This is a genomic window from Vagococcus lutrae (genome assembly GCF_003987555.1).
Taxonomy (GTDB): domain Bacteria; phylum Bacillota; class Bacilli; order Lactobacillales; family Vagococcaceae; genus Vagococcus_A; species Vagococcus_A lutrae.
This window is the reverse complement of the sequence record NZ_NGJW01000007.1, coordinates 1-115,343: the sequence shown is the minus strand read 5'-3', so window position 1 is coordinate 115,343 and position 115,343 is coordinate 1. Positions and strand designations below refer to the sequence as shown.

Annotated in this window: 110 protein-coding genes, 1 tRNA gene, 2 pseudogenes, 1 CRISPR repeat array, 1 riboswitch and 3 other annotated features (1 of these 118 running past the window's edge); of the genes and pseudogenes, 92 read left to right on the top strand and 21 right to left on the bottom strand. The window is 37.9% G+C overall.

The annotated features are described in order from the left end of the window. The 8 genes from ligA to CBF33_RS06435 form a co-directional block, all read left to right on the top strand. Positions 1 to 336: the final stretch of an NAD-dependent DNA ligase LigA gene (ligA, locus tag CBF33_RS06470; RefSeq protein WP_126762655.1), read on the top strand. 1,692 nt of this gene lie to the left of the window's left edge; only the last 336 of its 2,028 coding nucleotides appear in the window; its start codon lies off the left edge, out of view; its stop codon occupies positions 334 to 336. Between the two features lie 68 nt (positions 337 to 404). Next, on the top strand, positions 405 to 710 hold the full coding sequence (gene gatC, locus CBF33_RS06465; RefSeq protein WP_126762652.1) for an Asp-tRNA(Asn)/Glu-tRNA(Gln) amidotransferase subunit GatC: 306 nt from the start codon (positions 405 to 407) through the stop codon (positions 708 to 710). Next, positions 710 to 2,179 (top strand): Asp-tRNA(Asn)/Glu-tRNA(Gln) amidotransferase subunit GatA, encoded by a 1,470-nt coding sequence (gene gatA / locus CBF33_RS06460; protein ID WP_126762650.1) that lies wholly within the window; start codon positions 710 to 712, stop codon positions 2,177 to 2,179. Before gatC ends, gatA begins: the two co-directional genes overlap by 1 nt. After that, the gene (gene gatB / locus CBF33_RS06455) at positions 2,179 to 3,609 is read left to right on the top strand and encodes an Asp-tRNA(Asn)/Glu-tRNA(Gln) amidotransferase subunit GatB (RefSeq protein WP_126762648.1); all 1,431 of its coding nucleotides are present in this window, start codon (positions 2,179 to 2,181) and stop codon (positions 3,607 to 3,609) included. Before gatA ends, gatB begins: the two co-directional genes overlap by 1 nt. A 16-nt stretch (positions 3,610 to 3,625) precedes the next feature. Continuing rightward, positions 3,626 to 4,645, top strand: a complete 1,020-nt coding sequence (locus tag CBF33_RS06450; RefSeq protein WP_126762646.1) for a diacylglycerol kinase — start codon at positions 3,626 to 3,628, stop codon at positions 4,643 to 4,645. Positions 4,646 to 4,722: 77 nt separating this feature from the next. Further along, positions 4,723 to 6,357: a 23S rRNA (uracil(1939)-C(5))-methyltransferase RlmD gene (gene rlmD / locus CBF33_RS06445; protein WP_126762644.1), complete on the top strand. Its 1,635-nt coding sequence runs from the start codon at positions 4,723 to 4,725 to the stop codon at positions 6,355 to 6,357. A 27-nt stretch (positions 6,358 to 6,384) separates the two neighbouring features. Continuing rightward, on the top strand, positions 6,385 to 10,119 hold the full coding sequence (locus CBF33_RS06440) for an nSTAND3 domain-containing NTPase (protein WP_126762642.1): 3,735 nt from the start codon (positions 6,385 to 6,387) through the stop codon (positions 10,117 to 10,119). 514 nt (positions 10,120 to 10,633) lie between these two features. Beyond that, positions 10,634 to 12,151, top strand: a complete 1,518-nt coding sequence (locus tag CBF33_RS06435; RefSeq protein WP_126762640.1) for a protein kinase domain-containing protein — start codon at positions 10,634 to 10,636, stop codon at positions 12,149 to 12,151. 260 nt (positions 12,152 to 12,411) lie between these two features. Here the strand turns inward: CBF33_RS06435 and brnQ are convergent, their stop codons facing one another. Then, positions 12,412 to 13,746, bottom strand: coding sequence for a branched-chain amino acid transport system II carrier protein (gene brnQ / locus CBF33_RS06430; RefSeq protein WP_126762638.1), 1,335 nt, complete (start codon positions 13,744 to 13,746; stop codon positions 12,412 to 12,414). 162 nt (positions 13,747 to 13,908) lie between these two features. On the opposite strand from brnQ, the gene CBF33_RS06425 reads away from it, so the two are divergent. The 10 genes from CBF33_RS06425 to CBF33_RS06380 all read left to right on the top strand — a co-directional run bounded on the left by CBF33_RS06425 (position 13,909) and on the right by CBF33_RS06380 (position 26,610). Then, a complete protein-coding gene (locus tag CBF33_RS06425; RefSeq protein ID WP_126762636.1) occupies positions 13,909 to 14,577 on the top strand; it encodes a TetR/AcrR family transcriptional regulator in 669 nt (222 codons plus the stop codon). 1 nt (position 14,578) lies between these two features. Next, on the top strand, positions 14,579 to 16,297 hold the full coding sequence (locus CBF33_RS06420) for an ABC transporter ATP-binding protein (RefSeq protein ID WP_126762634.1): 1,719 nt from the start codon (positions 14,579 to 14,581) through the stop codon (positions 16,295 to 16,297). Next, positions 16,297 to 18,153, top strand: a complete 1,857-nt coding sequence (locus tag CBF33_RS06415; RefSeq protein ID WP_126762632.1) for an ABC transporter ATP-binding protein — start codon at positions 16,297 to 16,299, stop codon at positions 18,151 to 18,153. The genes CBF33_RS06420 and CBF33_RS06415 overlap by 1 nt, the downstream gene beginning before the upstream one ends. A 142-nt stretch (positions 18,154 to 18,295) precedes the next feature. Further along, on the top strand, positions 18,296 to 19,162 hold the full coding sequence (locus CBF33_RS06410; protein WP_126762631.1) for a VOC family protein: 867 nt from the start codon (positions 18,296 to 18,298) through the stop codon (positions 19,160 to 19,162). Between the two features lie 110 nt (positions 19,163 to 19,272). Next, on the top strand, positions 19,273 to 20,613 hold the full coding sequence (locus CBF33_RS06405) for a DUF1958 domain-containing protein (RefSeq protein ID WP_126762630.1): 1,341 nt from the start codon (positions 19,273 to 19,275) through the stop codon (positions 20,611 to 20,613). Positions 20,614 to 20,748: 135 nt separating this feature from the next. Continuing rightward, positions 20,749 to 22,011, top strand: coding sequence for a UDP-N-acetylglucosamine 1-carboxyvinyltransferase (locus CBF33_RS06400; RefSeq protein ID WP_023606005.1), 1,263 nt, complete (start codon positions 20,749 to 20,751; stop codon positions 22,009 to 22,011). A gap of 23 nt (positions 22,012 to 22,034) precedes the next feature. Next, positions 22,035 to 23,309 carry a transcription termination factor Rho gene (gene rho, locus CBF33_RS06395; protein WP_126762627.1) on the top strand — a complete coding sequence of 425 codons (1,275 nt, stop codon included), beginning with the start codon at positions 22,035 to 22,037 and terminating at the stop codon, positions 23,307 to 23,309. Positions 23,310 to 23,407: 98 nt separating this feature from the next. Continuing rightward, positions 23,408 to 23,671, top strand: a complete 264-nt coding sequence (locus CBF33_RS06390) for a type B 50S ribosomal protein L31 (RefSeq protein WP_023606007.1) — start codon at positions 23,408 to 23,410, stop codon at positions 23,669 to 23,671. Positions 23,672 to 23,946: 275 nt separating this feature from the next. Next, positions 23,947 to 25,461: a peptidoglycan DD-metalloendopeptidase family protein gene (locus CBF33_RS09670; RefSeq protein ID WP_126762625.1), complete on the top strand. Its 1,515-nt coding sequence runs from the start codon at positions 23,947 to 23,949 to the stop codon at positions 25,459 to 25,461. A gap of 93 nt (positions 25,462 to 25,554) precedes the next feature. Beyond that, positions 25,555 to 26,610, top strand: a complete 1,056-nt coding sequence (locus tag CBF33_RS06380; RefSeq protein ID WP_126762623.1) for an aldose epimerase family protein — start codon at positions 25,555 to 25,557, stop codon at positions 26,608 to 26,610. A gap of 14 nt (positions 26,611 to 26,624) precedes the next feature. Here the strand turns inward: CBF33_RS06380 and CBF33_RS06375 are convergent, their stop codons facing one another. Continuing rightward, complete coding sequence (locus CBF33_RS06375) at positions 26,625 to 28,511, bottom strand: fructose-1,6-bisphosphatase (RefSeq protein WP_126762621.1); 1,887 nt, start codon at positions 28,509 to 28,511, stop codon at positions 26,625 to 26,627. 181 nt (positions 28,512 to 28,692) lie between these two features. Between CBF33_RS06375 and CBF33_RS06370 the strand changes: the two genes are divergently transcribed. Continuing rightward, positions 28,693 to 29,376, top strand: a complete 684-nt coding sequence (locus CBF33_RS06370) for an O-methyltransferase (protein ID WP_126762618.1) — start codon at positions 28,693 to 28,695, stop codon at positions 29,374 to 29,376. A 69-nt stretch (positions 29,377 to 29,445) separates the two neighbouring features. Then, positions 29,446 to 29,877: a universal stress protein gene (locus CBF33_RS06365; RefSeq protein WP_244919694.1), complete on the top strand. Its 432-nt coding sequence runs from the start codon at positions 29,446 to 29,448 to the stop codon at positions 29,875 to 29,877. Between the two features lie 94 nt (positions 29,878 to 29,971). Here the strand turns inward: CBF33_RS06365 and CBF33_RS06360 are convergent. After that, positions 29,972 to 30,045: transfer RNA gene (locus CBF33_RS06360), tRNA-Arg, on the bottom strand. A gap of 279 nt (positions 30,046 to 30,324) precedes the next feature. On the opposite strand from CBF33_RS06360, the gene CBF33_RS06355 reads away from it, so the two are divergent. The 14 genes from CBF33_RS06355 (at position 30,325) to recN (ending at position 40,341) form a co-directional block, all read left to right on the top strand. After that, positions 30,325 to 30,945 (top strand): TetR/AcrR family transcriptional regulator, encoded by a 621-nt coding sequence (locus CBF33_RS06355; RefSeq protein ID WP_126762614.1) that lies wholly within the window; start codon positions 30,325 to 30,327, stop codon positions 30,943 to 30,945. 58 nt (positions 30,946 to 31,003) lie between these two features. After that, positions 31,004 to 31,079 (top strand) — a sequence feature (ribosomal protein L21 leader region). 18 nt (positions 31,080 to 31,097) lie between these two features. Then, positions 31,098 to 31,406 (top strand): 50S ribosomal protein L21, encoded by a 309-nt coding sequence (rplU, locus tag CBF33_RS06350; RefSeq protein ID WP_023606014.1) that lies wholly within the window; start codon positions 31,098 to 31,100, stop codon positions 31,404 to 31,406. 14 nt (positions 31,407 to 31,420) lie between these two features. Next, complete coding sequence (locus CBF33_RS06345; protein ID WP_126762612.1) at positions 31,421 to 31,759, top strand: ribosomal-processing cysteine protease Prp; 339 nt, start codon at positions 31,421 to 31,423, stop codon at positions 31,757 to 31,759. 21 nt (positions 31,760 to 31,780) lie between these two features. Next, the gene (gene rpmA / locus CBF33_RS06340) at positions 31,781 to 32,065 is read left to right on the top strand and encodes a 50S ribosomal protein L27 (RefSeq protein WP_023606016.1); all 285 of its coding nucleotides are present in this window, start codon (positions 31,781 to 31,783) and stop codon (positions 32,063 to 32,065) included. A 139-nt stretch (positions 32,066 to 32,204) separates the two neighbouring features. Continuing rightward, positions 32,205 to 33,269, top strand: coding sequence for a M24 family metallopeptidase (locus tag CBF33_RS06335; RefSeq protein WP_202585210.1), 1,065 nt, complete (start codon positions 32,205 to 32,207; stop codon positions 33,267 to 33,269). Positions 33,270 to 33,302: 33 nt separating this feature from the next. After that, positions 33,303 to 33,860 (top strand): elongation factor P, encoded by a 558-nt coding sequence (gene efp, locus CBF33_RS06330; RefSeq protein ID WP_023606018.1) that lies wholly within the window; start codon positions 33,303 to 33,305, stop codon positions 33,858 to 33,860. A 27-nt stretch (positions 33,861 to 33,887) separates the two neighbouring features. Beyond that, positions 33,888 to 34,316 carry an Asp23/Gls24 family envelope stress response protein gene (locus CBF33_RS06325; RefSeq protein WP_126762610.1) on the top strand — a complete coding sequence of 143 codons (429 nt, stop codon included), beginning with the start codon at positions 33,888 to 33,890 and terminating at the stop codon, positions 34,314 to 34,316. After that, on the top strand, positions 34,309 to 34,731 hold the full coding sequence (nusB, locus tag CBF33_RS06320) for a transcription antitermination factor NusB (RefSeq protein WP_126762608.1): 423 nt from the start codon (positions 34,309 to 34,311) through the stop codon (positions 34,729 to 34,731). The genes CBF33_RS06325 and nusB overlap by 8 nt, the downstream gene beginning before the upstream one ends. A 125-nt stretch (positions 34,732 to 34,856) precedes the next feature. Continuing rightward, a complete protein-coding gene (gene xseA, locus CBF33_RS06315; RefSeq protein ID WP_126762606.1) occupies positions 34,857 to 36,206 on the top strand; it encodes an exodeoxyribonuclease VII large subunit in 1,350 nt (449 codons plus the stop codon). Between the two features lie 3 nt (positions 36,207 to 36,209). Next, positions 36,210 to 36,443: an exodeoxyribonuclease VII small subunit gene (locus CBF33_RS06310; RefSeq protein WP_023606022.1), complete on the top strand. Its 234-nt coding sequence runs from the start codon at positions 36,210 to 36,212 to the stop codon at positions 36,441 to 36,443. Continuing rightward, positions 36,440 to 37,348, top strand: a complete 909-nt coding sequence (locus CBF33_RS06305) for a polyprenyl synthetase family protein (protein ID WP_023606023.1) — start codon at positions 36,440 to 36,442, stop codon at positions 37,346 to 37,348. The genes CBF33_RS06310 and CBF33_RS06305 overlap by 4 nt, the downstream gene beginning before the upstream one ends. A gap of 4 nt (positions 37,349 to 37,352) precedes the next feature. Further along, positions 37,353 to 38,183 (top strand): TlyA family RNA methyltransferase, encoded by an 831-nt coding sequence (locus tag CBF33_RS06300; protein ID WP_023606024.1) that lies wholly within the window; start codon positions 37,353 to 37,355, stop codon positions 38,181 to 38,183. A gap of 14 nt (positions 38,184 to 38,197) precedes the next feature. Then, entirely contained in the window at positions 38,198 to 38,653 is a 456-nt protein-coding gene (locus tag CBF33_RS06295) for an arginine repressor (protein ID WP_126762604.1), read from the top strand. 8 nt (positions 38,654 to 38,661) lie between these two features. Next, positions 38,662 to 40,341 carry a DNA repair protein RecN gene (gene recN / locus CBF33_RS06290; RefSeq protein ID WP_126762602.1) on the top strand — a complete coding sequence of 560 codons (1,680 nt, stop codon included), beginning with the start codon at positions 38,662 to 38,664 and terminating at the stop codon, positions 40,339 to 40,341. A gap of 55 nt (positions 40,342 to 40,396) precedes the next feature. Here recN and CBF33_RS06285 read toward each other — a convergent pair whose 3' ends face one another. After that, complete coding sequence (locus CBF33_RS06285; protein ID WP_023606027.1) at positions 40,397 to 40,501, bottom strand: DUF4044 domain-containing protein; 105 nt, start codon at positions 40,499 to 40,501, stop codon at positions 40,397 to 40,399. 215 nt (positions 40,502 to 40,716) lie between these two features. Here CBF33_RS06285 and CBF33_RS06280 point away from each other — a divergent pair, with 215 nt between their 5' ends. The 23 genes and pseudogenes from CBF33_RS06280 (at position 40,717) to cas3 (ending at position 64,890) form a co-directional block, all read left to right on the top strand. Then, positions 40,717 to 41,079 (top strand): DUF3397 domain-containing protein, encoded by a 363-nt coding sequence (locus CBF33_RS06280; RefSeq protein WP_126762600.1) that lies wholly within the window; start codon positions 40,717 to 40,719, stop codon positions 41,077 to 41,079. 148 nt (positions 41,080 to 41,227) lie between these two features. Continuing rightward, a complete protein-coding gene (gene mraZ, locus CBF33_RS06275) occupies positions 41,228 to 41,659 on the top strand; it encodes a division/cell wall cluster transcriptional repressor MraZ (protein WP_023606029.1) in 432 nt (143 codons plus the stop codon). 16 nt (positions 41,660 to 41,675) lie between these two features. After that, entirely contained in the window at positions 41,676 to 42,629 is a 954-nt protein-coding gene (gene rsmH, locus CBF33_RS06270) for a 16S rRNA (cytosine(1402)-N(4))-methyltransferase RsmH (protein WP_038100535.1), read from the top strand. A gap of 15 nt (positions 42,630 to 42,644) precedes the next feature. Further along, positions 42,645 to 43,013 carry a cell division protein FtsL gene (locus CBF33_RS06265; protein ID WP_023606031.1) on the top strand — a complete coding sequence of 123 codons (369 nt, stop codon included), beginning with the start codon at positions 42,645 to 42,647 and terminating at the stop codon, positions 43,011 to 43,013. Continuing rightward, positions 43,013 to 44,863, top strand: coding sequence for a peptidoglycan D,D-transpeptidase FtsI family protein (locus tag CBF33_RS06260; RefSeq protein WP_126762598.1), 1,851 nt, complete (start codon positions 43,013 to 43,015; stop codon positions 44,861 to 44,863). The genes CBF33_RS06265 and CBF33_RS06260 overlap by 1 nt, the downstream gene beginning before the upstream one ends. An 11-nt stretch (positions 44,864 to 44,874) precedes the next feature. Further along, positions 44,875 to 45,840: a phospho-N-acetylmuramoyl-pentapeptide-transferase gene (mraY, locus tag CBF33_RS06255; protein ID WP_126762596.1), complete on the top strand. Its 966-nt coding sequence runs from the start codon at positions 44,875 to 44,877 to the stop codon at positions 45,838 to 45,840. A 12-nt stretch (positions 45,841 to 45,852) separates the two neighbouring features. Then, positions 45,853 to 47,241 carry a UDP-N-acetylmuramoyl-L-alanine--D-glutamate ligase gene (murD, locus tag CBF33_RS06250; protein WP_126762594.1) on the top strand — a complete coding sequence of 463 codons (1,389 nt, stop codon included), beginning with the start codon at positions 45,853 to 45,855 and terminating at the stop codon, positions 47,239 to 47,241. Beyond that, a complete protein-coding gene (gene murG / locus CBF33_RS06245; RefSeq protein ID WP_126762586.1) occupies positions 47,238 to 48,332 on the top strand; it encodes an undecaprenyldiphospho-muramoylpentapeptide beta-N-acetylglucosaminyltransferase in 1,095 nt (364 codons plus the stop codon). The genes murD and murG overlap by 4 nt, the downstream gene beginning before the upstream one ends. Positions 48,333 to 48,347: 15 nt before the next feature. Further along, the gene (locus CBF33_RS06240) at positions 48,348 to 49,520 is read left to right on the top strand and encodes a cell division protein FtsQ/DivIB (RefSeq protein ID WP_126762583.1); all 1,173 of its coding nucleotides are present in this window, start codon (positions 48,348 to 48,350) and stop codon (positions 49,518 to 49,520) included. 165 nt (positions 49,521 to 49,685) lie between these two features. After that, complete coding sequence (gene ftsA / locus CBF33_RS06235) at positions 49,686 to 51,023, top strand: cell division protein FtsA (protein ID WP_126762581.1); 1,338 nt, start codon at positions 49,686 to 49,688, stop codon at positions 51,021 to 51,023. Between the two features lie 24 nt (positions 51,024 to 51,047). Continuing rightward, a pseudogene (gene ftsZ, locus CBF33_RS06230) lies at positions 51,048 to 52,055 on the top strand (cell division protein FtsZ); the annotation flags it as partial. 54 nt (positions 52,056 to 52,109) lie between these two features. Continuing rightward, a pseudogene (locus CBF33_RS09700) lies at positions 52,110 to 52,292 on the top strand (cell division protein FtsZ); the annotation flags it as partial. 6 nt (positions 52,293 to 52,298) lie between these two features. Continuing rightward, positions 52,299 to 52,964, top strand: coding sequence for a YggS family pyridoxal phosphate-dependent enzyme (locus CBF33_RS06225; RefSeq protein ID WP_126762577.1), 666 nt, complete (start codon positions 52,299 to 52,301; stop codon positions 52,962 to 52,964). Between the two features lie 33 nt (positions 52,965 to 52,997). Continuing rightward, positions 52,998 to 53,612, top strand: coding sequence for a cell division protein SepF (locus CBF33_RS06220; RefSeq protein ID WP_211329530.1), 615 nt, complete (start codon positions 52,998 to 53,000; stop codon positions 53,610 to 53,612). A 24-nt stretch (positions 53,613 to 53,636) separates the two neighbouring features. Beyond that, positions 53,637 to 53,888, top strand: coding sequence for a YggT family protein (locus CBF33_RS06215; RefSeq protein WP_283163084.1), 252 nt, complete (start codon positions 53,637 to 53,639; stop codon positions 53,886 to 53,888). A 31-nt stretch (positions 53,889 to 53,919) separates the two neighbouring features. Beyond that, positions 53,920 to 54,714 carry a YlmH family RNA-binding protein gene (locus CBF33_RS06210; protein WP_126762575.1) on the top strand — a complete coding sequence of 265 codons (795 nt, stop codon included), beginning with the start codon at positions 53,920 to 53,922 and terminating at the stop codon, positions 54,712 to 54,714. A gap of 13 nt (positions 54,715 to 54,727) precedes the next feature. Next, positions 54,728 to 55,420: a DivIVA domain-containing protein gene (locus tag CBF33_RS06205; RefSeq protein ID WP_126762573.1), complete on the top strand. Its 693-nt coding sequence runs from the start codon at positions 54,728 to 54,730 to the stop codon at positions 55,418 to 55,420. A gap of 268 nt (positions 55,421 to 55,688) precedes the next feature. Further along, positions 55,689 to 58,469 (top strand): isoleucine--tRNA ligase, encoded by a 2,781-nt coding sequence (ileS, locus tag CBF33_RS06200; protein WP_126762563.1) that lies wholly within the window; start codon positions 55,689 to 55,691, stop codon positions 58,467 to 58,469. Between the two features lie 188 nt (positions 58,470 to 58,657). Continuing rightward, a complete protein-coding gene (gene cas6 / locus CBF33_RS06195; RefSeq protein ID WP_126762561.1) occupies positions 58,658 to 59,383 on the top strand; it encodes a CRISPR-associated endoribonuclease Cas6 in 726 nt (241 codons plus the stop codon). A 12-nt stretch (positions 59,384 to 59,395) separates the two neighbouring features. Beyond that, positions 59,396 to 61,066 (top strand): type I-B CRISPR-associated protein Cas8b1/Cst1, encoded by a 1,671-nt coding sequence (gene cas8a1, locus CBF33_RS06190; RefSeq protein WP_126762559.1) that lies wholly within the window; start codon positions 59,396 to 59,398, stop codon positions 61,064 to 61,066. Further along, positions 61,063 to 61,938, top strand: coding sequence for a type I-B CRISPR-associated protein Cas7/Cst2/DevR (gene cas7i, locus CBF33_RS06185; protein ID WP_126762557.1), 876 nt, complete (start codon positions 61,063 to 61,065; stop codon positions 61,936 to 61,938). Before cas8a1 ends, cas7i begins: the two co-directional genes overlap by 4 nt. Further along, positions 61,925 to 62,674: a CRISPR-associated protein Cas5 gene (cas5, locus tag CBF33_RS06180; protein ID WP_126762555.1), complete on the top strand. Its 750-nt coding sequence runs from the start codon at positions 61,925 to 61,927 to the stop codon at positions 62,672 to 62,674. The genes cas7i and cas5 overlap by 14 nt, the downstream gene beginning before the upstream one ends. Positions 62,675 to 62,688: 14 nt before the next feature. Then, entirely contained in the window at positions 62,689 to 64,890 is a 2,202-nt protein-coding gene (cas3, locus tag CBF33_RS06175; protein WP_126762553.1) for a CRISPR-associated helicase Cas3', read from the top strand. Between the two features lie 232 nt (positions 64,891 to 65,122). After that, positions 65,123 to 65,679: a CRISPR direct-repeat array (repeat unit 30 nt; unit sequence GTATTTAATCTAAAATAGTGGAATGTAAAT). Positions 65,680 to 65,847: 168 nt separating this feature from the next. On the opposite strand, the gene cbpA is transcribed toward cas3, so the two are convergent. Further along, positions 65,848 to 66,501, bottom strand: coding sequence for a cyclic di-AMP binding protein CbpA (cbpA, locus tag CBF33_RS06170; protein WP_023606050.1), 654 nt, complete (start codon positions 66,499 to 66,501; stop codon positions 65,848 to 65,850). Positions 66,502 to 66,651: 150 nt separating this feature from the next. Between cbpA and rpmG the strand changes: the two genes are divergently transcribed. The 3 genes from rpmG to nusG all read left to right on the top strand — a co-directional run bounded on the left by rpmG (position 66,652) and on the right by nusG (position 67,645). After that, positions 66,652 to 66,804, top strand: a complete 153-nt coding sequence (rpmG, locus tag CBF33_RS06165) for a 50S ribosomal protein L33 (protein WP_023606051.1) — start codon at positions 66,652 to 66,654, stop codon at positions 66,802 to 66,804. 16 nt (positions 66,805 to 66,820) lie between these two features. Next, positions 66,821 to 66,991: a preprotein translocase subunit SecE gene (gene secE / locus CBF33_RS06160; RefSeq protein WP_023606052.1), complete on the top strand. Its 171-nt coding sequence runs from the start codon at positions 66,821 to 66,823 to the stop codon at positions 66,989 to 66,991. 111 nt (positions 66,992 to 67,102) lie between these two features. Beyond that, entirely contained in the window at positions 67,103 to 67,645 is a 543-nt protein-coding gene (nusG, locus tag CBF33_RS06155) for a transcription termination/antitermination protein NusG (protein ID WP_126762551.1), read from the top strand. A 40-nt stretch (positions 67,646 to 67,685) separates the two neighbouring features. Here nusG and CBF33_RS06150 read toward each other — a convergent pair whose 3' ends face one another. From CBF33_RS06150 to hypD, 5 genes are all read right to left on the bottom strand, one after another. Then, complete coding sequence (locus CBF33_RS06150; protein WP_126762549.1) at positions 67,686 to 68,000, bottom strand: pyrimidine/purine nucleoside phosphorylase; 315 nt, start codon at positions 67,998 to 68,000, stop codon at positions 67,686 to 67,688. A gap of 13 nt (positions 68,001 to 68,013) precedes the next feature. Next, the gene (gene proC, locus CBF33_RS06145; protein ID WP_126762547.1) at positions 68,014 to 68,817 is read right to left on the bottom strand and encodes a pyrroline-5-carboxylate reductase; all 804 of its coding nucleotides are present in this window, start codon (positions 68,815 to 68,817) and stop codon (positions 68,014 to 68,016) included. Positions 68,818 to 68,835: 18 nt separating this feature from the next. Further along, a complete protein-coding gene (locus CBF33_RS06140; protein WP_126762545.1) occupies positions 68,836 to 69,612 on the bottom strand; it encodes a glycyl-radical enzyme activating protein in 777 nt (258 codons plus the stop codon). 64 nt (positions 69,613 to 69,676) lie between these two features. Continuing rightward, positions 69,677 to 70,915 carry a CD0519/CD1768 family membrane protein gene (locus CBF33_RS06135; RefSeq protein WP_202585160.1) on the bottom strand — a complete coding sequence of 413 codons (1,239 nt, stop codon included), beginning with the start codon at positions 70,913 to 70,915 and terminating at the stop codon, positions 69,677 to 69,679. A gap of 65 nt (positions 70,916 to 70,980) precedes the next feature. Continuing rightward, entirely contained in the window at positions 70,981 to 73,383 is a 2,403-nt protein-coding gene (gene hypD, locus CBF33_RS06130; RefSeq protein ID WP_126762543.1) for a trans-4-hydroxy-L-proline dehydratase, read from the bottom strand. Between the two features lie 418 nt (positions 73,384 to 73,801). Between hypD and CBF33_RS06125 the strand changes: the two genes are divergently transcribed. Then, positions 73,802 to 74,350, top strand: coding sequence for a helix-turn-helix domain-containing protein (locus CBF33_RS06125; protein WP_023606059.1), 549 nt, complete (start codon positions 73,802 to 73,804; stop codon positions 74,348 to 74,350). A 45-nt stretch (positions 74,351 to 74,395) separates the two neighbouring features. Here CBF33_RS06125 and sdaAA read toward each other — a convergent pair whose 3' ends face one another. Beyond that, positions 74,396 to 75,262: an L-serine ammonia-lyase, iron-sulfur-dependent, subunit alpha gene (gene sdaAA / locus CBF33_RS06120; protein ID WP_023606060.1), complete on the bottom strand. Its 867-nt coding sequence runs from the start codon at positions 75,260 to 75,262 to the stop codon at positions 74,396 to 74,398. 12 nt (positions 75,263 to 75,274) lie between these two features. Further along, entirely contained in the window at positions 75,275 to 75,943 is a 669-nt protein-coding gene (sdaAB, locus tag CBF33_RS06115; protein WP_126762541.1) for an L-serine ammonia-lyase, iron-sulfur-dependent subunit beta, read from the bottom strand. 208 nt (positions 75,944 to 76,151) lie between these two features. Here sdaAB and rplK point away from each other — a divergent pair, with 208 nt between their 5' ends. The 4 genes from rplK to rplL all read left to right on the top strand — a co-directional run bounded on the left by rplK (position 76,152) and on the right by rplL (position 78,510). Then, complete coding sequence (gene rplK / locus CBF33_RS06110) at positions 76,152 to 76,574, top strand: 50S ribosomal protein L11 (protein WP_023606062.1); 423 nt, start codon at positions 76,152 to 76,154, stop codon at positions 76,572 to 76,574. A gap of 104 nt (positions 76,575 to 76,678) precedes the next feature. Continuing rightward, entirely contained in the window at positions 76,679 to 77,368 is a 690-nt protein-coding gene (gene rplA, locus CBF33_RS06105) for a 50S ribosomal protein L1 (protein WP_126762539.1), read from the top strand. Between the two features lie 53 nt (positions 77,369 to 77,421). Next, positions 77,422 to 77,548: a sequence feature (ribosomal protein L10 leader region), on the top strand. A 43-nt stretch (positions 77,549 to 77,591) separates the two neighbouring features. Then, positions 77,592 to 78,092, top strand: a complete 501-nt coding sequence (gene rplJ, locus CBF33_RS06100) for a 50S ribosomal protein L10 (RefSeq protein WP_023606064.1) — start codon at positions 77,592 to 77,594, stop codon at positions 78,090 to 78,092. Positions 78,093 to 78,138: 46 nt separating this feature from the next. Beyond that, a complete protein-coding gene (gene rplL, locus CBF33_RS06095; RefSeq protein WP_126762537.1) occupies positions 78,139 to 78,510 on the top strand; it encodes a 50S ribosomal protein L7/L12 in 372 nt (123 codons plus the stop codon). A 95-nt stretch (positions 78,511 to 78,605) separates the two neighbouring features. Here the strand turns inward: rplL and CBF33_RS06090 are convergent, their stop codons facing one another. Further along, complete coding sequence (locus CBF33_RS06090; RefSeq protein WP_126762535.1) at positions 78,606 to 79,382, bottom strand: hypothetical protein; 777 nt, start codon at positions 79,380 to 79,382, stop codon at positions 78,606 to 78,608. A 128-nt stretch (positions 79,383 to 79,510) separates the two neighbouring features. Further along, positions 79,511 to 79,598: riboswitch (SMK box riboswitch) on the top strand. On the opposite strand from CBF33_RS06090, the gene metK reads away from it, so the two are divergent. Together metK and CBF33_RS06080 are read left to right on the top strand one after the other, a co-directional pair. After that, complete coding sequence (gene metK, locus CBF33_RS06085) at positions 79,596 to 80,780, top strand: methionine adenosyltransferase (protein ID WP_126762533.1); 1,185 nt, start codon at positions 79,596 to 79,598, stop codon at positions 80,778 to 80,780. It overlaps the preceding riboswitch by 3 nt. Positions 80,781 to 80,869: 89 nt before the next feature. Then, positions 80,870 to 82,351, top strand: a complete 1,482-nt coding sequence (locus tag CBF33_RS06080) for an MDR family MFS transporter (protein ID WP_126762530.1) — start codon at positions 80,870 to 80,872, stop codon at positions 82,349 to 82,351. A 62-nt stretch (positions 82,352 to 82,413) separates the two neighbouring features. On the opposite strand, the gene mnmM is transcribed toward CBF33_RS06080, so the two are convergent. The 5 genes from mnmM to CBF33_RS06055 all read right to left on the bottom strand — a co-directional run bounded on the left by mnmM (position 82,414) and on the right by CBF33_RS06055 (position 86,429). Further along, positions 82,414 to 82,977, bottom strand: a complete 564-nt coding sequence (gene mnmM / locus CBF33_RS06075) for a tRNA 5-(aminomethyl)-2-thiouridylate-methyltransferase MnmM (protein WP_126762528.1) — start codon at positions 82,975 to 82,977, stop codon at positions 82,414 to 82,416. 11 nt (positions 82,978 to 82,988) lie between these two features. Further along, a complete protein-coding gene (mnmL, locus tag CBF33_RS06070) occupies positions 82,989 to 83,945 on the bottom strand; it encodes a tRNA modification radical SAM protein MnmL/YtqA (RefSeq protein ID WP_126762526.1) in 957 nt (318 codons plus the stop codon). A 16-nt stretch (positions 83,946 to 83,961) separates the two neighbouring features. Continuing rightward, on the bottom strand, positions 83,962 to 84,624 hold the full coding sequence (locus CBF33_RS06065) for a phosphatase PAP2 family protein (protein WP_126762524.1): 663 nt from the start codon (positions 84,622 to 84,624) through the stop codon (positions 83,962 to 83,964). 90 nt (positions 84,625 to 84,714) lie between these two features. Continuing rightward, entirely contained in the window at positions 84,715 to 85,782 is a 1,068-nt protein-coding gene (locus CBF33_RS06060) for a DUF4097 family beta strand repeat-containing protein (protein ID WP_126762522.1), read from the bottom strand. After that, positions 85,779 to 86,429: a DUF1700 domain-containing protein gene (locus CBF33_RS06055; RefSeq protein WP_126762520.1), complete on the bottom strand. Its 651-nt coding sequence runs from the start codon at positions 86,427 to 86,429 to the stop codon at positions 85,779 to 85,781. Before CBF33_RS06055 ends, CBF33_RS06060 begins: the two co-directional genes overlap by 4 nt. A 276-nt stretch (positions 86,430 to 86,705) precedes the next feature. Between CBF33_RS06055 and CBF33_RS09665 the strand changes: the two genes are divergently transcribed. The 4 genes from CBF33_RS09665 to CBF33_RS06035 all read left to right on the top strand — a co-directional run bounded on the left by CBF33_RS09665 (position 86,706) and on the right by CBF33_RS06035 (position 92,738). Continuing rightward, positions 86,706 to 89,069, top strand: coding sequence for a LysM peptidoglycan-binding domain-containing protein (locus CBF33_RS09665; protein ID WP_126762518.1), 2,364 nt, complete (start codon positions 86,706 to 86,708; stop codon positions 89,067 to 89,069). A 32-nt stretch (positions 89,070 to 89,101) separates the two neighbouring features. Continuing rightward, positions 89,102 to 89,312: a binding site (T-box leader), on the top strand. 52 nt (positions 89,313 to 89,364) lie between these two features. Then, entirely contained in the window at positions 89,365 to 91,776 is a 2,412-nt protein-coding gene (leuS, locus tag CBF33_RS06045) for a leucine--tRNA ligase (protein ID WP_126762516.1), read from the top strand. A gap of 54 nt (positions 91,777 to 91,830) precedes the next feature. Further along, positions 91,831 to 92,277, top strand: a complete 447-nt coding sequence (locus CBF33_RS06040) for a YaiI/YqxD family protein (protein WP_126762514.1) — start codon at positions 91,831 to 91,833, stop codon at positions 92,275 to 92,277. Beyond that, the gene (locus CBF33_RS06035) at positions 92,274 to 92,738 is read left to right on the top strand and encodes a low molecular weight protein-tyrosine-phosphatase (protein ID WP_126762512.1); all 465 of its coding nucleotides are present in this window, start codon (positions 92,274 to 92,276) and stop codon (positions 92,736 to 92,738) included. The genes CBF33_RS06040 and CBF33_RS06035 overlap by 4 nt, the downstream gene beginning before the upstream one ends. 36 nt (positions 92,739 to 92,774) lie before the next feature. Here CBF33_RS06035 and CBF33_RS06030 read toward each other — a convergent pair whose 3' ends face one another. Further along, positions 92,775 to 93,482, bottom strand: coding sequence for a class A sortase (locus tag CBF33_RS06030; protein ID WP_126762510.1), 708 nt, complete (start codon positions 93,480 to 93,482; stop codon positions 92,775 to 92,777). Positions 93,483 to 93,693: 211 nt separating this feature from the next. On the opposite strand from CBF33_RS06030, the gene CBF33_RS06025 reads away from it, so the two are divergent. The 5 genes from CBF33_RS06025 (at position 93,694) to acpS (ending at position 99,108) form a co-directional block, all read left to right on the top strand. Beyond that, positions 93,694 to 94,473: a hypothetical protein gene (locus CBF33_RS06025; protein WP_126762508.1), complete on the top strand. Its 780-nt coding sequence runs from the start codon at positions 93,694 to 93,696 to the stop codon at positions 94,471 to 94,473. A gap of 78 nt (positions 94,474 to 94,551) precedes the next feature. Continuing rightward, positions 94,552 to 95,601, top strand: coding sequence for a D-alanine--D-alanine ligase (locus CBF33_RS06020; protein WP_023606080.1), 1,050 nt, complete (start codon positions 94,552 to 94,554; stop codon positions 95,599 to 95,601). A gap of 60 nt (positions 95,602 to 95,661) precedes the next feature. Beyond that, positions 95,662 to 97,038 carry a UDP-N-acetylmuramoyl-tripeptide--D-alanyl-D-alanine ligase gene (locus tag CBF33_RS06015; RefSeq protein ID WP_126762506.1) on the top strand — a complete coding sequence of 459 codons (1,377 nt, stop codon included), beginning with the start codon at positions 95,662 to 95,664 and terminating at the stop codon, positions 97,036 to 97,038. Positions 97,039 to 97,165: 127 nt separating this feature from the next. Continuing rightward, on the top strand, positions 97,166 to 98,674 hold the full coding sequence (cshA, locus tag CBF33_RS06010) for a degradosome RNA helicase CshA (protein WP_170167763.1): 1,509 nt from the start codon (positions 97,166 to 97,168) through the stop codon (positions 98,672 to 98,674). 83 nt (positions 98,675 to 98,757) lie between these two features. Then, on the top strand, positions 98,758 to 99,108 hold the full coding sequence (gene acpS, locus CBF33_RS06005) for a holo-ACP synthase (protein ID WP_023606083.1): 351 nt from the start codon (positions 98,758 to 98,760) through the stop codon (positions 99,106 to 99,108). Positions 99,109 to 99,135: 27 nt separating this feature from the next. On the opposite strand, the gene CBF33_RS06000 is transcribed toward acpS, so the two are convergent. Continuing rightward, positions 99,136 to 99,498, bottom strand: a complete 363-nt coding sequence (locus tag CBF33_RS06000) for a hypothetical protein (protein WP_126762502.1) — start codon at positions 99,496 to 99,498, stop codon at positions 99,136 to 99,138. Positions 99,499 to 99,598: 100 nt separating this feature from the next. Here CBF33_RS06000 and CBF33_RS05995 point away from each other — a divergent pair, with 100 nt between their 5' ends. The 16 genes from CBF33_RS05995 (at position 99,599) to CBF33_RS05920 (ending at position 114,986) form a co-directional block, all read left to right on the top strand. Further along, positions 99,599 to 101,311: a patatin-like phospholipase family protein gene (locus tag CBF33_RS05995; RefSeq protein ID WP_126762500.1), complete on the top strand. Its 1,713-nt coding sequence runs from the start codon at positions 99,599 to 99,601 to the stop codon at positions 101,309 to 101,311. 21 nt (positions 101,312 to 101,332) lie between these two features. Next, the gene (locus CBF33_RS05990; RefSeq protein ID WP_023606086.1) at positions 101,333 to 101,551 is read left to right on the top strand and encodes a YdbC family protein; all 219 of its coding nucleotides are present in this window, start codon (positions 101,333 to 101,335) and stop codon (positions 101,549 to 101,551) included. Positions 101,552 to 101,583: 32 nt separating this feature from the next. After that, positions 101,584 to 102,462 (top strand): YicC/YloC family endoribonuclease, encoded by an 879-nt coding sequence (locus CBF33_RS05985; RefSeq protein ID WP_170167762.1) that lies wholly within the window; start codon positions 101,584 to 101,586, stop codon positions 102,460 to 102,462. Positions 102,463 to 102,561: 99 nt separating this feature from the next. Beyond that, positions 102,562 to 103,176, top strand: coding sequence for a guanylate kinase (gene gmk / locus CBF33_RS05980; protein ID WP_126762496.1), 615 nt, complete (start codon positions 102,562 to 102,564; stop codon positions 103,174 to 103,176). Between the two features lie 4 nt (positions 103,177 to 103,180). Continuing rightward, complete coding sequence (gene rpoZ, locus CBF33_RS05975) at positions 103,181 to 103,480, top strand: DNA-directed RNA polymerase subunit omega (protein ID WP_126762494.1); 300 nt, start codon at positions 103,181 to 103,183, stop codon at positions 103,478 to 103,480. Between the two features lie 99 nt (positions 103,481 to 103,579). Then, positions 103,580 to 106,000, top strand: a complete 2,421-nt coding sequence (priA, locus tag CBF33_RS05970; protein ID WP_126762492.1) for a primosomal protein N' — start codon at positions 103,580 to 103,582, stop codon at positions 105,998 to 106,000. Positions 106,001 to 106,016: 16 nt separating this feature from the next. Then, positions 106,017 to 106,511: a peptide deformylase gene (gene def, locus CBF33_RS05965; RefSeq protein ID WP_126762490.1), complete on the top strand. Its 495-nt coding sequence runs from the start codon at positions 106,017 to 106,019 to the stop codon at positions 106,509 to 106,511. Then, the gene (gene fmt / locus CBF33_RS05960) at positions 106,504 to 107,448 is read left to right on the top strand and encodes a methionyl-tRNA formyltransferase (protein WP_126762488.1); all 945 of its coding nucleotides are present in this window, start codon (positions 106,504 to 106,506) and stop codon (positions 107,446 to 107,448) included. Before def ends, fmt begins: the two co-directional genes overlap by 8 nt. Next, positions 107,442 to 108,809: a 16S rRNA (cytosine(967)-C(5))-methyltransferase RsmB gene (gene rsmB, locus CBF33_RS05955; RefSeq protein ID WP_126762486.1), complete on the top strand. Its 1,368-nt coding sequence runs from the start codon at positions 107,442 to 107,444 to the stop codon at positions 108,807 to 108,809. Before fmt ends, rsmB begins: the two co-directional genes overlap by 7 nt. Before the next feature lie 22 nt (positions 108,810 to 108,831). Continuing rightward, on the top strand, positions 108,832 to 109,587 hold the full coding sequence (locus CBF33_RS05950) for a Stp1/IreP family PP2C-type Ser/Thr phosphatase (protein ID WP_126762484.1): 756 nt from the start codon (positions 108,832 to 108,834) through the stop codon (positions 109,585 to 109,587). Beyond that, positions 109,580 to 111,406, top strand: a complete 1,827-nt coding sequence (gene pknB / locus CBF33_RS05945) for a Stk1 family PASTA domain-containing Ser/Thr kinase (protein ID WP_126762482.1) — start codon at positions 109,580 to 109,582, stop codon at positions 111,404 to 111,406. Before CBF33_RS05950 ends, pknB begins: the two co-directional genes overlap by 8 nt. A gap of 115 nt (positions 111,407 to 111,521) precedes the next feature. Beyond that, complete coding sequence (locus CBF33_RS05940; RefSeq protein ID WP_126762477.1) at positions 111,522 to 112,196, top strand: cytochrome c biogenesis CcdA family protein; 675 nt, start codon at positions 111,522 to 111,524, stop codon at positions 112,194 to 112,196. A 10-nt stretch (positions 112,197 to 112,206) separates the two neighbouring features. After that, positions 112,207 to 112,773 carry a TlpA family protein disulfide reductase gene (locus tag CBF33_RS05935; protein ID WP_126762475.1) on the top strand — a complete coding sequence of 189 codons (567 nt, stop codon included), beginning with the start codon at positions 112,207 to 112,209 and terminating at the stop codon, positions 112,771 to 112,773. After that, entirely contained in the window at positions 112,774 to 113,670 is an 897-nt protein-coding gene (gene rsgA / locus CBF33_RS05930; protein ID WP_126762473.1) for a ribosome small subunit-dependent GTPase A, read from the top strand. 15 nt (positions 113,671 to 113,685) lie between these two features. After that, positions 113,686 to 114,339, top strand: coding sequence for a ribulose-phosphate 3-epimerase (gene rpe / locus CBF33_RS05925; RefSeq protein ID WP_126762471.1), 654 nt, complete (start codon positions 113,686 to 113,688; stop codon positions 114,337 to 114,339). Then, entirely contained in the window at positions 114,339 to 114,986 is a 648-nt protein-coding gene (locus tag CBF33_RS05920; RefSeq protein ID WP_126762469.1) for a thiamine diphosphokinase, read from the top strand. Before rpe ends, CBF33_RS05920 begins: the two co-directional genes overlap by 1 nt. Positions 114,987 to 115,064: 78 nt before the next feature. On the opposite strand, the gene CBF33_RS05915 is transcribed toward CBF33_RS05920, so the two are convergent. Then, positions 115,065 to 115,343: transposase (locus tag CBF33_RS05915; RefSeq protein WP_148112234.1), on the bottom strand; the 279-nt coding region annotated here is incomplete at its 5' end.

Here is a 115,343-nt window from a genome sequence, read left to right as displayed (position 1 = left end):
GGGTTGTTAATGGAAGAATTAGAAGAAGTCGGTGTGAACATGACCTACCAAGGCGTGACACAAGCAGAAATTGAAGCTATCGACTCTCCTTTTAAAGAAAAAACAGTGGTTCTGACTGGAAGTCTTGAAGCCATGACACGCCCAGAAGCGAAAAAAATCATCGAATCGTTAGGTGGGAAAGTAACTGGCAGCGTATCGAAAAAAACCGATATTGTCATTGCCGGAAGTGAAGCCGGAAGTAAACTAACGAAAGCGGAGAGCTTAGGCGTGACCGTTTGGGATGAAAAACGGATGTTAGAAGCCTTTAAAGAAGCGAATCAGAATGTGTCAGAATAAAAAGAACACTGCATAAGTAAGCAAAATATGATAAAATGTGAAAAGAAAATGAAGAGAGAAGGGAAATTATGGCAATTAGTGAAGCAGAAGTAAAACATGTCGCAGCTCTGTCAAAATTAGAAATTTCAGATGAAGAAATTGCAATGTTTACCGAGCAACTAGGTGATATTATTGACATGGTTGAATATTTAGATGAAGTCGATACAACAGGTGTACCTGTTACAGTGAATGTTGTGCATAACGAGACAGTATTACGACCTGATACAGTCGCACAAGACAATACACGTGAAGAATTATTAAGAAATGTTCCAGATAAAGAAAATGGCTATATTCGTGTGCCAGTCATTATTGAAGATGGAGGTGCGGGAGCCTAATGATGTCATTATTTCAAGGAAGTATTCAAGATTTACACCAAAAATTAGTTAATAAAGAGTTAACTGTTGTCGAACTAATTGAGGCAACCTTTGACCGTATTGAAGCAACTGACGAGGTGTTAAACGCCTTTTTAACACTTGATAAAGAAGGCGCTCTTGAACAAGCAGCTGCTTTAGATGAAAAAGGAATTGACGAAGGAAATATTTTAGCAGGTATTCCAATCGGGATTAAAGATAACATTGTTACAAAAGATGTGGAAACAACAGCAGCAAGTAAAATGTTAGGTGGGTTTATCCCAGTTTATGATGCTACAGTTATGTCAGCAGTGAAAGCTCATGATATGATTCCAGTTGGTAAACTCAATATGGACGAGTTTGCTATGGGAGGAAGTACTGAAACATCTTATTATAAAAAAACAACTAATGCATGGGACGCTACAAAAGTACCGGGTGGCTCATCAGGTGGTTCAGCTGCAGCAGTCGCAGCAGGACAAGTTCCAGTTTCATTAGGAACTGATACGGGTGGTAGTATTCGCCAACCAGCAGCCTTTAACGGAATTGTTGGAATGAAACCGACATACGGTCGTATTTCACGTTTTGGTTTAATAGCGTTTGCTTCAAGTTTAGATCAAATTGGACCATTAACCCGTACGGTAGAAGAAAACGCCAATGTCTTACAAGCCATTAGCGGACACGATCCGAAAGATAGTACGAGTGCGCAACTAGAGGTTCCAGATTTCACGGCGAACTTAAAAGCTGGTGTTAAAGGAATGAAAATAGCCCTACCAAAAGAATACTTAGAAGAAGGGATTGACCCAGCGATTCGCGAAGCAGTCTTAAAAGCTGTGGAAACGTATCGTGAACTTGGTGCGACGGTTGAAGAAGTCTCATTGCCACATTCTAAATATGGTGTTGCAGCTTACTACATCATTGCTTCATCCGAAGCTTCTTCGAATTTACAACGTTTCGACGGTATTCGCTATGGCTATCGCTCGGAATCTGCTACTAATTTAGAAGAATTATATGTCAAAACACGTTCTGAAGGCTTTGGTTCAGAAGTGAAACGCCGTATTATGTTAGGGACATTCTCACTAAGTTCAGGCTTTTACGATGCTCACTTTAAGAAAGCCGGACAAGTCCGTACCTTGATAAAAAATGACTTTGAAAAAGTCTTTGAATCATATGATTTAATCATTGGGCCGACAACGCCTACTGTTGCCTATGACTTAGGAGATAAAATCTCTGACCCACTTGCGATGTATATGGCTGACATTTTAACCATTCCAGTTAACTTGGCGGGTGTACCGGGTATGTCGATTCCATGTGGATTTGCAGACGGACTACCAATCGGCTTACAATTAATCGGCAAACGTTTTGATGAAGCAACTATGTACCAAGCAGCATACGCATTTGAACAAGCGACAAACTTTCATCAACAACGTCCTGAGATTTTAGGAGGTAAGGCATAATGAACTTTGAAACAGTCATTGGATTAGAAATCCACGTAGAATTAAAAACAGATTCTAAAATCTTTTCAACATCACCCGCTCATTTTGGAGCAGAGCCGAATGTGAACACAAACGTCGTCGACTTTAGTTATCCAGGCGTATTACCGGTGATGAATGAAAAAGCTTTAGAGTACGGTATTAAAGCAGCTCTTGCTTTAAACTGTGATATTTCTCAACATACACATTTTGACCGCAAAAACTACTTTTATCCAGATAATCCTAAAGCATATCAAATCTCCCAAGATGAGTCACCCGTTGGACATGATGGTTGGGTAGAAATTGATGTAGCAGGTAAAAAGAAAAAAATTCGCGTTGAACGCGTCCATTTAGAAGAAGATGCTGGGAAAAACATCCATGGCACTGACGGATATTCATACGTTGACTTAAACCGTCAAGGCACCCCGTTAATTGAAATCGTTTCTGAAGCAGATATTCGTTCACCTGAAGAAGCCTATGCCTATTTAGATGCGGTACGTTCAATTATTCAGTTTACGGGTGTCAGTGATGTTAAAATGGAAGAAGGCTCTATGCGTTGTGACGCTAACATCTCATTACGTCCATACGGTCAAGAAGAATTCGGAACAAAAACGGAGTTGAAAAACTTAAACTCACTGAACTTTGTCAAAAAAGGTTTGGAATATGAAGTCAAACGTCAAACGCAAGTCCTTTTATCTGGAGGCGTTATTCAACAAGAAACACGTCGTTATGACGATGCTACGGGCGAAACAGTCTTAATGCGTGTGAAAGAAGGAGCGAGCGATTATCGTTACTTCCCAGAGCCAGATTTACCACCTTTGACAATTTCAGATGAAACAATCGCGCGTATCAAAGAGGAATTACCAGAGATGCCTCAAGCACGTCGTGAACGATACATTAAAGATTTAGGTTTACCAGAGTATGATGCGATGGTCTTGACTTTAACACGTGAAATGTCTGATTTCTTTGATGCAACATTAGAGGCTGGAGCAGACGCTAAACAAGCTTCAAACTGGTTAATGGGAGATGTCTCTGCATATCTTAACAGCCAACAAAAAACGTTGTCAGAGACGAAGCTGACACCAGATAATCTTGCTGGAATGATTCAATTAATTGCAGACGGAACCATCAGCTCGAAAATTGCGAAGAAAGTCTTTAAAGAATTAATTGAACATGGTGGCGATGCGAAAAAAGTCGTCGAAGAAAAAGGATTGGTTCAGTTATCTGACCCAGCACAATTATTACCTATTATTACTGAAATTTTAGATAACAATGCGCAATCAATCGAAGATTTTAAAAACGGTAAAGACCGAGCAGTTGGCTTCTTAGTAGGTCAAGCGATGAAACAAACAAAAGGAAAAGCCAATCCAGGTGTCGTCAATAAATTGATAATGGAAGAACTGGCAAAACGCTAGAAAAAGAGGGAAAACCATGCGGGCAAGAGTAATATATAATCCAACATCAGGAAAAGAGTTATTAAAGAAAAATTTGCCGGATATTTTAACGATTCTAGAGCGAGCAGGTTATGAAGCAAGTGCGTTTGCGACCACACCTGATCCCAAATCAGCTGAACGTGAAGCCAAACGGGCTGCTTTAGCAGGCTTTGATTTGATCGTCGCAGCAGGTGGTGACGGAACTATCAACCAAGTTGTTAATGGGATTGCGCCTTTGGAAAAACGACCTAAAATGGCGGTCATACCTGGTGGAACGACGAATGACTATGCACGCGCATTAAAAATACCACGTGATGATGTTTTAGCAGCAGCACGAATTATTGCTAAAAATCAAACGGTCAAGATGGATATCGGACAGGCTGGTGCGCAATACTTTATTAATATTGGGGCAGGTGGCTATTTAACAGAGCTAACCTATGAAGTACCGTCACACTTAAAGAGTATTTTTGGTTATCTAGCTTATCTCGTTAAAGGAGCAGAAATGCTGCCACATGTGAAGCCAATTGACATGAAATTAATCTATGACGATGGCGAGTATGTTGGGAAGGCGTCGATGTTTTTCTTAGGCTTAACGAATTCCATTGGTGGTTTTGAAACGATTGCACCTGACGCACGTTTAGATGATGGTAAGTTCTCATTAATCATAGTCAAAACAGCGAATCTTGTTGAAATATTACGTTTGATTGTAAAACTTTTAAACGGTGGTAAGCATATCGATGATCCGAATATTATTTATGTGAAAACATCAGAACTATATGCGGAAGCGACGGAAGAAAATGTGAAAATGATGATTAATTTAGACGGAGAATACGGTGGCGATGCGCCAATGACGTTTAAGAATCTACCACAACATATAGAAACTTTTGTCAATCTCGACCAAATTTCAGAAGAAGCTGTGATTGGAAATGAGTTTAAAGAAGCCTCAAGTGCGTTTGTGCGAGAAATGGAACATTTAACACAAGAAGATTTAGACGGTGATGGAGAGATTTCCAAATAACCAGGAGAAAGGAAGAGACGTGGTCGCTTCCTTTCTTTTTGTCAAGAAGAAGAGTGAATTATGAAGGGAAAAAATAAATGACAGTGAAAAAAAATCGTCAACTGACGGTGAAAATTGAAGACTTAACACATGAAGGAATGGGCGTAGCGAAAGTTGAAGGGTATCCTCTGTTTATCGAAAATGCTTTACCGGGAGAAGAGGTACTTGTGCATGTCGTGAAAGCAGGTAAAAAGTTTGGCTTTGCTAAAGTCATCGATTATCTGACTGAAAGTCATCAGCGTGTGTCTCAGACAGATGATGTGCTTATCCGAACAGGTATTGCGCCATTAAGTCACTTAACGTATGAGCAGCAACTTCTTTTTAAACAGACTCAAGTCAAGCGTAATCTAAGCAAGATAGCGCAATTAGATGACGTCTCTGTCTTAGAGACAATCGGAATGACAGACCCTTGGCAGTATCGAAATAAAGCTCAAGTTCCTTTTCGTCGCGTCAACGGACGAGGAGAAACCGGATTTTATCGTAAAAACTCGCATGATTTAATACCGATTGAGGACTATCAGATACAACATACTGAAATAGATAAGGTTATTGCCATCGTGCGTGACGCTCTGAATGATTATCGGATTAAACCATATAATGAAGAGGAACATACAGGGTTAATCCGCCACATTATTGTCAGACGTGGATTTTATACAGGCGAGATGATGGTGGGCTTTGTCACACGTACGAAGAAGTTTTTTGATAGTGACCGTGTTGTGAAAAAGATTTTAGAACAAGCACCTGAAGTGACCACGATTGTCCAAAATATTAACGAAGATAAAACCAATGTGATATTAGGAAATGAAACAGTAACATTATATGGCGATGGCGTTATACATGACCGTTTATTTGATAAGACTTACCGTTTATCACTTAATTCTTTCTTCCAAGTGAATACTCGGCAAGCAGAGGTGCTGTATGAACAAGCAATGAACTTTGCAGAACTGAATTCGTCAGATATTGTCATAGATGCTTACTGTGGAATTGGGACGATAGGGATGTCTCTTGCCAATCGTGTGGCGCACGTTTATGGTATGGATGTTGTCCCACAAGCGATTGCAGATGCGAAAGAAAATCAGAAGTTAAATGATATTAAGAATGTCACATTTGAAACAGGAAAAGCGGAAGAAGTGTTACCAAGCTGGGTGGAAGAAGGCATAAAAGCGAATGTTCTGATTGTCGACCCACCACGTAAAGGCTTAGACCCAAGTTTTATTGAGACGGCTTGTGAGCTAGCTCCTGACAGAATCGTTTATGTATCCTGTCATCCAGGAACATTTGCCCGTGATGTTAAGTTATTTGGCGAAAAAGGCTATGAATTAACGAAAGTACAACCGGTTGATATGTTTCCACAAACGACACATGTGGAGACGGTTGTGTTGCTTTCCAAACTGGACTCAAAAAGACACATTAGTGTAGAACTTCCAATTGATGAAATGGATTTAACTAGTGCAGAGAGTAATGCTACTTATAATCAAATTCAAAATTATATTTTGGAAAAGTTTAGGCTTAAGGTATCTACACTTTATATTGCACAAGTAAAGAGAAAATATGGTTTAGATGTTAGAAAACACTATAATATTTCAAAGAACGAGAATCAGAAAGTTCTACAGTGTCCAATTGAAAAGGAAGAAGCTATTTTGGATGCGTTGAAGCATTTTAAGATGATGTAGTATTAAAACAATAGGGGGGCATAGACAGTGGCTAATATTGAAAGTATTAAACAAAAAATACTACAACTGGATCCAGGTTCATTTCAAAATCTTTGTGATTCTTATTTATATAAAACTGGCTATCCGAGTATAGTATCTCTTGGTGGAGAAGCAGGTACACGAAAGACCACTTTAGGTACACCTGATACTTATTTTATTGCATCAAATGGGAAGTATGTTTTTGTTGAATACACAACTCAAATGACGAATTTATTTGCAAAAATTAGTGATGATCTTGGAAAATGTCTTGATATAGCAAAGACAGGTATTCCGCATGACAAAATATCTGAAATTATTTATTGTCATACTTCATCAAACCTTACACCCTTTCAAGATAGTGAAGTAAAAAAACTGTGTGAAGATGTTGGAGTTAAGCTTATAATTATTGGAATTGATAAGCTTGCAGAAGATATATATCTTTTCCATCATAATCTTTCACGTGATTTTTTGGGAATATCAATAAGTACAGATCAAATTCAATCATATGATGAATTTATTAATAGTTATAATGCAAATAGAATGGCTGCTCCAATTGACACTAAGTTTCTTTTCAGAGAAAAAGAATTTCAAGATATCATCAATGCTTATCTGAAAGTGGATGTTGTTATACTTAGTGGTTCAGCAGGTACGGGAAAAACCCGTTTAGCCTTGCATTATGTAAAAAATCATGCAGATGCTAAGAATGAAAAGACTTACTGTATTCATAGTAATGCATTACCAATATATGAGGACTTAAAACTTTTTTTAGATAGACCAGGAGATTATTTTCTTTTTATTGATGATGCAAATCAATTGTCAGGACTGCAGCATATTATCCGTTACGTTAGTATGAAACCAGAGGGATATAATGTAAAAATACTTATTACAGTAAGGGATTATGCACTTCAAAAAGTGATAAACGATGTTCGAAAAATCACTTATTTTGAGATTGTGAATGTAAATGTATTTTCAAATAATGAGATTAAGGAATTACTTGAAACTTCATTGGGTATTTTGAATCAAGACTATCAAGAACGAATTATAAGAATTGCAGAAGGAAATGCTCGTATTGCTATACTTGCTGGGAAAGTAGCATGCAGTTCAAATCGTTTGGAGTCTATTGATGATGTGTCACAATTATATGAAGATTATTATGGTTCTAATTTAGAAGATAGGCAATTTTTTATAGACAAAAATCTGTGTATAACTGCTGGTATAGTTGCTTTTCTTGAAGCAATTCATTTAGATTATATTGATGCACTTTTACCGATTTTACAGGAAAAAGGGTTAAATCGTGATAATTTCATTGAAAATATCCGTATGCTTCACGAGCTGGAAATTGTCGATATTTATAATGATAAAGCTGTTCGTTTTTCTGATCAATGTTTGTCTAATTATTTGTTAAAATATATTTTCTTTGACAGAAAATTACTTAGTTTGTCGAAGATGATTAAAGCTTGCTTTTCAAGCTACAGAGAGAGAACTGTATCTTCTGTTAATACATTAATTAATATCTTTAGAAATAAAGAGCTTTTAAATTTTGTTGAGAAAGAAATAAAGTTATTATGGGATGAATTATCAACAGAAGAATCGCCAATATTCTTTGAATTTGTAAAAGTCTTTTTTCGTATTAATCCTACTGAAACACTTTTGCTTTTGCAAAATGAAATTGAATCTGAAGAAAGAGTGATTTGTGAATGGAGTGATATAGATACTGAAAAAAGAAAAAACTATCAGCATGTAGAAAATGATATCATTAAAATTCTTGGTGGATTTGCAGATATGACTGATTTGCCAACCGCTTGTGATTTGTTTTTTCAATATTATCTAAAGCGACCCGATTTATTTATGGAATTTTATCATGCAGTCAATATATTTTTTGGGATTCATAGGGATGCCATACGTTATGATTTTTACACTCAAATAACATTTTTTGAAAAAATAAAAGAATATTCAGATGACTGGAAACAAGAATTTATTGTTAGCTTCTTTTTACAAATAACAGAAGAATTTTTGAAATTGTATTTTTCACCAGCGGAGGAAGGACGAAAAAATACATTAACCGTATATCAAATTCCATTAGCTATGTCTAAAGGTGTTGAAAAATATCGCAATTTAATTTGGGAATCTTTATCTTCTTTAAGCAAAATTGAAAAATATAGAGCAAAAGTGAGGGAAATCCTCAGCTTTTATGGTGGCACTATCGACGATGTAAGCATTCCTGTTTTACAATTTGATTTAAAATATATTAAATTGATTTTGAAGTCATATTTTCTGCCAGATAAATTGATAAATTGTCTTTTGGCGGACGAAATAGTGCAAGTTTTTAGTAGAATGAATTGTTCCTGTGAATCCTTGTTTTCTGAATACTTTGAAGAAGAGAGCTTTCAATTATATCGTCTTCTTAAAGGACCAGAATATAAAGAAGTTGGTTATGAAGAACATGAAAAACGGAAGCAGCAATCAATTAATCAATATACTTCGAATTGTGATTTACAAATGTTTAAGAAGTTAATCGATGTTTGCAGCGGTATTTCCGAGCTAGATAACCATTCATCTTGGGAGGTTGGCGAAGGATTAAATATTGCCTTTGATTCTATTTCCGATAAAAAAGATTTGTACGTTGATGCAATTAAATATTATATCAAAAACGATACACCACACAATTTACATCCATATCATCTAGTAGACACTCTATTTTCCTTATTATCTGATTCAGAAGTGTATGAAATTATTATTAGTGAAGAATATAGTCAGAAAAACGCTTGGACATATGCATATTATCATGAATTACCGCTGGAATTAATTACAGAAAAGCATTTACAAGAGCTTTATGATTTTTTGAAAGATACTTCTGACAGATATATTACCTCATCATCAATGCGTGATGTAGATTTTCTTGAGAAATATAATGTAATAGATGAATTAGCATTGATAGAAGGTTGCAAAATTATTTTGGATAAAAAAGAGTATTCCTCCTTTATCGTGGATATTTACTTTGGTTTGTTATTTAATTATCATCATAATACACCAAAGGAAGTGATTCAAAAATTTAATTGTAATTTCGAATTGCTTGAAGAAATATACTATGCTATGTTGTCATATGATAAACATCATGATTATGACGGACAATTTTTGAAGGAAATATATTCGGTTAGACCTTCTATATTGGACAAGTATATAGATTATTTAATAAATAGTGACTCTTTTAGCGACCATCAAGAAAAGCATTGTTGCTTTTTTGATTTGGACGATTTTGTAGAAATATATAATAAAATTTTTGAGCAGTTGATAAGAAACCGACGATATTCTAAATTGTCCGTACCGGATTTCTTAGAATCTTTATTATTGCCAAAGCAAAATGAGAAAAAGCTGTTAGAAAGACAAGATATGTGGATTCGGCAATGTATTCAACGATTCTGCAATGATGAAGCAAAAATGTATTGCCTATTTTCAGTTGTGTCAAAATTAGAGTTCAAAAGAAAAAAAGAGTATATCTTGCTCTTTCTTGAGAATAATCCGTTGTTTGAAGACTTTGAAAGAATACCATTAACACCTACTTCTTGGAGTTGGTCAGGTAGTGCAGTACCTATGTATTCAGCTTGGATTGAATTTCTCGAATCATTGTTACCAAACTGTATAGGTTTAAAGTGGATAAAACATAAAAACTATATTGAAACAAAAATTGGTTATTTAAAAGAGCGAATTGAATCAGAGCAAATAGATGAAATTTTAAGAGGATGATTTATAAACACAAAAAGACTGTATAAATATAGAAGTAAAACTGTCTGTGAATTGACATTTCATGATGGTTTAACCTACAAAGAAAAACAAATGTATCTAAATTTTATTTAAGGTATTTTTTAAAACTTATAGATGTTGGAGATGATATGAAGACTAGTTTGGACAATTATTAGCACGTCGAGACGGTAGGGTTGCTACAAAGAAAAATTATATAGAAATCCTGTGATTCAAGCAGTTTTACTACCATTTTTACTTTGTAGAACAAGGTGAAGTAGAAATCTAAGTTGAACTTTGGGCATAATTTCTATAACTGGTTTTTTAAGTAATGCGCAATCTACAGTATATAAAGTAAATAATATTTTATTTAAGTACTTACGAAAATGCTTGGAAAGTATAATTCATTAAATGAATTATACTTATAAATAAAAGAAGCCAGTATAAAAAGGGCATTGTGTTTTGATAATAGGCTGTGGTTAGTATATTTATGAATATTTTTGGAAATGCGGGGGAAACAATGGCTAGAGTAGAGAAAGTCGGGGCAAAAGAAAACACAAGAATAATAAGTAGTTTTATCAAGGGAAATAACAAATCGGTTACTTCAAAGTTAGGAGAAATTTCTAATTTAGAACAAATAGGTCAGGGCGGTAATGGTCTTGTCTATGCTGGAATTCAAAATAATCAAGAGGTTGCAATAAAATTTCTTGTAGAAGATACACAATCCAGTAAATTAGAACGCTTTAAAGCAGAGTATTTTAACATTAATTTAATAGAAGAACGTACTAACATCGTTAATTATATTAATTATGAAGAAATTCATCTAGATGCTGATAATATTGTTCCGGCTATCATAATGAAAAGATATGACAAATCCCTAAAAAAACTAAGAGAGAGTACTCCAGAAATAAGCGAGAAGGTTTTCATTAAATTATTTGACTTTTTACTTAACACTTTAGAAAAAATACACCGAAATGGAATAATTCACAGAGATATTAAGCCTGAAAATATTTTGGTGACACAAGAAACTGACTTTGTTTTAGCTGATTTTGGGATTGCGAACTATAACGATGATTTATACACACTAAAAGCAAAAACGGAAAGAAAAGAGAGATTAGGAAATTACGAATTCTCAGCTCCTGAACAAGCAAAGAAAGGTGCTGTTCCAGCTCCATCAATGGATATATATGCACTTGGTCAGGTATGCCAATGGTACGTATTTGGAGAAACTCATAGGGGAACAAATAGAAAAAGGATTACTGATGTTTTTGAATCAGAGGAAGCTGTACTTATAGAGAAAGTATTAGATAAATGTCTCTCTAATAACCACGAACAAAGGTATCAGAGTATTGATGAGATTTTTGACCATATTGATCAAATCAAGGAGGAACGAAGAGAAGTTGACCCATTTCAAGACATGTCTATGTTTAATGATGTTATTAGGGCTACTTGCCCTTCGGTCTCTAGAGGGATACAGTTTGTTGAAGATGAAAAATATATAAAAAGGTTAGTTGAAAATATCAATAAGAAAAACTTCAAACGTAAACTCTGGTTTAATACTGGAATAGCAAATTCAGAATTTAGTAAACTGAAGTATTTGGGAGATAAAAAGATTTTATTAGATTATAGAGAAATAAAAATCAAAGGAATCTGGCTGTATATTGGTAATGTTTATGATGATTTAATTATTTTGGAAACAGAAGAAAATGAACCTTTTTTTATAGACGGAGAAGAGGTTTTTAGTGCTCTAATAGTTAATAATAAATATATAGTAGATGGCTATCATCAGAATGCAGGATATATAGAAATTGAGGGTGAAGTATATCCATTTAGGGAACTAGAAATAGAAGAACGTGATAGATTAAATACCTACAAATATTATTTCATAGGTACCATGTATCATTGTTCGATACTATCGCAAAATGATCATTTATTAGATACATTTCAGAAACAAGGAATATCAGATAATGAGACAGTAGCAAAATTAATAAAAGATTTAAGAAAGAAAAAACATGAAGAAGTATTATTTAGATTATAGTACCAAAATGTTTTTTCTTGCCATTTTTAACAAAAAAGATATGAAATCTAATGAACATACAAGTATATATCGCCTCCCGATTGTTTTTTGTGGTACATTAATCATATAGGAGAACGGTATGCTTTTTAATACCTAAAACTAAAAAAATTAACAAAGGGCTGATGAATCATTTTTCTATTCATCAGCCCTTAAATTATAGAGTCAATATTAATTTTAGTAGGGTTTATTTTATTTACTCAATATTTTATAGCTTTTACTCCCTACGCTGTTTTTCTTGCCCACAATGTCATTCCGCATAGTGTTACGACTACTGGGATTAGCCAAGCCATACCGACTGAAGCAAGTGGTAAAATGCTGTCTAGTTTATCAAAAGAAGTTACCATCGCAGGAATGGTCATAATTTTTGTCGTGATGACTTTTAAAGCATCGATAACGGCAAAGATAGTGGCAACCCAAATGGTGACACGATAGACTGTTTTTTTGCTTTTGAAGAATGGGTCGGCAAAAGCTAAGAAAATTAGGCTAATGGCGAGTGGGTATAAAAATGAAAGTACAGGTGTAGCGATTAAGATAATCGAGCTAAGTCCAACGTTCGCAATTAAACCACCAAGTAGGCTAAAAAGATGAACGAATTGACGATAGCTAATGTTCGGGAAAAGTTCATGAAAAGTTTCGCTACAAGCACTAATCAATCCAATCGCTGTTTTTAGGCAAGCTAAGGTGATAATCGTTGCGAGTAAAATAACGCCATAAGAGCCAAAATAGTAGTTGGCAATTTGATTAAGTGCGACGCCACCATTAGGAGCTGTAGCCATTTGATGACGGCTAGTTGCTCCGATAAAGGTTAAGCTGCCGTAAATAACCGCCATTAAAACAACAGTAAAAATACCTGATTTAAGCGTATCAAGAGCGATTTGTTTAGGCTCGTGAATTCCAAGTTGTTGAATGGCTTTAACAATAATAATACCAAAGGCAAGAGCTGCTAAGACGTCCATCGTATTATACCCTTCGATAAAGCCAGTAAAAAAGGGTTGTTGATAGCTTGGATCAGCTGGGATGTCTTGTATATTTCCCATAGGTCGAATAAAACTAATTAAAATAAGTGCACTAAGAAATAATAAAAATAATGGATTTAAAATTTTTCCAATCCATAGCATCATTTTACTTGGGTTGAGTGACAAGCGCCATGCAAGTAAAAAGAAAATAATAGAAAAGACTAATAACCATAGCGAGCGTTGTTGCGCATTTAAGTAGGGAGCAAAGCCTACTTCAAATGAGACGGTCGCCGTTCGAGGTAAGGCAAAGAATGGTCCGATTGTTAGGTAGAGAGCGATAGTGAAAAATAATCCGAAGCCTTTGCTTGCTTTCGACGCGAGGTCGTAGATGCCTTGACTTTCTGAAAAGCCAATCGCGAGAATCCCTAAAAAAGGTAAACCGACACCGGTAACGATAAAACCAATGGTTGCCAGAGGTGTTTGGTTACCAGCAAGTTGTCCCATTAAAACAGGGAAAATTAGATTTCCGGCTCCAAAAAATAATCCGAATAGTAAGGAACCGACTGTTAGATATTGTTTCATTGTTAAGTTCTTTTTCATAGAAAGCCTCCTTTTTTTATATCATACCGTGATTGTATAGTAAATGTAAGTATTTTCAGAAAAAATTTTTAAAAATTGAGTTGTTTTTATTGAATTATGACACCTTGTCGTATATAATGACAAGGTGTCATAAAGTTGTTTAGCAAGAGAGGGGGCAAATGAATGCCAAAAGAAACGTTTTTTAGATTACCTAGAGATAAGCAAGAACGCATATTAGAAGCAGCGCATGTTGAGTTTTCACAGCACTCTTTAAAAGAGGCGTCTGTTTCGAGTTTGATAAAGCTTGCTGATATTCCACGTGGTAGTTTTTATCAATATTTTGAAGATATGCGTGATCTTTATTATTATTATTTTGAATTTTTAAGAGAAGATAGTTTTAATAGTTTTGTCACATTACTAAAAGCCTATGAAGGTGATTTGTTTAAGACGTTAACGGATTATCATAAAATGTTTTTAGAAACAATTTTGATGGGAGAAAATGCTGATTTTTATCGTCATTTCTTTTTAAATATGGATGATTATGCTACACGAAAGGTTTCCAAGCATATCATTCGAGATAATGATGAGACTGGAAAGTGTCCAGTAGGGCGCTATCATCGTGAGCGTTATGATGTGTTTTCTTTGATTGATAGCGAGGTATTAAACGTATCGTCGGATAAAGAGATGAATGAACTATTACGTTTTGCGTTGCAAATGTTTTTTTCCAGTATTCTGCATGCCTATCGAAAAGAAGACATCCCTGTTGAACAATGTATGGTAGAAGCACAAGCTGAGTTTTCTCAGAAAATACATTGGTTAAAATATGGTGTAGTAAAGGAAGGAAGGTGCTAAGATGTTAAAAATTATTAAGAAGATGTCTATGACGTCAATTATTGGCGCAATCGTCTTTATGTTTGTTCAAGTATTAAGTGATTTAAAACTGCCCTCATTAACATCAGATATTATTAATAACGGGGTAGCTAAAGGGGATATCGATTATATTTGGTCGGTAGGTCTCGTCATGATTGGTTTTTCAGTAATTAGTATTATAGCCGCTATTGGTAATACGTTTTTTGCGGTAAGAGAATCACAGAAAATTGGTCGTTCATTGCGTTCAGAGTTATATAGTAAAGTAACGTACTCTTCTCATGAACAGTTTGATGAGCATGGTACAGCGTCTTTAATTACACGAACAACTAACGATGTTAATCAGATTCAATTAGTATCGCAATTATTTTTACGGGTGATGATTACAGCGCCAATCATGTTGATAGGGGCTAGTACAATGGCTTATCGAAAAGATCCTCAATTGACGAAGATTTTCTTTTATGTTTTGCCTATTTTGGTTGTCTTTATCGGAGTGATTTTATATTTTGCGGTTCCATTATTTACATCATTACAAAAGAAAACAGACCGTCTGAATTTGGTCTTTCGTGAAGGTTTAACCGGTGTACGTGTTATTCGGGCGTTTAATCGTGCGGAGTATGAAGCCAATCGATTTGATGAAGCGAATCAAGATTACGTTAATACAGCGATTAAAGTTAATACGATTGTGGCATTTATGATTCCTATTGTCACGTTAATCATGAGTGGAACGAATGTGGCGATTATCTGGTTTGGTGGGCATTATATTTCAGAAGGAACACTAGAAGTGGGGAATTTAATTGCCTTTATGACGTATGCTATGCAAATTCTTATGAGTTTTATGATGATGAGTATGATGTTTGTCTTTATTCCAAGAGCTCAAGCATCGGCAAAACGTATTAATGAAGTGTTGGATATGGAAGAAAATATTCAAGATGACACTCAGACTGAAGTGATTCCAACTAGTCCAGCTAGTTTATCGTTTGAGCATGTCGATTATCGTTATCAAGGGGCTGAAAAATTAGCGTTGCAAGATGTGAATTTTTCTATGAAAGCCGGTCAAACGTTAGCGATTATTGGCGGAACGGGTTCTGGTAAATCGACGTTAGTGAATTTAATCCCACGTTTTTATGATGTTGAGTCAGGAAGTATTAAAATTAATGGGGTTGATGTAGCAAAAGCGAAACAAGCAGATGTGCGCGAGCATGTTGGATTTGTGACGCAACAAGCGAAATTATTCATCGGGACGATTCGAGAAAACATGCAATATGGGAATAAGAATGCGACGGATGAAGAAATCTGGAAAGCACTTGAAATTGCGCAAGCGAAATCTTTTGTTGAAGGATTGGAAGACGGCTTGGATAGTAGAGTCGAGCAAAACGGAGATAATTTCTCTGGTGGACAGCGTCAGCGTTTGTGTATAGCACGAGCTTTGGTAAAAAAAGCGAGCGTCTATGTTTTTGATGATTCTTTTTCAGCATTGGATTTTAAAACAGATAAGAATTTACGTGCAGCGTTATCAGAAGAAATCACGGATGCGGTTATCGTCATTGTGGCACAGCGAATTAGTTCTGTTGTCGATGCCGATGAAATTTTAGTGATTGATGATGGTGTGATTGTAGATCAAGGAACACACGAACAGTTGAAAGCAACCTCTGAAACTTATCAAGAAATCATGAGTTCTCAACTACGAGAGGAGGAAATTTAATGAGCGCACAACGCGGACCAGGACGTCCAGGTGGTCATGGCCATGGAGGAAAGAAAGAAAAAGCGAAAAACTTCTGGGGCACGACAGCCCGTCTTTTAAGATATATGTCAACAAAAGCTTATGCGATTGGGTTAGTTTTTGTTTTAGCTATTGTGGCGACGGTATTTCAAATTCGGACGCCGAAAATTTTAGGTCGGGCAACGACAGAGATTTTCGAAGGTTTGAAAAAAGGGTTCATGCAGATGAAAGCTGGACAGCAAATCGACAAGTTTCCGATTGATTTTGATGCGATTAAGCGCATTTTAATGACAGTTATTTTACTATATGTGATTGCTGCTGTTTTAGGGATGATTCAACAGATTATTATGACGCGTGTTTCACAGCGAACGGTTTATCAACTTCGAAAAGACTTGAAAAATAAGATGAATGTTGTGCCGATTAATTATTATGACACTCATTCAAATGGTGATATTTTATCGCGTGCGATTAATGATATGGATAATATCGCTGCCACGTTACAACAAAGTCTAACGCAATTAGTAACCAGTATTGTAACGTTTATTGGGATTTTAATTATGATGCTTTCTATCAGTTGGCAACTGACACTTGTCGCGTTTATCACGGTTCCATTAAGTTTGATTGTCGTGATGATTGTCGCGCCAAAATCTCAACGTTTCTTTACTACACAACAAAAAAGCTTAGGTTTACTGAATGACCAAGTAGAAGAAACTTACGGTGGTCATACGGTAGTGAAAAGTTTTAACTATGAAGACCGTGCGATAGATGTGTTTGAAGAACAAAACAAAACGTTATATGAAGTAGGTTGGAAAGCGCAGTTTATTTCATCTATGATTATGCCGTTGATGAACTTTATTAAAAACTTAGGCTATGTATTTGTTGCGGTATTAGGGGGCGTGAAGGTAGCTAATGGACAAATGCCACTTGGTGACGTTCAAGCATTCTTACAATATACGAGTCAGTTCTCACAACCTATTACACAAATTACGAATTTGATGAATACTATTCAATCAACGATTGCTTCAGCAGAACGTGTCTTTGAAGTGTTGGATGAACAAGAAATGTCAGATGAGCCTTCAGGAATTGAACCTATTGAAACTAATGCGAAAGTGATGTTTGACCATGTTCAATTTGGCTACGACCAAAAAGAGTTACTAATGACAGACTTTAACTTAGCGGTTAAAGAAGGTGATATGACAGCGATTGTTGGACCAACTGGTGCCGGTAAAACGACGATTATTAATTTACTCGAACGTTTTTACGATGTCAGTGGTGGTAGTATTAAGTTAGAAGGAACGGATATTCGAGATATTTCTCGTGAATCATTACGTTCTCGTTTTTCAATGGTGTTACAAGATACGTGGCTCTTTACTGGGACGATTTATGATAACATCCATTATGGAAATGAGTCAGCGACAGAAGAAGAAGTCTATGCAGCGGCTAAAGCAGCTTACGCTGATGAGTTTATACGTCGCTTACCGCACGGCTATGATACGGTTTTAAATGAAGAGGCAAGTAATATCTCACAAGGACAACGTCAATTAATTACGATTGCGCGTGCTTTCTTAGCCAATCCTGAGATATTAATCCTTGATGAGGCGACGTCTAGTGTTGATACGCGAACAGAGTTACTCATTCAAGAAGCGATGAGTCGTTTGTTAAAAGACCGTACGAGCTTCGTTGTAGCCCATCGTTTATCTACGATTCGAGATGCCGATACAATTATCGTTATGAATCAAGGTGAGATTGTGGAAACAGGTAACCATGATGAATTAATGGCTAAAGATGGTTTTTATGCTGATTTATACAATAGTCAATTCTCTGAAGAGGTGGCTTAAGAGTAGAGCTTTCAGGAAATGTCATGATTTGACATTTTCTGAAAGTTTTTTTGCTTTGCTTATCATATCAATACCCTTTTTTAAAAAATCATGGTAGGATGATAAACAGGGTATGTGAAAAGAAAAGTGAGGGAAATGGAGAATGACGGACAAATTTCGTATAGCGCCAGATACAGCAGTAGGCTTTGTGGCGTTAAAAGTAGAAAATTTAGAAAAACAATTAGCGTTTTATCATGATATTTTGAAATTTGATATTTTAAGTGAAGAAAATGGGATGGCATTTTTAGGAATCAAAGAGACGAAAGAACGTTTGCTCGTCTTAATGGAGAAAGAAGACGGTATTCCAAGCCCGTATACACACAACGGTTTACATCACTTAGGGTTAGTTGTACCATCTCGCGTCAAGCTAAGTAAAATCTATCAACAATTACTCGCACATGACTATCCTGTTATCGAGTTAGTCGATGTTGGTTATGCTGAAGAAATCTTTTTAGAAGACCCAGAATACAATGTCATTAAAATTTATTGGGATAAGCCGACTGTGAATACGACACCAACTATGAAACAAATAAAACCGTTAGATAAAGCGTCACTACTAGCTGAGACGAAAGAACCTTTACGTGGATTGACCGCTTTAGCACGTGTTGGTCACGTTCATTTAAATGTCCATGACTTAGAACAAAGTATGGCGTTTTATCAAGATGTTTTAGGTTTTAGCTCTCAAGAAGTACCATTCGATAGTATTAAATATTTGTCGACCGATAAAGACTACTATGATGTCTGTATGAGTAATTGGTATAAAATCGACGAAGAAACACAAAGTGATGAAAATCTTGGTTTAGATTATATCGTATTTAACATGCAAAGTGTTGAAGAATTAGAAGCGTTAAAAGCGCATCTATGCCATCGTGGTCATGACTACTACTATGATAAAGGTAAGCAAGTCTTACAGTTAGACGATCCTAATGGGATTCATTTGTGGTTTCATGTAAAACGTGTCAAAAAATAATGAAAAAGCTTCTGTTATGAGCATCATGACAGAAGCTTTTTATTTTTACTCTTTCTTTTTTTTGAAATATTACCTACAATATGAAAGACATCACAAAAAGGAGAAGGTAGATGAAAAGAGTAAATCAGATAGTTTTAAGAGGAATATTGGTAGTATGGATGATGCTTGGAGGTGCGTCATCTATGCAAGCTGTTTCGTTGATGGAGTTAATGAATGAGTCACCATACGAGGTAAATGAAAGTGACCAACCTAAAGCCAGTCTCGTATATGAACTAGAAACAGGACGTGTTGTTTGGGAAAATCAAGCAGATTTAAAATGGAAGACGGCAAGCGTTTCTAAGTTGATGACGATTTTTGTTGCTTTGGAAAAACTTGGGGAAGAAGGATTGAATCAAACCATCACGATTACGCAGCCTTATGTCGATATGGCACAAGATTACAATCTCAGTAACAATAATATGCAATTGGGTGCGACTTATACCATACAAGAACTCCTTGATTTGATTGTCGTCCCATCGTCTAATGCCGCGACATTATTATTATCGGATATCGTGTCTGACGGTGACCGCGCTTTATTTGTACAATGGATGAATGAAACGGCGAGTCAATTGGGGATGGAAAATTCAACCTTTTATAATCCATTGGGCGCGCCTAATAAATATCTAGGGGTTAATATGGTGCCAGGTGCTGACCCAGAAGGAGATAATGAGTCTACCGCGCGTGATTTAGGGATTTTAACGTATCATTTGCTAAAGAAATATCCTTTTATACTTGATCACAGTAAGAATAGAGTGGTAACAGTCAAAGCGGGTACGCCGTATGAGGAAACGTTTGAATCGCATTTACACTCTTTGCCAGGAGCTATATATGAATACGAGGGCTTTGACGGGATTAAGACTGGGTCTAGCGGGAACGCTGGTTTTAATATGTCTGCTACTGCTAAGCGTGGAGAAACACGCTTTGTTGAAATTTTGTTAGGAATAGGCGATTGGAGCAATCAAGATGGTGAGATGATTCGCCATACGTTTGGAAATGTATTACTAGACTATGCGTTTGATCGATACGAGTATCGCTTGCTTGCCGAAAAAGGCGAGGTGGAGATTGACGGTCAAACCTATCTGTTAGCAGAAGATTATTATGATGTTGTTCCTAAAGACAGTGAGCCAATTCTCACGTATCAAGCTGAGGATAAACGCGTGAGCGTTCAAAGTGAATTAGCTGCATTAAAAGAAGATGTGGGTGAACGAGGCGTAGAAGCAGAACTTAAAACGATTAATCCGTTAAAAAAATCGACGACTAAGACAACCACATCACTAAAAACGATGACGTTTTGGCATCAGTGGCAACAATTGCCGCTGACCTTAAAAGGATTGTTTTCTATTATTGTTGTATTAGTCCTACATATTATTTTATTGATAATCGCATTAGTTAAAAAATGGCGCCGTCATTAAGCGTTTTGTTGAAGAGTGGGAAACCACTCTTTTTTTATCGAGTCTTTTTAACTAGGCGGTAATATGGTAAAATGATTAAGATTGGCTATAATAGAAGTACAATTAAAAATAGAGCAAATAAGAGGAATGACATCGATGACGAAATTTATTATAAATGGTGGTAAAAAGTTAAAAGGAGACGTTGCAATAGACGGAGCTAAAAATAGCGCGGTGGCTTTAATCCCAGCAGCGATTTTGGCAGATTCTCCAGTGGTCTTAGAGGGTGTACCTGATATTGATGATGTCCACGCATTAAAAGAGATATTAGAATTAATGGGCGTAAAAGTGACGTTTGAAAACAATGAAATGACCATAGACCCACGTGGTATGGTATCCATGCCTATGCCTAGTGGAAAGATTAATAGTTTACGGGCTTCTTATTATTTTATGGGGGCATTACTGGGTAAGTTTGGTGAAGCGGTTGTTGGCTTGCCTGGTGGTTGTTATTTAGGCCCACGCCCGATTGATTTACATATTAAAGGTTTTGAAGCATTAGGTGCGACGGTTAGCAATGAACACGGTGCCATGTATTTGCGTACCGAAAATGGTGACCTCGAGGGAACGCGTATCTATATGGATATGGTTTCGATCGGTGCAACGATTAACGTCATGTTAGCAGCGGTTAAAGCAAAAGGAAAGACTGTGATTGAAAACGCAGCAAGGGAACCTGAAATTATCGACGTAGCTACCTTGTTAAATAATATGGGAGCTAATATCAAAGGTGCTGGCACAAATGAAATCCGTATTGAAGGGGTAGAAAAACTTTCTGGGTGTCGTCATGCGATGATACCTGACCGCATAGAAGCGGGCACTTACTTAGCTCTTGCTGCGGCAGTGGGCGACGGTGTTCATGTGACGAATGTCATTCATGAGCATTTAGAGAGCTTTTTATCAAAGTTAGAAGAAATGGGCGTTAATATGGATGTTCGTGAAGATAGCATCTTCGTTCATCCAGTGGATAAGTTAAAACCAGTCAATATTAAAACCTATCCGTATCCTGGTTTTGCGACTGATTTGCAACAACCTATTACCCCACTGTTGTTAAAAGCAGAAGGAGAAAGTGTTATTGAAGATACGATTTATCAACAACGAGTGAATCACATACCGGAGCTAGCACGAATGGGAGGACGTTGTCATGTTGAAGGGAACATGATTATTTCTGACGGACAGTCTGTTTTAAAAGGAGCAGAAGTAGCGGCAACGGATTTACGAGCAGGTGCCTGTCTAGTCATTGCTGGCTTAATGGCAGAAGGAACGACAACAGTTACGAATGTTGAACATATTTTAAGAGGGTATGATTCGATTGTCGATAAGTTGACAGCTCTTGGTGCTGATATACGAATGGATGACGAAAACTAGATTTAAAATCAGAAAGGATACTTATGAAAGATTACCTAACAATGGGAGAACTGGATAACAGCACGTTAAAAGAAATTTACGAGTACGCGCGTCAGTTTAAAATCCCGTATTACAGTCAAATGAATAAAAAGGAATTGTCGCTTGCGGTAATTCGGGCACAAGCTGAAAAACAAGGCTTCTTCATGATGGAAGGCGTGCTAGATATTGTTTCTCAAGATGGGTATGGATTTTTACGTCCGATTAACTATAGCCCAAGTCAAGAAGATATCTATATTTCATCTTCCCAAATCCGTCGTTTCGGTTTACGAAATGGGGATAAAGTTGGTGGAAAAGCGCGTCCGCCAAAAGAAAGTGAACGCTATTATGGCTTAATGCACGTTGAAACAGTCAATGGAAAAAATCCAGAAGAAGCGAAAGAACGCCCGCATTTTCCAGCGTTAACAGCGATATATCCTGATCATCAGCTTGTGTTAGAAACGACACGTGGCCGTTTAGGTAGTCGAATGATTGATATGTTTTCACCGATTGGCTTCGGTCAGCGTGGATTAATTGTAGCACCACCTAAAGCGGGGAAAACAAGTTTAATCAAAGAAATTGCCAATGGCATTACGGAAAATCATCCTGATGTCGAGCTTATCGTTTTATTACTAGATGAGCGTCCAGAAGAAGTAACCGATATAGAACGTAGCGTTAAAGCAGATGTCGTTTCTTCGACGTTTGATTTACAGCCACAAAATCATACGCGTGTCTCAGAGCTCGTATTAGAACGGGCGATGCGTCTAGTGGAAGATAAGCGCGATGTGGTCATCTTAATGGATAATATTACACGGTTGGCTCGTGCCTACAACTTGGTAATTCCGCCAAGTGGTCGAACGTTAAGTGGAGGGATTGATCCTGCGGCTTTTTATCGTCCTAAAAAATTCTTTGGCGCCGCACGTAATATCGAAGAAGGCGGTAGCTTAACGATTTTATCTACGGCGTTGATTGATACAGGCAGTCGTATGGATGACGTTATTTATGAAGAGTTTAAAGGGACAGGTAACATGGAACTACATTTATCGCGTGAGCTAGCGGAACGTCGCGTATTCCCTGCGATAGATATTAAACGTTCGAGTACGAGAAAAGAAGAGCTGCTCGTCAGCAAGGAGCAACTCGAAGAAACTTGGAAGATTCGTCGCTTGATGAAAGGTGACTCTTTAGGTTACACGGAACAATTGTTAGAAATGATGCGTCAAACGAAAAATAATGAAGAATTGTGCTTAGCATTGAAAGACGTTTCTTTATCGAACAAAAGGTAGTTGTCTTTTATAGTGAAACGTGCTATCATAGTTCTGTTATAAAAACTTAAGAAGAAACTCTGTTTCAGCAAATGATTCAGGGCAAAGGAGAGAAAATCATGAAACAAGGAATTCATCCAGAATACCATCCAGTTGTGTTTATGGATACAACAACAGGCTTTAAATTTTTATCAGGTTCAACAAAACACTCTGATGAAACTGTTGAGTGGGAAGACGGTAACACATACCCATTAGTACGTGTGGAAATCAGTTCTGATTCACATCCGTTCTATACAGGACGTCAAAAATTCACTCAAGCAGACGGACGCGTGGACCGTTTCAACAAGAAATACGGTTTGGCAGACGAAAACGCTGCAAAATAATTTTAGAATTCAAAGACATTGCTTTGGCAATCGTTTAAGAGCTTCCTAACAAGGGAGCTCTTTTTTTAAAGAGTAAGTTAAGAGGATCATTTCACAAACTTAAGTGCTTTCTTAGACGAAAACACTTAAAAATGCCGGTATTTTCACGAATTAATGACGACTCTATATAATCTTATTTTAATACTAGAATTATTATAATTTGTGTAGTATAATTAGATCGTTATATGTACAGAAAAGTTGGTTAGAATGTTTGAATGACAAAGGAGTTAATATATATGAACTATAATTTTAAAAGAAAGTTGAGCATGTTGTTTCTAAGTACGACATTATTAAGTGCCAATGTGAGTCCGATTATTGTTTTAGCGAATGAAAAAGATGAAGCGGCTCATCCGACGACAGAGGCAGCTCAGACGACAGAGGAAACGTCGGCAGAAAGCACAGAAACTGAAGCATCAGGTGAAGTGACAGAAGTTCCTGTCGAGCCGACTGTTCCAGTTGAGCCTGTACAACCAGAAGAACAACCTTCTCAACCAGAAGAGAAACCGTCTCAACCAGAAGAGAAACCAGAAGTACCGGAAGAAACACCTGAAACAAAACCAGAAGAAAAACCAGAGCAACCTTCTCAACCGGAAGAGAAGCCTGAAAAGCCGTCAAAGCCGGAAGAAAAACCTTCTCAACCGGCTAAACCAGAAGAAAAACCAAGTGTTCCTTCTCAGCCGACAGCTCCATCACAGCCGCAAGCGCCAGCTCTTCCACAAGTGACGCCAGTGGCACCGGCTTATCCACAGGGCAATCAAGTTGTCACGCCATTACCAGGTCTGAGCCAAGATTTGTTAGTGGAAGAAGGCAGTGTCAAAGTCACGCCAAATCGTGATACGCATGAGTTCCTAAAAGAGATTACTTTGCCAAGTTATCAATTAGCTAAAGAATATGAGTTGTTTACATCAGTTATGTTAGCACAGGCAATTTTAGAAAGTGCGAGTGGAAATAGCGATTTAGCTGCACCAGGTAACTTTAACTTATTTGGTATTAAAGGAACACATGAAGGAAAAGGTGTCTCTTTCTTAACACATGAAGATGATGGGCGTGGTAATCTTTACACGATTACAAGTGTCTTTAGAAAGTATGAAAATTATCATGACTCTTTAGAAGACTATGCGAAATTATTAAAGACAGATTTTTATAAAGGAGCATGGCGTACAAAAGACAACACATATGAAGATGTGACAGCTTTCTTAACAGGCCGTTACGCAACGGATACGTCTTATGCGAAAAAATTAAATGGCTTAATTGAAGCGTATGAATTGGATCGTTTTGACGATATGGATTTAACGGATAAAGAAGTGTTAAAAATTGTTGAAGATATTGAAATTGACGACAAAGACTGGGGTTACCCACTAGAAGAAAAAGCAACGACTGTCTCAGGATATGAGTGGCGTTTAGATCCATTTACCGGGCATGCTGATTTCCATACAGGCTTAGATTTACCAATGCCAACTGGAACACGTGTCTTAGCAGCGAGAAATGGGATTGTCATTCAAGCAGCAGATATGGGAGATAGTTATGGGAATTCTGTCATTATCCAGCATCCAACGGGATTATTAACACGTTATGCCCATATGGATAAGTTATCTGTTAAAAAAGGTGACACTGTTTCAAGAGGTCAAATGATTGGAACAGTTGGATCAACGGGACGTAGTACAGGTAGTCACCTTCACTTTGAATTGTTAAATGGTAAAGAAGGCTTGTACAAGGGTCATATGAATCCAAACTTAATTATTGAAAAATAAGCAAATATGGACATCCTAAACGATTTTGTTTAGGATGTTTTTTTCATCTTAGAACGGATATGTTAAAATGAAGAAAACAATGGGAGGTTTACCATGAAATTAGAAACGAAAGCGTTTGGCTTAGAAGATGTTTTTTGTTATTCATTTATAAATGAAAAAGGAGAAGTTTTTTCGGCGACGAACTTAGGCGCACGGATTGTATCATGGAAAGTATTGGATAAAAATCAGCGACTAATTGAAACCGTTTTAGGTATGGATAGTGCCACAGAGTATTTAGAGAAAGATCCTTACATAGGTGCAACGATTGGTCGTGTGGCAGGTAGAATTGCGAATGGCCGTTATACTTATGATAATCAAACAGTTCAACTCACTCAAAATGAACAAGGGAATACTTTACATGGCGGTCCTCATAGCTTTGAAGAAGCTGTTTGGGAAGCCGAAGCAACTGTGGAAAACGGAGTAGGGAAATTAGTTTTTCGTTTAATCAGTCCAGCTGGGGAGAATGGTTTTCCAGGCGATTTAAACGTCAAGGTCACGTATACGATTTCAGAAGATATGACGTGGCAAATCGACTATGGAGCTAAAACGAATGAAACGACCTTATTTAACCCTACGAACCATGTGTATTTTAATTTAAATGGTCATTACGAACAGACGATAGATAATCACTTGTTGTACGTGAATGCTGATAGGTACGTCCCGCTCCTTGCGAATAATTTGCCGGTAGGTAAGAAACAGTCAGTTGTAGAGACGGCATTTGACGTGCGAGATGAAACAGGAACGAGACTGGAAGATGTTTTCTCTTTAACAGATGAGCAAGTATTATCTGTTGGTGGCTATGACCATCCCTTTGTCCTAAATCAGCCTTCTTTAGAAATCCCACAGGCATCAATAAAATCATTAGAAACAGGTCTTACTCTCTCAGTGTATACAGATGCCGCATCTATCGTGATTTTTACATTAAATTTGGGAAATAAAACTATAACGATGCGCGAACAAGAAGTCAGACATCATAGCGGTATCACTTTTGAAACACAAGCATTACCTGATGCTATTAATCAAGAGGACTTTGGAAATATTGTGTTAAAACCAAATGACGTCTTTCGTTCGACAACGATTTATCGATGGCATGAAAAAAATCCACATTAATAATGTGGATTTTTTTACTTTTTGTTTAATTCATCAATCATTTTAAGTAGTTGAGCGCCAATATTTGTTTCTTTAACGCGCTTTCTTTTGACGACTCTGTCAACTAATCGTTTAGTAGATATAATATCCTGCCTGTTTTTCAACGCTTCTTTTTTTGATGTAAATGGTTGGTGCGCTACGAGTTGCATGCCGTATGAGTTGTAAATCAATGTGTAGCCAGCGATACCAGTGGTTTGTTGATAAGGTTTAGAAAAACCACCGTCAATCACAATGAGTTTGCCTTCTGCTTTAATAGGATTTTCACCGTTGATTTCTTTTACTGGGGTATGGCCGTTAATAATATGACTGTCAGTTTCGCTAAGGCCAAATTCTGTTAAGATGTTTTGGCATACCGTCGGGCAATTGCGCAAGCGGTAATAAGGATTTTTATTTTCAACGTGAGTCGCTTTGTCTTTAATAAAGTAGCGCTCAAATGTTGTCATCTCGTCTTTGCCAAATAGTGAGGAGTATTCGCCACACCATAAGTACCAAAGAGTGTCAGTATAAAAATCTTGATGAGAGTCAGGTTGTTCATAAGCAGTTCTGACAGCTTCTTCAAAAAAATCAAGAAGTGCCTTACCTTGATAGTGTTGATCGTGGAGCGTCAAAGATTGGAATTGCCCGTCTTCAGTTAAAGGCATGCAGCCGTGTATTAAGAGATTATTATTATAGCAAAGGTACATGCTACCTTTTTTAATTAAGAAATCGAGATGACGTTTTAATTTTTCAGAGTGTTGAAAAGCGTGCATCAGTTGTTTTAATACTTTTTTCTCTTCTGGGAGTAAAAGGTCGGGTGCTTCTGGGTTTACAGTATGAAAGCAAGTATTTTCTAAAGGATATGTCTTTCCATTTAAATGAATCGTTTCTGTTTCATAGTCAATATGGCGCAGTAACGCACGTTTTTCCATAGCATATTCAGGTCGGCGATCAATCCATTGTAGTTCGAGTTTAAATTGCATCATCGCAATAGCTTGATGAATCTGAGTGATTTGTCGTCGCTCTTTGTCGGTCAACTCACTATCTTTTGCTTCTTTTGGTCGAAAAGCAGGGTTGTCACCATAGTAAGTTTCGGCTAGGGAGAGTAGTGGACGTAAATTAATGCCGTAGCTATCTTCAATAATACTTAAATTGTTATAGCGAGCACAAATACGAATGACAGTCGTCATACATAAATGAGAGCCAGCGAAGGCACCAAGCCAAATGATGTCATGATTTCCCCACTGGATATCGACAGAATGATGATGAATGAGTGTTTCCATGATTTTATCAGGAGATGGTCCACGGTCGTAAATATCCCCTACAACATGTAGATGATCGACGACCAATCGTTGAATCGTATAGGATAGACCAATGATAAACGTATCCGCCTGTTTAAATAAAATGATGTCTGATAAGATTTGTTCATAATAATCTTGTTTATTATAGTCGCTAGCATCCTGATATAAAAGCTCTTCAATTAAGTAGGCTTGAGCGGGGGGTAATGATTTGCGAACTTTTGAACGGGTATATTTTGTTGATGAAAAGCGGACTAATTCAATCAATAATTGAATGGTTTCTTTTTGACAAATGTTTATTTCTTCATTAGAAATCATTTGTTGTTTAATTTCGTCTAGGACTTCTTCAGGGTAGTAGATGAGAAATGCTAGTTCATTTTGTTCATCTGTCGTCAGTTTATTTTGAAAGGCAACGGCTATTTTTTCTTTAATACTACCTGAGCCGTTTCTTAAAACGTGTTGAAAAGCTTCAAATTCACCATGCAAGTCACTCACAAAATGTTCTGTTCCTTTTGGGAGATTTAAGATAGAGCGGAGATTCATTAGCTCAGTGAGTTCTGCCGATGACGTTGTAAACCGTGTATTCAAAAGACTTTCCTCCTAATATTTAAGATATACCATATTGTTTATACAAGAATAATCATAGACTTAATAAAGGCTTTAGTCAACTGTACCAATTAAAGATAATAGTTGGTTAACTTAGGAGGTGTTTGCAACTAAATGATGAATTACGTATAATAGGAACGTCATAAGAACAGGAGTGAATAATATGAGAAATCCGATGATGCGTCGACCCGTTGTGAAACAGGAAGTGGTCGATTTTATTAGATATGAACAAAAGCCGTTACCAGGATTGCTTGGAGAAATTGAACGAACAGCGTATGAAAATAATGTGCCAATTATTCCGCATGAAACGGTTGTTTTTTTACAATTTTTACTCGGTCAGATAAAACCGCGTGAAGTACTAGAAATAGGCACAGCGATTGGTTTTTCATCTAGTTTGATGAGTCAATATGTAGGGGAAGACGGGCATGTGACAACGATTGACCGTTATGACGTCATGATAAAAAAAGCACGTGAGAATTATGAAAAGCTGGGACTGACGGAGCGTGTCACCCTTTTAGAAGGCGACGCAGCTGATGTGTTACCTACTTTAACCGGGCCTTATGATTTTATTTTTATGGACAGTGCGAAGTCGAAGTATATCGAGTTTTTACCAGAGTGTTTACGCCTTGTGCCAAAAGGCGGGGTTATTATGATTGACGATGTGTTACAAGGCGGAACTGTTACACATCCACGCGAGGCGATACCTAAAAATCAACGAACGATTCATCGTAAACTTAATTTGCTATTTGAAAAGGTTTTAAATCATCCAGATTTAACGAGCTCTATCGTGCCTTTGGGAGATGGCATTTTATTAATCACTAAAGAAAGTGATGACGTCGTATTATAAGATAGGAGTGTGCTGAAATAGGCATGCTCTTTTTATTTGTGTTATAATACAGATAAGGAGGCGATGACAATGAAAGGATATCAGCATATTCTAGTCGCGATTGACGGATCTCATAGTGCAGAGAAAGCATTTCAAGAAGCGTTGTTTTTAGCCGAGTTGCATCACGCCCATTTGTATATTGCCTGTATTGTTAATGATGTCGAGATTGCCTATAGTTTGTATAACTATGCGACCATGTTAGCGGAGGAAAAAGAAAACGTGGAAAAAGAAGTCCTGAAAAAACTGTACGATGCTAAAGAATATGGCGTTGAGAAGATGACTGGGATAGTCGAGTTGGGGAATCCTAAAGTATATCTTGCAAAGACCATACCAGAACAGTATCCTATTGATTTAATCGTTGTCGGTGCTTCAGGAAAAGGCGGTATCCAAAAGTGGACAGTTGGCTCGACGACTGATTATATTGTCAAACATGCGCCAGTTAATGTATTAGTAGTTAAATAAAAAAAGGCAAACGAACGTCTCTGTTCGTTTGCCTTTTTAAGAATTAAATATGAGATAACAAAAAAACCACTAGAAGTATTCTAGTGGTTTAGGACGTCACAGGAGGGATTCGAACCCCCGACCGTTCGCTTAGAAGGCGAATGCTCTATCCTGCTGAGCTACTATGACTTATGGCACAACACTAATGATTATATTGAAATTGCAAGTAAAAGTCAATGCCAAAATTTAAAAAATACTATTTAAAAATATACGTAGATTTAATAAAAATATCCCGAAAGTTAATAAAAAAGTTGATATAATAATATTTATCAAATCAAATGTCCTTTTTTTGAGTGATATTATCACTGGAAAACAAAAAATCAGGGATAGACAATTAAAAAGAAAAAAGCTAAACTTACGCTTGTTATTAAATGATGAAGCTAAGCCATATATTTAGGAGGTTTTTGCATGGAAAAAGTTGATCCGCGTGTTTTAAAAACGCGTAGTAAATTAAAGGCAGCGTTTCTCACGTTGTTATCAAAAAATCAAATTCAAGAAATAAACGTTAAAAACTTAACAGAAACAGCAGAAGTCACAAGAGGAACATTTTATCTTCATTATCGTGATAAAGAATTTTTTGTTGAAACGATGATGAGCGAGATAATGGATGAGTTCTTTTATGAAACGATGATTCCAGATACAGAAGACGAAACAGTCTATCGTTTTTCTTTAATGAAATATTTAGAATTTGCTGAGGAGAATATTTCTTTTTTTGAAACACTTATCTACGACCCTAATTCAGATTTTTATCGTCAGCAACTTATGGAGCGTTTGTCTGAAGAAATTCAAACGTATCAAAAGCATTATAAAAAAGATCGTACGCGTATTCCGCAAACAATCTTAATGAACTACTTGATGTATACGTTGTTAGGGTACGTCGATGGATGGGATGCCAATGGTAAGATTTATGCTACACGATACATGGCAGAGAACTTAAGTAAGATATTAGATTCTCAATTTATAGAAGAAGCTGGGATTGTAGACTTCTTTTATGGACCAGAAAATCAAGAAACTGTTAATAAAGGATAATAAAAGATTGACCTTGTGTCTATAATTTGGTACACTATTTCTGTTGTAATTGTGAGCACCACAACTACAACCGCTCAAAGTAAGTTTTAAGTATCTGTTATTGATCGCTTACAATGGCGAGTCTAAGTCTAATGAAGGAGGTGCTTTATAGCATGTACGCAATTATTAAAACTGGTGGTAAACAAGTAAAAGTAGAAGTAGGTCAAGCGATCTACATTGAAAAATTAGATGTTGCTGCGGGAGAAAAAGTTGTTTTTGATGAAGTGGTATTAGTAGGTGGCGAAGACACAAAAGTTGGAACACCATTAGTAGCAGGTGCAACTGTTGAAGGAACTGTTGAAAAACAAGGAAAACAGAAGAAAGTTGTTACGTTTAAATACAAACCTAAAAAACATACTCACCGTAAACAAGGTCACCGTCAACCATACACAAAAGTGATGATTGATGCGATTAATGCCTAAAAGAGAGGTTAGCCATGATACACTGTCGTTTTAAACGAGATAAGCAACAAACGATTACCATGCTAGAAGTATCTGGTCATGCGAACGCTGGCCCTTATGGAAGTGATATTGTTTGTGCTGCAGTATCCGCGATTGTCATCAGTACAATCAATGGTATTGAAAAGTTATCAGGTGTGGCACCTATTTTAGATATTGATAATGACAATGAAGGCTACATTTATCTGTCTGTTAGAGAAGACTTGACAACAGATGAAGCGTTAGTGACACAAATACTCTTGGAAAATGCTGTTTTAGGACTGCAAGATATTCAAGAAAACTATGGGGAATTTGTAGAAGTTTCTCATATCGACTAAGAAAATAGGAGGTGCGAACTCATGTTAAAAATGAATTTACAATTCTTTGCGACGAAAAAAGGGGGCGGTTCTACTGCCAACGGTCGTGATTCACAATCTAAACGTTTAGGTGCGAAAAGTGCTGATGGACAAACTGTAACAGGTGGTTCTATCTTATATCGTCAACGTGGAACAAAAATTTACCCGGGTGAAAACGTAGGTAAAGGTGGCGACGATACACTTTATGCGAAAATCGATGGAGTGGTTCGCTTCGAAAGAAAAGGCCGCGACAAAAAACAAGTATCTGTCTACCCAGTAGCACAGTAATCATTTGAAACTCTCTGTTAACAGAGAGTTTTTTTGTTTCTTGAGTAGAATTCATGAATATAAAGGATTAATGTTTAATTTCAACTTTTTATTTGGTATAATGGCATTGGAATTCTATTCTAGAAAGAAGGTTGATGTTGTGAATCAACGTGTAGAAAAATTAAGAAACTGGATGAAAGAACAAGATCTCGATGCCTTTTTAGTGACAAGTACTTATAATTTACGATATGTATCAGGTTTTACTGGCACGACAGGCTTGGCTGTTATTACCTTAGAAGATGCTTATTTTGTGACGGACTTCCGTTATACTAAACAAGCTGGGACACAGTGTGTTGGATATGAAGTCGTTCAAAATGTTGGACCTATTTTTGAAGAAGTAGGAAAAATTGTTAAAGAGCAAGGGTTAAAACGTTTAGCTTTTGAGGAGATGTACGTCTCTTATCAGCAATATGGCGTGTTAGACGAAGTTATCCCATGTGAGCTTGTTCCAGTTGCTGGGGCAATTGAAGCGTTACGTGAGGTAAAAGAACCCGGTGAAATTGAAATTATTAAACAAGCGTGTGCAATTGGTGACAAAGCCTTCACTCATATTTTAGATTTTATCAAACCAGGCATGACAGAAATCCAAGTGGCGACAGAGCTTGATTTTTATATGCGTTCACTAGGTGCTTCAGGTATTTCGTTTGATACGATTGTTGCAAGTGGCCTACGCTCATCTATGCCGCATGGTGTTGCGAGTGACAAAGTTATTGAAAAAGGCGACATGATCACGCTAGATTACGGATGCTATTTTAATGGCTATGTATCAGATATGACGAGAACTATTGCTTTAGGCGACCCTGGAGAAGAGTTAAAAGAGCTTTATCAATTGGTATTAGACGCACAGTTGAAAGTTAATGAAGTAGCTAAACCAGGTATGACAGGCGTTGAGTTAGATGCTGTGGCACGTGATTATTTCCGTAGTAAAGGTCATGCAGATGCATTTGGTCACTCTACCGGACATGGTATTGGTTTAGAAGTCCATGAAGGGCCAAGTGTTTCAAAACTCGCTCATAAAAAATTTGTACCGGGTAACGTGATTACAAATGAACCTGGTTTGTACTATCCAGAAATTGGTGGCGTACGTATTGAAGACGATTTGCTTGTGACCGAAACAGGTGTTGAAATTTTAACGCACTCACCAAAAGAATTAATTATATTATAAAATGAACGATTGTATTTAATAGGAGGACAAGAGATGATTTCAGTAAACGATTTTAAAACAGGTTTAACAGTAGAGATTGACGGAGGCATTTGGCGCGTTATTGACTTCCAACACGTTAAACCTGGTAAAGGTGCCGCATTTGTGCGTACAAAATTAAAAAATTTACGTAACGGGAATATTCAAGAAAAAACGTTCCGTGCAGGCGAAAAAGTAGGACGTGCCCAAATCGACAACCGTAAAATGCAATATTTATATGAAAGTGGCGGCAGCCATGTCTTCATGGATACTGAAACATACGAGCAAGTAGAATTGCCAACAGAGCAAATTGAAGAAGAATTAAACTACCTATTAGAAAACAGCGTATGTAACATTATCATGTACGGTGCTGAAACAATTGGTGTAGATTTACCGCATACGGTAACATTAGAAGTAAAAGAAACAGAACCTGGTATCAAAGGAGATACAGCATCAGGTGGTTCTAAACCAGCTACTATGGAAACAGGCTTAGTTGTACAAGTGCCTTTCTTTGTGAATGCTGGCGATAAATTAATTATCAATACTGACGATGGCTCATATTCTTCACGTGCTTAGTCAAGCAAGCGAAAGGAGAACAGTGTAATGGAAGAAACAGCAGAGTTAATTTTAGAAAATGTCGACAATGGCGACTTCGGTGGCGAAATTGTAATTGCACCAGAAGTTTTAGAAGTGATTATTGGGATTAGTGCCGCTAAAATTGACGGTGTTTATGGTATGCGAGGTAACTTAGCTTCTAACGTTAATGAGTTGCTTGGTAAAGCGGATCATCGTAAAGGTGTCTCTTTAAACATTGATGAAGACGGTATTAAAGTTGATTTATACTGTTATTTAAATTATGGTGTATCTGTGCCTAAAGTAGCACTGTCAATGCAAGAAAAAGTGAAAGAACAAGTTTTATTTATGACTGATTTAGAATTAAAAGAAGTAAACATTCATGTAGTGGGTGTGATACCAGAAAAAATGGTCAACCCTACGCTGGATGAATTGTTACAATTAGAAGAGGATGAATAGAGTGGAAGTAACCCGTAGAGAAATACGTGAGAGAGCCATCCAAACGTTGTATTCTTTAGATTTTCATGAGGATATTTCGCTAGAACGGGCTATTTTACTAACACTTTCGTTACATGATGAGGAGTACGATGATATTCCATCTTACTTATTTCAAGTGCTTGAAGGTGTTCAAAAGAATCAAATGGAACTGGATCAGCTTATTAGTGAACATCTTAAAGGCTGGACGTTACAACGTCTTTCAAAAGTTGACTTGATGATTTTACGATTAGCCGTTTATGAGATTTTGCATGAAGATGACGTCCCGAACCGAGTAGCTTTGAATGAAGCGCTTGAATTAGCTAAAACCTACAGTGATGATTCATCTCGTAAATTTATAAATGGTGTCCTTTCCGTTATTATATCTGAACAAAAATAGAGAAGTGATGACTTCTCTATTTTTGTTTGTGAGGAATACTGTTTAAAATGAACAATTATGATAGAATAAGGTAGATTTCAAAGGAATGTTTCCAAATTGTGAGACGGTGAAAGTGAGGCATTTAAATGTCAGAAACACAATATTTAACAGTCGCATCTTTAACGAAATATTTAAAACAAAAATTTGAACGAGATCCTTATCTGGAAAGAGTCTATTTGATTGGCGAAGTGTCGAATTATCGTAATCGTCAAAATAGTCATCAATATTTCTCTTTAAAAGATGAAAAAGCTAAAATTAATGCCGTCATGTTTAAGTCGGCTTTTCAAAAATTAAAATTTTCTCCTGAAGAAGGGATGAAAGTCTTAGTAATCGGACGTATTTCTTTATATGAAGCGACCGGACAGTACCAAATATATGTCGAACATATGGAGCCGGATGGCGTAGGCGCTTTATATCAAGCCTTACGCGAGCGACAAGAAAAATTAGCAGCAGAAGGATTGTTTTCTGGAGAAAAACGTGCGTTAAACAAGTATCCTGAAAAAATCGCAGTTGTGACGAGTCCTTCAGGTGCGGTTATTCGCGATATTATGACGACGATTAAACGACGTTATCCATTAGTCGAGCTGACTATTTTTCCAACGTTGGTACAAGGTAATCAAGCCGCACCGGATATTGTATCGAGTCTGAAACAAGCAGATGAAGGGGATTTCGATACGATTATTTTAGCGCGTGGAGGAGGCTCTATTGAAGATTTATGGCCTTTTAACGAGGAAGTTGTCGTGCGCACAATTTATAGTTTGCAAACGCCGCTAATCTCTTCAGTCGGTCATGAAACAGATACGACTTTGGCCGATTTGGTTGCAGATGTTAGAGCGGCGACGCCAACGGCTGCGGCGGAGCTTGCGGTCCCTAATTTACAGGAAGAATGGTTGAAGTTAAAAGAGAGAGAGCAACGTCTTTTAACCAGTATGACAACAAGAATGGAAAAAGAGCGGACACGTTTAGCAACGGTTATGGAATCCTACGTGATGAAGCAACCTCATCGGCTTTATGAGAATTATAGCTTAGCCTTAGACCGCCAAGTCATAGCGTTTAAACAAGCGATGAAAAATACACTTTATGATAAAGAAGCACAGTTTCAAGATGTAACCCATCGTTTGAAACAACAACAGCCAAAAGCGCGCATTGATTTAGCGTCGCAGCAAGCTGATTATTTAGAACGGCAATTATTAGCTGCCAAAGACCACTATCAACAAAAAAAAGAGCAGCAATTTATAGAACTTGCTGCAGCACTAGATATGTTAAGTCCCTTGAAGACGATGACGCGAGGGTATTCTTATGTGACAAAAGATGAAAAAATAGTCAAGAGTGTCAAACAAGTTGCACCTCAAGACGAGATGATGATACATGTCGCAGATGGAACGATTCAGTCAACGGTCACCACTATTCAGCACACTATAGAAGGAGAAGTTTAATTAATGGCAACAAAAGAAAAAATGAGTTTTGAAGTAGCAATTTCAGAATTGGAAACCATTGTAAAAGAATTGGAACGTGGGGATATTCCACTAGAAAAAGCACTGACACAGTTTAAAAAAGGTGTTGAGTTAAGTCAAATGTGCCAGAAAAAACTGGCAGATGCCGATGAAATGCTGACTAAAATTATGAATGAAGATGGGACGACGACACTTTTTGATGAAGGAGATTCGGAATGAAAACAGTCAACAGTACCGAGTTTATGACAGCGTATCGTAATCGAGTAGATGAAACGATGTCTCAACATATTCAATCAGTGACATCCGAGCCTTCTTTAAAAGAAGCGATGATGTACTCGGTATCGGCTGGTGGAAAACGGATTCGTCCGCTATTGTTACTTGCAACGGTGGCTTTTTTTGATGAAGAAATAACCCAAGCGCAAGTAGATGTGGCAGCTGCTATTGAGATGGTTCATACTTACTCGTTGATTCATGATGATTTACCCGCAATGGATGATGATGATTTACGTCGGGGAAAACCGACCAATCATAAAGTGTATGGGGAAGCACTCGCAATTTTAGCTGGCGATGCTTTGTTGACAGAGGCTTTTCATCTTATTGGTTGTAGCGCGCTACCGGCAGACTTACGTGTTGAAGCGATGACCCAGTTGGCTTGGAGTTCTGGTGCAAATGGTATGGTAGCCGGTCAGGTAGCAGATATGGAAGGGGAACAACAACAGCTTCCTTTAGAACAATTATCTGCTGTTCATCAACGAAAAACAGGTCGTTTATTGGCGTTACCGTTGACGTTAGGCGCCATGTTAACGCAACAGCCTTTTGAAACAGTTAGTCGATTTACAGAAATGGGGAATCAACTAGGGCTAGCTTTTCAAATTCGCGATGATATTTTAGACGTGGTAGGAAGTACTGATGAATTAGGCAAGCAAACGGGTGTGGATGCAGAGCGAGAAAAAAGTACGTACACTTCCTTGTTAGGACTTGATGAGGCAATTAATGTTTTTGAGCGCACGATTAGCTCCGTTCTAAATGACCTTCAACGCTATCGTAAAATGGAAGGGTCGATTTCCGCACTAGAAGCGATTATTCAAGGGTTAGCAGAGATACCAGTAGAGAGGAAACGATAGGGTGATGAAGAAAGAACGAGCAGATATACTGGCGTATCAACAAGGTTTAGCAGAGACGAGAGAACAAGCTAAACGCTTGATTATGGCTGGGAAAGTCTATGATGAGTTAAATGAACGGATTGATAAACCGGGTACGAAGTTAGACAGTGACACCATGTTGCAGTTGAAAGGCGAAGGGCCAAAATATGTTTCTCGTGGTGGATTGAAATTAGAAAAAGCACTGAAAGTTTTTTCTATTGACATGCAAGACAAGATTGTCTTAGACATTGGTGCTTCGACAGGTGGTTTTACCGACGTTGCTTTACAAGCGGGTGCGGTCAAAAGCTATGCTTTAGATGTCGGCTATAATCAGCTTTCATGGAAGTTGCGACAAGATGATCGTGTAATTGTGATGGAAAGAATGAATTTTCGTTATGCTAAGCCTGAAGATTTTACTGAGGGAGTCCCACAAGTTGCGACGATTGATGTCTCATTTATTTCTTTAAAACTTATATTACCAGTTTTAAAAACGATACTAGCTGTTGATGGAGAAGTCGTTTGCCTTGTCAAACCGCAGTTTGAAGCAGGGAAAGAAAATGTTGGTAAAAAAGGTATCATTAAAGATCCTGCGGTTCATCAAATGGTCTTAGAGGAAATGCTTGATTTTATGTTAAATGAAGGCTATTTGGTTAAAGGTGTTTCTTATTCTCCAGTAAAGGGTGGTGAGGGGAATATTGAGTTTCTCGTTCACTTAGTTTGGCCTAAGGCATCTGAACCACAGAGACTGCAGGATAATGAGCGTGCAACGATTGTAAAAGTAGTGGAAGAGGCTCATCAACAATTAACTGACGCGTAAAGGAGTTGATAAAGATGAAAAAACGAACACGACAAACTCTTATTGCAGATATTTTAAAACGTGAAACAATAGGTAATCAAAGTGAATTAGTCGAGGCGTTACGTGATAAAGGTATTGAAGTGACGCAGGCGACTATTTCACGTGATATTAAAGAGATGAAATTGATTAAAACGAAGTCAAAAAAAGGAACTTTTCACTATCGGTTACCAGAAACAAGTCCGTCGTATATACCAGAAGAACTAGGCCGTTTATTAAGTGGGAGTCTTGTTCATGTCTCTTATCAACGTGATAAGGTGTTGCTCAAAACCACTCCGGGAAGTGCCACTGCCATCGCGAGGATTATCGAGGAGGAATACCTCGACTATTTGTTTACTGTCATGACCGATGATGATAAAGTTTTGTTGTTTTGTTTGGATAAAAAAGAAGCGTATCAACTCTATCAATCGTTTAGCACATATGTGACAAAGTAGGTGAAAAAATGTTACAAGAATTAACTATTAAAGATTTTGCGATTATTTCACAATTGGATTTATCATTTTCGGAAGGCATGACCGTTTTAACAGGGGAAACAGGTGCGGGAAAATCCATTATTATTGATGCCGTAGGCTTGTTGGTAGGTGGACGTGGTTCTACTGATTTTATCCGAGAAGGCGCAAAAAAAGCTCAGTTGCAAGGGCAGTTTGAAGTGTCATCACACGTTTTCGAGCGAATGACGCCTTACTTGCAATCGCTAGGAATTGAAGCCACTGAGCGTACGATGATTCTATCACGTGATATTTCATTATCGGGGAAGAATGTCTGTCGAATTAATGGTCATCTCGTGAACACGCAAGCGTTAAAGAAAGTCGGCCAATTATTAGTAGATATTCACGGACAACATGAACACCAAGAGTTAATGGATAGCGAACGTCATCTTTCTTTTTTAGATCAATATGGAGGTGAATCGCTCGCGCTGCTTAAAACACGCTATCAAGAATTGTTTGAATCCTATCAAGCAAATGTGCGTCTTTTGAGAAATTATCAGCAAAATGAACGCGAACATGCGCAAAGAATGGATATGTTGCAATTTCAACATGATGAAATTGCAGAAGCGAATCTAAAAATAGGCGAAGAGGAAGCGTTAAAACAAGAGCGTGATTTTTTAGCCAATTATCAAGAGATTGTACAACAACTATCTAAAAGTTATGATATCATTCAAGGAAATATGAATATCGGGGCGTTGGAACAAATTGGCGAAGCCATGGCTGCAATGGAGGCGATTGAGCATCTAGACAGTGCTTATCAGACGATAGCAGAAGGGGTACGTGACAGTTATTACCAGTTAGAAGAAGTAGCACGTGACATTAGTCAACAACTTACACATACGGAAATGGATGATAATCGTTTAGAAGAAGTCGAAGAACGCTTGACGACGATTATCCGACTAAAGAAAAAGTATGGGGATAGCATTGAGAAAATACTGGAGTATTTCGATGAAATTGCGAGTGAATTAGCGGAAAGCCAAAATGTCGAAGGGTCGTTAACGTCTCTTCAAAAAACGATTAACGAACAGCACGAACAGCTAGAGGAATTAGCTCAACAATTAACACAAGCAAGAGAGACGCTCAGTGTGTCATTAGAGAAAGCGATTATAGAGCAACTCGGAGATTTGTATCTTGAAAAAACACGTTTTGAAGTCCGACGTGAAAAGAAAGAACTGAGTGACGACGGTTGGGATATGATTAGTTTTTATATTTCGACCAATCCGGGAGAACCTTTAAAGCCGTTAGAAAAAGTGGCGTCTGGAGGCGAGCTGTCGAGAATTATTTTAGGGATGAAGACTATTTTTTCTAAAACGCATGGCGTTACCAGTATTGTTTTTGATGAAGTGGATACAGGGGTTAGTGGACGTGTAGCCCAAGCGATTGCAGAGAAAATTCATGATATTGCAGTGGACTCGCAAGTTCTTTGTATCACTCATCTACCTCAAGTGGCGGCACATGCCGATCAACAATACTATATCCGCAAAAAAGTAGTAGACGGACGGACGTTAACAGATGTGACGATTTTAAATAATGACGAGCGCGAAATAGAAATCGCTAGAATGTTAGCGGGAGAGACGATTACCGATTTGTCTCGTGAGCATGCACGTGAATTATTAAAACAAGCACACAAATAAAAACTCGCAGTGAAACTGCCTTTTTACGTTGGCAATTTCGCTACGAGTTTTTTGCTTACAGAATACTTGCGACAGCTGCTAAAACGGCAGAGCCGACAATCGCAATTAACATAATCCAAATGACGATTTTTTTTATCGTATTAAATTTTTTTGAGTTCATTGATTTCATCCTTTATTGATAGACTAGTTACATTATACCTGTTTTAGTGATGGTTGCAAGTTACAAATCGTAGAGAATCTGAAAAGATACTACGCAAATGTAAATAAATTTGGTATATTAGTAATGTTGTCATATAAAAATGACACTGGAAAGTTATCTAGGTTAAATAGTTTTGTAAAATCTATATGTTATCTTATGGAAGAGGTTTTTAAAATATGAGTACATTTAATGTCGTAAGACTGTTATGGTATTTATTTCCAATATTAGTGATTTTTGCATGTAATTATCTTGTGCAGCGCTTATCTTTATATGAAAAAATCGGTTTGAAATCGCCAGATTTAGCTACGTTCTTTCTATTTATAGGATTGCACTTTTTATCGAAAGAATTATTTGAAATATCGGTTCTTCCTTATGTGTTAATATTAGTGTTATTTATAGGGATGGGAGTAGCAATAGGTCATGCTCGGTATTTTGGTGATATTCAGTATCGACGCTTTTTCAAAATGTTTTGGCGCATTACATTTTTAGTGCTAATCGTCGTCTATATCGGATTAGCCATTTATGGAATCTTTACTTAAAATACTTACGACACATCGGCAGTGTGTTGTAAGTATTTTTGTTTTTTAAAGAGAGGTAAAAAAAGGAAAAAAATCTCGGCTGATAGTGGTAGAAAGTGGGGGGATGTGGTAGACTAAAGATACTATGTGGGGAAAGAGGTCCAATATCATGTTTATGGGAGAGTTTACACATAATATTGACTCAAAAGGTCGTCTCATCATGCCCTCTAAATTTAGAGAAAACTTAGGTTACAAATTTGTTGTAACACGAGGGATGGACGGCTGTTTATTTGTGTACCCACAATTAGAATGGCAACAATTGGAAGAAAAACTTCAAGAATTGCCACTATCAAAAAAAGATGCACGAACATTCGTCCGTTTCTTTTACTCTGCAGCAACAGAATGTGATATTGATAAGCAAGGACGTATTAATATCCCACCTACCTTACGCGCGCACGCACAACTAGAAAAAGCCTGTGTCGTAATCGGAGTTGCAAACCGTATTGAAATTTGGAGTGAAGAGAGATGGCAACAATATGCATTAGAAGCAGAAGAAAATTATGACGAACTTGCCGAAACAATGATTGATTTTGGATTTTAGAAAGGGAATAGATATGATGCCAGAAGAATTTCACCACGTAACCGTTCTTTTAAATGAGGCTGTGGATAATTTAAATATAAAAAAAGATGGTGTGTATGTAGACTGTACGTTAGGTGGAGCAGGGCATAGTGAAGCGATTCTTTCCCAACTGTCAGAGGAAGGTCATTTATACGCATTCGATCAGGATGAAGTGGCGATAAAAAATGCGCAGCAAAAATTAGCGTCCTACATTGAAAAAGGTCAAGTAACTTTCATCAATACTAATTTTCGTCATCTAAAAGAAGAACTTGAAGCTCGTGGAGTTATTCATGTGGATGGGATAGTTTACGACTTAGGTGTCTCGTCACCACAATTAGATGAAATCGAACGTGGGTTTAGCTATCATGGTGATGCACCGCTAGATATGCGTATGAATCAAAAAGCTGATTTCAGTGCGTATCATGTCGTTAACGAGTATGACTATCATGAGCTAGTAAAGATTTTTTATCGCTATGGTGAAGAAAAGTTTTCAAAACAAATTGCAAGAAAGATAGAGCAAGCACGTCAAGAAAAGCCGATTGAAACGACTGGTGAATTGGTAGAGTTGATTAAAGCAGGGATTCCAGCGCCAGCACGTCGTAAGGGAGGACATCCAGCTAAGCGTGTCTTTCAAGCGATTCGGATAGAAGTAAATGATGAATTGCATGCTATCGAAGAATCTATCGAGCAAGCGATTGACTGTTTGTCAGTCGGTGGTCGACTATCGGTTATTACGTTTCATTCATTAGAAGACCGATTGATAAAAACGATATTCCGTGAATATAGTAAACCGAAAGAAACACCGGCTGGTTTGCCTGTTCTTTTAGAAGAGGACGAGCCACTCTTATCATTGGTTAATCGTAAACCGATTTTACCGAGTGAAGAAGAAGTCGCTGCGAATAATCGCGCGCGTAGTGCTAAGTTACGTGTGGCGAGTAAAAACAGATTATGAAAGGATGTGGAAAAAATGGCAGAACTACGAGAATTTGACCCAGTAGAAACTGTGACAGAAGACATAACAAGCACTGTTCGTCAAGATGTGTTGGCACAACCACGCGAACACTTAAAAAAGATTAGTCGTTTTGAAAAAATCGTTTTTTTCGCATTGATTAGTTTTTTCCTTCTCATATCTGGCGCCACTATCCAAGTTTCTTCTAAATTAGCCAAAGCAGAAGCGACCGTTTCAGAAGGTCAGGCGGCTATTTCTAAGCAAGAGGCGAGTATTGCGGAGTTAGAACAAGAAAAATCTGAGTTGTTAAGAGCAGATCGCATTAAAAAAGCGGCACAAAAAGCAGGATTGAAAGTAAATGAAGAACAAATAAGGAATGTGAAATAATGAAACTAAATAGATGGAAGTCTTTTATAGCGTCAAAGGGATTGAATCCTAAAAAAAATCGGCGAACGTTTGCTTCCTTTCTATTTGGATTAACAATTTTAGTCTTTCTCATATTTTTTATGCGTTTTATCTATATCGTGTTAGTCGGTAAAGTAGGGCATGAATCTTTAGACGATAAAACACAACAATTATACCGAGGTAGTAGCGTTGTGAAAGCAAAACGAGGCACCATTTACGATCGTAATGGGGAGCCGATTGCTGAAGACGCTACTTCTTATTCGTTATATGCGGTTTTAGATGAAACGTATCTTGGTATGAGTCCTGACGGTAAACAAGAACGTGAAAAATTGTATGTCCAATCGAAAGATAAAGAAGAAATAGCGAAAGTATTAGCTGATAATACGAACCTTGAAGCTGATTTTGTCATGGAACAACTGTCACGTAATCAAAAGCAAGTTGAGTTTGGTTCGGGTGGTAAAAATTTAACGTATGAACAAAAAACAAAAATTGAAGAGGCACTTGAAAAAAAAGAGATTAAAGGGATTTACTTTGAAAAACATCAAGCGAGAATGTATCCAAATGGTGTCTTTGCTTCTCACTTTATCGGTTACGCTCAATTAGCAGATGCGGATGATGAATCTAAAGGCTTGGTTGGTCGAATGGGAATCGAGGAAGCACAAAATGATATTTTGTCGGGTGAGGATGGCGAGATTTATTTCCAAAAAGATAGTATGCAACGTCCGATTCCAGGAACGACCTCTGTTTTGAAAGAGGCTAAAGACGGTCAGGATATCTATACAACGTTTGACAGTCGTCTTCAATTGTATTTAGAAGAGTTACTAGACGAGACGATGAAAAAATATGGACCTGAAAATATTACAGCGACACTGGTCGAAGCAAAATCGGGGGATATTATCGCTGCTGGGCAACGTCCAAGTTTTAATCCGGAGACAAAAGAAGGACTGGAAGACACAGAGGAGCGTCCAGCAATGTGGCGCAACTTACTAGTGGAAGAGCCGATTGAACCAGGATCTACGATGAAAGTCTTTACGATGTCTTCTGCTTTGGATTTACAAGTGGTCAATCCAGACGAGTATTTTCAAACGGGGCATATTGAAGTAGATGATGCTCGGATTAATGATTGGAATCCGCAAGGGGTAGGGACAGTTACCTTTAGACAAGGATTTGCTTGGTCGAGTAACGTGGGCATGGTTCTGCTTCAACAACGTATGGGTGATGAATGGCAACGATATGTGAAGCGATTTGGTTTTACCAAGCCAACTAATATTAATTTACCCGGTGAAAACAAAGGAAGTATTCAAAAAGGAACGACTGTCGACCGTGCGATGACAGCGTTTGGTCAGGCCATTTATGTGACACCTATGCAAATGGTTCAAGCGTATACTGCGATTGCCAATGACGGTAAAATGATGAAACTTAACTATATTGACAAAATTGTTAAACAGGATGGCGAAGAAGTCTATACGGAACCTGAAATGTTAGCTAAGCCAATAAAACCTCAGAGTGCGCATCAAACGCTACAAATGATGCAAGGGGTTGTGGATGATAAGCAGTATGGGACAGGAAATAACTTTGCAATCGAAGGGTATCCGATTGCGGCTAAGACGGGAACAGCGCAGTTCTTTGCGGATGGTAGTTACTCAACGTCTGAGTTTTTATACTCGGTCGTAGAAATTGCTCCAACCGATAATCCAGAATACATCTTATACGTGACGATTAAACGTCCTAAGGAAGGCACTGGAACAGCAGGTGGCGTTATGGTTTCAGAAATTAGTAACCCGCTTTTAAAATTAGCGCTAGACCTTAATATAAAAAATTCAGAAGAGTAGGAGATAAAAATATGAACTGGACGCGACTTTTTTTTCCAATAGCCATTAGTTTTGCGATGACTGTGTCGTTGATGCCGTTCTTTATCGGTTATTTTCAAATGAAGAAACATGGACAACCGATTCGTGAAGAAGGACCTAAATGGCATAATGTTAAAGCTGGAACACCGACAATGGGTGGCGCTGTATTTTTAGTTGCTATTACCGTAACTAGTCTTATTTTCAGTCTGTTTCAACGTGTTTTAACAGCTGAGATGTGGATTATGTTGGCGATTTTATTATTGTACGGCACGCTTGGTTTCTTAGATGACTTTATCAAAATATTTAAACAACGTAATATGGGACTTACTTCTTTACAAAAATTAATTGGTCAGATTGTAGGAGGTATTCTTCTTTATACTGTCTTTAAGGCTAAAGGCTATCCTACAACCTTATCACTTCCGTTTAATGTCACATTAGACTTAGGTGTTTTATACGGCGTTTTCGTAGTGATTTGGTTAGTCGGTTTTTCTAACGCTGTCAATTTAACTGACGGCTTAGATGGACTAGTAGCTGGTTTGGGAACTATCTCATTTGGTACGTATGCCATTATTGCATGGAATCAACATCAATATGATGTGCTGTTAGTTTGCTTAGCAGTAATGGGCGGGTTACTAGGATTCTTCCTATTCAATAAAAAACCAGCTAAAATATTCATGGGAGATGTAGGGTCACTTGCCTTAGGTGGCTTACTCGCAAGTATCTCGATTATATTAAAACAAGAGTGGACACTGCTCTTAGTCGGTCTTGTCTATGTGATTGAAACACTCAGTGTGATTATGCAAGTCACTTCATTTAAATTAACAGGGAAACGTATTTTTAAAATGAGTCCGATCCATCATCATTTTGAAATGGTGGGTTGGTCTGAATGGAAAATTAATTTTGTTTTTTGGTCAGTAGGATTAATCATGTCAATCTTGACACTAACAATTCTTTATTAGGAGGCTATTAGGATGAGAACGGTAACGCATTACCAACATAAGAAAGTTTTAATTTTAGGATTAGCAAAAAGTGGTATGAGTGCGGCGAAATTATTACATCAATTAGGTGCGATTGTGACAGTTAATGACGGTCGTCCATTTGAAGAAAATAGTGAAGCACAAGACTTACTCACTATGGGAATGCGAGTGATTACAGGTTCTCATCCTGTTGACCTTTTAGATGAAGAGTTTGAATTGATTGTTAAGAATCCAGGGATTCCATATGATAATCCTATTATCGAGAAAGCAATAGAAAAAGAAATTCCTATCATTACTGAAGTTGAACTGGCGTATGAAATTAGTGAGGCTCAGATTATCGGGATTACGGGGACAAACGGCAAAACCACGACGACCACGATGATTGGGGCTGTTCTAAATGGTGGTAGTACGTCACCTCACGCTTACTTAGCAGGAAATATTGGCGAAGTGGCAAGTACCGTCGCGCAAGGTTTGTCAGAAAAAGACTGGATGGTTACCGAACTGTCTAGTTTTCAACTAATGGGCACGCGAAAATTCCATCCGCATATCGCTGTCATAACGAATTTATATGAAGCGCATTTAGATTATCACGGTTCACGTAAAGCGTATGTTCACGCGAAGTGGGAAATTCAAAAAAACATGACGGCAGGGGATAGATTAGTTTTAAATTATCATCAAGCTGAATTGCGTCAGCTAGCAGAAAAAACGAAAGCGACCGTTGTGCCATTTAGTCTGGAAGCAGCTGATACAAATGGACAAGGTGCATACCTTAAAGATGATGTGTTATACTTTGAGGATGAAAAGATAATGACTGCTGCGGAGATTGGTGTACCAGGCTTACATAATATTGAAAATGCATTGACAACTATTGCAGTTGCAAAAACGATTGGCGTAGAAACTTCTGTGATTAAACAAGTATTGAGTGAATTTGGTGGCGTTGAACACCGCATGGAGTACATAGGAGAATTTTTCAATAGTAAGGTTTATAACGATTCTAAAGCGACCAATACACTGGCGACGATAAAAGCGTTAGAAGGATTTAAAGATTTATCAAAAGTCGTGTTAATTGCCGGAGGGCTAGATCGTGGGAATGATTTTGATGAGTTAATTCCAGCGTTTAAATCTATAAAACATGCAGTGTTTTATGGTGAAACGAAAGAAAAATTGACTACCTCCGCGATAAAAGCAGGCCTGTGGACAACTGAAATAGTAGCAACTTTACCAGAAGCAGTATTAGTAGCGAGTCATCAGCTTGCCGAAGGAGATGTGTTACTATTTTCTCCTGCATGTGCTAGTTGGGATCAGTTCAAAAACTTTGAAATTAGAGGCCGGGTCTTTAAAGAAACGGTGAAACAAATAGAAAAAGAGTGGAAAAATAAATGAAGATGATTGTATCAGGCGGCGGGACGGGCGGACATATCTATCCAGCTTTATCCTTAGTCGATTATATGGAAAAAAATATGCCCTCCCATGAGGCGTTATATGTTGGTACGGAAGAAGGGCTCGAGAGTCAAATTGTAACAAAAAAAGGAGTACCATTTAAATCAATACGTGTACAGGGGTTTAAGCGTAGTTTAAGTCTAGATAATGTTAAAACCGTGTATTACTTTATGAAAGCTGTTCAAGATTCTAAAAAGTTAATTGAGGAATTTCAGCCAGATGTTGTGGTCGGCACAGGTGGCTATGTTTGTGCCCCTATTGTGTATGCAGCGCATAAAAAAGGCGTACCGACTATGATACATGAACAAAATAGCGTTCCCGGACTGGCTAATAAGTTTTTAGCTCGTTATGTGGATAAAGTGGCTATTTGTTTTCCAGAAGCCGCGGAGTATTTTGATAAAAATAAAACCGTACTGACGGGTAACCCACGTGGTCAAGAAGTAGCAAGTATCCAACCGACAGATAGTTTAAGTCAATTTGGCTTTACAGAAAAACTGCCGACGATATTAGTCTTTGGAGGTAGTCGTGGGGCATTAACGATGACACGAGCGATGATGGAAGCTATGCCTCAAATGACGGGGAAAGATTATCAAGTGTTATTCGTGACGGGTAAAATATATTATGAAGATGTTATGGCGGCTGTAAGTGAGACAGTTAAGGCTAATGACAAGATAAAAATTGTACCCTATATTGAAGAAATGGAAAAAATCTTAACTAATGTGACGTTAGTAGTCGGACGCGCAGGCGCCACGTCGTTAGCTGAAATTACAGCGTTAGGACTTCCTTCGATTTTGATACCAAGTCCAAATGTTACGAATGACCATCAAACTAAAAATGCTCAGTCTGTTGTGAATCATGGAGGAGCAGTATTATTACGTGACGACGAATTAAACGGTCCGAGATTAGTGACGGAAATAGAACGTATTATCTTGAATCCTGAATTATGTCGAAAAATGGCAGAAGCGTCAAAAGAAATGGGAATTCCGGATGCGACTAAACGTTTATTTGATGAGGTTTATCAACTAATTCATTGATAAGGAGGCGATAGTATGTCTAATAAGAAGTCCAAAAAAAATACATCACGAGCGTCAAAAGATGACCATGTAAAAAAGGGAAAAGCTACCAATATGCATGAAGAAACGGACGGTATGACGGAACTGCCTTCTGATAGATTGGCGAAACGGCATCAATCTAATCAAAATGTAACGTATATCACTATCGAAGAAACTGACACGGGTGAAACGATTATTAAATCAGAAGAATCAGATGAAGAGATTTTGGTAGAAAAGGAAGAAGTTAAGGAAACGAAAGAACCTAAAGAACTTCCAAAGTCGCAATCTTACGCTGATAAATTACCTAAGATGAAACAAAAACGACGAAAAAAATTAAATCGACGTTTAGCGACAATTTTAACCATATTTGGTGTGTCAGCATTGGCATTAATATACTATGTATCGCCATTTAGTAAACTTGGTGCAGTCAAAGTACAAGGGGTAAAGACGATTCCACCTGAACGCATTGTTGAAACCTCTGGCTATAAGCTAGGTGATAGCGTATGGTCGCAATACTATACGGAGCAACCTTTGAAAAATATCGTTAAGCGTAATCCTCGCGTTGCAAGTGTTACGAAGTCTTTTTCAGGTGTTAATCATATCGTCTTACATGTAAAAGAACAAGATGAGATTGCTTATGAGAAACGCTCAGACGGGTATTACCCGTTATTTAAAGATGGACGGGTAGCCAATGAAAAAACTGATAACCCAGATAGTCATTATCCTGTCCTAATCGATTTTTCAGATAAAAAGTATGTACAGAAAATGATGATGAGCTATGATACTTTTTCAGAAGAAGTAAAAGAGAACATAAAAGAAATCTACTATGCACCGAGCAAGGCGAATGAATATCGTATCTCGATTATTATGCATGACGGTAACGAAATCATTGGTAGTATGACTGATATTGAAAATAAAATTAATTACTATCCACAAGTCGCGCAGCAAATGGCTGAAATGGGCATTGTTGATATGGAAGCGGGGATTTATTCTTATTCCTATGAAACACGCGATGAGTACGAGAAGCAACAACAAAAAATAAAAGAAGCACGGGAACGTGGAGATGCTGATTTAGATTTAGAAGGTAGCGAAGAGATTAACTTTGATGAAATTTTGAATTTAGATGGTAATCAAGAGGTAAATGAGAACGAAAATGCGGATGGGGAGTAAAAAAGTCGAGAAAACGAATTATCCACACCAGTCTTGTCTATTTTATAATATTCTTGTTTTGTAAAGTCTCTCTTTTGTGGTAGAATTAATAGGAGTAAGATAATTTAAATAATATACGAAATATTGAAAAGATATGTAAGAAAAAGTCTAGGAGGGAACCTATAAATGGCAAACACAGGGATACATGTGGGCCTAGATATAGGCACGACATCTGTAAAAGTCGTTGTCGCTGAATATATCGAAGGACAAATAAATATTATTGGCGTTGGCAATGCCAAATCCGAAGGTTTGAATCGAGGTATAGTAATAGATATCGATAAGGCAGCGAATACTATTAAACGTGCTATCGCACAAGCAGAAGAAAAGTCGGGAGTTCAAATCCGAAAAGTAAATGTCGGTTTGCCAGCGAACTTACTAGAAATTGAACATTGTGAAGGAATGATAGCAGTCAGTGCTGAATCCAAAGAAATCACAGATGAAGATGTACAAAATGTTGCCTCTGCAGCAATCGTACGTTCAACACCTCCAGAACGTCAAGTGATTACGTTAATTCCACGAGAGTACAAAGTAGATGGGTTTGATGGGATTAAAGATCCACGAGGTATGTTAGGTGTACGTTTGGATATGCAAGGACTTGTATTCACAGGACCAAAAACAATTATCCATAACGTGAAAAAATGTGTGGAAAAAGCTGGCTTGGAACTAGGAGAGTTAGTTATCACACCTCTTGCTTTAGCTGAGACAGTTTTAACAGACGGTGAAAAAGATTTTGGTACAACACTTATTGATATGGGTGGCGGTCAGACGACTGCAGCTGTTTATTATGATAATCAGTTACAATTTACTCATGTTGAACAAGAAGGTGGCGAGTTCGTCACGAAAGATATTTCCGTTGTATTAAATACATCCATTCATAATGCTGAAGCATTAAAAATTAACTATGGTGACGCTTATACTGAACGTACATCAGAAGATGAAGTATTTCCGGTTGAAGTGATTGGAAAATCAGAACCAATTAAAGTTGATGAACGTTATTTATCCGAAATTATAGAAGCAAGAATGGAACAAATTTTTACAAAAGTAAAACATTCCTTAGCCAATACAGATGCATTGAACTTACCGGGTGGTGTGATTATCACAGGTGGTAATGCGGGAATGCCGGGTGTGACAGAATTAGCTTCTGAGATACTCGGAACGAATGTCCACTTACACGTGCCAAATCATATGGGCTTACGTAACCCAATATTTTCAAATGCAATTAGTATCGTTGAATATGCTGCAACTTTAAGTGATATCTATCATATTTCACAATTTGCAGTAACAGGGGAACGTTTTGCACAGACCGCTTCATCAACAATGCCGCGCGTTCAATTCCAAGAACCAAATGAAGTTGAAATGACGCATTATGAAGAGCCGGTTGCTAATGTGAGTGACGCACCAAAAGGAACAAACGAAAAACTATCTGATAAAATAAAAGGTTTCTTTTCAAATATGTTTGATTAGACGACAAGAGCAGGAGGAATAAAAATGGAATTTTCGATAGATAACCAAGTAGAGCACGGCGCTGTCATTAAAGTGATAGGTGTCGGTGGTGGTGGCGGTAACGCTGTCAACCGTATGATTGAAGAAAATGTAAAAGGGATCGAATTTATCGTTGCCAATACTGATGTTCAAGCTTTGCGTGATAGCAAGGCTGAAACAGTGATTCAATTAGGACCAAAATATACACGCGGACTAGGTGCAGGTTCTCAACCAGAAGTTGGGAAAAAAGCAGCTGAAGAAAGTGAAGAGCAATTAGCGAAAGCGTTGGAAGGCGCAGATATGATTTTCATCACCGCTGGTATGGGTGGGGGAACAGGTACTGGTGCTGCTCCTGAAGTAGCTCGTATTGCGAAAGACTTAGGTGCTTTGACAGTTGGTGTGGTTACACGTCCATTCGGTTTTGAAGGACCAAAACGTGGCCGTTTTGCAGCCGAAGGTATCTCAGCATTGAAAGAACATGTTGATACATTATTAATTATCTCAAATAACCGCCTATTAGAAGTAGTTGATAAGAAAACACCAATCTTAGAAGCTTTCCGTGAAGCTGACAATGTTTTACGTCAAGGGGTTCAAGGTATCTCTGATTTAATTACGGCACCTGGCTATGTCAACTTAGACTTTGCCGATGTTAAAACAGTCATGGAAAATCAAGGAACTGCTTTAATGGGTATCGGTTCAGCTACAGGTGAAGATCGTGTCATTCAAGCGACAAAACAAGCTATTTCATCACCATTATTAGAAACATCTATCGATGGTGCAGAACAAGTCTTGTTAAATATTACTGGTGGCTTAGATATGACATTGTTCGAAGCACAAGATGCTTCTGATATTGTAGCAGCTGCAGCTGATGGCGATGTGAACATCATTCTAGGAACATCAATTAACGAAGCATTAACAGATGAAATTATTGTGACTGTTATCGCGACAGGAATTGACCCTACAAAAAAGGAAAAAAAAAAGACTCGCGTAGCTTCTAAAGCACCCCGTCAAACTTTTCAACCAACAGAGCGTCCAGCAGTAACGGAAGCAACTGTTAGTGCAAAAGAAGAGGAAGAAGAAAGTGCATTCGGTGACTGGGATATCCGTCGTGAGCCAAATGAACGTCATGCGGTAGACACGACAGAATTTGAACCGATTGAAAAGAAGGAAATCGATACTTTTAAAAAAGAAGTAGAGAAAAAAGAGGACGATGAGTTAGATACACCTCCATTTTTCCGTCGTAAAAGGTAAGAAGTTATGAAAAAGTTAGCTAACAATTTAAATAAAATTCAGCAGGAGCTATCAACCTATCATTTAACGTCACCTACTGCGAAATTAATCGCGGTGACAAAGTATGTTGAAAGCGACGTGATGAGAGAACTCTATCATTTAGGTCAATATGATATTGCTGAAAACCGTACGGACTTGCTGTTAAAAAAGAAAATTGAATTAGCTGATTGTTCAAAGTTTGTTTGGCATTTTATCGGACCTTTACAAACGCGTAAAGTCAAAGATGTGATTAACAACATTGACTATTTTCATGCCCTTGATCGATTAAAAACAGCTCAAGAGATTCAAAAGCGAGCTGAACATGAAATTAAATGTTTTATTCAAGTGAATGTATCAGGTGAAACCACAAAACAAGGGATTTCACCTGATGCATTAGTGTCTTTTATTGACGAGCTTGAAAAATATGATAAAATCAGAGTGGTTGGTTTAATGACAATGGCACCAAATACGTCTGATAAACAACTTATTCGAAATTGTTTTAAACAACTCAAGGATTTAAGTCAAGATGTGCAGCGTTTAAATAAAGGCTATGCACCTTGTACAGAGTTGAGTATGGGAATGAGTCAAGACTATCAAATCGCTTTGGAAGAAGGAGCGACGTTTATTAGGATTGGCACAGATTTATTTCAATAGATTAATTAGAAAAGGAAAAGGGTGTGCAAAAATATGGATTTTACAGCAGCAACTGAAAAAATTCAACGTTTTTTTGGTTTAGATGGAGCAGATGATGAGGTGGTAGTAAACGACACTCAAAATACGTATCAAGCACCAGAAGAACCGAAAGCGAGTGCGCCCCGCCAACCTTTACGTTCGCAAATGTCTGAGCCAGTTAAAAAGCAAGAGGCGTATACTAATACGCCACCTATGGAGAACCGTCGTCAGTCGTCGCATGAAGCGCGACCTCAAATGCAAAATGAACGCGTTCAACCAAAACAAGATAACGTGTTAAGGATGAAGCAATCTGCACAGTCGTCAGCAGGACCAAAGGTGAAGGATGATAGTCAAGTGAAAAAAGTGTTGATATTAGAACCGAGAACATATACAGAAGCTAAAACAATTGCCAAAGCTATTTTCAGAAGTGAAGTAGTGATTATTAATTTTCGAGTGATGGAAGAAGCGCAAGCCCGTCGTATTGTCGATTTCTTAACAGGGGTAGTATATGCTTTGGATGGCGATATTCAGCGTTTAGGGGATGAGCTTTTCATCTGCACACCGCCAAACATGGAGATTGATAGTGATGTGGCAAAAAGTCTATTGAAAACTCAATTTACTGAGTTTTAAAAAGGAAGTGTCGGTTTGTTTTTAATTACATTTATTAGAACATTTACGAATGTGTATTCAACATGTTTAATCATTTATGCCCTTTTATCATGGTTTCCAGGTGGTTATGACACCGCCATTGGCGAGTTTTTAACACGAATTTGTGAACCATATTTAAAATTATTTGATCGTTTAAATTTAAACATTGGATTTATGAGTTTTACGATTATGGTGGCATTAATTGTATTAAATGTTGCATCTTCATTATTAATCCGCTTAGTTTGGATGTTTCTATAAGCAAATATAATAGGTGAAAGGGTGATTATCTATGAATGCAAATGTTTATCAACATTTTCGTAAAGATGAACACCCTTTTGTTGATTTAATTGAAGACTGGGTGGAACAAGTTGATCGTTACTATGCACCAGTCTTGACGAATTTTTTAGACCCTCGTCAGCAGTTTATTCTCGAGAGCATTGTCGGACAGTATCAAGATGACTATGCGTTCATGTTTTTTGGTGGCTATGAAAAGGCAGAAAGAAAACGTGCTTTAATCTACCCCATCTATTACGTCCCGTCACAAGAAGATTTTGATGTCATGTACTGTGAAATAACGTATCCCACGAAATTCGCAACGCTAACTCACGGGAAAATTTTGGGAACATTGATGAGCGTGGGTCTTGGTCGTGAATACTTTGGCGATATTATCACGAATGAAACGGGTGCGTGGCATTTTATCTGTGATAAAGCAAAATGGCCATTTGTGATGACGCAAGTAGATAAAATTGCAAACTTTCCAGTTAAATTGACGGAAATATCTGTGGGTGACTTAATTCAAGCAGAAGAAGAGTGGGAAGAACGTAGTATTACGGCTAGCTCTATGCGCGTGGATACCGTTATATCGGAAAGTTTAGCTATATCTAGACAACGCGCTAAGCAATTGATAGAGTCGAAAAAAGTAAAATTAAATTGGACGGAAATCACACGCCCAGACAGTGTGTTAGAACCATTAGATATTATCTCGATTAGAGGTTTTGGAAGAATTCAAGTAAAAGCAGTGGATGGTATGACAAAAAAGCAAAAATATCGTATCATTATAGGTATCATGACAAATAATAACTAAGAGGTGACAGGAAATGGCATTAACTCCATTAGATATCAAGAATAAATCATTCGCAAACAAAATGCGCGGATATAATCCGGACGAAGTCGATGAATTTTTAGACCAAGTAATTGAAGACTATGAAGAAGCAATTAGAAAAAATCGTGAATTAGAGAAATCATTAAAACATGCAGAAGAAAAGTTAACGTACTTTAACGAATTAAAAGATGCTTTAAATCAATCTATCATTGTGGCGCAAGACACTGCTGATAAATTGAAAGACAGTGCGACTCGTGAATCAGAAGTAACGGTAACGTCTGCAAAAGCAGAAGCGAATACGATTCTGACAGAAGCAAAAGCAACAGCTGAAAAGACTGTTTTAGAAGCTAACCAAAAAGCTGAAAGTATTTTAAAACATGCAGAAGATCAAACTTCACAATTAGCGTATGAAACAGATGCATTGAAAAAGAAAACACGTGAATTCCATCGTAATTTATCATTACTTTTAGAATCACAATTAGAAGCGATTAAAAGTGGTGAATGGGATGAGCTATTAAAACCATTTTCATCTTACATGGATGATAGCCATTCAAACGTTCAACGCATTTTAAGCAAAAACAATGCGGAAGAAACAGAAGAAACAAATGAAGAAAATTCGGAAGAAGTAGTTGACACATCGGTTGAAGATGGGCATACTAAAGCTATCGAATTAGATGAAATAAAATAAAGGTTGCCATGAAACACATTGTTATCCACATACCTAAAGCGAGTCAGTGATAGTGTGAGACTGATAGTCCCTGTTGATAATAATATCATTCATGTCCTGCTATTATGAAACTAGTAGTAATAGACGAGTCATTCACGATACGAATTGAGAGATACTGAATCGTTGTCACAAGAGATAACTTTTCAGTGAAATTTGGGTGGTAACGCGAGCACTTCGTCCCTTTTAGGGGTGAAGTGCTTTTTTGTATGTTGACAAAGGAGAGATGAGAATGAAAATGAAAGAAACACTACAATTAGGAAAAACAGGTTTTCCAATGCGTGGTAACTTACCAGTGCGTGAAGCAGAATGGCAAAAAGAGTGGGAAGAAAACAAGGTATATGAAAAACGTCAAGAGATTAATGAAGGAAAGCCAACCTTTGTCCTACATGACGGACCGCCGTATGCCAATGGAAATATCCACTTAGGCCATGCTTTAAATAAAATTAGTAAAGATATTATCGTGCGTTCAAAATCAATGATGGGCTTCCGTGCACCGTATGTTCCTGGTTGGGATACGCATGGTCTGCCAATTGAACAAGTTTTAACGAATAAAGGCGTCGATCGTAAAAAAATGACACGCAGTGAGTATTTAGCAGAGTGTGAACGTTACGCACTATCTCAAGTAGATAAACAACGTGAAGACTTTAAACGCTTAGGAGTTGCGGGTGATTGGGATAATCCTTATATTACGTTAACCCCTGATTATGAAGCTGCTCAAATCCGCGTCTTTGGTAAAATGGCTGAAAAAGGCTATATTTATAAAGGGCTAAAACCAATTTACTGGTCACCTTCAAGTGAATCTTCTCTAGCAGAAGCTGAGATTGAATATAAAGACGTGAAGTCACCATCTATCTATGTAGCCTTCCAAGTGAAGAATGGTGGCGATGTTTTAGACGCAGCGGATACTTATTTTGTCATTTGGACGACAACACCTTGGACGCTTCCAGCTAACTTAGGTATTTCTGTTCATCCAGAGTTTATCTATCAAGTATTGCAAGTTGGCGATAGAAAATATGTGATTGCTAAAGAATTAGTAGAGAAAGTAGTAGACGAGTTAGAATGGTCAGACTATGACGTTGTAAAAGAAATAAAAGGGGCTGACCTTGAAAAATTAACAGCTCAACATCCATTCTACGACCGTGAATCACTTGTGATGACAGGGGATCATGTTACATTGGACGCAGGGACTGGATTAGTTCATACGGCACCGGGACATGGTGAAGATGACTACTTAATCGGCCAACGTTATGGCTTGGATGTATTATCTCCAGTCAATAATCGCGGTGTCTTTACAGAGGAAGCCCCTGGTTTTGAAGGAGTTTTCTACGATAAAGCCAATCCAATGGTAACAGAGCTATTAAAAGAAAAAGGCGCACTTTTAAAAATGGAATTCTTTACGCATAGTTATCCACATGACTGGCGTACGAAAAAACCAGTTATTTTCCGCGCGACGCCTCAATGGTTTGCGTCAATTGATAAATTCAGAGAAGATATTTTATCTGAAATTGAAAAAGTTGATTGGGTGATTCCTTGGGGAATGACGCGTCTATATAACATGGTGCGTGACCGTGGTGATTGGGTAATTTCTCGTCAACGTGCATGGGGAGTTCCTCTACCTATTTTCTATGCGGAAAATGAAGAAGCGATTATTACACCAGAAACGACGGAACATGTAGCTGAGCTATTTGCTAAACATGGCTCACATATTTGGTATGATTGGGATCCGGTTGATTTATTACCAGAAGGGTTTACTCATGAAGGTAGTCCAAATGGCGTATTCCGCATTGAAACAGATATTATGGACGTATGGTTTGATTCAGGTTCTTCTCATGAAGCGGTGTTACGTCAACGTGATGATTTAACTTTCCCAGCCGACTTGTACTTAGAAGGTTCTGACCAATATCGTGGTTGGTTTAACTCAAGTATTACAACGAGTGTGGCAATCAATGGCGTAGCTCCATATAAAGCGGTCTTGTCGCAAGGCTTTACTCTCGATGCTAAAGGACGTAAACAAAGTAAATCACTAGGTAATACGATTGAACCTGGTAAGGTTATTAATCAAATGGGTGCTGATATTCTACGTCTATGGGTCGCAAGTGTTGACTATGAATCTGACGTGCGTGTGGATATGAATACCTTAAAACAAGTATCAGAGACTTATCGTAAAATTCGTAATACAATGCGTTTCTTATTAGCTAATACATCAGACTTTGAACCTAAGACTGACCGAGTAGCGTTTGCTGACTTACGTTCTGTTGACCAGTATATGATGATTCGTTTAAATCATATTGTGGCAGATGTATTGAAAGGCTATGACTCTTATTCATTCTCTAGCGTGTATAAAGCGATTGTTAACTTCTGTATTTCTGACTTATCTTCATTCTATTTAGATTTTGCTAAAGATGTAGTATACATTGAAGCTGAAGATAATTACGAGCGTCGTTGCATGCAAACAGTCTTTTACGATGTCGCAGTAGCGCTATCTAAATTATTGACACCTATTTTACCTCATACAGCTGAAGAGGTATGGTCATTCTTGAAAGAGGAAGAAAGCTATGTACAATTAGCTGAAATGCCTGGAGTACAAGATGTACCAAATGAAAAAGACATTTTAGAAAAATGGAAAGTCTTTATGACATTGCGTGATGCAAGCTTGAAAGCCTTAGAAGAAGCTCGTAATTCTAAATTGATTGGAAAATCGTTTGAAGCAAAATTAACATTCTATCCAGAAGGCGAAATGAAAGAATTTTTAACTAACTTTGATGGTAATTTAGCACAGTTATTAATCGTGTCACAATTAGAAATCAAAGAAGGAGAAGCGCCAGAAGCTGCTCATCAATTTGAAGACTTAGCCGTCTTAGTGGAAAAAGCAGAAGGACAAGTGTGTGATCGTTGTCGTGCTGTTAAAGAAGACGTAGGTAGTCATGAAGCATTGCCAACATTATGTGACCGCTGTGCAGAGATTGTGGAAAAGAATTTTCCAGAAGCTGTTACAGAAGGATTTGAATAAAATAATCTCTTTCTATAAATAAGAGACACTAAGTGAGACACTCATAATAAAATTCAGTCTTTATGAATTTTATTGTGAGTGTTTTTTTTTACTGTTTTATAATTAACAGACGTATTATAGAAAATACTACGAGGATATGCTAGTATAAAAGTAGAATAAAATCTAATCTAATAGAAAAAGGTGAGGATATGCGGTTAAAAATAGTATGCGAGTCATCTCAACATAAGCTACCTATGAATTATCGTAGTAAAATCATGATGATGATTAAAACATATTTAGCGAAGCAAAACAAAGAACTCTATGGTCGCTTGTTTAACGATAACACGATGAAGCCTTACACATTTTCAGTTTACTTACCTCAAGCAAAATTTGAAAAGGCTTACATAACGCTAGGAGAAAGTCGGGAATTTGTGATAAATTTTTCCACGAGTGATGCGGAGATTGCGATTAACTTTTACAATGCTTTTCTTGCGATGAAAAATGAAACTATCCTTTGGGGGAATGACTTAACGACGACTGTCAAAAAGGTCGACATCGTTACGTTGCCACCTATTGTAACTGAAAAAATACAAGTGCGTACACTCTCGCCAATTATTTGTCGTCATCACAATCAAGAAACGAGAAAAGATTGGTTTTACACGTACGATGATAAAGAGTTCCTCCCCATTTTAAAACGAAATATGACGTTTAAACTGGTCGACCGATTGGGTGAGACTGCTCGCTACGATTTAGAAAAATTAACGCTAACACCCATCAAGATGAAAAAAACAGTGATAAAACATTATGAAAAACAAATCGCAGGCTCGATTGGAACGTTTGAAGTGACGGGCAATGCCTATTTGTTAAACGAATTCATCGATAGTGGTGTCGGAAGCTTGACAGGTAGTGGTTTCGGTATGGTTGAAAAAATGTAGGAGGTGATGAAGATGACTGACATACGAGTGAGACTAGATGATTGGCAAAAAAATGCTGGATGTGTGGGATTTATTAACATTGTGGGGAAAGAGAACGTGCAGTTGACTGAGAATGGCTTTCGCTTTAATTCTACTGTGTTGGAAGATTTTGCTACTAAGTATTTTGATTATTTAATTGAAACATATAAGCCGACATTATCTTGGTATAAAATCATTGCTTACAAAGATACATTAGAAAAACATGAAAGAGAGAATTTTGAAAACTTTGATGAGAAAGATTTGGAAAGATTAAATACGTATATTATAGATGTTTGCAAACGTTATTTAACCAGTGCGAGTTATAAGGCAAGTTATCCTTTGATTAAGCATGACTTTGATATGTTAGAAGCGGGCAAACAAAGTAAAGCAATCGGTCGATTAAAGAAAAGGGAAACATTTGAAGAGAAGAAAACAGAAATACTGGAAGAAGTCAGAGAGGCGTATGGAAGAATTAAACAAATCATTGCTTATTGTGAGAGTCCAGAAGGCCGTAAATATTTAGCGGCTAAAAATGTCATCTATACGATTGTCAAACACGCATGGGATAGTGTTAGTTTTTTAAACCCTCAAACGAAAGAAAAAGATGTCTATAAAGATTTCGAACAGTATTTTATAGCTCCTGTTTTAGAGTATTTAGAATCAGATAAGAGTCGATATAAATTAACATGCTGTTCCTGTGAAAATCCTGTTAAAAACGCGAGTGAAACGCTATCTTTTCTAAATAAAACAGGCTTTGACGTGAATCGAAAAAATTCGCACGCATGGGACTTTGTTAATGATTTAATCATTTGTCCGGTATGTAAACTCATCTATGCGTGTATCCCAGCTGGTTTTACGTACGTATACAGTCAAGGCATGTTTGTCAATGCCAACAGCAGTATCGAAGAACTACTTCGCACGAATAATTTGATAAAAATGGAAGTTTTAACATTAAACCGTGCTTCCGTTCGTGAAGTCAATACTTATAGTGCACTAGTACACGCTTTTCAAAAGCAAGATCGCGACCAGTTTCGCTTGCAAACAGAGGATGTCCAAGTTGTCCGGTATCAAAATGAAACGTATCGTTTTAATATTCTTTCAAAAAATACGTTACGCATTTTGAATCAGTCGGAAGCAGAATTAAGCCAGCTATTGCATACTTGGGTAAAAGAAAATGGTGAAACGTATTCCCTATATCAAAAAGTCGTGGAAAAACTATTTAACAACGAAAATATGCTGACGCTCATACATAAACTGCTAGTTTATAAGGCAACGAAAACGGAAAATCCTGGCTATCAGATACGGCATATTGACGCGCTAATAAAAATCAATCAACATTTTCTAGGAGGGATTTTAACAATGAATGAGGTAACGCAAGATGAAATCAAAAAGATTAAAGGAGCCGCATGGTATTTTAAGAAAGGCTACGATAACCCTAATAAAGTAAATGGTGTTTCTTATAAACTGCTAAATGCTCTAAAGATTGGTAACCGAGATGAGTTTATGAATGTTATTCTTAATTGTTACGCCTATTTAAATCAGCAAGTACCACAATTTTTTAATCGTGTGTTTGAAAATGAAGAAACCTTTAAAACAATTGGGTATAGCTTTGTTGCAGGGATTATTGGACCAGTGGAAATGAATGAATACGGAGGGAAAGCATGATGAAAACAAAAGGATTAGCCTTGACCATTATTTTTCAAGCAGAGAGTGCCAACTATGGTGAGAGTTTAGGAAACGTAGCAGCTTTAAAGAAAATATCTCGCAATAACGGCGAGCAGTATACGTATATTTCACGTCAGGCCATTCGTTATAATATAGCGGAACAGCTAGGAGAAACATTAGCCCCTGTGAGTGCAGAAGGAAGTGGCGATAAAAAAGTTGTTCAATTTAAAGCAGATGCAACAATTGCCGATTATCCAGAGTTAGACTTTTTCGGCTATTTAAAAACAGAGAAAAAATCTTCAGGTAAAAAACGTTCCGCTAAAGTTCGCTTATCTAATGCCATTTCCTTAGAAACGTTCAAGGGAGACACCGACTTTTTAACGAATAAAGGGCAAGCTGATAAATTAGGCGTTAACATGAATATCGCACAAGCTGAAATACATCAGTCCTATTATCGCTACACGGTAACGGTTGACTTAGATCAAATCGGCATTGATAGCGTAGATGACATTAAATTAGAGGCGGAAGAAAAAAATCGTCGTGTTGCTAAGTTATTAGACACGATAGCCTTTTTATATCGTGATATTAGAGGACGTAGAGAAGATTTAAAACCTTTATTTATTATTGGGGGTGTTTACGACGTTAAAAATCCGATTTTCCAAAACAATGTAGATGTTAAAGATAATAAAATTACCGTTTCAAAAATCGAAGGGGTTTTATACGATTCGATTGTAGATGATACTTATTGTGGAGTTGTAGAAGAGCAATTTGATAATACGGAAGAAATTAAAGAAAAGTTACAGGCAACCGATATGCCAACATTCTTTAACTCTGTAAAACAAAAGGTAGCTGAATATTATGAAAGCTATTAAACTCTTACTGACACAAGACATGGTAAATTATAAAAAAGCCACAAGTAGTCAGCTAAAAGAAACCTATCCTTTGCCTCCTTATTCGACCGTAATCGGCATGATTCATGCACTCTGTGGTTTTACAACGTATCAGCCAATGGATGTCAGTGTACAAGGAAAATACTTTTCAAAAGTGAATGATCTCTATACGCGTTATGAGTTTAACAACGGTATGAAGTATGATAAAGGTCGTCATCAAATCCAAGTAGGTGAATATGGGGTCGGTCGCGGTATTGCTACGGCAGAATTATTAGTCGATGTAGAATTGCTGTTACATATTATTCCAGAAGATCAAGCATTAGTCGAAGTGATACATGACGCACTTTTATTTCCAAAAGAATATCCCAGTCTGGGTCGTCGAGAGGATTTAGCAACGATTGAGTCGGTCAGCGTAGTCGATATTAAAATGCAAGAACTAGAAACAGATGCAGCGATTAAACAAGGTTACGCAGCCTATGTGCCCGTTCACTATCAGGATGATGTCGATTTAGATGCAAATAAAGTCACGAGTTTGAGAGGGACGCGATACTTTTTAACAAAAGATTACGAGCTAGTAAATGTTGGCACTGTTAAAAATCCTAAGATATTTCGACAATGGAAACCTAAAAAAGAAGTCATCTATGTCAGTGACTTGACGGTATTTGAAGACACAGAGATTTTACAGGACAGTGACGGTGCATTAGTTTTCGCAAATTAAGAAAAGAGGGTGCAATGAAACACTATTTAGCAAAGTCGGACGGTGAAACCATCGTAGAACATACCTGTCAATTAATTGCCAATTTGAATGAGCTATACGCATTATATCCGGCAATCAACGTTAATTGGGAGTTATTACGCTTAGCTTGTTTACATCACGATTTAGGAAAAATGAATCCAAAGTTTCAGGTAAAAGTGCATGAAAATAAACGTACGATAGAAGGGGAACTACCTCATGGTTTATTAAGTACGGGAACCATTCCTAATAAAAAACTCCGAGCACGTGGTTATTCAGAAGCAGAAGTAAAGATTTTAAACTACGCTGTGGCCCTTCACCATGAACGAGATATGAGCGACATTACGACGGAAGACTATCGCCGTGCTTTAGAGGAGATGAAAGAAGTAGCAGCTGACTTTCCTTATGCTGCACTCGGAATGGAAAGCTGCACGATTAAACCTGTTTCTAAAAGATATTTTAAAATCAATACCACGCTAAAACCCTCGACAATTGAAAACTATCACGATTATGTCATGTTAAAGGGATTATTAAACCGTTTGGATTATGCAGCGAGCGCTCATATACCTGTTGAAAATCCTAATGATTTCTTAGAAGATTCTTTAGCACAACTTCACTATGAGTGGAATGATTTACAACAATATATGACGCGTCATCAAGAGCAAAACGTTGTGGTCGTCGCACAGACGGGATTAGGTAAGACAGAAGCAGGGTTGCTATGGCTTGGAAAAGCTAAAGGCTTTTTTACACTGCCCTTAAGGACGGCTATCAACGCAATATATCAACGTATCACAGAACAAATAGTCACAACGTCCCATGATAATCGAGTAGGACTACTTCATTCCGATACTTATCAGCAATATCTTTTGTTTGAAGAAAAAAGCGAGCAAATGATGGACATCGATGAATATGAAACTAAGACACGTCAACTCTCTTTGCCACTTACGATTTGCACGTTGGATCAACTTTTTGATATTGCATTTAGATATCCCGGCTATGAACAAAAACTCGCTACGTTATCTTATTCAAAAGTCATTATTGATGAAATTCAAATGTATTCTGCTGATTTACTTGCCTATTTAATCTATGGTTTAAAATTAATAACGGACTACGGAGGACAATTTGCTATACTCACAGCGACGTTATCGCCATATATTTTAGACTTATTAGTTAGAAAAGGTCTTTCATTTGAAATGCCTTCAGCCCCTTTTTTAGATGAAACGCTTTTACACCGTCATGAAGTCGAGGTGGTTTCAGAAGAGATATCTATTGAGCGTATTGTAGCGCATTATAATAAGAATAAGTTATTAGTCATTTGTAATACCGTTCGCAAAGCACGAGAGATATATGACGAACTGAGCGATATTATTAACTCAGAAGAGCTGTACTTATTTCATAGTCACTTTATCAAAAAAGACCGCACGGCAAAAGAACAAGCGATTTTAAAGTTTGGACAGGTTGATAATACAAGTAGTGGCATCTGGTTGACCACGCAAATAGTGGAAGCGTCTTTGGATGTTGATTTTGATATTTTATTTACTGAACTATCAGACTTGAACAGCTTATTTCAACGAATGGGACGATGTTATCGTAAAAGAGCTTGGCAGAAGGATGTAGGAACAAATGTCTATGTGTATACGGGTGGGAAAAAGCGATGTAGCGGCGTTGGTTTTGTAGTAGATAAAGATATTCATCAGATTTCTAAAGAGGCACTAAACAGTGTTAAGGGACGTTTAGATGAACGGATGAAAGTGGCATTGATTAATCAAACTTACACGCTTGAAAAACTAGAAAAGACTCGTTTTTACCATGATGTAACTAATAATCTAGCCTATTTAAAGTTGTTGATAGAAGGACAAAAAGATAAGAAAGACGTTCAAAAGCAGTTTCGAAATATTCATAGTTATAAGGTAATGCCAAAGCCTGTTTATGAAGCAAATCGGCTCCATGTTGAGAAATTGATTGCGACACTGAAACGTCGTCATCATAAAGAGTTATCGGCCACTGAAAAGAAAAAGCTAACAAAAGAAAAGCGTCAAGCACGACTAATGCTGGAACAGTATCAAGTAGATATACCTGCATATCTTTTTCAAAAAGGAGAGTGGATAGGGATAGAAATCACCGCTTATGAAACCTTGTTACTCTTTGAATGTGAGTATGATGCTGAAAAAGGACTTTACCTGATAATTGATGACACTTAGTAATAAAATAGAAAGTAAAAATAATTTAGATATGCACAAAAATCTGTCGGTAGCTAAAACTTCATTTTTATGGGAAGATCGACAGAAATTATGATAAACTAGTCGTATCAAGAGTTTATATCAAGTAAGATAAAATAAATCAAGCTCAAAAAAAAAGAAACCTAAAAAATTTACGATGACCAACAGAAAGGGTGTTTTCAGACCTGATATGTCAAGCCTTTTATGAGTCGCTGTATTTAATCTAAAATAGTGGAATGTAAATTATCCAAATATGTATCAATCTTGCTTTCGTCTATTAGTATTTAATCTAAAATAGTGGAATGTAAATTCAGATGATACTAAAGCGTCATTAGTGTTCTTTTCGTATTTAATCTAAAATAGTGGAATGTAAATGTAGATAGAATCTGGTTTAGCTTCGTATATTGCATCGTATTTAATCTAAAATAGTGGAATGTAAATCGTGCTGCTTGCCCATACGTCTTTAAACTCTGTTGCGTATTTAATCTAAAATAGTGGAATGTAAATTTCTCAACAAACTTAACTAACGATTCTGAAAAAACGGTATTTAATCTAAAATAGTGAAATGTAAATATGATTGAAGTAAGGCAAGGAACATGAACGTTATCTGTATTTAATCTAAAATAGTGGAATGTAAATATCGCTATCTACCGTACAAGTTCCACACCGCATTTTGTATTTAATCTAAAATAGTGGAATGTAAATGTTTTAAAGAAAAAAGCAAATCTTCCGCGCCGGCGCGTATTTAATCTAAAATAGTGGAATGTAAATCTTTTATATAGCATATATAGGCAGTATTTTAATCTAAAATAATGGAATGATTTTACCAAGTTGTTAAATACAGCTGAAAAAAATAGGCTATCTACTTCTGAATTATCAGAAAAGATAGCCTATTAATTTCATCAAGACACATTTCTTTGAAAACATCCCACAAAACGATTAATTCGTTTCAGCGTTTTCCTTTTGTAAGTCCTCTATTTCAATAACGCCATAGTTTTTACGTTCAAGTTGCTCGACAATCGTGTCAAGCGTTTCTTGAGTAGTATCGATAGGTAGCGTAAAGAGTGTTCGACGGATAAATTCATCTTGTCCGACATCAAGCGTGATACAGCTTGCGATATTGGAATATTTAGAGATGATTTTAGAAATAGCCGCTAAGTCACCACGGTTTCCAGTAGAAGCGACTGTTAACACATAGCGTCCTTCATTCACATTCCATGATTGAGCTAAAATGTTTAATAATTTACTATGGGTCAAAATTCCGTAAAATTGTTGTTTGTCATCCAATACAGCGATGTATGGAAGTTCTTTAATCGTAAAGAATATTTTGAAGAAGGAAGAATTAAGATAAATGAACTTTGTCGCATTTTTTAATAAGTGTGTCACTGGCAAGCTCATATCACCGCCATTCGCTTTATGGCGATAGATGTGCATTTTATAAATATTTCCTCTGAATATTTTTTCAGAATCATCTAGGATAGGTACACAGCGGTACCCAGATTCTTCAAGTATTTCAAGTGCTCGTTCTAGTGTGCACGTTTCATTAACCGTTGTTAACTGACGTTTTTTGAGGCAGACTTGTTTGATCAGCATGGTAATCCCTCCAATTATTAATGTTCTATCATTATTCTATCATAAATCATTCGTAAGGTATATCATTTATAAAACGGTCAATTGACAGTTGCTTATAATAATGGTAATGTTATTAAGTAGAGTTTTAATAGAACGGAGGAAACAAACAGTATGGCAGCTAGAAAAACTTCCCTAGCGTGTTCTGTCTGTGGTTCACGTAACTATTCTAAAACAATTAATGATGGACAACGAACTGAGCGCTTAGAAATTAAAAAGTTCTGTAAGTATTGTAAAAAGCATACAATGCATAAAGAAACCAAGTAAGGACTGGAGGATAAACATGTCGTTTTTAAAAAGTGTTAAAGAAGAGATGCGTAATGTGACATGGCCAACAGGCGAAAAACTACGTAAAGATGTTATCATCGTAATTCAAACGACGATTTTGTTTGCGGTATTTTTCGGAATCGTTGACCTTGGGTTACAATCATTATTACAGCTTTTAGCAAAGTAGTGAGATGAACGCACAAAGACTAGCCGTTAGGCCGGATAAATGGTATAATGGAGAGAGACAAAACTTCGGGTAACTGAAGTTTTTTTATTTGACGAGAAAGTGGGTAAAAAAATGGAAACGTATGAAAGACAGTGGTATGTATTACACACGTATTCTGGCTATGAAAACAAGGTAAAGGCAAACATCGAATCTCGTGCTCAAAGTATGGGAATGGAAGAGTTTATTTTCCGTGTTGTTGTCCCTGAAGAAGAAGAGAGAGAAGTGAAGAACGGCAAAGAAAAAATCACTTCAAAGAAAACATTTCCAGGTTATGTATTAGTGGAAATGGTGATGACCGATGACTCATGGTATGTAGTACGTAATACACCAGGTGTGACAGGTTTTGTTGGCTCTCATGGCGCAGGAAGTAAACCAGCACCACTGTTACCTGAAGAAATCAATCACATCTTATTGAAGCTAGGTATCAGCAAGCGAGATAAAGAGCTAGAAGTTGAAGTAGGCGAAGTCGTGATGATTATTGAAGGAGCTTTTGCTACTTTAACAGGTGAAATCACTGAAATCGATTATGAACGTCAAAAATTAAAAGTAAATATTGATATGTTCGGTCGTGAAACATCGACAGAGTTAGACTTTGATCAAATTGATAAAATATAATAAAAAACATCTAATCGACTTTTGCCGATTAGATGTTTTTTTACGCCAAGTAGTAACACGTGTAGTCAGCGTAAGTATCTGTTTTAGCGTGAAACTGACTGTTAGCTGGGACGTCAAAAGCTTGACCAGCTGTGTATGTTTGCCAATCTTCTTCATCAGGTAATTGGACGGTCAAGCTTCCACCAACGATTTCCATGCGTTCTTTTGCCGCTGTATTAAAGGTATATTCACCAGGAGTCATAAATCCTAGTGTTAAGCGTTCACCATTTTCCAATATAACGGTACGACTGGAAACTTTTCCGTCAAAATAGATGTTGGCTTGTTGTTCGATAGTTGAGTGATTAAATGTTGTCATATAGAACTCCTTCTTATGATAATTCTTGATTTTTTTTAGCGGCTGCTAAAACAGCGTTCATCACAGTTCCTCTAAAGTTGCCTTCTTCTAAGGCGTGAACAGCTGCAATAGTTGTACCTCCGGGTGAGCAAACCATATCTTTCAATGCTCCGGGATGTTGCCCTGTTTCTAAGACCATTTTAGCTGAGCCGTAAACAGTCTGTGCAGCAAACTCATAAGCCTGTGCGCGTGTTAATCCTGCTAAAACAGCGCCGTCTGCAAGAGCCTCGATAAACATATAAACATACGCAGGGGCGGAACCACTCACACCTACCACGGCATCAATGAGATATTCTGGCACGATTTGAGCTTTTCCAAAACTTTTAAATAGCGCTACGACGTCAGCTTGTTCTTCTTCTGTTACAAAAGTATTTGGAGATAGAGAAGACATACCTGCGTTCACAAGAGCTGGTGTATTAGGCATGACGCGAACGACTTTCGCTTGTTCCATTAAAGCTTCTTCAATCGTTGCTAAAGTGACGCCTGCTGCAATCGAGATGAGGACTTTATCTGTGCTGATAGCTTGTTTCATTTCGCTTAAAACAGCGGTAATCATATTTGGTTTCACGGCTAAAATAATCATGTCAGCTTGTTGAGCTACATCTTGATTTGAAGTCGCAACACGTATGCCGAGCTCGTCGTGTAGCGGTGCAAGAATGGGTTCATAAGCATCGTAAACAACGATTTGATCAGCGGTGGTGAGTTGCGCAGACAATAACCCTTTCATAATAGCTTTGCCCATGTTGCCGGCTCCAATAAATCCGATTGTTTTTTTCATCGTGACATCCTTTCTTTTTTATCCTCCGATATAGACGGGGGAGTAGTGTGTTGATAATAGTTCTTGAATGGCAGCAAGTCGTTCTTCTGACGGCGGTGTAAACTTATGCCATTCTCGTTGTAAACTTGCATATTTGTCTTTTCCAAACTCATGATAAGGTAGTAAATGAACAGAATAAAGATTGATTTTTTCTTGTTTTAACCAATCAATTGTTTCTAATAGAGTAGTGTCATCAGCATTGATACCTTCTAATAGGATTAGACGTAAACTGATATTAGCATGATGCTCGTTAAGTCGGACTAAGTTGTTTAGGACTAAATCATTCGGACGACCTGTATACTTAGCGTGTAAGTCAGAGTGAATGAATTTTAAATCGTATAAAAATAAATCAACATAGGGGAGAATACGTTCATAATTTTTAAACGGTGCAACACCGCAAGTGTCAATGGCAACCGAGATGCCGACGCGATGAAGTTCTTTGACTAACTCTTCAATAAAGTCGATATTTTGTGTCATGACTTCTCCGCCTGATAAGGTGACACCACCGCCAGACTGTTCGTAGAACAATTGATCTTTCTGTGCTTCTTTAACTAATTCTCGTACGGTGTATTCTCTTCCGACAGTTTCTTGTTTATTGTTTTTTTTGGTCATCGTTTCGATTTGATAACGTTGGCTTTCAGGGTTATGGCACCAAGCACAACGCAATGGGCATCCTTTGAAAAAAATGGTTGTTCGAATACCGGGACCGTCATGGATGGAAAATTTTTGAATATTAAAAACAATAGGGGTCTTCATAATAAGTGTACCTCCAATCTGTACGTAGATAGGTAGTGTGGAACACTACCTATTCTGAAATGATTTACATTAATACGGTAAAGATAAATGTGTGGAGGTAGTTTGCGATAACACCTGCAATGACGCCTCCTATTAAATGAGAAAGCATGGCTTTAGTGGTGATTTCACGCATGCCTAAGCTATCTGAAATACTAGCATGTGTGGAAAGGAAGCCAGCCCAGCAGTAACCAATCGCAAAGTAAACAGTCATATCATGACTTGTCAATAAGCCAGCATCGGCCAATGTTTTCGCCCCTGCGATAGACGCTCCTGCAGCCCCTAGACTTGTAAGTGGGAGCGAGAGTACTTCTGGATTGTCGAATCCAAATAAAGGCACGAGTAAGAATGATAACTTTTCGCCAATCCAAGGCAATAACCCAACGCCTTCATAAGCCACGCCTAGATAGACTTCTTTTCCGTCTACGATACTAGGACCATTTGTTAACATCATCACAAATGTACAGAAAATTAAAATGCCGGGAATGATACTTAACCCTAGCTGCACGCCGGCTTTTCCACCGTCAAATGTGGCATTTAGTCCACGTTGAAAAGGAGTTCCTTCACGTGTTTTTCGATAGCCGGGTTTGACGTCGGCAATTTCTGATGAAAGATATTCTTGTGTGACTTCTTCTTCCGTTCCAAATAGTTTTTTAGTGAAACGCATGAGAATACGTACGCTAAAGACACCACCGATAATAGCGCAAATGGTTCCAATAAGGACGCTAGTGGCGTATTTTCCAGAGGCGATACCCATAATGCCGCCTGTCATGATAATCCCCATACCAAAGGTTGTACCGAAGTTAACCATGGTTGCCCATTCGAACTTTTTGAAGTATTTTGCATAGGCGGGGTCTTGTGCGATAGGGACGATAGCCGGATTGTCAGAAAAGTATTCTGTAACGGCTCCGAGTGCAGCTGCTCCAGGTAGTTTGAAAATAGGACGCATGATCGGTGAAATCAATTTATTAATAAGAGCGGTCACACCAAATTCTGAGAAGACGGAAGAAAGGGCACCGGCGATAACCGCTACACCCATAATGTAAAAAGCAGTATTTAATAATAAATCATGAGCGGTTTTCATAATAACGCTGAACATAACGCCCACACCCATTTTACTACCAAAGTATACAGCAAGTAAGATAACAAATCCTAGACAGAGAAAAGTCCCTTTACTAATTTCTTTACGGATAGTTGGATCATCATTCAATGATGCCGATTTTTTTGAAGGACAAGATAAAGATGATGATTTTTTAGTAATTTCCATGGTAATCTCCTTTAATTAATAGAGTGGTCAGACACCTTTTGATAGGTGTCTGACAATGTCTAATGTTAGCCAAAACTTTGTTCTGTACGGTTGATAATTTCATCTTGGAGTGCTTTGTCCAGATTGTTAAAGTAATCACTATAACCTGCGACACGAACAATCAAGTTTTCGTATTGTTCTGGATTCTTCTGAGCTTTTATCAAGGTTTCTCTTTCAAAGACGTTAAATTGTAAGTGATGTCCGTCCATTGCAAAATAAGAACGAATCAAGCTAGACATATGAGAAAGTCCTGCTTCACCAGCCACGACTTGTGGTGTGAATTTCTGATTTAAAAGAGCGCCACCTGTTTTAAGTTGATCAAGTTTTGCAGCTGATTTAATAACAGCCGTTGGTCCTAAACGGTCAGCGCCTTTTTCAGGTGAGATACCGTCTGGTAATGGAATACCAGCTTTACGCCCGTTTGGACTTGCTTCCATAACCTGTCCGAAGTAAACGTGACAAGTTGTTGGTAAGTATTCCACAATAGTAGTGGAGCCTTTAGGCGTTGTCCGTCCGCCAATGACCTCTTGCAAAGTAACATTAACATCTTTTAATAAGTCATCTGCATAGTCATCGTCATTTCCGTATTTTGGTGTTTCATTATGAACTAAATCAAAGATGTCGTCATACCCCTCGAAGTTGTCTTTACAAGCGACAAGTAGTTCATCCATAGTCATCGTTTGGTCTTCAAAGATTTGTTTTTTCATTACCGCTAGAGAGTCAGTAATGGTAGCAATCCCTACACATTGAATGTAGCTAGTGTTGTAGCGAGCACCACCACAGTTATAGTCGACTCCTTTTTTAATACAGTCATCTGTAATCACAGAAAGAAGAGGAACTGGCATATATTGCATATACATTTTTTCAATCACATTATTACCTGCTACTTTAACATCGACCACATATTGCAATTGCTTTTCAAAGGCAGCATAGACTTCTTCGTATGATTTGAAATCTCGAGGGTTACCTAAGTCAAGTCCGACTTGCTTATTGGTATAGGTATCAAAACCACGATTTAAAACGAGTTCGAATACTTTTGGTACGTTTAAGTAACCAGTCAACACGTAAGCTTCCTTACCAGCTGTTCCTGTTTCAACACAGCCACTTGCAACGCCGCTTTCACGCGCATCGTCTAGTGTTTTACCCATATTTAGTAATTCTTGGATAATCGCTTCTGAGTTGTAAAACGCTGGTTGTCCCCAACCTTTACGAGAAATTTTAGCTGCTTCACGTAAGAATTTCTCTGGTGATTTACGAGAAATTTGGACGTTTGAACTTGGTTGCAATAGTTTCATCTCATCCATGACTTCTAAAATAAGATAGCTTACATCACTTACTCCAGACGTGCCATCTGGTCGTAAAGCACCCGTATTGATATTACAGAAATCTGTATAGGTAGCACTTTCTTTTAAAGTAATGCCAACTTTAGGTGGAGCAGGTTGGTTGTTAAATTGAATCCATAAGTTTTCTAATAGTTCGAACGCTTCTTCGCGTGTTAACGTACCTTCAGCTATTTCTTTTTCATAAAAAGGTTCTAAGTGTTGATCGAGTTTACCAGGAGAATAAGCATCCCAGTTGTTCATTTCAATCGTGACACCAATGTGCGTAAACCAGTACATTTGAATAGCTTGACGGAACGTTTGCGGTTTGTTTGCTGGCACAACATCACAGACTTCAGCTAGTTCTAAAAGTTCTTTTTTCCATTGTGGGTCTGTTTCAGTTTCTGCTAATTCTCGTGCAAGAGCAGCATAACGTTCACCCATGATAATCATCCCTTCGCAGACGAGAATCATGCCTTCTAATTCTTCTTTTTTGCTGAGTGCGTCGACGTCTTGATTAAAATCAAGTGCATTGATTTCAGCTTGAATTTCTTTAATACAATCTTTATAACCGCGTTTATATATCTTGCCATCTGCCACAGTATGTCCAGGACCACGTTGCATTAAAAACTCTGTATACAGTCCTGCATCAAATAATAAATGCCACTCTTCAGGTAATAGTTTATTCATCCGTGTCATGAGCGCACGGTCTTTCCAATAAGGGATAATGACCTCTTCTTGAATTTTACGGTCTTCTGGTGACACTTTAAAGAAGACTTTTTCACGTTTATCCATATTGTCAAAATCTTCTAACGTATGACAGCATAGTTCTGGGAAAGTAGGAGCCGCCCATGGTTTGTGTCCTTTTTCTCCCACAATCAAGGCGCCTTTTTCTAAATAAAGTGTTCGGTTTTCCATAATGTGTTTGAATGCTTTACCACGTAAAATAGGGGTAGGGCAAGTACCTTCATATTTTTTATAGGCTTCTGTTAATAATACGGCGCGTTCCATAGAAATTGATGGTGTACACTTTTGATCGCTAATCTCTCTTAAACGTTTAATTCTTTCGGTAGACCCTCTGCGAGTTGGTTCAACTGTTAATGTTGTCATGATAATCCTCCTAATACTGGGTAATATAGTGACTAAAAACGATATAGACTCCTTATTGTGAAAAGTTTAACATTAATATTTAAAAAAATAAGTGAAAATCCGGCCGATATTTTCACCTTGATGAAATCTTTTTTTACCTCTCACATATAGGAAGTGCTTACAGATTCTATTATATTCAATTATTAAAGAAAATCAAGCGTTATTTTCATTTTTATGAAATAAAACTATATTTTTATCAAAATGAAGAAATTATGACGTTGTTATTTTAAAACGTGATATATTGAGCAATTGAAATTTGAATTGACTTTTATCAAATCTGACTTATAGTAAAAGAGTAGAATATCTGAAAAATACCTGATAAATAAAAAGGCATCTATTTAAGGAAATAATGAAAGCTGCCAAAAGGAGCAGAAGACGAATGGAAAATATAGGAGAAGCAGTCAAAAAATTACGAAAGGAAAGAGGGTACACGCTCAAAGATGTCAGTGAGCAAGTGAATTTATCGATTGGTTATTTATCGCAGTTTGAAAGAGGTATTACCACGATTGCTGTTGAACAATTAGTTAAAATTGCGGATATGTTAGGAGTGTCGGCTAATTATTTCTTTAGTGACCATATTTCTAGAGAAGAAGTCGTGACACGTAGTTATGACCAAAAAGTGATTCGGGTGATTAATCAAAATATTTATAAGTCGTTAAGCACACATCCTGAAGGAAAAGAGATGTTACCTAAAATTGTGGAGATGTTACCGGCAACCAATAATGAACATGTCGCCGTCTATCCGCATGAAGGGGAAGAGTTCATCTATATTTTGGAAGGTGTTTTAACCCTGATTATTGATGGTAGCGAACAGCAGTTATTCCCAGGAGATTCGGCTCATTATTCATCGTCACGTCCGCATAACTGGGCAAACTATACAAATAAAATGGTTAAATTTATTGCCGTACATACACCTATCGATCTATAAAAAAACTTGTGGCTCTCTTTGATAAAAGAGATAACCACAAGTTTTTTAGTCTTTATATAGTTGTTGAGAAATTTTACGTCCAGTCGGTGTATCAGCTAAACCGCCTTCTGCCGTTTCTTTAAAAATCGTTGGCATTTGCATGCCGACTTGGTGCATAGCTTCGACAACTTCATCTGGTGGAATAACGCTTTTAATTCCCGCCAATGCCATATCAGCCGAAATGTAAGCTTGAGAAGACCCCAATGCGTTTCGTTTGACACATGGGACCTCAACCAATCCAGCAACAGGGTCACAAATTAACCCCAGCATATTTTTGATGGTAATAGCCACGGCTTGCGCAGATTGTTCGGCTGTTCCGCCTGCAATCGCAACTAGTGCGGCACTTGCCATCGCACTGGCCGACCCGATTTCTGCTTGGCAACCGCCTGCAGCACCACTAATCGAAGCATTATTGGCGATAACTAAGCCAAAAGCGCCTGCTGTAAAAAGAAAATCAAGTTGTTGTGCTTCTGTTAAATTTTTTTCTTCAGTAATAGCTGCCAAAACACCTGCGACAACACCGGCACTTCCAGCTGTAGGGTTGGCACAGATTAAGCCCATTTGCGCATTGACTTCGTTGACGGCTATCGCATTTCTTACGGCTTTTAGGATAGTGGGTTGACTGAGTGTTTCGCCTTTTTCAATGTACTCGTGCATACGTTTCGCATCGCCCCCTGTTAAACCGGTAACCGAGGTAACACCTGCCGTTCCTTTAGCGATAGATTGTAACATGACATTTTTATTTTTAGTCATATGCTCGATAATCATTTGACGGTCTGCACCCGATGTCTCCATTTCGACAGCAATCATCATCTCTGCGACGGAAGGATATTCTTGACTCAGTTGTACTAATTCTTCAATAGTATTAAACATAGGTGACCTCCTTTAGTTAAAAAATGACACGGAATAAATATCTGGTATTTGCTTGATTTGTTCAAGAGCAGAGCCTAAATCACGTTCATCTATCTCGAGAATCATAAACGCTTTCTCTCCTTTGGCAGAGCGCGTAACAGACATTGTACCAATATTGATATTTGCCTCTTGGAGAATGTGGCTAGCTTTTGCAATGACCCCTGGTACATCTTTTTGAACGACAATCAAAGTAGGGGTTCCCATGCTAAGATTTATCTTGAATCCGTCAACCTCTGAGATTTGGATATTACCGCCACCAATCGAAATACCTGTAACACGCATGGAGCGATCCCCTTTTTTCACGACCATTGTCACTTGGTTTGGATGATCGGCTTTTTCCTTTTTTGGAACGAATAAGACTTCCATATTTGCTTCATAAGCGATTTTTAAAGAATCCGCTAAACGTTCATCATCTGGCTCCATACCAAGTAATCCCCCGACTAAGGCGATATCAGTTCCGTGACCTCGATAAGTTTTAGCAAAAGATTCATATAGTAAAATATCGACACTATCTGGTTGTTCGCCGAAAATATGACGGACGACTTTTCCAATACGCGCGGCACCAGCAGTATGTGAGCTGCTAGGCCCAATCATGACTGGCCCAATAATATCAAAAACGCTGTTAAACTGTTTTGTAGACATGAGTGACCCTCCCTTAATAAGTTTTCTACTATATAATAGCATAAATTAGAAAAGATTTTATGATTGTTTACAATATTAGTTGCAATCTTTGTTAAAATACGTATAATAGATAGATGTGTGATGTACACACTTCTTTGCGAAAAGAATAAGTGGGAGGAGAAATCTTAGCTCCATATAACCACATCACGGACTTAAGGAGGTATGTCTCGTGGCAAAAAAAGTAGAAAAAATTGTTAAGTTACAAATTCCAGCTGGTAAAGCAACTCCAGCACCACCAGTAGGACCTGCATTGGGACAAGCTGGTATCAACATCATGGGATTCACAAAAGAGTTTAACGCTCGTACTCAAGATCAAATTGGGTTAGTCATTCCTGTGGTTATTTCTGTGTATGAAGACCGTTCATTCACTTTCATCACTAAGACACCACCAGCAGCTGTATTACTTAAAAAAGCAGCGAAAGTGGACAAAGGATCTGGTGAACCAAATAAAACAAAAGTTGCTAAAGTTACAAGTGACCAAGTTCGCGAAATCGCTGAATTAAAACTTGAAGACTTAAATGCAGCAGACGTTGAAGCAGCAATGCGCATGGTTGAAGGTACTGCACGAAGCATGGGTATCACAGTCGAATAATACTGGATATCACACACAGACGTAGTGTCTCGGTTGATTCATACAATGCGTATGAATGACGTGGGAGGTTCTACCGTTATAACCACAATCAAGGAGGAAACAAAATGGCTAAAAAGAGCAAAAAAATGCAAGAAGCATTGAAAAAAATTGATAATACAAAAACATACGATCTTGCTGAAGCAATCGCTTTAGCAAAAGAAACAAACATTGCAAAATTTGATGCAACAGTAGAGGTTGCTTACCGCTTGAATGTTGACCCTAAAAAAGCTGATCAACAAATTCGTGGTGCAGCAGTTTTACCTAACGGAACTGGTAAAACACAATCTGTTTTAGTTTTTGCAAAAGGTGAAAAAGCGAAAGAAGCTCAAGCAGCAGGCGCTGACTATGTTGGCGAAGGCGAATTAGTTGAAAAAATCCAAGGTGGATGGTTTGACTTTGACGTTGTTGTTGCAACACCTGACATGATGGCAGAAGTAGGGAAATTAGGACGTGTATTAGGACCTAAAGGTTTAATGCCTAACCCTAAAACTGGAACAGTTACAATGGACGTAACAAAAGCTGTTGAAGAAATCAAAGCTGGTAAGGTAACTTACCGTGTTGATAAAGCAGGTAACGTTCACGTACCAGTCGGAAAAGTATCTTTCGAAGATGACAAATTAATCGAAAACTTCCGTACAATCCATGACATCATGGTTAAAGCAAAACCAGCATCTGCAAAAGGCACTTACATTAAAAACCTTGTTGTGACAACAACATTTGGTCCAAGTGTTAAAGTAGACGTACATTCAATCTAAATTTTAAAAGTTTTTCTTGACCAGACTGCTTTATCTATGATAAAGTAGTCTAGGTTAAGAAATTAATAGTACCGAAGACAGTAGGAGGCTTACGCCTTAATATTTCCTACCGAGGACAACATTGAGATAATCAATAGTCCCTCTATGTCAACGGTGGCATGGAGTTTTTTCGTTTTATATGGGAAAACTTCACCATCTAAATATCCGGAGGTGAATTTAATCAATGACAAAAGCAGTAATTACTAAAAAAGCTCAATTAGTAGACGAAGTTGCAGAAAAGTTAACAGCTTCAGTTAGTACAGTAGTCGTTGACTACCGTGGTTTAACAGTTGATGAAGTGACAGCATTACGTAAACAATTACGTGACGCAGGCGTAGAAATGCGTGTTATCAAAAACTCAATCTTACGTCGTGCAGCTGAAAAAGCAAACTTAGAAGGTTTAGACGAAGTATTCGCTGGACCAACAGCCGTTGCTTTCAGTAATGAAGACGTGGTAGCACCTGCAAAAATTATGGCGGACTTTGCTAAAGAAGCAAAAGCGTTAGAAATTAAAGGTGGTATCATCGAAGGTGGCGTGGTTTCTGTTGAAGAAATCAATGCACTTGCAAAACTTCCAAACCGCGAAGGCTTACTATCTATGTTACTATCAGTGCTACAAGCACCTGTACGAAACGTGGCATACGCAGTCAAAGCAGTGGCAGAAGCAAAAGAAGAAGCAGCTTAATTGCAGCGTAGCTTAAAAAAACAAACATAATATGGAGGAATATAAAATGGCATTAAACATTGAACAAATCATTGCTGATTTAAAAGAATCTAGCATTTTAGAATTAAGCGAATTAGTTTCAGCTATCGAAGAAGAATTTGGTGTATCAGCAGCAGCTCCTGTAGCAGTAGCTGGTGGCGCAGCAGCAGACGGTGGCGCTGAAGAACAAACAGAATTCACTGTTGAATTAACAGCAGCTGGAGATCAAAAAGTTAAAGTTATCAAAGCAGTTCGTGAAGCAACTGGCTTAGGCTTGAAAGAAGCTAAAGGCTTAGTTGACGCAGCTCCAAGCCCAATCAAAGAAGGCGTATCTAAAGAAGATGCTGAAGCATTAAAAGCAGCTTTAGAAGAAGTTGGCGCACAAGTAACATTAAAATAATCACGATTTTAAAACATCGAAGTCTTGACTTCGATGTTTTTTTTATAAAGAAATCTCCTTGTTTTCAAAAGAAGAAAACAAGGAGATTTTATTTTTTAAAATTGTATGTAGAAGACAATTTCAATAATAATCGTCATAATCGTCATACTGAAAAGCTGTTGAACATTATCTTGAAAATACGTTAAGATGACGTATATACCAATAATAAACAGCAATACAATGAAAAAGACGAGTAAAGAAAAAGCCCCAGTCATATAAAAAGCAAAGCTAATAATAACAGCGATTAGTGACGCGCCTACACTATATAGGCCGAAGCGTCCTTTATTACCATTTAACAAATAAAAACCTTGAGCTAAAAATTCAACGCTTAACCAAAGGGCGACACTAAATGAAAGTGGTAATAAAGCAGTTAGCTTTAACTCATAGTTTGGGTGAATGATTAAAAAGGAATTGAAAATCCCCCCTTGAAATAAAGCAATCATTAGCGGGAAGAAGAACATTTCTTGATAAACTTCAGATTTTAAATAGGCGATAAGTTGAATGACTTCATAAATTAATAAAAGTAATCCAAATTGCAACGTTGTTTTATTGATGAAGTTTAAAATGAAAATAGCACTCACTACCAGTTTTAGTCCGTAAATAGGAATTGAGATGTGTTTGTGGCGACGATGTCCCTCTCTTAATAGAGTTAAGGAAATATTACTTAAGACGAGATAAAAAATAAGTAAAATAAAAGGGGGAGAAAAAAGTTGTTTTCCTGATTGTAAAAATAATCCAGGTAATAGACTGGCGATAGCTTGTGTAAAAGCCATGAGCATCATCGGCCCAATACTCAAGCGATTCGCTTCGTTAAGTTTGAAAGTATAGTTCAATTTGAGATACCTCACAATTTATATTAAATTCACTAAGTCTATCGTATAGAATGGACTTTGATTCGTCAAGCAAGTATCGAATATTTTAAACGAAAAGGTGCATTTCGTTCTATTTTTTGATATACTAGGAACGTTGCAAGATTCCCGATAGGATTTAAAGATGTGTATCTTTGAAGATTCCTTGTAACCGACTATTATTTAGGGGGAATATAAATGAAAGAACGAAAATTATTTACGTCAGAATCTGTTTCTGAAGGGCATCCCGATAAGATTGCCGACCAAATTAGCGATGCTATTTTAGATGCTTTGCTAGAGAAAGATCCGATGGCGCGTGTGGCGTGTGAAACGTCTGTTACGACTGGGCTAGTTTTAGTGTTTGGTGAAATTTCAACCAATGCCTATGTAGACATACAAAAAGTTGTCCGTCAAACGATTAAAGATATCGGCTACACACGAGCAAAATTTGGCTTTGATGGGGATACTTGTGCGGTAATGACAGCGATTGATGAGCAGTCAGCCGATATTGCACAAGGTGTCGACGATGCATTGGAAACACGTTCTGAAAAAGACAATGCGGATATTGGTGCTGGAGATCAAGGATTGATGTTTGGTTACGCTTGTAATGAAACACCCGAGTTGATGCCACTACCGATTGCGATTAGTCATCGTTTAGTAAAACGTTTGGCAGAACTGCGTAAAGCAAATGTCTTACCTTATTTAAGACCCGATGCTAAAGCGCAAGTAACGGTAGAGTATGATGAGGCAGGCTTACCACTTCGTGTCGATACAGTGGTTATTAGTACGCAACACGATGAAGAAGTAACATTGGAAACGATTCAAGAAGATATTAAAGCACAAGTTATCAAAGAAGTTATTCCGCACGATTTATTAGATGAAAATACGCATTATTATATAAATCCAACAGGACGCTTCGTAATCGGTGGGCCACAAGGAGATGCCGGTTTAACCGGTCGTAAAATTATTGTGGATACTTATGGCGGATACGCTCGTCACGGTGGGGGTGCATTTTCTGGTAAAGATGCGACGAAAGTTGACCGTTCAGCCAGTTATGCCGCACGCTATATTGCTAAAAATATTGTTGCAGCTGAATTAGCAACTCATTGTGAAGTACAGCTAGCTTATGCGATTGGCGTGGCACAGCCTGTTTCGATTTCTGTGGAAACATTTGGAACGGGTAAAGTTTCAGAATCCCGATTAGTCGAAGCAATTCGTCAACATTTTGACTTGCGTCCGGCTGGTATTATTGAGATGTTAGACTTACGACGTCCAATTTATAAAAAAACAGCTGCATACGGACATTTTGGTCGTACAGATGCTGACTTTACTTGGGAAAAAACAGACAAAGCGTCCGTTTTAAAACAAGCGTTAGCAGAGTAATAGAGGCGATCCTAATCATTTTTTGGTTAGGATCCCTTTTTTACGTCAACTTTATTTAACAGGAGTTAAAAAAACAAAGGAGTGTTGAAATGAAACAAAGAGAAACAAACGTTAAAATTGTAACATTAACGGTTTTTATCGCGACCTTTATGACGGCGATTGAGGCGACGATTTTAGCGACAGCTATGCCAACTATCTCAGCGACTTTAAAGGGTGGCGAGATTATGAGTTGGGTCTTTTCGATTTATTTATTGACGAATGCGATGATGACCCCTATTTATGGAAAGTTAACCGACAGTATCGGTCGAAAGCCAGTCTTTCAGTTCGGGATATTCATGTTTATTTTAGGTTCTGCGCTGTGTGGAATTTCAGATAATATGGTTCAGCTAATTTTATTCCGAGCGATTCAAGGGATTGGTGCAGGTGCTATTATGCCTGTGGCGTTAACGATTATTGGAGATATTTATACGGTAGAAAAACGTGCGAAAGTGTTAGGTTATAATAGTGCTGCTTGGGGAATTGCCAGTGTGGTTGGCCCGCTAGCAGGTGGGTTTATTGTAGATAGTATTGGCTGGCACTGGATTTTCTTCGTCAATATTCCTATTGGTATTATCTTGATGATTTTATTGCAATTATTTTTAGTAGAACCGAAGAAGGACACGGAGAAACTACCTGTCGATTATGCTGGAAGTTTAACTCTTATGGTTTTATTATTATCGCTGATGTATGGTTTCCAAACGATAAGTGATGCTGGCAGAGTGACAACTCAAACGTGGTTGTGTTTTGGCTTAACAGCTATTGCAACAGTCATGTTCGTACGAGTCGAGGGCAAAGCGAAAGATCCGGTTATATCTTTAACATTATTAAAAAATTGGCCCTTTATGGTCGTTAATATTATTGCAGCCCTTGTAAGTGGTTTTTTAATGGGGTTAGATGTGTACATTCCTATGTGGATGCAAGGACTATTGGGAATGAAAGCCGCTTATGGTGGTTTAGCCTTAACACCTTTGTCAGTCACTTGGATAGGTGGGTCATTTATTGCGGGTCGTTTACTCGATAAAACCACGACTAAACGGGCGTTGACGGTAGGGTTAACGATTATTATGCTAGGAGCTGTGGCACTGGCTATCGCTCCCGCGCAATTATCTTTTTGGGCTTTTTGTCTGATTACAGCTTGGACGGGGATTGGTTTAGGTATTACGATTACCTGTGCGACGGTTAAAGCGCAAAGTAGCGTACCGAAAGAAAATATGGGAGTCGCGACATCATTTAATACGCTATCTCGAACGTTAGGTCAAACCATTATGGTGTCTATTTTTGGTGTGGTACTAAATCATCAAATTAATCATCAATTAAGTTTACCGCAACATCAATCATTAACACGTGAAATGGTTGATGAAGTAGCAAATCCTCATTTCTTAGTTAATCTACCAGCTGAATTAATCGATACGCTGCGTGATATTTTGTATAGTGGGTTGCATAGTATTTATGTAGTGGGTGTGTTACTTTTAATTTTAGCTCAAGTCTTAAATCAGTTTCAAAAAGGTGAGAGTTTAAATCACACTTTGTAAGACATAAAAAAGAAGCAGTAAAATGACATTGGCATCGCCAATGGTCATTTTGTCTGCTTCTTTTATTTTTTTTCAATCGCAATTAAAAGAGGGGGATTGTTTTTTTGATTGAGAAACTGATAGCTAGCAACTGACACAATTTTTTGGTCTAATTTTTTAACATAATCAAGGACAGCATCACGTTCAAGTGCACCTTCTGTATGGCCGTGATAGACGACGAGTAAAATACGACCGCCTTTCACTAAGCGAGAAATGAGTTGCGTGATTGCTTCAATCGTGCGTTCTGGTAACGTAACGATTTCTTTGTTTCCTTGTGGTAAATAGCCTAGATTAAAAAGAGCAACTCGGATATCATCAGTTGTTTCACAGTACGATGATAATAGGTGATGACTGGCATGAATTAACTCTACACGGTCGATTAGTTTCTCTTTTTCCAAGCGTTCAGTCGTGTTCTTAATAGCTTGTTCTTGAATATCAAAGCCGATTACTTTGCCAGTTTCTCCCACTAGATGTGCTAGGAAGACCGTATCATGACCGTTTCCAACTGTCGCATCCACGACAACATCTCCGGGTAAAATGACTTCTTCAGCCAGTGTATGGCTCATCTTTAAAGCAGTTTTTAACATCGTTCTCTCCTTTAATTTAGTCGGGCGTTCAATCGTCCTTGATAACTATCTCGGCGTTTTAGCTCGTTATCAATCGCGTTTAGTACTTCCCATTTTTTTAAACTCCATTGTGGCCCAATTAATGTTTCGCGTGGGGCGTCACCTGTTAGACGGTGTATTACGATTTCTGGTGGAATCAATTCTAATTGGTCGCAAACGAGTTGAACATAAGGTTCCATTTCCATTAAAGTCAATCTTCCTTCGTAATAATCACGCACCATTTTAGTGTTTTTCATGAGATGAAGCAAGTGAATTTTGATTCCTTGAATATCGGAGTCGACGACTGTGCGACGAACATTTTCGAGCATCATGTCATAATCTTCGCCAGGAAGGCCGTTAATCAAATGGGTACAAACACGAATTTGATGTTTACGTAGTTTTTCTACGCCTTCCAAGTAGGTTTGGTAGTCGTGAGCACGGTTAATCGTTCGACTGGTTTCTTCATAGGTGGTTTGCAAGCCTAGTTCTACCCATAAATAAAAACGTTGGTTGAGTTCAGCTAAATAGTCGACGACGTCATCTGGTAAACAATCAGGCCGCGTCCCGATAGAGATACCTACGACATTTTTTTCTCCTAAGACTTGTTCGAATCGATGACGAATAACGTCAACAGGAGCATGAGTATTCGTAAAATTTTGAAAATAGACGATATATTTTGTAACGTTCGGCCATTTTTCATGCATACGTCTAACTTCTTTTTGAAATTGAATTGGGAGTGGGTCTTTTGGTGCGATGATTAAATCACCAGAACCTGACACACTACAAAAAGTACAGCCACCATGAGCGACGGTTCCGTCACGATTGGGACAATCGAAACCTCCGTCTAAAGTTACTTTAAAAACTTTTTCGCCAAATTCTTGTCGAAAAGCATAGTTCAAAGTATGGAATCGTTTGTTTGGATCGTTAGCATATAAAAATGGTTGAGACATAAAAAAACTCCTTTAATCAGTTTTGATGAGATGAACGAAATGTAGCTTTTAATTTATAAGAAATAAAGTAAGGATAGGTAAAGCATAACCAAGCACCACCTAGCATGAAGCCGCCGATAATATCTGATAGGTAATGGACGCCTAGATAGATACGACTTACACCGATTAGTACGATAAGGCTAGCAAGTCCGACTTGAACGAGTAAGCGTAAGTTTCTTTTTTTAATGAGTAAGGGAGCTAGTAATATTAACGTCCCGTAAAAAAGACCGCTTGCCATGGCATGACCACTTGGAAAGCTAAAGTGCGGTGCGAAAACGAGATGAGTCACATCAGGTCGTGTTCGATGGAATAAGAATTTAATTAAATAATTACCAAGGCCTGCAATCAAGGCAGTATTGATAAAAAGCCAAATGCTTTCTATTCGGTAGCGATATTTGTAAAGTAGGCTGAGACTAATAACGAGTAGCAACGTAATCGTGACGGTATTCCCGAATTTTGTTAACCATAAGAAAATGTCCGTCAAGGTTTTAGATCGGTGGTTAACAAAGAAGTCTCGGACAGGTATATCTATTTTAAATAAAGTCTCTTCATAAAATTTGACCAAGTAGCCGATAATCATAAAGATGACTAAACCGACACTCCCGGCAAATTGCCAATATAACTTTTTCGAATGTGTCATGAAATCCCTTCTTTCAAAAAATGAAGGATTAGCAAAACGTGCTAATCCTTCATCAGTATAACATGAATTGATATAGATGTAACAAGAACCTTAATCATCTTCGCCTCTTAAATTTTCCCAAATGATTTCGTAAGGGGTGCTATAAACACGATATTCATCTCGCTCTTCCTTTGTCAGACTTTTTTTATTTGAAAGAATAAATTGTTGTTCTTTATCCGGGTAGGCATAGTATAGATACTGCTTTCCTTTTAAAGTGTTCAGTTTCACCTTTTCATTTTCTTGAGGATGAAGGAGTTCGTCAAATTGTTTTTCATTGGCAATCGGAACAATTAAAGTGAGGTCGCCGTATGACGAATGGATATCTAGTGAATCAGGCTGTTCTTCTAAATAAACATTGATAGGTCCGCTCTTACTTGTTAACGCAACATTATGAGTAGGATTAAAAAAGGTAGTTTCACCTTTCTTCTGGTCAATCGTTGTTTTTTCAGCTTGAATGTCACGCCAAGTGTTATGCTGGGTTTCAATGTGTGAGGTAACATTTTTTGCACGTGTTCCTTGAACAAACATCTGCTGGGCGACACCGTTTAAGGTCATTTCATCCATAACCTGGTTGTTTTCAAGAGATAAGGCATTACCATGATAGTTCACATCAAAATTATCAGTATGTATCGCCTGTGTGCTTAGGGAGGCAGCATTAAGTTGGTAGGTTAACGTTTTAAGTGTTAAATCAGCAATATACACGTCCTTCAACTTACTTTGTCCACTCGAGATATGTAAGCTTTCTAGATGAGCAGGCACATAGATGTCTAATTTGTCATAATCAGAAAAAACAATATGAGAGGTCTTATTCTGTCTGCTTTTTTGCCAGTCAAATTGAACGATGGATTGATTATCTTTGGTTGTTGCCTTTACTTTTATATTACGAGGAAGCCCTTGTTCTTGAAATTCAAAAGCTGTTTGTTCTGTTTGATAGATATTGATATTCTCATAGGGTAAATCAGTCAGGTCAAGTGTAGCATCTACTAACGTATCAGAAAGAGGAAGTTGCTGTTTTAAACGCTCTTTTTTCAATGATTGAAATGTATAAACACTGCCGACGGTCCCTAATATAATGGTAAAGGTGCCAATGATAAGCAGCCATTTATCTAGCTTTTTCATATTCCTGTCCCCTTTAACATAGATTTTATCGCACGAATATAGTGTCGCACGAATTTAAAGAAGTAAAAGGTAATGTACCGCATGATGACGGCTCCAATTAGACCGATGCCAAATAGTACGAGTGAAACAAATAACTGTAACCAGACGAACGAGTAGCTCTCCCATAAAGGCAATATAATTGTCACAAAAGGAGAAGCCAACAATAGGCTGACAAGTAACCAAAAACTGCCAATCATAAAGAAGATTCCCACAAGAATCCACACGAAGAAAAATAAGTTGAACGCGAGCAATCCTAGCCATTTTAATAATTTAATAGTAAAAGAGGCTCTTTTTGGTGGAGCTGTAAAGTATTGCTCGTAATCATATTGGTTACGCAAGCGAATATCATCGTCAGTTAGTTCCTGCCAATCGGATTCACGATGACGCTTTTTTGAAATGTTCACGTTGTGGTAACCTAGCTCGTTTAATATTTTTTTCGCAATATCTTTAGGTGATGCTAAGGAAGCACTGATTTCGGGCTCGCTTAAGCCTTCTTGTTTTTTTTCTTGGAAGATTTGATGATAATGCATTAAAATAGCCTCGATTTGTCGAGGTTGTAGTGGCCGTAAGTAAATTTTTAATTCAGTTAGAAAATGCTGTTCATTCATAGAATCACCTTCTTAGTCATTCGTTGTTTATTCTAATGTACCATAGATTAGTGTATTTACCATCGGCCTTAAGGCCTAAAAAAGATAGGCTCATATTACAAACTGTCACAATGTTACAAAAAGATACTATAAAGATTACAAAATATTAAATAAGAAGAATAATGTTTAAATTTTTATTAAAAGTAGGTATTATTGTACATAGGGCAGTGTCGAAACTGCCCGTTTGAACTTATTTTAATATGAAACAATGTTAATAATTGAAGGAGGACTTCTGACATGTCAAACATGCCACTTAAACAGATGAAACATTCAACCAAACGTCTTACAACACCTTTTCTTGTAAAAGATTCCATGAAGTGGTTAGGGACAACGATGCTAGTCGGAACGGGATTAGTAGCAGTGGGCTCTCAAACAGTTGCTCACGCCGATGAAATAGCCTCTAATAATCAGCAAATAACAACAAATAACCAAAGTGGACGTGCCTCCATTGGACATTTTCAATCACGTCAAGACTTTATAAATCAAATTGGGGCATCGGCGCAAACAGTCGCTGCTCAAAATGACTTGTATGCGTCTGTTATGATTGCCCAAGCTATTTTAGAAAGTGGTTGGGGCAATAGTACGCTAGCTGCGCCACCTAACCATAATTTATTTGGTATAAAAGGGAACTATTATGGGCAGTCTGTTGCTATGCAAACAGGTGAATACTTTAATAATCAGTGGGTCACGATTACTGATCATTTTAGAAAATATCCTTCTTATGCAGAGTCTTTACAAGACAATGCTTGGGTATTAAAAACGACCTCTTTCTATCCAGGTGTTCCTTTCTATGGAGGCGCATGGAAAAGTAGAACAACGAGTTACCGCGACGCAACAGCTTGGTTGACAGGACGTTATGCAACCGATCCAGGCTATGCAGGTAAATTAAATGGCATTATCGAAGCGTATGGTTTAACAGCTTATGACACGCCTGGTGGCAACACTCAAGGGATGGCGCCTTCTCCTGCCCCAAGTGCTCCGGTAACGCCTTCTCCTTCTGCACCAAATAATGAGAACACAGTGGTAGGGGAAACGTATCGTGTCGTAGCAGGCGACACCTTGTATCGTATTAGTCAGCGTTTTGGTGTTTCAGTCGGCGAGTTAAAATTATGGAATAACTTATCAAGTGATTTAATTCGTGTTGGACAGGAATTAGTGGTCACTAAGAAACTAGCAGATGAGCCTAGTGCTCCAGAAACACAACCTGAAATAGCGGAAAAACCAGCTGCACCTTCAGTACCAGATAAACCGGAAGTTGCGCCTGAAAAGCCAACGCAAACTGGCAGTGAGTACAAGGTAGTAGCAGGGGATACGCTCTATAGTATTGCCCAACGACACGGCGTTAGTGTCGCGCAATTGAAACAATGGAACCAGTTATCAAGCGACGTGATTCTTGTCGGTCAAGTATTGAACATTTCGTCTACTGTATCAGAAACAGAAAAACCAAGTACGCCTCAAGTGACGCAACCATCAATACCACAAGCAACAGAGAAAAGCTATAAAGTTGCCAGTGGCGATACTTTATATCGTATTAGCCAACGTTTTGGTGTGTCTGTTCAAAATATAAAAGATTGGAACTATTTAAAATCTGATGTGATTTTTGTCGGTCAACAATTAGTACTAAAACAACCGACAAATAGCGTAAAGCCAACACCGACGGCGCCGTCACGTCCTGACACTTCATCAGGTACTTATCGTGTTCAAGCAGGTGATACTCTTTATAGCATTGCAAATCGTCATAACATGACGGTGGCTCAATTGAAATCACTTAATCAGTTAACTTCAGATATGATTATCGTTGGTCAGACGTTAAAAACAAGTGGTCAGACGCAAGAGAAACAGCCGACAAAACCATCCGTTAGTCAGTCGTCAGAAACTAATACATCAACTTATCGTGTTAAATCTGGCGATACCCTTTATAGCATTGCACGTCAAAATGGCACGACGGTGGGTGCATTGAAACAGGCCAATGGTTTAACAAGCGATGTGATTGTGGTCGGTCAGACGTTAAGCTTAAATGGCGCGACTTCTAAACCAGTAGTGGCTCAGTCAAAACCAGCACCGGTGAAGCCATCCAATGCGGCGACATATCAAGTAAAAGCAGGCGATACTTTATATCGTATTGCAACAAACAATGGTTTATCCGTCTCGGAATTAAAAAACATTAATCAGTTAGCTTCAGATAGAATCAGTGTAGGACAGGTATTGAAACTAAACGGTAATGTAAATTCAAGCGTATCAACCGGAGCAAAACCGTCTGCTCCTGCTTCTACGGTGACTGCTAATGCTAGCACGTCACAAGCGAGTACTTATCGTGTGCAGTCAGGTGATACCCTTTATAAGATTGCTAAAAAGTTTGATACGTCTGTGGCAAACTTAAAAGATTGGAACCAATTGTCAAATGATACGATAGTCGTTGGTCAGACGCTTAAAGTTCAAGCGAAAGCGCCCGAACGAGTCAAACAGACGTATCAAGTCAAAGCAGGGGATACCTTGTGGAAAATTGCTCAGCACTTTAATGTCTCAGTCGCTCAATTAAAAGAAATGAATCAATTATCATCAGATGCGATTTCAATCAATCAAGTGTTAGTTATTAAGTAAAGTTTGCAACAAGTTAAAAGCTCTGATATAATACATTTACGATGAAGAGGAGTAGTAAAAGAGGCCTTCTTTCAGAGAGTGCATGGTCGGTGAAAATGCATAGTAAGAAATCTTTGAACTTACCTTGGAGATAGTCAGTTGATAAGACTGATTCGTTTAGCAACGTTATATGCTGAGAGTCATCTATTGTAGTGTGATAGATGAAAAATTAGGTGGTACCACGTCGAAACGAACGTCCTATAAGAGTAACTCTTACTCTTATAGGGCTTTTTTATTATCATAAAGGAGGAGTTACATGAGTTATCAACATTTGGAGATGGAAAAAAAATGGCAAGATTTTTGGCGAGACACGCATCAATTTAAGACAACAGAGGATCCTGATAAACCAACATTTTATGCGTTGGATATGTTTCCTTACCCATCAGGAGAAGGATTACACGTAGGACATCCTGAAGGTTATACTGCTACGGATATTTTATCTCGTATGAAACGAAGTCAAGGCTATAATGTTTTACATCCTATGGGGTGGGATGCTTTTGGCTTGCCTGCCGAACAATATGCGCTAGATACAGGAAATGACCCCGCAGAGTTTACAGCACAAAATATTGAAACATTTCGTCGTCAAATTAACTCATTAGGATTTAGTTATGACTGGGATCGTGAAATTAACACTACTGATCCAGAATATTACAAATGGACGCAATGGATTTTTACCAAGCTTTTTGAAAAAGGCTTAGCTTATGAAGCGGAAGTCGCAGTTAACTGGTGTCCAGCGCTAGGTACTGTATTAGCGAATGAAGAAGTGATTGACGGTCTATCCGAGCGTGGCAGTCACCCTGTTTATCGCGTGCCGATGAAACAATGGATGTTAAAAATCACAGCCTATGCTGATCGTTTAATTGATGATTTAGACTTAGTAGATTGGCCAGAGAATATTAAAGAAATGCAACGTCACTGGATTGGTCGCTCAGAAGGGGCGAAGGTTCGCTTTGAAATAGAAGGAACAGATGAGACATTTACAGTATTTACGACACGTCCAGATACTTTGTTTGGCTCAACCTACGCTGTATTAGCACCGGAATTAGAGCTCGTACAAAAAATTACAACGCCTGAACAACGTGACGCAGTTGCGGCATATATCAAAGAAACTGAGAAAAAATCAGACTTACTTCGTACTGAACTTTCAAAAGAAAAAACAGGTGTCTTTACTGGAGCCTATGCGATTAACCCTGCTAATGGCGAAAAAATGCCAATTTGGATTGCCGATTATGTGCTTGCAACGTATGGAACAGGCGCTATTATGGCAGTACCCGCTCACGATCAACGTGACTATGAATTTGCCAAAACATTTGATTTACCAATAATTCCAGTTGTAGATGCCGATGTTTCAGAAGAAGCCTACACGGGAGATGGCGCGCATATTAACTCTGACTTCTTAAATGGCTTAGAACAAGAAGCGGCAATTGAAAAAATGCTAGGTTGGTTAGAGGAAAAAGAAATCGGTCATAAAGAAGTGAATTATCGTTTACGTGATTGGTTATTCTCTCGTCAGCGTTACTGGGGTGAACCGATTCCAGTGATTCATTGGGAAGACGGCACTACTACCACCGTGCCAGAAGAAGAGCTACCATTAGAGCTACCGATTGCTACGGATATTCATCCAAGTGGAACGGGCGAATCGCCATTAGCTAATATTGAAGACTGGGTGAATGTAGTGGACCCAGAAACAGGGATGAAAGGTCGTCGCGAAACGAATACTATGCCACAATGGGCGGGAAGTTCTTGGTACTATTTACGTTTTATCGACCCACATAATACGGAACAAATTGCTGACCCAGAAAAACTAAAATTCTGGCTACCAATTGATATGTATATCGGGGGAGCTGAACATGCGGTTCTTCACTTATTATATGCTCGTTTCTGGCATAAATTCTTGTATGATATCGGTGTAGTTCATACGAAAGAACCATTCCAACGCTTGTTTAACCAAGGGATGATTTTAGGAAACAACAATGAAAAAATGTCTAAATCTAAAGGGAATGTCGTGAACCCGGATGACGTTGTCAATAAATACGGTGCTGATACACTTCGTCTATATGAAATGTTTATGGGACCTTTAGATGCTTCCATTGCTTGGAGTGAAAAAGGTCTAGAAGGTAGTCGTAAGTTCTTAGACCGTGTATGGCGCTTGATGATTGATGAAGAAGGAAAACTACGCGACCGCATTACCACATTTAATGACGGTAAATTAACGAAAGTTTATCATCAAACTGTGAAAAAAGTGACAGAAGATTATGAAGTGATGCATTTCAACACGGCTATTTCGCAATTGATGGTGTTTGTCAATGAAGCGAATAAGCAAGAAGCGTTACCAATCGAATACATGAACGGGTTTGTTCAATTGTTAGCTCCTGTTGCACCTCATATTGGAGAAGAGCTATGGTCACGTTTAGGAAATGAAGGAAGTATAACCTATGTTCCTTGGCCAGAATATGATGAGCATCATTTGATAGAAGATACGCTTGAAATCGTCATTCAGATTAACGGAAAAGTACGCGAACGTATGATGGTTGCGCGAGATACGTCTCAAAAAGAATTGGAAGAATTGGCTTTAGCTAATGAAACAATTCAAGCCCAAATTGAAGGGAAAACGATTCGTAAAATTATCGCAGTACCAAATAAACTCGTTAATATCGTAGCAAATTAAAGCAATCGAAAGCGTAAGTTAAATCTTACGCTTTCTTTTTTAAAAGGAGAGCATATGATTATTATTGATGGTGACGCGTGTCCGGTTAAAAAAGAAGTGATCAAACTTGCGAGCAAGTATAATCAGCAAGTGTTAATCGTAGCTTCTTTCGACCATTATACGACAGAGGTTTATCCTGCCCATGTTAAAGTGTCGTACGTTGAGCGTGGCAATGACGCAGCAGACTATAAAGTCATGTCTTTAGCCAAGGCTGGCGATTGTTTGATTACGCAAGATTATGGTTTAGCTTCCTTAGCACTTGCGCATGATGTCGCTGTTTTTCATCATTCTGGCAAGCAGTACCATAAAGAAACAATCGATTTTTTACTTATGCAGCGTTACCATCATCAACAACAACGTCAAGCAGGACAACGAACGAAAGGCCCAAAGAAATTTACAAGGCAAGATCGTGAGCATTTTTGTGAACAGTTTGAAAATTATTTAAAAAGAGGGATAACATGACAAAAAAAGTATTAATTGTTTGTTTAGGTAATATTTGTCGGTCACCTATGGCTGAAGCAATGTTACGGCATCGGATTGAAGAGCGTGGTCTGAACGACAAAATTGAAGTTTCTTCACGTGCGACGTCTAATTGGAACGTCGGTCAGGCGCCACACGCAGGAACGCGTAAAAAACTTGCGGAGTATCAGATTGATGATAGCGGGATTTTCTCTGAACAAATCAAGTCTGAAGACTTTGAAACATACGATATAATCTTGGGAATGGATAAGCAAAATATTAAAGATTTGAAGCGAATGGCGCCTTTACAGACACATGATAAAATTCATTTATATTTGTCAGTTTTAGATAATCAGTCAGTTTCAGAAGTACCCGATCCTTATTACACGGGAGATTTTGATGAAACGTATCAACTTTTAGATAAGACAACGAATCGGTGGTTAGATGAATGGGAAAATGAGTAAAATAAAAGAAGCGTTCCGTTGACGGAACGCTTCTTTTTAACGATTGATTGACAAGCCAAAGGCATCGGCGATTTCAGGTGAAGCTTCTTTGATAGGTGTCTTTTTGGCAAGTTCCCCTTGCACGGCAAGGCGGTTAGCTCCAGTATAATCGCAGGTGATTAATGTTAGCAACGTTTTGTCAGGGACAATGTCTAATAAATCAACACGCGTTGGCGCCACGTACTCTTTATACGTGACAGTGTATTCATAGATATACTCTAAGTCGGTTAAATACATGGGAGCGCCTAATTGGATATTGACGAGAGGGCCGAATAAGATTTCAGGATTAATCATATGATGACTGGCCAATGAATAGTTTCCTTCTCCCATTTCCTGTTCGGGTGTCATCGTACCAGCACCAAAAGTTATCGCCGCATCGGAAAGTCCTTTGTAAATCGGAAGATTAATGGAAACACTAGGAATGGCAATGCCACCAAGTACGTATAAATCTTCGTCAGAAAAAGTACCGCGTAAAACACTCTCTAAATCCGCAGCTTCTACGGCATCAAAATCAAAGGTCGTTTCCTTTTTTTTATTTTCTGCTATTTGGTCTTTGGTAATATCTGAAACGCGATATTGATTACTACGTTGTTTTAAAAGGAATGTTTTAATCGGCTCATTAAAAACAAGTGCCAAACCAACTAATAACATTAGAAATAAAAACAGATTGATTAAACTATTTTTTATAGATTTTTTCTTTTTCATATGACTCTCCTAAAAGTTTTATCGTTTGTATTCTAGCATAGTGTATCAAAAAAGACTAATCAAGTGGCTTTTTTAGAATTGTTACAAATTGATGTCTTTTGGAAGCGTTTTATAAAGGAATGTAATAAAAACTTAAACAAAAAATTGGTCCTTTTTGAAAAAAATGATGTAGAATGGTATATATAAGGTAAAGTGAAGCGAGGTGAAAAAAGTGGGTTCCCAAAGAATTTATGTTCATTTAGACACAATTAGTAATGCCGTCACATCCAAAGGTATTACAATGGATGATTTTGAAAAAAATATGTCGCTGTATCCTGAGAATATTTTACTGTTAGACCCCCAAGCGGTCGAAGGCGAGTATGAGCGTCATACAGGGTTAAAAATCATTCGCGGTGAAAAAGATATAAAGCGTTATTTTATGTTACAAAAAGAACAATCTCATCGTTTAGTAAAGTGGATTGATTATAAAGATATTAGCTTAGTGACACAGCTTACTCCCATGGAAATTGCCGAGTTGCTATATTTTGGACACATGGGTACTCAACTACATTCACCCTTTTTCTACAAGTTGCAGAATAACTATGTTTATTTTGAAAAACCAAATCATGTTAGTAAAATATACTATCGTCATTTGGATGATTTTTACTATATTTTAGAACAAAAACTCATTAAACAAGTTACTGAAAAACGACAAGAAAGACGTCTATTCTTTAAAAAGCCTAAAACAATCAATCGTATGCCGACAGATTTATTAAAAGATATGAAACGAATTTTACAAGAAGGCGTTGTTTTTGATTTTTCACAACCTGAATTTTATCAAGGAAAATATAAGATACCGATTTATGTCGTGGAAGATCAAGTTCAATTAGTTGATTATCAACGCTTTGAAAAAGATGATCAGATTGGTATGCTTGAATATGACGACCGAGATGGTTGCTGGATTTTAACAGAAGAAGAATGGGAGTCACTTTCGAGTTTAAAACAAGCTTAGAATGGAAATAAGCTTGTTTTTTTTACTCGAAACTTGCTATAATATAAGAGATTTTGATAATAGAGGAGGAAATAAACCTTGAAAATAATTGCACTATATGGTGGACAAAGCGCAGAACATGAAATTTCAATTTTAACTGCTTATTCAATGTTACAAGCATTCTATTACAATTATTACCAAGTACAATTAGTTTATATCACACGAGAGGGGCAATTGTTGAAAGGACCACTCCTAACTGAAGCACCTAAATTAGAAGAAGATTTGCATTTAACAGTTGATAATGCTGAGACCATATCGTTTTGTGATTTAGTGGAAGAAGACACACTTGTTTTTCCAATGTTACATGGGCCGAATGGCGAAGATGGAAAAATTCAAGGAATGTTAGAAACATTAAATATGCCTTATGTTGGAGCCGGAGTTTTAGCGAGCGCTTGCGCAATGGATAAGATAATGACAAAATTAGTATTACAACAGATCGGAATCCCACAGTTACCGTTTGTCGCTGTAACGAAAAATGATTGGCGTAAAGACCAAGAAGAAGTTTTCCGTCATTGTGAAGGGTCGCTTGTCTATCCAATGTTTGTAAAACCTGCAAACTTAGGTTCAAGTGTAGGAATTAGTAAAGCAGAAAATCAAGAAGAATTGAAGGCGTCGATTGATTTAGCGCTTCAGTATGATCATCGCGTCGTGGTAGAGCAAGGGATTGAAGCACGTGAAATTGAAATTGCCGTATTGGGTAACGAAGAAGTCCGAACAACTTTAGCGGGAGAAATTGTCAAAACGGTCGATTTTTATGATTATGATGCAAAATATATTAACAATGATGTGACGTTACAAATTCCAGCGGATATCCCAGAAGAAATTCACGAGCAAGCACGTGCTTATGCTGAAAAAGCATATTTAGCTTTAGATGGTAGTGGATTAAGCCGTTGTGACTTTTTCTTAACGAATAATCACGACTTGTTCTTAAATGAATTAAATACTATGCCAGGTTTCACGCCATTTAGTATGTATCCATTGTTATGGCAAGAAATGGGATTGAAGTATGGTGACTTGATAGAAGAATTAATTCAACTGGGATTAATGCGTCATCAAGCTAAACAACGATTATCTATTACGCATCAATAGAACAAGACTGAGACAGATGATGACATTTGTCTCAGTTTTTTGTGAAAAGAAAGGAAAAAAATGATGTTATCTATCCAAGAAATTATAAAAGCAACTCAAGGTCAAATGATACACGGATACGACAATCAAGTCGATATTGAGACAATCGAGTTTGATTCACGTAAAATCACTAAAAATAGCTTGTTTATTCCATTAAAGGGACAACGTGATGGACATGAGTTTATTCAAGCGGCAAAAAATCAAGGAGCAGCTGCAACTTTGTGGGAAGCAGGACGTAAGCATGATTCTTTTCCAGAAGAGCTGATTGTCATTGAAGTGCCAGATGTTTTAGGGGCATTTCAAGAACTAGCGGTGTTTTATTTAAACAAAGTTCATCCGAAAGTAGTAGCCATTACAGGTAGTAATGGCAAAACGTCGACAAAAGATATGACCGAAGCTGTTCTATCGCAACGCTTTGCGACCTATAAAACACAAGGGAACTTTAATAATGATATTGGCTTGCCGTATACGATTTTACATATGTCCAGTGCAACGGAAGTGTTGGTTCTTGAAATGGGAATGGATCATGCTGGTGAGATTGAGTTTTTAAGTCGTTTAGCAACGCCAGATGTCGCAGCTATCACGATGATTGGAGAATCACATTTAGAATTTTTAGGAAGTCGCGCAGGGATTGCTAAAGCCAAAGCTGAAATACTCGCAGGCCTCTCGGAACAAGGAGAACTGATTATTCCCGCTGACGAGCCGCTTTTAGCCCCTCATGTACAGAATATTCCTCAAACAGTGACGACATTTGGTTTCACTGAACTTGCTATTTATCAAGCGACAATTATCGAACGTAGTCAACAAGAAACACGTTTTACGGTTTCTTCTCTTTCTAATCAAGTGTTTACGATTCCATTTGTAGGAGATTACAATGTAAAAAATGCGTTGATTGCAATTATTATCGGTTTGAAATTTGGTCTCTCTATCAATCAAATAAGTGAAGGACTAGCACGAACAGAATTAACACAAAGCCGCTCGGAGTGGTTAACGACATGGAACGGTGCACAAATGTTTAGTGATGTGTATAATGCTAATCCGACTGCGATGAAGTTAGTATTAGAAACGATTGCACGTGTAGAAAATCAAGGAAAAAAAATAGCCGTTTTAGCAGATATGGGAGAGCTTGGGGATACATCGGCTGAGCTACATCAAAGTATTGCCCCATATCTAGAACCGTACCAAATTGTGATTTTATATGGAGAGCTAATGAAAAATTTACATACAAAATTGCTACAACAAAACGCTGATTTAGTTGTTTATCATGTGGAAAAAGGAAATGAAGAGCTGATTATCGACTACTTACATGACTTAGTGAAGCCAGAAGACATCCTCGTGCTAAAGGGTAGCAATAGTATGGGGCTTGTGAAAATAGTAGAGAAAATTTCCAGTAAATAACGGATTTTGTTTGTTATGTGTTATGAAATATGTTAAAATTAAAAAGATGTGGACATCACAAGAAAAGTGTAAATTGTTTCCATGATAAATAACATAGATGAAGAGAGACAAATTAGGAGGATCTTATTTGAAATTTAAAGATTTAGGTTTAATACCTGAGCTGTTAGAAGCAGTTCAACGCGCAGGATTTGAAGAAGCAACACCTATCCAAGAAGGCACGATTCCATTGGCATTAGAAGGTAAAGACGTGATTGGACAGGCGCAAACGGGAACTGGTAAAACAGCAGCATTTGGGTTGCCTATGTTACAAAAAATAGATACGTCAGCAAAAGAAGTACAAGGCTTAGTCATCGCACCGACACGTGAGTTAGCTATTCAAACTCAAGAAGAGCTATATCGTTTAGGTCGTGACAAAAAAGTGAAAGTTCAAGTTGTATACGGTGGCGCGGATATCGGCCGTCAAATTCGTAGCTTGAAAGAGCGCCCACATATTGTTGTGGGGACACCAGGTCGTTTGTTAGACCATATTAACCGTCGTACGTTAAAACTTGGTAACATTGAAACATTAGTATTAGATGAAGCAGATGAAATGCTTAATATGGGCTTCTTAGAAGATATTGAAGCAATTATTAGCAAGACACCAGCTGAACGCCAAACTTTACTGTTTTCAGCAACTATGCCAAAAAGCATTAAAGATATTGGGGTTAAATTCATGAAAGACCCAGAACATATCAAAATCAAAGCTAAAGAAATGACAGCGAGTCTTATTGACCAATACTATGTTCGTTGTAAAGACTTTGAAAAATTTGACATTATGACGCGTTTCTTTGACGTACAAGCACCTGAATTGACTATCGTCTTTGCTCGTACAAAACGTCGTGTGGATGAATTATCACGTGGCTTAGAAATTCGCGGTTACCGTGCAGAAGGAATCCATGGCGATTTAACGCAACAAAAACGAATGAGTGTTTTAAGAGGTTTTAAAAATGGGTCAATTGATGTCTTAGTGGCTACAGACGTTGCAGCACGTGGTTTAGATATCTCAGGTGTGACACATGTGTATAACTTTGATATTCCCCAAGATCCAGAAAGCTACGTTCACCGTATTGGTCGAACTGGCCGAGCAGGTAATGACGGTATGTCTGTGACATTTGTTACACCAAATGAGATGGGCTACTTGCGTGTTATTGAAGACTTAACTAAACGCAAAATGTCACCTTTACGCCCACCTACGCAACAAGAAGCTATTCAAGGGCAATTGGGAATAGCTGTCAATACTATTCAAGATGAATTACAAAAAAATGGCTTAGATCATTATCAAAAAACAGCCACAGATTTATTAGAGCAATATGAAGCAGAAGATTTAGTGGCGTTATTATTAAAAACAATCACAAAAGACGATGCTTCAGAAGCGCCTGTTAAAATTACCCCAGAGCGTCCTTTACCACAAAACCGTCGCAACAATAAAGGTGGCGGAGGCCAACGTGGAAAAGGTGGTCAAAAACGCGGTGGACGTTATAATGACCGTCGTAATAACAAAGGCGGCAATGGCAAAAAGCGTTATGATAACAAAGGCAAAGGCCACAGCAAAGATAAAAGTAAACGTGATTTTGTGATTCGCACGAAGAATAAATAAACCGTTTGAACAGGATAGCGAGACTATCCTGTTTTTTTATAGTTATGGTACAATAAAAACAGTAAATGAATGTAGGTGAAAAGATGATTGTTGGAATTGGTGTGGATTTGGTTGAACTTTATCGTATGGAAAAAATAATAAAGGAGTCGCCACGTTTTGTACAAAAAGTATTGACGCCTGAGGAGTATCGATGTTTTGAGCAAAAGAAAGGTCGCCATCAAGTAGAATATCTAGCCGGACGTTTTGCCGCTAAAGAGGCATTTTCTAAAGCATGGGGGACGGGGATAGGCAAACTAACCTTTCAAGATATTGAAGTATTAAACGAAGCAAATGGTCGGCCGTATGTTGCCTTCTCTCCACATGCCGGTCGTGTCCACATCTCTCTTTCTCATAGTGAAATGCAAGCCATCGCCTACGTCATATTAGAAAAATAAAAAAAGCAACTGAGTCAATCAGTTGCTTTAATTTGCTAATGTTTGAGAACTAGGTTTTGATGTCGTGATTTTTTTTATATGATGAATCGGAATCATTTTAATTTGTTGGCTTCCTTGAGGATATAGGACAACCATATCTTGATGAGTTGGAAGTAATTTTAACTTTCCGTAAAAAGTTTCAAAATCTGCTGTTGGATCAGCTGACTCAGCTACTTGCAACACGACAAATTGGTTGTGAGAAGCTGCCTGTCTTAGTTGGAAACGAATTTTTTCAAGCTCTTGTTTTGGCTTGTAGGAATCATCTAAAAAAGAAGCCAAAAAACGTTGAGACGTATCCGTTATAATCTTAGTGAACGATTTAATTGTATGTTTCTTTTTTTGATTTTCCATTATTTCCCCTCCGTTCTTCATGACAACTTTAAGGTAATTATACCTAAGTTGAGGAGTAAAAGTCAAACTTTCAATACGGATTAGGAAGAAGGTGTGTGACATGAAATATAATGTGATTGAACCACTTCATTTTTATTCATATCATGAGTTTGTGAAATTTTCTAATCAAGCTAATGAATTATTTCCAATCAGGGGCTATCGTGAAAAAGCACGGTCAGAAGCCCTGCAACAGTATCGAAAGCCAAATGCAAATCAATCTTCCTATTTAATAAGTTATAATCATAATTGTTTATTATTTCTGTCTTTTGAACGAAAAGGAAACGTCGCAATAGTAACGGATTGTCTTTATCAACCAAATCATTCTCACGCTAGTGCCTCGTTGCCTGAATGGCTTGACCGAATAGATGGGATTTTTCGTTATTTTAATATCACATGTTATCAAATGTATTTAAAAAATGTTTTGGTGGATAGTGAACGATTATTTGATGAGGTTGTGAATGATACGGAAGGAGTCGTATGTGTTCGTCATGTAAGCAGAACAAAAACGGCGATGGTTCTTGGAGGTGGGGGCGCTCGCGGAGCCTATCAATTAGGTATTTGGCAATATTTTAGGGAGAATAAGCTCACCTATGATATCGTTACAGGTGCTTCAGTCGGAGCGTTAAATGGGGCTTTAATGGTTCAGAATGATTGGGAAAAAGCACAGGCGATGTGGCATCAGATTGAAACAACCGATGTTTTTGACATTTCAATGCTACCAGCAGAAGAGATGTCTGATATTTCGAATCTTTTGGACGGGATGAAAACGATGGCAACGAAAGCTGTATTGAACCAAGGCATTTCAACCGAGCCACTATATCAATATGTCAAAGGATTATTAAATCATAAACGCTTAACGTGTGGAAAACCGTCTCTTTGGCTGACAGCGACACATTTGCTGACAATGCAAGAAAGAGTCGTTCATCTTAACGCTTGTGATTCTGAAAAAAGAGTAGATTGGTTGTTAGCTTCAGCTTCTTTCTTTCCAGCTTTGGCACCTCATCAAATCGATGGGGAATACTATGTTGATGGTGGTTATCGAAACAATATCCCTGTTGATATTGCAGTTAAAGAAGGAGCGAATCAGCTTTTTGTCATCGATGTAAAAGGACCGGGTGTGACGAAAAAATACGACGTACCGCTAACCATAACTCCTATAGTATTGAAAAGTCCGTGGTTATTGGGAAATATGTTACTATTTGATACAAGACGAGCGAAATGGAATCAACAATTAGGCTATCTTGAATTGAAACGTGTGATTGAAAAAAAAGCGGGATTTTGGTATACCTTCGATGTGGAAGTGTTGTCAGAAGAATACTTGCAAATGAATCGCGAATTAGTCAGAAAGATAAAAACATTTATTCCAGTGGAACGATTATCAAGCAAAAAAATGCATATTGTATATGAACGTTTACGTATAGTATATATGAGCAAGGTTTCCGCTTATAATCTAGGCTGGGTTATTTTAGAACTGACAGGGAGGTTATACGGACTAGACCCGACTACCTATTATTCAGTGGAATCATTTTGCCAAATGTTGTTAGCGCGTTTGTCACAAGAAACGTCAAGGAATGCGCCGGCAGGGTTGTACTCTTTACCAGAATGGTTAACGCATTATCGTCAGAAAAAATCTGCAATGAGTGAAGAAGCTCAGGTAGCAAGATGGTTGACGCGTTTTCGTCAAGAGAATTGGCAAAAAGATTGGCTTGAAATGGGGTTGCTTATACAGTCGGATACGTTTTTAATCGCCTGTCTTGTATGGAGCTTACAATGATAAAATAAAGGAGAATGATTCATGTCAAGAGAATTTAATTTTGAAATTATGGAAACAATCGCAGTTTTATCCGAGCGGTCAAAGGGTTGGAAAAGAGAATTAAACTTAGTTAGTTGGAACGACGCACCACCTAAGTTTGACATTCGCGATTGGTCTGCCGATCATCAGAAAATGGGGAAAGGTATTTCTCTTTCAAATGAAGAGATAGCTATATTAAAAGAAACGTTAAATCAAATGTAAGTGAGTTCTATATGAAGGAGGCCTTGCTCAATATGAAAAGTATGACAGGATATGCGCAACATCAAGTTACGATACAGGACGTTGCATTGACGTTTGAATTGAAGTCGGTCAATCATCGCTTTCTTGATACTGTTTTTCGTTTGCCAAAGGATTGGTTATTTATCGAACCCGCCTTGAAAAAGCTCGTTCGCAGTAAAATAACACGTGGTAGAGTAGAGTGTTACATTCAGTATCAAGAAACAGACACGCTGCAACAAGAAGTCGTATTGAATTGGGAGTTATATCATCAATTGCTTCAAGAAATGGCGACAAAGTTAACAGTACATCCGACTTCACTCGAGCAAGAAGTGCTAATGCGTACTTTGTTGCAGCACGATTTGTTTTTAAATGTAAAAAATCCCGAAATATCTTGGCAAGAGTATGAAGAAGAATTATTAACCGCTTTTGAAGAGGGATTGGATAAATTAATCAACACCCGAGAAACCGAAGGCACTTATTTGCAAGCCGTGCTAGATGAGCATTTATCCCGTTTAAATGAATTATTAGAGCTTGTAGCGACGCAACAAGAAGCAATTGAATCAGATTGGCAGTCGCGTTTAACAGAAAAGCTACAAGAGTTAGTCGGTGAACAACTAGATGATTCACGAATTTTGACCGAAGTCGCCCTGATTTTAGAAAAAGGGGACATCACGGAAGAGCTGACACGTTTAGAAAGTCATAGTGAACAGTTGGCAACGTTGTTTCAATCAGAAGAAGCGATTGGACGAGAAGCTGATTTTACCATTCAAGAAATGAATCGTGAAATCAATACGATTGGGTCTAAATCAAGAGATTTAGCAATAAAAAATCTTGTCGTTCAATTAAAAACAGAATTAGAAAAACTGCGTGAGCAAATTCAAAATATAGAATAACAGCTATTGATTAAAACAAACACTAAAAAAGACTTGAACTGTTTATCTATATAGCGTAAAATTATTAGATAAGTATTGAAAAGTGAAAGGGTAAGCGATATGTCAGAAAGAGGCTTGTTATTTATATTATCTGGACCTTCAGGAGTCGGAAAAGGGACGGTTAGAAAAGCATTATTTGAAAGTGAAGGAACAGAGTTAAAATATTCTGTTTCAATGACGACACGTCAAATGCGTCAAGGTGAACAAGAAGGTGTCGATTATTTTTTCCGAACAAGAGAAGAGTTTGAGGAAAAAATAGCTGCTGGGGAAATGTTAGAGTATGCAGAGTACGTAGGCAACTATTATGGCACGCCTCTAGACTATGTGAATAAAACACTAGATGAAGGATATGATGTCTTCCTTGAGATTGAAGTGTTAGGTGCGATGAAAGTAAAAGAAAAAGTACCTGAAGGCATTTTTATTTTCTTAACCCCACCTGATTTGGCCGAGTTAAAGTCCCGAATTGTTAATCGTGGGACAGATGAAATGACTGTGATTGACAAACGGATGAGCGTAGCACGCGAAGAAATTGAGATGATGAGTCACTATGATTATGCTGTCGTAAATGACCAAGTCGACAAAGCGGTTGAAAGAATTAAACATATTATTGAAAGCGAACACTGTCGAGTAGACCGTGTTGTAGAACGTTATAAAAACATGTTAAAGGAGTTGTAGTCTTATGATGTTAAAACCATCGATTGACTCATTGTTAAAAAAAGTCGATTCTAAATATTCATTAGTTATTTTAGCAAGTAAACGCGCGCACGAATTAGAAGCAGGTGCGACACCGATGAAAGAAGAGTTTTACTCTGTTAAACGAGTGGGACAAGCACTGGAAGAAATTGATGCAGGAGATGTGGTAGTTGATCCAAATCCTGAATTAAAACGTGAACTTATCCGTCAAAAAGAAGAATTAGAAGCAGCTGAGCGCACACGCGAACGCGAAATTATTGAAGCAAAAATTAGAGAAGAAAACTAATCCAAACAGAGCGGCAGTGATGTCGTTCTGTTTTTTCCTTTAAGAAGACAAGTTATTTAGTTTCTAGTAGAATAGAAAAGGAAGAAGGGGTGTGAGAAGATGGAGCGAATCGCACAAGTAGTGGTAGATGTTCCAACCATGCAGACGGATATTCCATATAGTTATAAAATCCCAGCTCTTTTGTCGAATGTGCTAGAAGTCGGCATGCGTGTGGTGGTTCCTTTTGGGCGTGGTGAAAGACGTATTCAAGGGTTTATTGTTGAGATAGTTACGCCAACGGGAGAAAATCAGACTGATAATCTAAAAGAAATCATCGCCCCAATGGATTTACACCCTGTCTTAAATTCTGAGCTATTGGCACTAGGCGATTATATGCAACGCAAGACGTTCTCATTTAAAATCACCTGTTTTCAAACAATGTTACCACGTGTGATGCGAGCGGATTATGCTAAATATCTCGTATTGGTAGATGAAGTAGATGAAAGAACGTTGTACGAAATATTTAAAGGGAAAGATTATTTAGCTTGGGAAGAAGCAGAAGCTGAAGGGACGTTACCTTATCTGTTAGACTTAAAAAAATCAGGGAAAATTGCCGTTCATTACGAAGTGAGCAAGCGAAATAAAGCGAAGACGAAAAAAGCATTTAAATCGCGTTTAACGTTTGAACAAATTGAAGAAGAGCGAGAGAGTCTACGAAAAAATGCACAGCAACAATTAGCATTATTAAACATTTTACAACAATCTTCAGAGTGTGTGACGTATCAAAAGGCGCGTGAAAAAGCAGGTATTACACCGGCGACAATTAAGACTGGCGAGAAAAAAGGCTGGCTTGAAATAGTGGAAGTAGAAGTTAGAAGGGATCCTTTTGCAGATATAGAGGTTCAAAGGGATGTACCTCAAAAACTGAATGGTGAGCAAGAACAGGCTTACAGGAAAATTACTGAGGCAGTCGCTCAAAAAAACAATCCTACTTTTTTATTACAAGGTGTAACGGGTAGTGGGAAAACGGAAGTTTATTTACAAAGTATTGCCTATGTATTAAACGAGCAACGGACGGCGATGATGTTAGTCCCTGAAATTGCTCTTACCCCCCAGATGACGCAACGATTCAAAGCACGTTTTGGTGAACAAGTAGCGGTCTTGCACAGTGGTTTATCAGACGGAGAAAAATATGATGAATGGCGTAAAATCGAAGAAGGTGAAGCACGTGTCGTGGTGGGCGCACGTTCTGCTGTTTTTGCTCCATTAGAAAATATCGGATTAATTATTTTAGATGAAGAACATGAAACGACCTATAAACAAGATGACAACCCACGCTATCACGCTCGTGATATTGCACGTTGGCGTGCTGCCTATCATCATTGTCCAGTCGTTTTAGGAAGTGCTACTCCTTCGCTTGAATCGCGTGCTAGGGCGCAGAAAGACGTCTATCAATTACTTGTGTTATCTGAACGCGCGGTGCAAGCAGCAACGCTACCAGATATTGAAATCATTGATATGACGAAAGTAGCAACGATTGGCAATATGCAGACTTTCTCCGCACCACTTTTGGATGAAATTAATATCCGTTTGGCTAAGCAAGAACAAATCGTCCTTCTTCTAAATCGTCGTGGGTATTCATCGTTTATGATGTGTCGCGACTGTGGTTATGTGCTGCCATGTCCAAACTGTGATATTTCACTGACACTCCATATGGATGTTAAGCGGATGAAATGTCATTATTGCGGACATGAAGAGGCAATTCCTCATCAATGTCCACAGTGTCGCAGTGATAAGATACGATACTATGGAACGGGGACGCAAAAAGTCGAGGAAGAATTACATGAGTTATTACCAACGGCGAATATTTTACGTATGGATGTTGATACGACACGTAGAAAAGGTGCACATCGCCGTTTATTAGAACAGTTTGAACAGCATAAAGCAGATATTCTATTAGGTACGCAAATGATTGCTAAAGGACTTGATTTTCCTAATGTGACACTGGTAGGTGTCTTAAATGCTGATACGTCTTTAAATCTGCCTGATTTTCGTGCAAGTGAAAAGACCTATCAGCTCTTAACGCAAGTCAGCGGACGGGCTGGTCGAGGAGCAAAGAGTGGAAAAGTGATGATTCAAAGTTTTAATCCACAGCACTATGCGATTCAGTTGGTCAAAAAACAAAGCTACGAAACATTTTATCGATATGAGATGCAAGCAAGACATCAGGGTAACTACCCTCCGTATTTTTATACCGTTCAAATTGTTGCAAGTCATACGGAAGAAAGAGAAGCTGCTAAAAAGATGTTTGAAGTGGCGTCTTATTTAAAAGAAAACTTGTCACAAAATGTGATTATCTTAGGTCCGACGCCAAGTGCCATCATGCGTGTCAACAAACGTTATTATTATCAACTGGTGATTAAGTACAAGCATGAGCCCATGCTGTCATCTGTTTTAAAAACAATTATGGAAGAAAGTCAAGCGGACATGAGGCGTGGATTACTGTTAAGTATCGACGTTGAACCGATGCATTTTATATAGAAAAAGAGGGAAATAAATGAGTTATCCGATAGTGATTCACCCGAATCAAAAATTAACACGTCCTTCACAAGAAGTAGGCGTGATTTCTGATGAGTTAATTCAAATGCTTGATAGAATGAAGCGCACCATGGATGCACATGATGGGATAGGACTAGCTGCGCCACAAATTGGTAAAAATATTCGTGTAGCGATTGTCCAGTTAGACCCTGAGGATGATGTGTTAGAGCTAATTAATCCAGAAATCATTTTTCATGAAGGAGAAAATATTGATGTGGAAGGTTGCCTAAGTTTACCACATCAGTATGGAACGGTTAAACGGTATGAAACGATTGTCGTGCGGTATTTCGACCGTGAAGGTGACGAGTATGAGTTAGAAGCGGATGATTATTTTGCGCGAGCGATTCAACATGAAATTGACCATTTAAATGGCATTTTGTTTATTGATAAGATGATAGAACGAATTGCAGAAGAAGATTTAGAAGACTATATGGAGGGAAGAAGAAATGACTAGTGTAGTATTTATGGGAACACCTGCTTTTTCAGTCCCTATCTTAAAAGGATTGATTGAAAATGAGTATGAAATAAAAGCGGTTGTCACACAACCAGATCGACCTGTTGGACGGAAGAAAGTATTGACGCCTCCTCCAGTTAAAGAGGCAGCCGTTGAACTTGGGATTCCAGTTTTACAGCCTGAAAAAATCTCGGGAAGCGAAGAAATGCAGCAAGTCTTAGACTTAGACCCAGATATTATTGTAACAGCGGCTTTCGGGCAATTTTTGCCTGAAAAATTATTATATGCACCGGAGTTTGGTTCGGTTAACGTTCACGCATCATTGTTACCAAAATATCGTGGTGGTGCGCCTGTTCACTATGCTTTGATGAATGGTGAAAAAGAAACAGGTGTCACCATTATGCGAATGGTGAAAAAAATGGATGCTGGCGATATTTTAACCCAAGCTAAGTTAGAAATTAAGGACACAGATGATGTAGGGACATTATTTGACCGTTTGAGTGTATTAGGAAAAGACTTGTTGTTAGAAACATTACCGATGATTTTAACGAACACGATTACACCGACGCCTCAAAAAGAAGACGATGCCACTTTCTCACCAAATATTAGTCGAGAATTAGAGCGGATTTCGTGGGATAAAACAGCGGAACAAGTGGATTGGAAAGTTCGGGGGATGCATCCGTGGCCAGTTGCACATACGTTATGGCAAGAACAACGCGTGAAAATTTATCAGGGGCAACCGTTAGAGAAAAAAACGAACGCTAAGCCAGGCACAATTGTGACAATAAATAAAAAAAGTTTTGAAGTTGCATGTGGGGGCGGAACAGTCTATGAGGTGCTGACATTACAACCTGCTGGGAAAGCTAAGATGTCAGCTGTGAACTTTTTAAATGGTGTTGGTCGTCAACTGAATGAAGGAGATCAATTGACATGGTAAGTGCATCAAGAAAGAAAAAAACAGCTAAAAACAATCCTCGGTTCGCGGCGTTAGAACTCTTGGTTAAAGTGTCGGAACAACAATCTTATTCTAATTTATTAGTTGACCAAGTCATTCGAGAAGGCGAATTAACCCCACAAGACGCCCGTCTTATGACGGAAATCGTTTATGGGACATTAAGTCGTCAATTGACACTGGATTATTTTTTAGCGCCTTTTGTAAAAAAAGCGAAAAAATTGGATAATTGGGTGCGTCAGTTACTACGCTTGACTTTATATCAAATGGTTTACTTAGATAGAGTACCCGATCATGGAAGTGTCAATGAGGCAGTTGAAATTGCTAAGATAAAAGGAAATGCGGGGATTGGTAAGTTTGTGAATGGTGTTTTACGCACGATTCAACGTCAAGGAGTTCCTGCTATTGAAAACATCGAAAATCCAATCGAGCGATTATCGATAGAAGTCAGTTTGCCAGTATGGTTAGTGGAAAAACTATGTGAACAAATCGGCGAAAAAGAAACGCGTGAACTAGGATTGTCGCTGTTAGAACCTAGCTCGGTCAGCGCACGTGTGACTGCTCGTGAGCTCACGCGAGAAGAAGTGCTTGAACAATTAAAAACAGCTGGTTATGACGTACAAGCAAGTGAGGTATCTCCTTTTGGAATCGTGGGAAGTAAAGGGTTTTTAGCTGGAAGCGAGATGTTTCGTTCGGGTCAGTTAACTATACAAGATGAAAGTTCCATGTTAGTCGCACCGAGTATGCAAATTGAACCACAACACCAAGTGCTAGATGCTTGTGCCGCTCCGGGTGGCAAGACGACACATATTGCGCAATATCTCGACGCTAAGCAAGGAGGACAAGTGACGGCTTTAGATATTCACGCCCATAAAGTGAAGCTCATTGACCAAAATGCCAAGCGTATGAATGTGACCGATGTTGTCAAGACTCAAAAGATGGACGCAAGAGAGGTTAAGACTGTTTTTTCAGATGCGTCATTTGACCGCATTTTAGTGGATGCGCCGTGTTCAGGTTTAGGACTACTGCGAAGAAAACCAGATATTCGCTATCATAAGCGACCAGAGGACTTTGAACGACTCCCGAGTATTCAGTTAGAAATACTTGAAAGTGTTTCGCAAAAAGTGAAAGAGTGGGGTATAATAACTTACAGTACGTGTACAATTTTATCAGAAGAAAACGAAGAAGTGGTCCGTTTGTTTTTAGAACGAAATCCTAACTTTAAAGCTATTCCAGTAGAGGGAACGGATTTTGTAAATGACCACTCAGATTATGGTGTGACGCTTTATCCACATCATTTTAACACGGATGGTTTTTTTATTAGTTGTTTACAACGGATAAGTTAAGAAGACGCAAAGAGGTGTAAGAATGAAAATCGGATATCAGACAGATATTGGACAGAGGCGTAAGAGTAATCAAGATGCAGTAGGTATTTTTGAAAATTTAAAAGAGTTAAAATTAGCTATCGTAGCTGACGGTATGGGTGGACATCAAGCTGGTGACATCGCTAGTCAACAAGCTGTAGCTGATATTGGCTCATTGTGGGAATCAACAGCTTTACACGATGAAGAAGCGATTATTCAATGGTTATTACAAGTCATTCAAAAAGAAAATGAAGTCATATATGAGCGAGGTCAAAGTGACGCGTCGAAGATGGGGATGGGGACAACGATTGTTGCCACGGTTCTGTTAACGAATCGCAAACTTGTTTTAGCACATGTTGGTGATAGTCGTTCGTATTTAATCAGACAATCAGGGTTACGACAATTAACAGAAGACCATTCTTTAGTGAATGAATTAGTCAAATCGGGGGAATTAACACCTGAAATGGCTAAAAGCCATCCGCGAAAAAACGTGTTAGTACGTTCGTTAGGGATTCCTGGAGTGGTAGAAGTTGATGTAACGACGATTGAAACAGAAATTGGTGATAAGGTATTACTATGCTCAGACGGTTTAACGAATATGTTAAGCGATGATGAGTTATTAACAGTGATTACTCAACCGTTGTTGCCTGAAGAAATCGTGCAGCAGTTGATTGAAAAAGCGAACGAGGCGGGCGGTACGGATAATATTACCGCACTGTTAATAGAAATTTCGGAAAAGGAGGATGAAGCACGTGATTGATATTGGTTCGAAGATTAATGGCCGTTATAAGGTTATAGGGAATATCGGTAGTGGCGGTATGGCAAATGTATTTTTAGCTTATGATCCGATACTAGATCGTGAAGTTGCTGTGAAAGTTTTACGTTTTGACTTTCAAAATGACCAAGCAGCAATTCGTCGTTTCCAAAGAGAAGCGTTAGCTTCATCCGAGTTAGTTCATCCGAATATTGTCAGTGTTTATGACGTAGGAGAAGAAGACGGCTTACAATATTTAGTTATGGAATATGTTAAGGGGACGGATTTAAAGCAATATATTAAGAATCACTACCCGATTCCGTTAGAGATGGTTGTGACCATTATGGAACAAATCTTATCGGCCATTTCACTTGCTCATCAGCACCGGATTATTCATCGCGATTTAAAGCCGCAAAACATATTAATTGATGAATTTGGAAATGTTAAAATTGCAGACTTTGGTATTGCGATTGCTTTATCAGAAACATCGCTTACTCAAACGAATACATTATTAGGGTCTGTTCATTATTTGTCGCCCGAACAAGCTCGTGGAAGTATGGCGACACGTCAATCGGATATCTATGCCTTGGGTGTGATATTATTTGAGCTACTAAGTGGGAAAGTACCTTTTGAAGGTGAATCAGCTGTTTCGATTGCTTTGAAACATTTTCAAACGGAGATTCCTTCCGTTCGAGAATTAAATCCAGCTATTCCACAAGCACTTGAAAATGTTATTTTACATGCGACTGCGAAAGAAGCGACAGATCGCTATGTCTCTGCTGAAGAAATGGCACGAGATATTTCGACATCATTATCGCCATTACGGGAAAATGAGCCACGCTTTGAACCGCAAGCAATGATTGAAGAGACAAAGGTGTTAACCCCGTTACCCGCTGAGCCAGAACCTGTTGCAGCAGTGATAGAAGAACCTCAAGAGCCCGTTACGACTGAACAAGAGGAAGAAGTGCCAGTTAAAAAAGGCAAAGGAAAATGGTGGTTCCTCGCTTTCTTAACGGTAGTAGTGATAGGAATTCTATTATTCCTAGCATTTGTACGTCCTTCAAGCATAACTGTGCCGGATACAACTAATATGACCGTAGAAGAGGCGGAAAAAGTGTTAACTGAAAAACAATTTAAAGTCGCCGCCGACCGCGAAGAAACATACGATGATCAAATCGAAGAAGGTTTGGTTGTAGAAACAAGTCCACGTGGTAATGCTAAAGCTAAAAAAGGTAGTGAAGTGACACTAATCATTAGTAAAGGCCCTGATAAGATTGAAATTGACGACTATGAAGGCTTGCGCTTTACGGATGTAGAAAAGACATTATTAGATTTAGGATTTAAGCGTCGTAATATAAAAGTAAAAGAAGAAGAAAATAGTGATGTTGAAGTAGGCATGATTATCTCACAAAACCCTGCTGGAGGTTCCACACTATCTCCAGAAAAAGATAAGATTGAGTTTATTATTAGTAAAGGCGTCAAAGGCTTTAAATTACGTGATTTGACTTCTTACAGCCAAATGGATGCTGAAAGCTATTTAGAAGAGAAAGACTTAACTTATGAAGTGGAACGTGAATATCATGATAGTGTCCCTGCTGGGTATATTATTACTCAATTTCCACCTTCGGGAAGAATGGTTGATAAAGGTGATCATATTAATCTAGTCGTATCTTTAGGACCAGCACCGCAACCAGAAACGACCGAAGCGACAGTAGAAACAGAAGCGCCTGAACCTGAAGGCAATACAACCACAGACTCATCAGAAAAAGATAATAAAAAGAATAAACCTGATGAAAATAAAACAACAGATAGTAAAGAATCGTAATTAATAGACTGTATTTTACAAAGGGTAGTACTTTGTGAAATACGGTTTTTTTATTTTTGTATTAAATTGAGCTATGCTATACTCAAATTTAGTATAGATTAAAAAGGAGAATATCATGTATTACATCTTATCGTTTTTAGAAGGGCTTATTACATTTATATCACCGTGTATATTGCCGTTGTTACCAATATATCTTGTTTATTTTTTGGGCGGTGAACAAAAATCGTTTCGTCTTTTGTTTTATCGAACGCTCGCTTTTGTTTTAGGATTTACGACGATATTTGTGTCCATGGGTGTTTTTGCAGGATGGATAGGGAGTCTTTTCGTTCGCTATCGACTGGCTATTCAGTTATTAACAGGCGGGTTTGTAGTGTACGCTGGTCTTTATTTTTTAGGTGTGATACCTGAAGAGTGGGGAAAAATATTTAAAGGACGGTCGACTTCGCAAACAAAGCAACAACCAGATACCCTTTTATCATATTACCTGTTTGGGATAGTCTTCTCACTGGCATGGAGTCCATGTTTAGGTGTGTTTTTAGGGTCTGCTCTAAGTCTTGCTTCCCATCAAGGAACCGCATTAAAAGGAGCCTTAATGCTAGTCAGTTATTCTTTCGGATTGGGCTTACCCTTTATGCTAAGCGCCTTTTTTATGGATAGTCTAAAGCCGTTGTTTAATAAAATAAAAGCTAACTATGACATCATCAATCGTGTTTCGGGCATTATTTTGATAATACTAGGTATTTTAATGATGACAGGATTTATGACAAAACTACAATTATGGTTATTATAAGGAGATAGAAATGAAGAAAACAATTATTTTTGGAAGTATTTTAGCAGTATTGTTAGTTGCAGGTACAGTGGTGTATCAAAAGTTAGGTGAAGAGGTTACCCCAAGCATCGTTGAAGAGGAAGTTATACAAGATGAGTCAGTAGAAGCCCGTCCAGCCCCCAATTTTAATATGTTAAAATTTGAAGGGGGAGTAGTAAACTTGGAAGATTTTATCGGGGAAAAACCTGTCGTACTAAATTTTTGGGCTAGTACTTGTCCACCATGCGTCTATGAAATGCCTACTTTTCAACAAAGTTTTGAAAAACATGAAGATGTCCAGTTTGTGATGGTCAATATTCTTGGTTTTAACGGCGAAACGCAGCAGTCAGCTCGTCAGTTTATTGATGAGAACAACTATACGATGCCAGTATTTCACGAAGCTAACGGTGAAGCCTCTAAAGCTTACGGCCTGACGTCGATTCCAAGAACACTATTTATCAATAAAAAAGGTGAGATTATTTTTGAACAAAATGGTATGATGGAGGAGAAAGTTCTAACAGAAGGTATCACTGCATTACTAAATGAGGGAAGTGACTAATTGAAAGAAGGACAGATTAGAAAAGCATTGAGTGGCTTCTATTACGTCTACTCAAATGGAGAAACTTATCAGACTCGTGCAAGAGGGAATTTCCGTAAAAAAAGTATCACCCCACTCGTTGGCGACCGGGTTAAATTTCAAGCTGAAGAACAGTCAGAAGGTTATTTAATGGAAGTGTTACCACGAAAAACAGAGTTAAGGCGACCGGCGATAGCGAATGTTGACCAAGCGGTTTTAATCATGAGTGCGACAGAACCTGCCTTATCTCTAAATCTATTAGATCGCTTTTTAGTAACGGTCGAGTATGAAAAAATCACGCCGATTATTTATTTAACGAAAATAGATTTACTCACTCCAGAAGAATATGAATCACTTCGTCAAACGATGAGTATATATGAACGAATGGGCTACCAGGTAATGATTCCAGAACGAGAGTCAGATCAAACTTGCTTAGCTAATTTATCATCATTGTTTAAAGAAAAGGTAACCGTTTTTATGGGGCAGACGGGTGCAGGCAAGAGTACACTTTTAAACAAGCTATCACCTGAGCTCGATTTAAAAACAGGTGAAATATCACAATCATTAGGCAGAGGACGCCATACGACACGTCATGTGGAATTACATCCACTTGCAGGTGGTCTGGTAGGGGATACGCCTGGATTTAGTTCTATCGACTTTAAAGAGATTGAGGCGGTTGAACTAAGTCAGCAATTTGTAGAAATGCGTGCGGCCAGTGATTACTGCCAATTTCGCGGGTGTTTGCACGTGGCAGAACCCAAGTGCGAAGTGAAACATTTAGTGGAAATAGGTGATATAGCGACGAGTCGTTATGAAAACTATTTACAATTTTTAAAAGAAATTGAAGAACGTAAACCAATTTATCATCGAAAAAAATAAAAAGGACGTGAAGAGATGAAACTTGCACCTTCTATTTTAAGTGCGGATTTTGCGAATTTAGAACGTGATGTGAAACTAGTGGAAGCAGGTGGCGCGGATTATATTCATATTGATGTGATGGATGGACAATTTGTTCCTAATATTACACTAGGACCGAACATTGTAGCTGCCTTACGCCCAGTTACAAAATTACCATTAGACGTTCATTTGATGATTGTTCAACCAGAACGTTTTATTCCTGATTTTGCCAAAGCAGGCGCGGATATTATCGTCATACATCAAGAAAGTACACCTCATTTACATCGTGGTATTCAGATGATTAAAAATGAAGGCGTTAAAGCCGGTGTGGTCATAAATCCCGGTACCCCTGTATCAGCGATAGCTCATGTTTTGGAAATGGTTGATTTAGTTTTAGTCATGACGGTTAATCCAGGGTTTGGCGGACAATCGTTTATTGAGAATACACTAGGTAAAATTGAAGAACTGGCTATATTGCGCGAGCAACACGGTTATCATTATGAAATTGAAGTCGACGGGGGGATACAGCCCGACACAGCACGTCTTTGTGCTAAAGCAGGCGCAGATGTTTTCGTCGCTGGATCTTATGTATATAATCATGAAAATCCAAAGGGTCAGTTAGCTAAATTAAGAGAAGCGGTGTCAGAATAATGACGCGAATAGTCATTGTAGGTGGAGCAGGTTCGGTTAATTGGCCGAATCTGTTTGCTTTTAAAGAAGAAACGGTGACGTGGATTGGCGTTGACCGTGGAACATTGCATTTACTAGAAAAAGGTATCACACCACATGTGGCTGTGGGAGATTTTGATTCGTTATCAGCGGAAGAATTTCAACAGGTTAGTCAAATCGTCTCAGATATACGGACGGCACCACCTGAAAAAGATGAGACGGACACGCAACTTGCTTTAACGATTGCGTTAAACGAATATCCGGAACAAACGATTACACTGGTAGGAATGACAGGAGGTCGATTAGATCACTTTTTAGCAAATCTATGGATGCCTTTAGAGCCACGTTTTCGTCCTTTTTTAGAACGAATCGAGATGCGAGATGCACAAAACACGATTACGTATTTTCATCCAGGAAGGCACGTTATTGAGAAAGAGCAAGATAAAAAGTATTTAGCTTTTGTCTGCTTAACACCCGTAGCTAAATTAACATTAGAAGAAGTTAAATATGAGTTGGAAGAGTATGATGTTTCGTATCCGATGAGTTTTGCAAGTAATGAATTTTTATCAAATAAGGCGACGTTCTCATTTGAAACGGGAATAATGGCCGTCATTCAAAGTAAAGATTAAAAAGGGCTCTTTGTCAAATAGGACTGATGAGTCAAAATGAAGTCGAAAGATGAGTGGAACTCGTTCCATTCATCTTTTTTATTTTACTTCAATAAGGCGATTCATCATGAATATTCTTAATTTCATGTTCTCAAATGATTTAAATCCATAGGATACCCGTTTTAAGGTTTTAATATGTGTGTTTTTAGCTTCAATCTTACCGTTTGAATAGGGATATATGAGGGAATTACGAATCCCTTCTTCATAGTTTAAAAGGTTTTGAAGTTTCTTACGAAATTCTGAATCTAATGTTTCAGGTAGTTCTTTTAGTTGTTGGATAAATGACACGTGATTTTTGCTTCTGAAAGCATCCATAAT

What these genes read in the sequence shown, in the direction of transcription:
- efp (WP_023606018.1), top strand. Translation starts at nt 33,303, where the DNA reads ATGATTTCAGTAAACGATTTTAAAACAGGTTTAACAGTAGAGATTGAC.
- CBF33_RS06365 (WP_244919694.1), top strand. Translation starts at nt 29,446, where the DNA reads ATGAAAGGATATCAGCATATTCTAGTCGCGATTGACGGATCTCATAGT.
- cas5 (WP_126762555.1), top strand. Translation starts at nt 61,925, where the DNA reads ATGAAAGCTATTAAACTCTTACTGACACAAGACATGGTAAATTATAAA.
- CBF33_RS09670 (WP_126762625.1), top strand. Translation starts at nt 23,947, where the DNA reads ATGAACTATAATTTTAAAAGAAAGTTGAGCATGTTGTTTCTAAGTACG.
- ileS (WP_126762563.1), top strand. Translation starts at nt 55,689, where the DNA reads ATGAAAATGAAAGAAACACTACAATTAGGAAAAACAGGTTTTCCAATG.
- CBF33_RS05995 (WP_126762500.1), top strand. Translation starts at nt 99,599, where the DNA reads ATGAAATATAATGTGATTGAACCACTTCATTTTTATTCATATCATGAG.
- rpmG (WP_023606051.1), top strand. Translation starts at nt 66,652, where the DNA reads ATGGCAGCTAGAAAAACTTCCCTAGCGTGTTCTGTCTGTGGTTCACGT.
- CBF33_RS06370 (WP_126762618.1), top strand. Translation starts at nt 28,693, where the DNA reads ATGAGAAATCCGATGATGCGTCGACCCGTTGTGAAACAGGAAGTGGTC.
- CBF33_RS09665 (WP_126762518.1), top strand. Translation starts at nt 86,706, where the DNA reads ATGTCAAACATGCCACTTAAACAGATGAAACATTCAACCAAACGTCTT.
- CBF33_RS06055 (WP_126762520.1), bottom strand. Translation starts at nt 86,429, where the DNA reads ATGAATGAACAGCATTTTCTAACTGAATTAAAAATTTACTTACGGCCA.
- CBF33_RS06140 (WP_126762545.1), bottom strand. Translation starts at nt 69,612, where the DNA reads ATGAAGACCCCTATTGTTTTTAATATTCAAAAATTTTCCATCCATGAC.
- rplA (WP_126762539.1), top strand. Translation starts at nt 76,679, where the DNA reads ATGGCTAAAAAGAGCAAAAAAATGCAAGAAGCATTGAAAAAAATTGAT.
- CBF33_RS06240 (WP_126762583.1), top strand. Translation starts at nt 48,348, where the DNA reads ATGTCTAATAAGAAGTCCAAAAAAAATACATCACGAGCGTCAAAAGAT.
- CBF33_RS06080 (WP_126762530.1), top strand. Translation starts at nt 80,870, where the DNA reads ATGAAACAAAGAGAAACAAACGTTAAAATTGTAACATTAACGGTTTTT.
- mnmM (WP_126762528.1), bottom strand. Translation starts at nt 82,977, where the DNA reads ATGTTAAAAACTGCTTTAAAGATGAGCCATACACTGGCTGAAGAAGTC.
- sdaAB (WP_126762541.1), bottom strand. Translation starts at nt 75,943, where the DNA reads ATGTCTACAAAACAGTTTAACAGCGTTTTTGATATTATTGGGCCAGTC.
- cas6 (WP_126762561.1), top strand. Translation starts at nt 58,658, where the DNA reads ATGCGGTTAAAAATAGTATGCGAGTCATCTCAACATAAGCTACCTATG.
- rplL (WP_126762537.1), top strand. Translation starts at nt 78,139, where the DNA reads ATGGCATTAAACATTGAACAAATCATTGCTGATTTAAAAGAATCTAGC.
- CBF33_RS06125 (WP_023606059.1), top strand. Translation starts at nt 73,802, where the DNA reads ATGGAAAATATAGGAGAAGCAGTCAAAAAATTACGAAAGGAAAGAGGG.
- xseA (WP_126762606.1), top strand. Translation starts at nt 34,857, where the DNA reads ATGTCAGAAACACAATATTTAACAGTCGCATCTTTAACGAAATATTTA.
- CBF33_RS06030 (WP_126762510.1), bottom strand. Translation starts at nt 93,482, where the DNA reads ATGAAAAAGAAAAAATCTATAAAAAATAGTTTAATCAATCTGTTTTTA.
- cas8a1 (WP_126762559.1), top strand. Translation starts at nt 59,396, where the DNA reads ATGACTGACATACGAGTGAGACTAGATGATTGGCAAAAAAATGCTGGA.
- CBF33_RS06405 (WP_126762630.1), top strand. Translation starts at nt 19,273, where the DNA reads ATGAAAAGAGTAAATCAGATAGTTTTAAGAGGAATATTGGTAGTATGG.
- CBF33_RS06325 (WP_126762610.1), top strand. Translation starts at nt 33,888, where the DNA reads ATGGAAGAAACAGCAGAGTTAATTTTAGAAAATGTCGACAATGGCGAC.
- CBF33_RS06400 (WP_023606005.1), top strand. Translation starts at nt 20,749, where the DNA reads ATGACGAAATTTATTATAAATGGTGGTAAAAAGTTAAAAGGAGACGTT.
- CBF33_RS06065 (WP_126762524.1), bottom strand. Translation starts at nt 84,624, where the DNA reads ATGACACATTCGAAAAAGTTATATTGGCAATTTGCCGGGAGTGTCGGT.
- CBF33_RS06450 (WP_126762646.1), top strand. Translation starts at nt 3,626, where the DNA reads ATGCGGGCAAGAGTAATATATAATCCAACATCAGGAAAAGAGTTATTA.
- CBF33_RS06355 (WP_126762614.1), top strand. Translation starts at nt 30,325, where the DNA reads ATGGAAAAAGTTGATCCGCGTGTTTTAAAAACGCGTAGTAAATTAAAG.
- metK (WP_126762533.1), top strand. Translation starts at nt 79,596, where the DNA reads ATGAAAGAACGAAAATTATTTACGTCAGAATCTGTTTCTGAAGGGCAT.
- CBF33_RS05950 (WP_126762484.1), top strand. Translation starts at nt 108,832, where the DNA reads ATGAAAATCGGATATCAGACAGATATTGGACAGAGGCGTAAGAGTAAT.
- CBF33_RS06380 (WP_126762623.1), top strand. Translation starts at nt 25,555, where the DNA reads ATGAAATTAGAAACGAAAGCGTTTGGCTTAGAAGATGTTTTTTGTTAT.
- gmk (WP_126762496.1), top strand. Translation starts at nt 102,562, where the DNA reads ATGTCAGAAAGAGGCTTGTTATTTATATTATCTGGACCTTCAGGAGTC.
- fmt (WP_126762488.1), top strand. Translation starts at nt 106,504, where the DNA reads ATGACTAGTGTAGTATTTATGGGAACACCTGCTTTTTCAGTCCCTATC.
- rsmH (WP_038100535.1), top strand. Translation starts at nt 41,676, where the DNA reads ATGCCAGAAGAATTTCACCACGTAACCGTTCTTTTAAATGAGGCTGTG.
- def (WP_126762490.1), top strand. Translation starts at nt 106,017, where the DNA reads ATGAGTTATCCGATAGTGATTCACCCGAATCAAAAATTAACACGTCCT.
- CBF33_RS06420 (WP_126762634.1), top strand. Translation starts at nt 14,579, where the DNA reads ATGTTAAAAATTATTAAGAAGATGTCTATGACGTCAATTATTGGCGCA.
- gatA (WP_126762650.1), top strand. Translation starts at nt 710, where the DNA reads ATGATGTCATTATTTCAAGGAAGTATTCAAGATTTACACCAAAAATTA.
- cbpA (WP_023606050.1), bottom strand. Translation starts at nt 66,501, where the DNA reads ATGCTGATCAAACAAGTCTGCCTCAAAAAACGTCAGTTAACAACGGTT.
- rho (WP_126762627.1), top strand. Translation starts at nt 22,035, where the DNA reads ATGAAAGATTACCTAACAATGGGAGAACTGGATAACAGCACGTTAAAA.
- CBF33_RS05990 (WP_023606086.1), top strand. Translation starts at nt 101,333, where the DNA reads ATGTCAAGAGAATTTAATTTTGAAATTATGGAAACAATCGCAGTTTTA.
- CBF33_RS06280 (WP_126762600.1), top strand. Translation starts at nt 40,717, where the DNA reads ATGAGTACATTTAATGTCGTAAGACTGTTATGGTATTTATTTCCAATA.
- CBF33_RS06345 (WP_126762612.1), top strand. Translation starts at nt 31,421, where the DNA reads ATGATACACTGTCGTTTTAAACGAGATAAGCAACAAACGATTACCATG.
- CBF33_RS06295 (WP_126762604.1), top strand. Translation starts at nt 38,198, where the DNA reads ATGAAAAAACGAACACGACAAACTCTTATTGCAGATATTTTAAAACGT.
- CBF33_RS06210 (WP_126762575.1), top strand. Translation starts at nt 53,920, where the DNA reads ATGAATGCAAATGTTTATCAACATTTTCGTAAAGATGAACACCCTTTT.
- CBF33_RS06410 (WP_126762631.1), top strand. Translation starts at nt 18,296, where the DNA reads ATGACGGACAAATTTCGTATAGCGCCAGATACAGCAGTAGGCTTTGTG.
- CBF33_RS06040 (WP_126762514.1), top strand. Translation starts at nt 91,831, where the DNA reads ATGATTATTATTGATGGTGACGCGTGTCCGGTTAAAAAAGAAGTGATC.
- CBF33_RS06425 (WP_126762636.1), top strand. Translation starts at nt 13,909, where the DNA reads ATGCCAAAAGAAACGTTTTTTAGATTACCTAGAGATAAGCAAGAACGC.
- priA (WP_126762492.1), top strand. Translation starts at nt 103,580, where the DNA reads ATGGAGCGAATCGCACAAGTAGTGGTAGATGTTCCAACCATGCAGACG.
- nusG (WP_126762551.1), top strand. Translation starts at nt 67,103, where the DNA reads ATGGAAACGTATGAAAGACAGTGGTATGTATTACACACGTATTCTGGC.
- CBF33_RS06285 (WP_023606027.1), bottom strand. Translation starts at nt 40,501, where the DNA reads ATGAACTCAAAAAAATTTAATACGATAAAAAAAATCGTCATTTGGATT.
- CBF33_RS06205 (WP_126762573.1), top strand. Translation starts at nt 54,728, where the DNA reads ATGGCATTAACTCCATTAGATATCAAGAATAAATCATTCGCAAACAAA.
- CBF33_RS06260 (WP_126762598.1), top strand. Translation starts at nt 43,013, where the DNA reads ATGAAACTAAATAGATGGAAGTCTTTTATAGCGTCAAAGGGATTGAAT.
- secE (WP_023606052.1), top strand. Translation starts at nt 66,821, where the DNA reads ATGTCGTTTTTAAAAAGTGTTAAAGAAGAGATGCGTAATGTGACATGG.
- CBF33_RS06265 (WP_023606031.1), top strand. Translation starts at nt 42,645, where the DNA reads ATGGCAGAACTACGAGAATTTGACCCAGTAGAAACTGTGACAGAAGAC.
- cas7i (WP_126762557.1), top strand. Translation starts at nt 61,063, where the DNA reads ATGATGAAAACAAAAGGATTAGCCTTGACCATTATTTTTCAAGCAGAG.
- proC (WP_126762547.1), bottom strand. Translation starts at nt 68,817, where the DNA reads ATGAAAAAAACAATCGGATTTATTGGAGCCGGCAACATGGGCAAAGCT.
- murG (WP_126762586.1), top strand. Translation starts at nt 47,238, where the DNA reads ATGAAGATGATTGTATCAGGCGGCGGGACGGGCGGACATATCTATCCA.
- hypD (WP_126762543.1), bottom strand. Translation starts at nt 73,383, where the DNA reads ATGACAACATTAACAGTTGAACCAACTCGCAGAGGGTCTACCGAAAGA.
- CBF33_RS06390 (WP_023606007.1), top strand. Translation starts at nt 23,408, where the DNA reads ATGAAACAAGGAATTCATCCAGAATACCATCCAGTTGTGTTTATGGAT.
- CBF33_RS06305 (WP_023606023.1), top strand. Translation starts at nt 36,440, where the DNA reads ATGAAAACAGTCAACAGTACCGAGTTTATGACAGCGTATCGTAATCGA.
- mraZ (WP_023606029.1), top strand. Translation starts at nt 41,228, where the DNA reads ATGTTTATGGGAGAGTTTACACATAATATTGACTCAAAAGGTCGTCTC.
- rplU (WP_023606014.1), top strand. Translation starts at nt 31,098, where the DNA reads ATGTACGCAATTATTAAAACTGGTGGTAAACAAGTAAAAGTAGAAGTA.
- CBF33_RS05985 (WP_170167762.1), top strand. Translation starts at nt 101,584, where the DNA reads ATGAAAAGTATGACAGGATATGCGCAACATCAAGTTACGATACAGGAC.
- CBF33_RS06060 (WP_126762522.1), bottom strand. Translation starts at nt 85,782, where the DNA reads ATGAAAAAGCTAGATAAATGGCTGCTTATCATTGGCACCTTTACCATT.
- ftsA (WP_126762581.1), top strand. Translation starts at nt 49,686, where the DNA reads ATGGCAAACACAGGGATACATGTGGGCCTAGATATAGGCACGACATCT.
- cas3 (WP_126762553.1), top strand. Translation starts at nt 62,689, where the DNA reads ATGAAACACTATTTAGCAAAGTCGGACGGTGAAACCATCGTAGAACAT.
- CBF33_RS06150 (WP_126762549.1), bottom strand. Translation starts at nt 68,000, where the DNA reads ATGACAACATTTAATCACTCAACTATCGAACAACAAGCCAACATCTAT.
- CBF33_RS06225 (WP_126762577.1), top strand. Translation starts at nt 52,299, where the DNA reads ATGAAAAAGTTAGCTAACAATTTAAATAAAATTCAGCAGGAGCTATCA.
- rpoZ (WP_126762494.1), top strand. Translation starts at nt 103,181, where the DNA reads ATGATGTTAAAACCATCGATTGACTCATTGTTAAAAAAAGTCGATTCT.
- gatC (WP_126762652.1), top strand. Translation starts at nt 405, where the DNA reads ATGGCAATTAGTGAAGCAGAAGTAAAACATGTCGCAGCTCTGTCAAAA.
- CBF33_RS06310 (WP_023606022.1), top strand. Translation starts at nt 36,210, where the DNA reads ATGGCAACAAAAGAAAAAATGAGTTTTGAAGTAGCAATTTCAGAATTG.
- brnQ (WP_126762638.1), bottom strand. Translation starts at nt 13,746, where the DNA reads ATGAAAAAGAACTTAACAATGAAACAATATCTAACAGTCGGTTCCTTA.
- CBF33_RS06000 (WP_126762502.1), bottom strand. Translation starts at nt 99,498, where the DNA reads ATGGAAAATCAAAAAAAGAAACATACAATTAAATCGTTCACTAAGATT.
- CBF33_RS05940 (WP_126762477.1), top strand. Translation starts at nt 111,522, where the DNA reads ATGTATTACATCTTATCGTTTTTAGAAGGGCTTATTACATTTATATCA.
- acpS (WP_023606083.1), top strand. Translation starts at nt 98,758, where the DNA reads ATGATTGTTGGAATTGGTGTGGATTTGGTTGAACTTTATCGTATGGAA.
- CBF33_RS05920 (WP_126762469.1), top strand. Translation starts at nt 114,339, where the DNA reads ATGACGCGAATAGTCATTGTAGGTGGAGCAGGTTCGGTTAATTGGCCG.
- CBF33_RS05935 (WP_126762475.1), top strand. Translation starts at nt 112,207, where the DNA reads ATGAAGAAAACAATTATTTTTGGAAGTATTTTAGCAGTATTGTTAGTT.
- CBF33_RS06300 (WP_023606024.1), top strand. Translation starts at nt 37,353, where the DNA reads ATGAAGAAAGAACGAGCAGATATACTGGCGTATCAACAAGGTTTAGCA.
- rlmD (WP_126762644.1), top strand. Translation starts at nt 4,723, where the DNA reads ATGACAGTGAAAAAAAATCGTCAACTGACGGTGAAAATTGAAGACTTA.
- CBF33_RS06035 (WP_126762512.1), top strand. Translation starts at nt 92,274, where the DNA reads ATGACAAAAAAAGTATTAATTGTTTGTTTAGGTAATATTTGTCGGTCA.
- CBF33_RS06135 (WP_202585160.1), bottom strand. Translation starts at nt 70,915, where the DNA reads ATGGAAATTACTAAAAAATCATCATCTTTATCTTGTCCTTCAAAAAAA.
- recN (WP_126762602.1), top strand. Translation starts at nt 38,662, where the DNA reads ATGTTACAAGAATTAACTATTAAAGATTTTGCGATTATTTCACAATTG.
- gatB (WP_126762648.1), top strand. Translation starts at nt 2,179, where the DNA reads ATGAACTTTGAAACAGTCATTGGATTAGAAATCCACGTAGAATTAAAA.
- CBF33_RS06220 (WP_211329530.1), top strand. Translation starts at nt 52,998, where the DNA reads ATGGATTTTACAGCAGCAACTGAAAAAATTCAACGTTTTTTTGGTTTA.
- nusB (WP_126762608.1), top strand. Translation starts at nt 34,309, where the DNA reads ATGAATAGAGTGGAAGTAACCCGTAGAGAAATACGTGAGAGAGCCATC.
- CBF33_RS06415 (WP_126762632.1), top strand. Translation starts at nt 16,297, where the DNA reads ATGAGCGCACAACGCGGACCAGGACGTCCAGGTGGTCATGGCCATGGA.
- CBF33_RS06015 (WP_126762506.1), top strand. Translation starts at nt 95,662, where the DNA reads ATGATGTTATCTATCCAAGAAATTATAAAAGCAACTCAAGGTCAAATG.
- rplJ (WP_023606064.1), top strand. Translation starts at nt 77,592, where the DNA reads ATGACAAAAGCAGTAATTACTAAAAAAGCTCAATTAGTAGACGAAGTT.
- rpmA (WP_023606016.1), top strand. Translation starts at nt 31,781, where the DNA reads ATGTTAAAAATGAATTTACAATTCTTTGCGACGAAAAAAGGGGGCGGT.
- mraY (WP_126762596.1), top strand. Translation starts at nt 44,875, where the DNA reads ATGAACTGGACGCGACTTTTTTTTCCAATAGCCATTAGTTTTGCGATG.
- rpe (WP_126762471.1), top strand. Translation starts at nt 113,686, where the DNA reads ATGAAACTTGCACCTTCTATTTTAAGTGCGGATTTTGCGAATTTAGAA.
- CBF33_RS06435 (WP_126762640.1), top strand. Translation starts at nt 10,634, where the DNA reads ATGGCTAGAGTAGAGAAAGTCGGGGCAAAAGAAAACACAAGAATAATA.
- murD (WP_126762594.1), top strand. Translation starts at nt 45,853, where the DNA reads ATGAGAACGGTAACGCATTACCAACATAAGAAAGTTTTAATTTTAGGA.
- sdaAA (WP_023606060.1), bottom strand. Translation starts at nt 75,262, where the DNA reads ATGTTTAATACTATTGAAGAATTAGTACAACTGAGTCAAGAATATCCT.
- leuS (WP_126762516.1), top strand. Translation starts at nt 89,365, where the DNA reads ATGAGTTATCAACATTTGGAGATGGAAAAAAAATGGCAAGATTTTTGG.
- rsmB (WP_126762486.1), top strand. Translation starts at nt 107,442, where the DNA reads ATGGTAAGTGCATCAAGAAAGAAAAAAACAGCTAAAAACAATCCTCGG.
- mnmL (WP_126762526.1), bottom strand. Translation starts at nt 83,945, where the DNA reads ATGTCTCAACCATTTTTATATGCTAACGATCCAAACAAACGATTCCAT.